Below are 109,727 nucleotides of genomic sequence, written 5' to 3'. Positions count from 1 at the left end.
CGGCGGCGGCGTCGGCTACAAGATCAACGATCATCTGCGTGCGGATGTGACCGCCGACTATTGGTTCAAGTCGAACTTCAATGGCGGTACTTCGGATCTCCTCACGACCTCGACCGAAGTGTCGAAGATGAGCGCCCTGTTGCTGCTCGCCAATGCCTATGTCGATATCGGCACCTGGCACGGCATCACGCCCTATGTCGGCGCCGGTATCGGTGGCGCGCGCGTCAAGTGGGATAGGGTCTACGACCCGAACACCACCGAGACCAATCCCGGAGCATCCAACTGGCGCTTCGCATACGCGGTCATGGCCGGTGCCTCCTACTGCTTGACCGACAAGGTCATCCTCGATGCCGGCTACCGCTTCTCCCATATCCAGGGCGGCCGCATGTTCGAATGGGATGCGAGCAGCACCGGGCCGGGCTTTGACCGCGGCATCAATACCCACGAAGTGCGCGGTGGCCTGCGCTATCAGTTCGGCGGCAACAACGGGTGCAGCGTGCCGGTGGCCTATCAGCCTGAGCCTGAGCCGATCTACACCAAGTAAGAACTCTCACGATCGAATATTCGCGAACCGCCCGGCCCAGCCGGGCGGTTTTCGTTTGAGTTGTCGCCAATGCAACGCCTGGGATGTAACCCCGAAGCGGAGGTTACTTCTGGGCGATATGCATAAACGAAATCAATTCGCTAACGCTCTGTTAGCCTTAACCGTGACTTAACCACTATGGTTAACAATGCTCCCTGAGACGATGGCTGCTGCCGTGATTGCAAGCGTCGCCAAATTCGGGAGTCGGGTATCATGACACTCACATCGCGTATTGCGCTGGCGCTTGCCGGAGTAGGGCTCTTGCCGCTGACATCGGCATTCGCAGCCGACTATGATCCGCCAGTCGTTGTCGACCAGGCGCCTGACTATGTGCCGGTCGAGGTCGGCTCGGGCTGGTACCTGCGCGGTGACGTCTCCTATCTCGTGCAGAAGAGCTTCAAGAATGGGAATTTTACCTTTCCGTCAACGCTCAACAACGAAAGCTTTGATCAGAGCGAAGACGCATATTTTGGGAGCGTCGGCTTCGGATATCATTTCAACGATTACCTCCGCGCCGATCTCAACTTCGGCTATCTGCCAGGTAACAAGGCCAGCTTCGGCTATGACGATTCGGCGGTCGTCGCACTGCCGACATTACCGACCCAGGGATCGGGATCGCTGAAGAACTTTGCGTTCTCGGGGATACTCAATGGCTATGTCGATCTCGGGACCTACGTCGGAATCACGCCTTATGTTGGCGCCGGCATCGGTTTTGTCCGCAGTTCGCGGAAGCTTTCGGCGACTTACACGGACAACAATGTCCCCGCCAACAGTTTCAGCCGGCAGGAGAATGCGACACAGTACTCCCTCGCCTATACTCTGAACGCTGGCTTGGCTTACCAGGTGACGAAGAATGTTTCCGTCGATCTGGGCTATCAGTATTTCTCCGCCCCGGACGCCGAATATGTGACGGCCGAAAGCCTGACCTCCTTTCCCGTCAAAAAGGGGATCAGCAATCATCAGGTCAAGCTCGGGCTGCGCTACGATCTCTGGTAGGCCTGGGACAGATCGGGATTTTGACGGCGGATCCTCGTGGTCCGCCGTTTGCGTTTGACATCACGCGAACCTGATCGCGGACCGCCTGTATCCCGGCAGCGACAAAAACTTTCCTCTTGACGCCCGAAGCCTGAACGCATATCGCCGTCCGTGGGCCACCCCTCCCCAACGAGGGGCCACTATCTGGAAGGATAGACCACGATGACGACGCATACGAAGCCCGGATTCCGTCCGGCAAATCCCCACTTTTCCTCAGGTCCCTGCGCAAAACGCCCCGGCTGGTCGGTCGAGGCGCTGAAGGATGCCGCGCTTGGCCGTTCCCACCGCGCCAAGATCGGCAAGACCAAGCTCGAACAGGCGATCGAGCTGACGCGGCAAATTCTGCAAGTCCCGGCGGACTACCGCGTCGGCATCGTGCCGGCGTCGGACACCGGCGCGGTCGAGATGGCGCTGTGGTCGCTGCTCGGCGAGCGCGGCGTCGACATGGTCGCCTGGGAAAGCTTCGGCTCCGGCTGGGTCACCGATGTGGTCAAGCAGCTGAAGCTTGCCGATGTGCGCAAGATCGAAGCCGGTTACGGCGAGTTGCCGGACCTGGCCAAGATCGATTTCGACCGCGACGTGGTCTTCACCTGGAACGGCACCACTTCGGGTGTGCGCGTGCCGAACGGCGATTTCATTCCCGCCGATCGCAAGGGTCTGACCATCTGCGACGCCACCTCGGCGGCGTTCGCGCAAAGGCTCGATTTCGAGAAGCTCGATGTCGTCACCTTCTCCTGGCAGAAGGTGCTGGGCGGCGAGGGCGCGCACGGCATGCTGATCCTGTCGCCCCGAGCCGTCGCGCGGCTGGAGAGCTACAAGCCTGCATGGCCGCTGCCGAAAATCTTCCGCCTGACGTCGGGCGGAAAGCTGATCGAGGGTATCTTCAAGGGCGAGACCATCAATACGCCGTCGATGCTGTGCGTCGAGGACTATCTCGACGCGCTCAATTGGGCGAAGTCGATCGGCGGCCTCGATGCGCTGATCGCCCGTGCCGATGCCAATGCCGCCGTGCTCGACGGCTTTGTCGACAAGTCGTCCTGGCTCGGTCACCTCGCCGCGGAACCGGCGACGCGGTCGAACACCTCGGTCTGCCTCTCTTTCAAGGATCCCGATGTGGCGGCGCTCGACGCCGACGGGCAGGCGGCTTTCGCCAAGGGGCTGGTCTCGGCGCTCGACAAGGAAGGTGTCGCCTATGACATCGGCTCCTACCGCGACGCGCCCCCCGGCCTGCGCATCTGGTGCGGCGCGACGGTCGAAACGTCAGATCTCGAAGCGCTGCTGCCCTGGCTCGACTGGGCCTTTGCCCTGCAGAAGGCATCGCTGAAAGCGGCTGCCTGAGATTTTTGCGGCGGCCCGCGGGCCGCCCATTCCCGGATCAATCCCATTTTTCAAGGAGGCCGCCATGGCGCCCCGTGTTCTCGTCTCTGACAAACTTTCTCCCACCGCCGTGCAGATATTCAAGGATCGCGGCGTCGAGGTCGACTACCTGCCCGACCTCGGCAAGGACAAGGAAAAGCTGCTCGAAGTGATCAGCCAGTATGATGGCCTCGCCATCCGCTCGGCAACCAAGGTTACCGAGAAGCTGATCAACGCCGCGACCAATCTCAAGGTCATCGGCCGCGCCGGCATCGGCGTCGACAATGTCGATATCCCGGCCGCGAGCCGCAAGGGTATCATCGTCATGAACACGCCCTTCGGCAATTCGATCACGACCGCCGAACATGCCGTCGCAATGATCTTCGCGCTGGCGCGCCAGATCCCGGAGGCCAACGCCTCGACCCATGCCGGCAAATGGGAAAAGAACCGCTTCATGGGCGTCGAGATCACCGGCAAGACGCTGGGCGTCATCGGCTGCGGCAATATCGGCTCGATCGTCGCCACGCGCGGCGTTGGCCTGAAGATGCATGTCATCGCCTTCGATCCGTTCCTGTCGGACAAGCGCGCCGAGGAACTCGGCGTCGACAAGGTCGAGCTGGACGAGCTCTTCGCCCGTGCGGATTTCATCACGCTGCACACGCCGCTGACCGACAAGACGCGCAACATCATCGACGCGGCGGCAATAGCCAAGATGAAGAAGGGCGTGCGCATCATCAATTGCGCGCGCGGCGGGCTGATCGTCGAGGCTGACCTGATCGCGGCGCTGAAGAGCGGCAAGGTGGCGGGCGCCGGCATCGACGTGTTCGAGGTCGAGCCGGCTGAACAGAACGAGTTGTTCGGCATGGAGAATGTGGTGGCGACACCGCATCTCGGCGCCTCGACGGCGGAAGCGCAGGAAAATGTCGCACTGCAGGTCGCCGAGCAGATGGCCGACTATCTGATCAAGGGTGCGGTCTCCAACGCCATCAACATGCCGTCGATCACAGCGGAAGAAGCGCCGCGTCTGAAGCCGTTCGTGAAGCTCGCCGAAGTGCTCGGCGCCTTTGTCGGCCAGGTCACCGACGATCCGATCAGCGAGGTCGAGATCCTGTTCGATGGCTCGACCGCGACCATGAATACGCGCGCGCTGATCAGTGCAGCCCTTGCCGGGTTGATCCGGCCGCAGGTCGCCGATGTCAACATGGTGTCGGCACCGATCATGGTGAAGGAGCGCGGCATCATCGTCGCCGAGGTCAAGCGCGACAAGTCCGGCGTGTTCGACGGCTACATCAAGCTCACAGTCAAGACCGAGCACATGACGCGCTCGATCGCCGGCACCTGCTTCTCGGACGGCAAGCCGCGCTTCATCCAGATCAAGGGCATCAACCTCGACGCCGAGGTCGGCCAGCATATGCTCTACACGACCAATGCCGACGCGCCCGGCATCATCGGCCTGCTCGGCACGGTGTGCGGCGAAAACGACGTCAACATCGCCAACTTCCAGCTCGGCCGCAACCGGCCGGGCGGCGATGCCATCGCTCTGCTCTATCTCGACGCGCCGTTCCCGGAAAAAGTGCTGGAGCAGGTGCGGGCGCACAAGTCGATCGACTCGGCCAAGCGGCTGCAGTTCGACGTCGGCGAGATCTGATCCCGGCCTTTCCGAGAGATCAGAAGGCGCGGCTTGGGTCGCGCCTTTCTTCTGCTCAGCTTTTCCTGGCTGGCGGGATCATCGCCGCCTTGCGCCCGCTGTATTCGGCAAGCGAGATGCCGCCCAGCACGAGGACAAGCGCCAGCGCCTGATAGAGCTGGAAGGTCTCGCCGACGATCAGCACTGAAAGCAGCGTGCCGAAGATCGGCACCAGATTGATGAACAGGCCGGCGCGGTTGGCGCCGATCAGTTCGTTGCCCCTAATGTAGGTGACCTGCGAGATGACCGAAGCGCCGATCGCGGTGTAGATGATAACGGCCCAGCCGCGCGTGTCGGGTACGATGACCTTGCCGGCGGCGACCTCCCACAGGAAGAAGGGCAGCGAGGTGATGAGCGCCGCGACCGCCAGGGACAACATCAGGCTCTGCCAACGCATCGCCGGCTTCAGCCGCAGCCCGACCGAGTAGCCGCTGTAGAGGATGACCGCGACCAGCATGATGGCGTCGCCGAAATTGAGCTCCAATGTGAGCAGCCGGCGCGGATCGCCGTGGCAGGCCGTCAGGATCACGCCGGCGATGGTCAGCACGACGCCGGCAATCTGCGCCCAGCTCACCCGCAGGCGAAAGAAGATGAAGTTGGCGACGATGATGAGGACCGGCATCGCCGCCTGTTCGATCGAGACGTTGATTGCCGTCGTGTAATTGAGCGCCGTGTAGAAAATGGTGTTGAACAAAGTGAAGCCGCTGGCGCCAAGTGCCGCCAGCACCAACCAGTGTTTGCGCACCACCGGCCAATCCTCCCGGATCGTGCGCCAGCCGACCGGCAGAAGGATCGCGACGGCCAGCACCCAGCGCAGGAAGACCAGCGTCATCGGTGAGACGTGATCGACCGCCAGCTTGCCGGCCACCGAATTGCCGCCCCACAGCAAGGTGGTGAGCAGCAGGAAGATGTAGGCGCTTCGATGCATCGCGGGATTCCCGCCGCGGCGGATGCGCTGCGGTGTTTGCCGGCCTATTGCCCCCATCAGCCCAAGTAAATGATGACAATGCCGAAAATTGTTGTGCCTCAGGGCATTTTCGACGGCAAAGAAAGGTCGCACTCGCGAGGTCTTGACGCTATAGAGGCCTGTCGTTTCGAACCATATCCAAGCCGCTCGGCGGCGTCTCAAGGGAAAAGAAACATGGCCAATGTGGTGGTCGTCGGCTCGCAGTGGGGCGACGAGGGCAAGGGCAAGATCGTCGACTGGCTGTCGGAGCGCGCCGATGTCGTGGTGCGTTTCCAGGGCGGCCACAATGCCGGCCATACGCTGGTCGTCGACGGCAAGGTCTACAAGCTGTCGCTGTTGCCGTCCGGCGTCGTGCGGCAGGGCAAGCTGTCCATCATCGGCAATGGCGTGGTGTTCGATCCGCACGCTTTCGTGGCCGAAGTGGCGAAACTCAAGGCGCAAGGCGTGGAAGTGACGCCGGACCGCCTGAAAATAGCCGAAAACACAGCGCTTATCTTGTCGCTGCACCGGGAGCTGGACGGATTCCGCGAGGACGCCGCCTCAAATTCCGGGACAAAGATTGGGACGACCCGCCGGGGCATTGGTCCGGCCTATGAGGACAAGGTGGGTCGGCGCGCGGTGCGGGTGATGGATCTGGCGGATTTGGAAACGCTTCCAGTGAAGGTCGACAGGCTGCTGACGCACCACAATGCGTTGCGCCGCGGGCTTGGCCATGCCGAAGTCACGCATGAGGCCATCATGACGGAATTGACCTCGGTCGCGGATCAGATCCTGCCCTATATGGACCGTGTCTGGAAAATCCTCGATGACAAGCGCCGTGCCGGTGAGCGCATCCTGTTCGAGGGCGCGCAGGGCACGCTGCTCGACATCGACCACGGCACCTATCCGTTCGTGACCTCGTCCAACACGGTTGCCGGGCAGGCCGCCGCCGGATCGGGCGTCGGTCCGGGCGCCATCGGCTATGTCCTGGGCATCACCAAGGCCTACACGACGCGCGTCGGCGAAGGCCCGTTCCCGACCGAACAGAAGAACGAGATTGGCGAATTCCTCGGCACGCGCGGCCATGAATTCGGCGTTGTCACCGGACGCAAGCGCCGCTGCGGCTGGTTCGATGCCGTGCTGGTACGCCAGGCCGTCGCCGTCAACGGCATCAAGGGCATCGCGCTGACCAAGCTCGACGTGCTCGACGGGCTGGATGAGATCAAGGTCTGCACCGGCTACCGTCTCGATGGCGAGATGATCGACTATCTGCCGGCAAGCCAGGGCGCTCAGGCGCGTGTCGAACCGGTCTACGAGACGCTGGAGGGGTGGAAAGGCACCACCGCCGGCGCGCGCAGCTGGAACGATCTTCCGGCCCAGGCGGTCAAATATGTTCGATACATAGAGGAGTTGATCGGCGCACCGGTCGCGCTGCTCTCCACCAGCCCGGAACGGGACGACACGATACTTGTGACCGATCCGTTTCAAGACTAGTTTCTGAAGCCTTTCCGGGCATAGCGGCTGATTTGCGGGGGCCGGCGCGGAAGCAAAAATACAGGTCGACTGAAGCATGGCAGATTTTGTTGCTGTTCTGAAAAAGGCGCTCGACAAGTACGGCGAGCCGACGTCCGAAACGCGCACGCGGACCTATGACGGCGCGCGGTCGGCACTCGTCAAGAAACTTGCGGAGTTTTCGCCGCCGCTGTCGGCCGACGTCGTGGCCAAGCAGAAGCGCTCCCTGGAAGACGCCATTGCAAGCGTCGAGCGCGACTATGCCCGGAGCGTGCCGGAAACGGACCCGCTCGCCGAGCTGGAACATATTTTTTCCTCCATCGACCGCAACAAGAACCAGCCGAGCCATACGCGCCAGCCAGTGCCGGCGGCGCCAGCGTGGCCGGCGCCGCCGGCCGCCAAGCCCGAACCTTATCGCCCCGCGCCGTCGCCCGCCGCCAAGGTCGAGCCAAGCTGGCAGAAGCCGGTACCGGTGCAGCCGGCCCCGAAGCCGGCGGACCAGCTGTTGCCGGGCATGCTTGCGGACCGGGACGATGGCCAGGAGGACGTCTTCCCGAACGATGACGAGCCGATCGCGGAGGCTGACGCTTTCCCGCGCCTGCGTCCGGCCGAGCGCAAGCGCAGCTATGGCGGACTGATCGCCGCCGTCGTCGCCTTGCTGGTCGTTGCCGGCGGCGGCTATGGCGTCTGGCTGAACAAGGATGCGTTCAGCAAGATGCTGGGCCTGGGCGGCAGCAAGGTCGTTGCCAAGACCGAGCCGGTGAAACCGGCGCCGGCCAAGCCAGTCACCGACGCGGCGGCGACGCCACCGGCGCCCGCGGCTGGCGCCGATGCGACGAAATTCACGCAGCGGCTGACGCCTGAAGGCGGCGAAACCGATCCCGGTCCGGCCGCCGGGCAAAGCGGCATAGGCGAGGGCGAATCCGTTGCAGCACTGACCACGCCGCCGACCGCGACGAACGCGCCGGCCACACCGCCACCGGCTATAGCCGCGCCTGCCGCTGCAGCACCTGCCGCGACCCCACCCGCGGCGAGTACCACGCCGCCCGCAACCCCGCCTGCCAACGGCACTGCACCCGCGGCGCCGGCCGATGCCGCCGCCACGCCGCCAGCACCTGCGGCCGTCACGCCGCCAGCACCGGCAGCCGCCACGCCGGCCGCAGCCACTCCGGCAGCGCAAACCTCGTTGCCGGTCGGCCAGAAGGCGATCTTCTATGAAGAGCGCACCAGCACGGCGCAAGGTTCGGCCGAGCCCGGCAGCATCGTCTGGTCGCTGGTGCAGGAATCACCCGGCGGCGACCTGCCGCCCGAGCCGGCGATCCGCGCCGAGGCGACCATCCCCGGCAAGGACATCCAGTTGCGCATGACCATCCGCCGCAACACCGACCAGACGCTGCCGGCCAGCCACATCATCGAGATGATCTTCCTGACGCCCGACGGCTTTGAAGGCGGCGGTGTCGACAACATTTTGCGCGTCGCCATGAAGAGCTCCGAGCAGGATGCCGGCAGCCCGCTGATCGGCATTCCGGCCAAGATCGCCGACGGCTTCTTCCTCGTCGCGCTCAACGACACCAAGGCCGACGAGGACGCCAACATGACCTTGCTGCGCGGCCAGGACTGGATCGACGTGCCGGTTGTCTACAAGACCGGACGGCGGGCGCTGTTGACCATGGAAAAGGGCATTCCCGGCGAGAAGGTGTTCGACGAGGCGATCAAGGCCTGGCAGGCAAAGACGGCGGGCTGAGCGGACACGCCGTAGCGGCTGCTTTGGCTCAGAAGCCCTGAAACAGCATATCGAGCGCGGCGACGATGTCGTCGTGGTGCCTGGACAGATTACCCTCAGGGTTCCGCAATTCGGAAACACTGAAGGCCGACAAAAACTGTGTGACCATCACATGATCTTTGCCGTTTATAGCAAAGGTCGGGTTCAGTCGCCGGCCGGGAAGCGGGGCAATCTTGGGCGGCATCAAAGGAACGACGACCCGCGTGCTCAGCCCTTCAAGAATGTCTGACTGCACGTCCAGAAGGTAACCGTCGCTCTCATCATTCCGATAGAAATCATAACGGGCCATCAGAACGGCCGGTGTTTAGCCAAAGGCAGTCCGTTCTTTTTGACATATTCGTTGGAGCTCTCGATGGCTTCCTTGTTTTCTTCCTGCCATCGACGCGTTTTTTCCGCTGCAATCGCTTTCGCGATGCCTGCCTCGGCGGCGCGGGAGATGTTGATGCCCAGCGCTTTGGCGTCCTTGATCAACTGAGAATCAATGGACGTGTTGACGGACGTTCGCTGAGTTTTTGGGGCTGATTGCAGCATTGGTATGGCCTCTTTTATGCGCATAATATACGCGCTTAAAAGACCGCATGCAATCGTTCACCCCTCCATCTCCTCGCGCAGCATCTCAAGTTCCAGCCACTCCTCCTCGAGCGCAGCCAGCGTCGCGCGCTCCTTGTCGAGGGCGGCGATGGTCTTCTGGAACGAGGCTGGATCGCGCTCGTAATAGGCGGGGTCGGCGATGTTGTTCTCCAGCCGCGAGATGGAAGCGGTCACCGCCTCGATCTTCTTCGGCAAGGATTCCAGTGCGAATTTCTGCTTGAACGACAGTTTCTTCGCCGGTCCCTTTGGTGCTGCCGGTTCGCTCTTGCCCGGTGCCGGTGCGTCGCCGGCCTCGGCTTTTGCCCGCGCCTTGCGGTCGTCGAGACGGGTTCCGCCACGCTGCGCCAGCATGTCGGAATAGCCGCCGGCATATTCGATCCAGCGCCCGTCGCCGTCCGGCGCGATCAGGCTGGTCACCGTTCGGTCGAGGAAGTCGCGGTCATGGCTGACCAGGATGACGGTACCGGCGAAGCCTGCGACCAGTTCCTGCAACAGCTCCAGCGTCTCCATGTCTAGATCGTTGGTCGGCTCATCAAGCACCAGAAGGTTCGCCGGCCGTGCCAGCACGCGCGCCAGGATCAGCCGCGCCCGCTCGCCACCGGACAGCTCGCGCACCGGCGTTCGCGCCTGCTCCGCCTTGAAAAGGAAATCCTTCATGTAGGAGACGACATGGCGCTGCTCGCCATTGATGACGAGGTTCTCGCCGCGCCCGTCGGTCAGATACTGCGCCAGCGTCTCCTGCGGGTCGACGGCCTCGCGCTTCTGGTCGAGCGTGGCGATCTCCAGATTGGTGCCGAGCCGCACCGAACCGTCGTCTGGCGCCAACTCACCGGTCAGCATCTTCAAAAGCGTCGTCTTGCCGGCGCCGTTCGGACCGACGAGGCCAACACGGTCGCCGCGCTGGATGCGGGTCGAGAAGCCTTTGACCACGGTGAGATCGCCAAAGCTCTTCTCGATGTTCTTCGCCTCGATCACGAGCTTGCCGGATTCGGCGGCGTCGCTGGCCACCATGGTGGCCGACCCTTCGGCGCCGCGATGGCCGCGAAAATTCTTGCGCATGGTCTGCAATTCGCCGAGCCGGCGCATATTGCGCTTGCGCCGCGCGGTCACGCCGTAGCGCAGCCAGTGCTCTTCGCGTACGATCTGGCGGCCGAGCTTGTGCTGCTCGCGCTCTTCCTCTTCCAGCACCTGATCGCGCCATTCCTCGAAATGGCCAAAGCCCTTGTCCAGCCGGCGGGTCTGGCCACGGTCAAGCCAGACAGTGGCGCGCGACACGCGTTCGAGGAAACGGCGGTCGTGCGAGATGACGATCAGTGCCGAAGAGATGCGGATGAGCTCTTCCTCCAGCCATTCGATGACGGACAAATCAAGATGATTAGTCGGCTCATCAAGCAGCAGAATGTCCGGCTCCGGCGCCATGACACGGGCAAGGGCGGCGCGCCTGGCCTCACCGCCCGACAGATCGTTGGGCCGCTCCTCGCCGGAGAGGCCAAGGTGCTCCATCAGATAGCTGGCGCGATACGGATCGTCGGCAGGCCCAAGCCCTGCCTCGACATAGGCGCGTACGGTGGCGAAACCCTCCATGTCGGGCATCTGCGGCAGATAGCGGATGGTCGCCGAAGGCTGGCGGAACACTTCGCCGTCCTGCGGCTCGATCATGCCGGCGGCGATCTTGAGCAGGGTCGACTTGCCAGAGCCGTTGCGGCCGACCAGCGCGATCTTGTCTCCGGCTGAAGCGGACAAGGCAGCACCATCGAGCAGCGGTGTGCCGCCGAAAGTCAGCTTTATCCCGTCGAGATTGAGAAGGGGCGGGGCCATGTCAGCTTTCGGGTAAGGGATAGGGATGAGCGAGCAGCAACGCGCGGCCGTGGCCGAGCGCGATTTCGAGGCGGCCCCCGGTCTTGTCGAACTTGACCTCGTTGGAGATGGTCAGTGATGAGCCGAAGGCGACCTCGACCTCGTTCAGCGGCCATTTTGCGCCTGTAACGGTCAGGCCGGCAAGTTCGGAAAAACCGAGGATGGAAAACAGCGTGCCATCGGCATAGTCGAAGCCGGCCTTTCCCAACAGCAAGGGCACAGCTTCCTGGGCGCCGCTGGTCAGCAGCACGTCCGTTCCGGCCTCTGCCAGCCGCAGGGCGAGCGCCAGATGCAGGAAAGCGTGATCGGCGCGCTTGCCGCCGAAAGCGCCCGCCAGCACAAGGCGTGTTGCCCCGCGCTCAAGTGCTGCGGCGATCGCCAGTTCGCCATCGGTCTTGTCCTTTTCCGCCGGAAAGGTCTGGCGGGGCACGGCAGCGAGAGCGTCCGGCAGGTCGGCCGGCACCGAATCGAAATCACCCACCCACAGTTCAGGCACAAGGCCGAGCAGCCGCGCATGGCCGATGCCGGCATCCGCGGCGATGACGCGGGAGCCTTCGACCTGGCGGTCGAGCCGGGGCGTGCGGATGAGATCGCCGCCAAGCAGGATGGTGAATGTGCTCATATCTGGTGGCCTGTACCAGCCCGGCACGGGAAACGGAAGGCCGGCAAACTGCCACTTGCGCGGTTCCTCGGCCGGGCCTATGTGTCGAAACGCTCTAACGGGGTGCCGGCTGCGATCTTCGCGGACCGGCTGAGAGGCAATCTCGCCAACCCGCTGAACCTGATCCGGTTTGTACCGGCGGAGGGATTAGACGTTTCGGACAGTCCGACGCCTCAATTCCTTTCAATTCGAACGAAGGAGGCGCCGATGCGCACGCTGTTATACTCTCTTGCTTCAGCCATGGTCGTGGCGCTGTCCGGGCCAGCTTTGGCCAAGGACAAGCTCACCGTCTACACCTATGAGAGCTTCACCGCCGATTGGGGTCCAGGTCCCGTGGTGAAGAAGGAATTCGAGGCCGAATGCGGCTGCGATGTCGACTTCGTCTCGGTCGCCGATGGCGTGGCGCTGCTAAACCGCGTCAAGCTGGAAGGGGCATCGACGAAGGCCGACATCGTGCTCGGCCTCGACACCAATCTGACGGCCGATGCCAAGGCGTCAGGCCTGTTTGCCCCGCATGGCGCGGTGAGCGATGTCAACGTGCCGGGCGGCTGGAGCGACGATACTTTTGTCCCCTTTGATTACGGCTACTTTGCTGTCGTCTATGACACCGAAAAGCTGAAGACGCCGCCAAAAAGCCTGAAGGAATTGGTCGAAGGCAGCGTCGACGACAAGATCGTCATCCAGGATCCGCGCACCTCGACACCCGGTCTCGGCCTGCTCTTGTGGGTGAAGTCGGTCTATGGCGACAAGGCGCCGGAAGCCTGGGCCAAGCTCAAGACGAAGGTTCTGACCGTGACGCCGGGCTGGAGCGAGGCCTATGGCCTGTTCACCAAGGGCGAGGCGCCAATGGTGCTGTCCTACACGACGTCACCCGCGTATCACATGGTCGCCGAGAATACTGAGCGCTACCAGGCGGCATCCTTCGAGGAAGGCGAGTATCTGCAGATCGAGGTCGCCGGCATCACCACGACTGGAGCCAAGAACCCGCTGGCGGAAAAGTTCATCGCCTTCATGACCGGACCGAAGTTCCAGGACGCGATCCCCGAGACCAACTGGATGTTCCCGGCCGGCAAGACCGACAAGCCGCTCAACCCGGCCTTCGACAGACTGGTCAAGCCAACCAAGACCTTGCTGTTCAGCCCGGAGGAAGTTGCCGCCAACCGCAAGGCCTGGGTGGATGAATGGCTGACGGTGATGAGCAAGTAGGGTTCAAATTTCGTCGGATGTTTGCGCCAAGCCGCCCCCCTCTGGCCTGCCGGCCATCTCCCCCTCAAGGGGGGAGATCGGCAGCTTTGGCGCCTTGTCGAGGCCAGCAACATTGGAGACTGGCGAAAGCGACCGAGTGCGTAATCTCCCCCCTTGAGGGGGAGATGTCCGGCAGGACAGAGGGGGGCGGACTCGGCCTTCGCCAGGTATTTCTATCGATCAATACCCATCGCAGTGTTGGGTAGTGCGGCATGCGTATGCGCCATCCCGCTGATCCCCGCGTCACCGTCGGCATAGCCGCGCTCGCCGCGATCACGCTGCTGATCGGCGGCGCATTTGCCGGGCTGCTCATCGAAGGCGCCCACGACTTCTCGGGTGCCTGGGCAGCCTTCGATCTTTACCTCCTGCGCGTCGTCCGCTTCACGCTCTGGCAAGCAGCCCTGTCGACCCTGCTCTCTGCAATCCCGGCGCTGTTCGTGGCGCGTGCCCTGTCGCGGCATCCGCGCTTTTTTGGCCGCGCCTTCATCCTGCAGCTCTTTGCGGTACCGCTGGCGCTGCCGGCGATCGTCGCGGCGCTCGGCATCCTGGCGCTCTACGGTCGCGCCGGCTATTTCGCCGGGCTGTTCAGCGCGATTGGCGGCCAGGGCTGGCCAGGGATTTACGGCCTGTCGGGCATTCTTGTCGCCCATGTCTTCTTCAATCTACCGCTCAGCGTGCGGCTGTTCCTCGAGGCACTGCAGACCATACAGGCTGACCAGTGGCGGCTGGCGAGCCAGCTCGGCATGGGCGCACGCCCGGCGTTCCGGCTGATCGAATGGCCGACGCTGCGCTCCGCTCTGCCCGGTGTCGCCGGGCTGGCTTTCATGCTTTGCATCACCTCCTTCACCATCGTTCTGACGCTCGGCGGCGGACCGGCCGCGACGACGCTGGAGGTTGGCATCTACCAGGCGCTGCGCTTCGACTTCGATCCCGCTCGGGCGGTGACGCTGACATTGCTGCAGATCGCGCTGACCTTCATCGTGGTGCTGGCGCTGACCCGGCTTGGCGCCAATGTCATTGGCGATGCCAGCCTGCCGGTCGCGCCGCGCCGCTATCTCTCAGTCAACAGAACCGAGGTGTCGCTCAACGCCGCGCTCATCGTGCTGGCGTTGCTGTTCGTTGTCGGACCGATGGCGGCCACGGTGATCGCCGGTTTGGGCGCCGATCTCGGCCGGTTGGCCGGTGAGGCCACTGTCCGGCAGGCGACGCTGACCAGCGCTGTACTCGCCTTCCTGTCGGCGCTGCTTTCGGTGATGCTGTCGCTGGCTCTCACCACAGCCCGCCGGGCACTGGCGTTGAGCCGCCGCGCGGATGCAAAGACACTGCTCGAACACGCAACCGACACCGGCGCCGGTTTTGTCCTGGTCGTGCCGCCGATCGTCATCGGTGCCGGCTGGTTCCTGTTGCTGCGCCATGTCGGCGATGTCTTTGCCATCGCGCCGGTGATGGTCGTTACCGTCAATGCTGTGATGGCCATGCCATTTGCGCTGCGCGCCGTCCGTCCCGCCTATGATGCGGCGAGCGAGCGTCACGAACGGCTTTGCGCGCAGCTCGGCATTTCCGGCTGGCCCAGGCTGTGGCTGGTCGACTGGCCGTCCCTGCGGCGGCCGCTGGCCACCGCTTTCGCCTTCGCCATGGCGCTGTCGCTCGGCGATCTCGGCGTCATCGCGCTGTTCGGCAGTGATTCCGTGCAGACCTTGCCCTACCTTCTGCTTTCGCGCATGGGCAGCTACCGCACCGAGGACGCCGCCGGCCTGGCGCTGTTGCTTGGCCTGGTCTGCCTGGCCTTGGTGCTGGCAGCGGGCTGGCTGGGAAGGGAAAAGGTCCGCAATGTCTGATGGGACGAAGGACAGGAAGGGTGTTCCGGTGCGGCTGGACAAGGTTTCGTTCAGCTATGGCGGGGCACCGCTCACCTTCGATGTCGCCTTCGCCGCAGCGGAAATCACCGCCGTCATGGGGCCGAGCGGCTCGGGGAAGTCGACGCTGCTCAATCTGGTCGCCGGCTTCGAGACACCTCAGTCCGGCGGTGTGCTGATCGGCGGGGCCGATGTCGCGGCCGCGCCGCCGGCCATGCGCCCGGTGTCGATGGTGTTCCAGGAAAACAACCTTTTCGCTCATCTTTCCGTCGAGCAGAATGTCGGGCTCGGCCGCTCGCCATCGCTGCGGCTGACCGAGACCGACCGCGCCGATATCGCCGGGGCGCTGGCGCGCACCGGCCTTGCCGGCAAGGAAAAACGCCTGCCACGCGAACTCTCCGGCGGCGAACGGCAGCGTGTGGCGCTGGCACGTGTGCTGGTGCGCGATCGGCCGGTGCTGTTGCTCGACGAACCCTTTGCCTCGCTCGGACCCGCCTTGCGCGACGACATGCTCGACCTGGTTGCCGGCTTGCATGCAGAACGCGGCATGACGGTGCTGTTCGTGACACACCAGCCGGAGGATGCCCGCCGCATCGGCCAGAATGTGGTGTTTCTGGACAAGGGCGCGGTCGCGGCCAAGGGCAGCGCGGATGATTTCTTCGCCGGGGCTGGTCCAGACGTGTTCCGGCGCTATGTTGGCACAAGCACTCAGACGGCTGGATCACGAGATATTGCCCGGAAGCGGACATAATTTACGCCCAAACCGACCCGAGGCGATATGGCGCTTGCTTGCCATGACTGGAGTAGTGTGGCTAGGTCCGCTCAATACCGGTCCGGCGCAGGCCGTGATTTGCCTACAGCATCCGCCGTCCGCCCCAAGCGACGTGCGACGGATGCTGTAGCAGTTTGAAGTGGCGCGTGACACTCTTCGAAGATCGCCCCCGATCTTTTCCGTCATGCACCGGGACCCGAAAGGAAGCCGTTCTGGCGATCGGCGTTGACAGACCAAGAAGGAATCCGCTGGCGCGTTTCTTAACGCTGGCCGGCTTGGCCGTGGCCTTGGCAAGTTGCCAGATGTTCACGCCGCCGGACGTCCAGGAATCCGGCTTCCAGCCGTCCGACAAGCCTATCACAGTCGACAATGTCGGCGCCAACAGCAAGCTCGCCGAAATGGCCAAGGCGCAGCATCCGCGCATCCTGGCGACCTATGGCGGCGAATATTCCGACCCCAAGCTTGAGCGAATGGTCGCCAAGGTCGTCGGCAATCTGACCGTGGTGTCGGCCAACCCGACCCAGACCTACCGCATCACCATCCTCAATTCGCCCAACGTCAACGCCTTCGCGCTGCCGGGCGGCTATCTCTACATCACGCGCGGCCTGTTGGCGTTGGCCAATGATTCGTCCGAACTTGCCGCCGTCATCGCGCATGAGATGGGCCACGTCACCGCCAATCACGGCTTGCAGCGTCAGCAGCTCGAAGCCGAGGAAGGCCTAGCGACCAAGGTGGTCTCGGACGTGCTGGGCGACAGCCCGACCGCCAAGGCGGCGCTGATCCGCGGCAAGCTCCGGCTGGCGCAGTTCTCGCGCAACCAGGAGCTGGAAGCCGACGCCATCGGCATCAAGTCGATTGGTGAAGCGGGCTACGATCCTTACGCCGCCGGCCGCTTCCTGCAGTCGATGTCGGCCTATACCGATTTCCGCTCGATATCAGGTGCCACCGACGCGAGCCTCGACTTCCTGGCCACGCACCCCAACACGCCGCAGCGTATCGACCTGGCGCAGCGCCACGCCCGCCAGTTCGGCGCGCCCGGCTTCGGCACGCGTGACCGCGATTCCTTCCTCGCCGGCATAGACGGGCTGCTCTATGGCGACACGCCCGAGGAAGGCTATGTGCGCGGCGAGACCTTCCTGCATCCGGGGCTCGGCGTGTCGTTCACGGTCCCCGACGGTTTCATCATCGACAATTCGGCGGCGGCGGTGACGGCGACCGGGCCGGGCGACATAGCGATCCGCTTCGACGGCGTTTCGATCGACAAGAACCGGGCGCTGACCGACTATATCAGAAGCGGCTGGGTTGCCGGTCTCGTCGACAGCACCGTCAAGCAGGAAACCATCAACGGCAACGAGGCCGCGACCGCGCATGCCGGCGCGGAAGGCTGGCAGTTCGACATCGCGGTGATCCGCGCCGGCGGCCAGGTCTACCGGCTGTTGACCGCCGCACCTTCGGCCAGCACCTCGCTGGACACTGTGGCGCGCTCGGTCAGCGGGTCGTTCCGTATCCTCAGCCCTGAAGAAAAGGCGGCCTTGAAGCCGCTGCATATCCGCGTGCTCACCGTGCAGCCGGGCCAGACCATGGGCTCGCTCTCCGCGCAGATGGTCGGCGTCGATCGCAAGCTCGACCTGTTCCGGGTGCTCAACGCACTGTCGCCAGGGGCCGCGGTTTCGGCCGGCGACAAGGTCAAGATCGTCACCGATAAGTAGTCCGCGTCCACGCGGCGCCCTTTGACGCACCGTGGAAACAACCTGCCTGCCTACGCAGCCATGAATTCCGGGTTCTGCGCCACCAGCGCGACCTTGAGCTTTTCCATGGCTCGGGCCTCGATCTGGCGCACGCGTTCCTTGGAGATACCAAGTGTCTCGCCGAGGGATTCGAGCGTCGCGCCCTCGTCGTTCAGCCGGCGCTCCTCGATAATCCTGAGTTCTCGTGCGTTGAGAGCGTGAAGCGCCTCTTTCAACCACCGCGAGCGGCGCGCGACATCGATTTTGTCACCGACGATCTCATCGGGCAGCGGGTCGTCGGAGACCAGGAAGTCCATCCGCTCGGTTGCCCCCGTATCTTCGGCAAGCGGCGCGTTCAGCGACGAGTCCGGCGCCGAAAGACGTGAATCCATCATCGCCACATCAGCCTCGGACACGCCAAGCGCTACCGACACTTCGCGATAGAGCGTCGAGTTCGACAGGGGTTCGGCGCCATTCGCCAGCCGGGCGCGCAACCGTCGCAGGTTGAAGAACAGCGCCTTTTGCGCCGAACTGGTGCCACCGCGCACGATCGACCAGTTGCGCAGGATGTAGTCTTGCATCGAGGCCCGGATCCACCACGTCGCATAGGTCGAAAACCGGACCTCGCGTTCGGGTTCGAAGCGGGCAGCGGCCTCAAGCAGGCCGACATGGCCTTCCTGGATCAGATCGCCGAGCGGCAGGCCGTAATGGCGGAATTTGGTGGCCATGGAAATGACCAGCCGCATATGGGCGACGGTGATGCAGTGCAACGCGTTCTGGTCTTTGTCTTCCTTCCAGAGCAGGGCCAGGCGATGTTCTTCGTCGCGTTCGAGGTAGGGAGCCTTCATTGCCGCGCGGACCATGATCCGTCCTGCCGTGTCTTGCATCATGAGGCGCTCCCTGGGGCGATATGACTGACGTTACGAACTCGGCAGGGCACCGGTTGAAATCGCGGCGTCGCGCCCTAGAACAGCCAAAACGTGCGGTGTGCGGGAATGGTTCCCTGGCTGTTGCCAGGCGGATCATCTTGCTTGAACGATGTGCGCACGGGCCAGTAACGACTTCGAATGTCGCCAAGAAACGGCGTTTCGAGAATCTGATTTCGGAAACACGATGTTTTTGAAATCAGGTTCCTTATTTTTTCCGGTTGCATCTGCCATTTTCCACCCCTCACAGCATGCCGGGCAACCGGCCAAGGACGGGATCACAGAAAAATGAAATGGCTCAAGTCACTTATCGTCGCCGGAACGCTGCAGGCCCTGGCGATCACCGCTGGTCATGCCGGCGCCAATCTCGATCAGATCAAGCAGGCTGGCGTGCTCAAGGTCGGCACCGAGGGTACCTATGCGCCGTTCACCTATCATGATGCCTCCGGCGCGCTGGTCGGCTTCGACGTCGAGATCGCCAAGGCGATCGCCGACAAGCTCGGGGTCAAGGCCGAGTTCCTTGAGGGCAAGTGGGACGGGCTGATCGCCGGTCTCGACGTCAGTCGCTATGACGCCGTCATCAACGAGGTCGGCATCACCGACGCCCGCAAGGCCAAGTATGATTTCTCCGATCCCTACATCGCCTCCAAGGCGGTGCTGATCGTGCGCGGCGACAACACCGACATCAAGACTTTCGCCGATCTCAAGGGCAAGAAGTCGGCGCAGTCGCTGACCTCGAACTTCGGCAAGCTGGCCGAGACGAACGGCGCCGAACTCGTCGGCACCGACGGCTTCGACCAATCGATCCAGCTGCTTTTGACCGGCCGCGCCGACGCCACCATCAATGACAGCCTGTCCTTCCTCGACTTCAAGAAGCACAAGCCCGACGCCAATGTGAAGATCGCCGCGCAAGAGGAAAACGCCGACTATTCCGGCGTCATCGTGCGCAAGGGCGATCCGGAACTGGTCGCCGCCATCAACAAGGCGCTGGCCGACATCAAGGCCGACGGCACCTACAAGAAGATCGCCGACACCTATTTCGGCCAGGACGTTTCGAAGTAATTTCCCGGGCCGGCCGACGGCCGGTCTCATGCGACATGCCCGGCGGCGAGCTGTCTTTGACGGCTCGCCGCTTTTGTCGTGATATGGGCTTGCATTTGCGCTTCGTTGAAGCCGCCTCGATTAGTCTGGAGGGTCCTTCGTGACGCACTGGCTGCAACTGATGCTGGACTCGCTGCCCTCATTGCTGTGGGCAGCGCTGATCTTCACCGTGCCGCTGACGCTGCTGTCGTTCGTTCTCGGCCTGACGGTCGGTCTGGGCGCGGCACTTGGCCGGCTGTTCGGACCGAAGCCGCTGGTCATGCTGGTGCGCTTCTATGTCTGGATATTCCGCGGCACGCCGCTTTTGGTGCAACTGTTCCTGATCTTCTACGGCTTGCCGTCGGCCGGCATCCTGCTCGACGCCTTCACGGCGGCACTGATCGGCTTCACGCTCAACATCGGCGCTTACACGTCGGAGATCATCCGCGCAGCGATTGGCTCGGTGCCGAAAGGCCAGTGGGAAGCCGCCTATTCAATAGGCATGACCTGGAGCCAGGCGATGCGGCGCACCATCCTGCCGCAAGCCGGCCGTGTCGCCGTGCCGCCGCTCTCCAACACCTTCATCTCGCTGGTCAAGGACACCTCGCTGGCGGCCGCCATCACCGTGCCGGAGATGTTCCAGGCGGCGCAGCGCATCGTCGCCACCACCTATGAGCCGCTGATCCTCTATGTCGAGGCGGCAATCCTCTATCTGGCGCTGAGCTCGGTGCTGTCCGCCTTGCAGACGCGACTGGAAACGCGGCTCAACCGCTATGGCGGCTTCCTGGAGGCACGCTTATGATCGGCCTCAGCAACATCGAAAAGCGTTTTGGCGACAATCTCGTTTTGAAGGGCGTGACGGTTGCCATCGCCGAAGGCAGCGTCACGGCACTTGTCGGCCCTTCGGGCGGCGGCAAGAGCACGCTGCTGCGCTGCATCAACCTGCTGGAGATCCCGACCTCCGGCACGGTGCGCATCGGCGAGGAAACGCTCGAATTCCGTCCCGGTGGCAAGGTCTCGGCCAGGGACATCCAGCGCCTGCGCCTGCAGACCGGCATGGTGTTCCAGAATTTTCAGCTGTTCCCGCACCGCACCGCGATCGAGAATGTCATGGAAGGCCTGGTGACGGTGCTGAAATGGCCGACGGAGAAGGCGCGCGAGCGGGCGCTCGCTCTGCTGGAAAAGGTCGGGATGGCGCACAAGGCCGATGCCTGGCCGGCGACACTATCAGGCGGCCAGCAGCAGCGCGTAGCGATCGCGCGGGCGCTCGCACCATCGCCGAAGGTGCTGCTCTGCGACGAGCCGACTTCGGCGCTTGATCCGGAACTGGCGCAGGAGGTGGTCGATGTGCTCGGCAAGCTCGCCAGCGAAGGCACGACCATGGTGATGGCGACGCACGATCTGCGCCTCGCCTCCAAGATCGCGCAGGAAGCGGTGTTCCTCGATGCTGGCGTCATCGTCGAGAAGGGGCCGTCCGCCGTGCTGTTCGGCAATCCGGAACAGCAACGCACGAAGCGGTTCATCGCGACGCTGAAGCAGGAGGCCGAGAAGGACGCCGAGAAGGACGCCGGGGGCCAAGCGTAAGCACGGCCCTTGCCTCGCCTGTCCCAAAAACAAAAAACCCGGCGCGAGGCCGGGTTTTTCAGAATTCAAATTCGAAAGCGATCAGGCAGCTTCTTCCTGCTCGGCTTCCTCATTGTCGGCCTTGGCGCCGCGCTTAGGGCCCTTGTTGAGGTTGACCTCGATCAGGCGCACGGCTTCGGTTTCCGACATGCGGTTGACGGCCGCGATTTCGCGCGCCATGCGGTCGAGCGCCGCCTCATAGAGCTGGCGTTCGGAATAGGACTGCTCCGGCTGGTTGTCGGCGCGGTAGAGGTCGCGCACGACTTCCGAAATCGAGATCAGGTCGCCCGAATTGATCTTGGCATCATATTCCTGGGCGCGGCGCGACCACATGGTGCGCTTGACGCGGGCGCGACCCTGCACGACCTTCAGCGCGCGCTCGACATAATCCTCTTCCGACAGCTTGCGCATGCCGATGGAGGTCGCCTTGGCGACCGGCACCTTCAGCCGCATCTTGTCCTTCGAGAAGTCGATGACAAACAGTTCGAGCTTATGGCCAGCCACTTCCTGCTCGTCGATCGACACGATCTGGCCCACGCCGTGCGCCGGGTAGACGATGTATTCGCCGGTCTTGAAACCGTGGCGCGCTCCGGTGGACTTCTTCTGCGGGGTGATCGTTGCCATTACGCCCTGAACTCCTTGTTGTGGTACCGGCGTCCTGCCGGCCCGAACTCGTGCGACCGGGGAAACCGATCGTTAGCCGCACAACAGATGAACCCACCGGAAAGGCCGGGACCGGCAAACCGCACGAATTGCGACCGCCTGGCCCAGATCGCTCTGGTCCGGAGTGGGATTTTCACCTTTCAGTGATTTGGGGCTTCTGCGCCATAAATCGACGTTGTGTCACCGGCATGTTTCGTTGATGTAACACAAAAAGTCGGAAGAATCAAGGTTTTGCTGCATTCGCGAAGGCCACAGGCCAGCGCCGCCTGTCAAGGCGGTTAATGTGACATACCTGTTACGCAGCGTAATACCGGCCTTTACGGCCGCATTGTCAATCGCCTTCGCCGGGCTCGGCGGAGAAGTATTTCTCAAACTTGCCGGCCTCGCCGTCGAAGGTTTTGGCGTCGGCCGGCGCTTCCTTCTTGGCGGTGATGTTGGGCCATTTGTCGGCGTATTCGGTGTTGATCTGCAGCCATTTGTCGAGGCCTGGCTCGGTGTCGGGCTTGATCGCGTCAGCGGGGCATTCGGGCTCGCAGACACCGCAGTCGATGCACTCGTCGGGATGAATGACGAGCATGTTCTCGCCTTCGTAGAAACAGTCGACCGGACAGACCTCGATGCAGTCCATGTATTTGCATTTGATGCAGTTGTCGGTCACGACATAGGTCATCGGTCGGCTCCGGGACGCCCCAGCTCAATGGGCCAGTTTTCTTGGGCTTTTTCCGTGAGGTAACGCCTTTGCCCGCCGCTTGCAAGGGCGGCCGTGCCCGGCGGCCTCGGTGTTCCCGGAATGGAATTCCAGGCAGCCAACACGCCGGGGGCGTGTGATGTCGCGTGGAGCGTCTTGTTTGCCGGGTTCAGTTCTGTCCCGCGTACGCCGTCAACCTGAGATCGCGGCGCGCGTTCCGGTCGGCACGCCTCAATCTTCGCCAATCAAGCGGTCGGTCAGGCGGCGCTCCCGTTTGGTCGGGCGGCCGCTGCCGGCCTCGCGCAGCGCCGGGATGGCATCTGGAAGGGCGTCGCCCTTCGGCGCAGGCGGCGGCGACATGTCCTCATACAGGGTGCGGGCTTCCTCGGCCGGGCCGCGCCTGACACCGGCGCCGAGCACCTTCCAGACGAAAATGCGACGGTCGAGCGTGATGGTCAGCACGTCGCCCGGCTTGACCAGATCGGAGGCCTGCGCTGCTTTGTCGCGATTGATGCGCACGCGTCCGGCGACTACCAGCTTGGCCGCCAGCGAGCGCGATTTCACGGCGCGCGAGAAGAACAGCCATTTATCGATACGCTGGCGGCCTTCAGCAACCATCGAACCCGAGCCGAGCCTACTTCTTCAGCTGGTCGCGTAAGGCGGCGAGCTTGGCGAAGGGCGAATCCGGATCGAAGCGCACCGGACGTTCTTCGCGCGGCTTCGGCTGGAAGGCCGGCTTTGCGCCGCCCTTGCCGCGATCGGGGCCACCCTTACCGTCCGGCCTGCCACCCTTCCAGTCAGGCCGGCTTTCGCGGCGTTCAGGACGCTCGCCCTGCGGGCGGCCCTCGCGGCGAGGTTCGCCTTCGGCGGCCGGCTTTGGCTTGAACTTCGAGCGGTCGAAGCGCGGCTTGCCGGCACCGTCGCGCCGCCCTTCCTGGGCGGGACGTTCTCCCGGTGCAGCCGTGACAGGTGCGCCAGCGGCATCGGCCGGCGCATTGCCGCGGCCGCGCGCTTGTCCGTTGCGCTGGCGGTTGTTGCGGCCTTCGTGATGGCGGGGACGCTGTTCGAAACGGCCCTGACGCCACAGAAGGATCGGCTTCGGCGCTTCGGCTTCCGCGGCGGGCTCGTCGGTGGCCGCATCGGCCACCACGGCAGGCTCGTCCGAAACCGCTTCCGTTGCCGGCGCAGCTTCGGCAACGGGCTCCACTGGTTGGGCTTCGACAGACTCGGCTTCCGCCTCTTGCTCGGCGGCAGGTTCAGCGGCAGCTTCGGCGACAGCCTCCGTTGCAGGCTCGTCCTCGGCCGGAGCTTTCGCCTGCTCTTCCGCGACAGGCTCTGCTGCCGTTTCCGCGATGATCTCGGCTGGAGTTTCGACAGCGGCCTCGGCAGCCGCCGGTTCTGAATCCCCGACTGCCGCCTCTGCGGTCGCATCGGTCGCTGCTTCGGCTGCCTTGGCCTGTTCGGCGCGAGCGGCCTCTTCCGCCGCAAGCTTCGCCGCCGACGCTTCGCGTGCGGCGGTGTCCTGCGCTTCGAGCCGCGCCTTGACCTCGGCGGGCGGCTTCGGCTCGGCACGATAGCCCAGGCCCTTGAGGATCTCTTCCATGTCGTCGGCGGTGGCGCCGAGGATCGACATCATCGGCGGCGTGACCATGAAGGACTGGCCGTCATAGGCGCCGTCCGGACGTTGGCCGAGGCCGGGCTTCCAGTTGGTTGCCGGACGGATCAGGTCGGCCAGCCGCTCCAATATGTCGATGCGCACGGCGCGGCGGCCGAGATTGCGGTAGCCGGCGAGCTTGTAGAAGGTCTTGTCGAAGGTCGGATCGATGACCACCGAGGTCCTGCCGGAGGCGAGCGCGTGGACGACGTCGCCAAAGCCCGGCTTGTCCTTGCCGTCGTTCTTCAGCGCCCACAGCAAGGTCACCAGTCCGGCGGGAGCGGGCTTTATCAGCGCCGGCACGAAGACATGGTAGGCGCCGAAGCGAACGCCAAGCCGGCGAAGCGCCGCGCGACCTTCTTGGTCGAGCGACTTCATCTCCTCGGCGATGTCACGGCGATTGATAAGGCCGAAATTCTCGACCAGCTGAAAGGCGATGCCACGGCCGATGCCGGAAATCTGGTCGGCATTCTTCAAGTCGACCAGCGGCTTCAGCAGCGACTCGATCTGGAAATTGACGAAACGTTCGGCGCGCGCGGCGACCTTGTCGCGCGCCGGGCCGGTCAGCTGTTCGTCAGCCAGCAATATGAGGCGGGGCTTCAGCGCGTCCTCGCCTGAAACCAGCGTGCCGATCGGCGCGCCGATCCAGCGCAGTGTGCCATCCGAGCCAAGCGCAAGGTCGCCATTGGCGCAAGCGCCGAAACGTTCAGCGCGCGCCTCGAATTCGGCGGCCAGCGCCTTTTGCGCGGCGGTGCGCACAGCCTTGGCGTCTTCGCCGCCGGCGGTCTGGTCGGCGGTGAAGCGGAACCCTTGCAACTCGCCGACGTGATGGCCTTCGACAAGGACGGTTCCGGTAGGGCTAATTTCGGCTTCAGGCATGGTATTTTCTCTAAGGCGCCGCATGAGGACGGAAGTCCTGCGGTCTACGAAGCGTTTCGTCAACCGTTCATGCAGCGCATCCGACAGTCTGTCTTCGATTTCGCGCGTCTTTTCCTGCCAGTGTGCCTGATCGGCCAGCCAGCCGGGCCGGTTCGACACGAATGTCCAGGTTCGAATCTGGGCGATGCGATGCGACAGCGTGTCGATGTCGCCCTCGGTTGTGTCGGCGCGGCGCACTTGCTCGGCCATGTAGTTTTCGTCGACATGGCCATGGCGGGCGAGGTCCATGTAGATCGAGGCGATGAGGTCCGCGTGCTGGGCCGGCGCGATCTTCCTGTAGTCGGGCAGTGCGCAAGCCTCCCACAGCAGCGCCACGCGCTTGGCATCGGTGGCGAGCGCGCGAATCTCCTCGTCGCGGGAGAGATATTCGAGCGCCTGCGCATCGACCGCCGGCAGCGCGCGCGTCAGCCCCTCGACCGGCGCGTTGGTCTCGATCGAGCGCTTCAGCGCATCGAGGCTGGCGAAATCGAAATGCGCGGTGCGCCACTGCAGCACCTTCACCGGTTCGAAATCATGGCCTTCGATCTTCTTGATCAGATCCTCGTCGAGCGGATCGACCTGGCCGGTGACGCCAAAAGTGCCGTCGCGCAGATGCCGGCCGGCACGACCGGCGATCTGGCCGAGTTCGGCGGCAGTCAGATTGCGATACTGATATCCGTCGAATTTGCGGTTCTGGGCAAAGGCGACATGGTCGAGATCAAGGTTGAGGCCCATGCCGATGGCGTCGGTGGCAATGAGATAGTCGACATCGCCCGACTGGAACAGCGCCACCTGCGCGTTGCGGGTGCGTGGCGAGAGCGCACCGAGCACGACGGCCGCTCCGCCCTGCTGGCGGCGGATCAGCTCGGCGATGGCATAGACCTCGTCGGCGGAGAAGGCGACGATCGCGGTACGCCGCGGCAGGCGGGTCAGCTTCTTCGAACCGGCATAGGCGAGATGCGACAGCCGCGGCCGCGTCACCACCGACACGCCCTTGAGCAGGCGCTGCAGGATGCCGTGCATGGTGGCCGCGCCCAGGAGCAGCGTTTCCTGCCGGCCGCGCAGATGCAGGATGCGGTCGGTGAAGATATGGCCGCGCTCGAGGTCGCCGGCGAGCTGCACCTCGTCGATGGCGACGAAGGCGGCGTCAGTCTGGCGCGGCATGGCCTCGACTGTGCAGACCGAATATTTCGCGCCCGGCGGCTGGATCTTCTCCTCGCCGGTGATCAGCGCCACCTTGTGGGCACCGACCTTCTCGCAGACACGGGCGTAGACTTCTCGGGCCAGCAGCCTGAGCGGCAGGCCGATCACGCCGGTTTCGTGCGCCACCATGCGCTCGATGGCCAGATGGGTCTTGCCGGTGTTGGTCGGCCCAAGCACGGCGGTCACGTCGCGGCCCGACAGGATCAGCGGCTCGGTGTGTTTCGGCTGGATGTTCATCGGTCTGGAAATAAGGCTTTCTGGCCTCTGTTTGTCGGGAGCGTGCCTTGGGTGGCGCGTATGACAGGCGACACATAGGGATTTCGGGGGGAAAGCGAAAGCGGAATGTTCCGTCGGCGGCGAGACGGGTCTGTGTCAAGCTCCAAAATGGTCGCTGATTAAGAGTTGGAACGAGTCTGGAACGAAACGGCGACGAATCAGTGACTCCCGCAGATTCAGCTTTTGTTCACGGCTACATGTGGATTCTCTGACCGTGAGTCTCACCACATGCTGAATCGCCGAACTGGCCCGTTTTATGCTGGGCGATCTCCGTCCTTAACCTTTGCCGGGAAACGAAGGAAATGGCGCCATGCCCTTTACCCAAGATTATGAAATTGTTAATCTTTCTGAATTGAGTGTTACGGCATTGCAGGTGATTCCGGGCCATTAACGTTAATTTCCGCTCAGAGCCGGAACGAATCGGCGACAAAGCAGCACCGGCCGTATTTTCCCGTTTTGTTCCCTCAATATCTCAGGTTGTGAACAGCTTATCCACCGACAATCCACAGGCTTGACCACAGGGTTCGCACAAGCGGCTCTGCCGGCGTTAACCTTTGCGTACCGGATTCGATCATTGCGTCGCAGCGGGGCGTTTCGAGAGCCCAAAGCATTAGATAAAACGGACCGGTTTCCCGGTCCGCTCGTTACAGTCAGAAGCCGTTGAATGTCTCAGGCGAAGTACTGGCCGCCATTGGCCGTTATGGTCGAGCCGGTGATGAAGCCGGCATCCTCGGAAGCGAGGAAGACGACGCAGCGGGCGATCTCTTCCGGTTCGCCGAGGCGGCCAACCGGGATCTGCGGGATAATGCGCTCGTTCAGCACCTTCTCGTCGATTGCCTTGACCATCTCGGTGGCGATGTAACCGGGGCAGATGACGTTGACGGTGATGCCCGCACGGGCACCTTCCTGTGCCAGCGCCTTCGAGAAGCCGATGTCACCGGCCTTGGCGGCGGAATAGTTGACCTGTCCGGCCTGGCCTTTCTGGCCGTTGATCGAGGAGATGGTGATGACGCGGCCGAACTTGCGGTCGCGCATGCCGTTCCACAGAGGGTGCGTCATGTTGAAGACGCCGGACAGATTGGTGTCGATGACCTCTTTCCACTGGTCGCGCGTGATCTTGTGGAACATGGCGTCGCGGGTGATGCCGGCATTGTTGACCAGCACCGAGACCGGGCCGAGGTCGGCCTCGACCTGCTTGATGCCGGCGGCGCAAGCGTCATAGTCGGCGACCGACCATTTGTAGGTTGGAATGCCGGTTTCGGCCTTGAACTTCGCCGCCGCCTCGTCGTTGCCGGCATAGTTTGCGGCAACCGAATAGCCGGCGGCTTTCAAAGCGATCGAGATCGCCGCGCCGATGCCGCGCGATCCACCCGTGACGATTGCAACCTTGGTCATGCATTTCCCCTTTTTGAAATCGCCCTGTTGTCGGGCTTGGCAGCCACTGGATAGCAAAGGGGCGGCTTGCGCCGCCCATCTTTATATTTTTGTCAGAGTGCTTCGATGCACAGGGCGACGCCCATGCCGCCGCCGATGCACAGCGTGGCGAGGCCCTTCTTGGCGCCGCGGCGACGCATCTCGTAGACCAGCGTGTTGAAGATGCGGGCGCCCGAGGCGCCGATCGGGTGGCCGATGGCGATGGCGCCGCCATTGACGTTGACGATCGACGGATCCCAGCCCATGTCCTTGTTGACGGCGCAGGCCTGGGCGGCAAAGGCCTCGTTGGCCTCGATCAGATCAAGATCGCCGACCGACCAGCCGGCCTTTTCCAGCGCCCTGCGCGAGGCGGGAATGGGTCCGGTGCCCATGATTGCCGGATCGACGCCGGCGGTTGCCCAGGACACGATGCGCGCCAGCGGGGTGATGCCGCGCTTTACAGCTTCCGCTTCGCTCATCAGCAGCGCGCCGGCCGCACCATCATTGATGCCGGAAGCGTTGGCGGCGGTCACGGTGCCGTCCTTGTCGAAGGCCGGCTTCAGCTTGGTCATGGCATCGATCGTTGCGCCATGGCGGATGTATTCGTCCTGGTCGACAATGGTGTCGCCCTTCTTGCCCTTGATGGTGAAGGCAACGATCTCGTCCTTGAATTTGCCGGCCTTCTGTGCCGCCTCGGCCTTGTTTTGCGAGGCGAGCGCGAACTGGTCCTGGTCGTCGCGGGTGATCTGGAACTGGCGCGCGACGTTCTCGGCGGTGTTGCCCATGTGGTAGCCGTTGAAGGCGTCCCACAGCCCGTCCTTGATCATAGTGTCGATCATCTTGTAGTCGCCCATCTTGACGCCGGCGCGCAGGTGCTCGGCATGTGGCGACAGCGACATCGACTCCTGGCCGCCGGCGATGATCACCTTGGCGTCGCCGGTGGCGATCTGCTGCATGCCGAGTGCAATGGCGCGCAGGCCGGAGCCGCAAACCTGGTTGAGGCCCCAGGCAGTGGTTTCCTTGGGGAGGCCGGCAATGATCGAGGCCTGGCGGGCGGGATTCTGGCCCTGAGCTGCGGTCAACACCTGACCGAGTATCACCTCGTCGACCTCGGCGGCCTGGACACCGGCGCGCGACAAGAGTTCCCTGATGACGACAGCACCGAGTTCATGCGCCGGGGTGGCGGCGAAGGCACCGTTGAATGATCCGACGGCCGTGCGTGCGGCACTGGCGACAACGATGGAATTGGCAGAGGACATTTTCTTCTCCAGACTTCGAGCTGTCGTATTTTTGGGCATTGTTGGCGACTTTTCTTGCCCTTTCCATGATCCAAGTCAAACCTGAAATGGGCATGGCGCCCATGCGCCGCAAGCAGGCCGCATGTTGCCACGGCGGCGGTCCTTGCATTGCTGCGCAGCATATTGTGCCCGCCCTGCAGCATTAAATGATGCCGCACTGCACAAACTGCTTGGAATTATGACGCTTTTGCGCATATCCTTTGAAAAGGCGCAATCGTTACCGGCTGCTTACTCAGGCCAGCCGGTGTCCGGGGAGGATGCAGATGGCCGCAAAAGACGACCCGATCATTATCAAGAAATACGCCAATCGCCGCCTCTATAATACGGGGACGAGTACCTATGTGACGCTCGAGGATCTGGCCGAGATGGTCAAGAAGGGCGAGGAGTTCACCGTCCAGGACGCAAAGACCGGTGACGACATCACGCATCCGGTGCTGACGCAGATCATTTTCGAGCTGGAGAACAAGGATGGGCAGAACATGCTGCCGATCCCGTTCTTGCGCCAGCTGATCGCCTACTATGGCGACCAGATGCAGATGATCGTGCCAAGCTTCCTCGAACAGTCGATGCTGGCCTTTTCCAAGGAGCAGGAGCGCTTTCGCGAGCAGATGAAGGGCGCGATCGGCAAGTCGCCGCTGGACGTGATGAAGATTGCAACGCCGATCAAGGCGCTGGAAGAACAGACGCGCCGCAACATGGAAATGTTCCAGAACGCCATGCGGCTGTTCACGCCGTTCCCGCCAGCTGGCTCCGCGCCAGCCGCGGCCCCGACCGAGCCGGCCAAGAAGGAAACGCCTGAGAAATCCGACGATCTTCAGGAGCTGAAGAGCCAGATCGCGGCCATGCAGCGCAAGCTCGACACGATGTCGTAGAGGCGGTCAGAGCATATCCTGACCGCCGCGACAGGTTGATGCCTTACCTTCATGGACCGATCGGCAGTTGCCAGAATTCCCAGATTTCGTCGGCCCGCCCGTCGAGCGAGCGATAGAAAGCCTTGGCCGGCATGTTGGATTGCAGCACCGTCCATTTGATGGCGGATGCGCCAATGCCGGCGGCATGGTCGCGCAGTCGTTTCACGAGGGCATGGCCGACCGACATGCCGCGCGCCGCCTCTGCCACGTAGAGTTCCTTGAGCACCACGACAGGCCTCAGATCGTAGGTCCAGGGGATGAGATAGTGGACGGCGATGCCGACGGTCGCCCCGCCGACATCCGCCACGAACACACCGAAGCGGGGCGATGGCCCCAGCCCATGGTCGACGATGTCGGCCTCGGTGATGCGGAATTTGTCGTCATAGCCCTCGAATACGGCGAGCGCCCGCATAAGGACGAGCACCGCGCCGACATCCCGCCGCTCGAACGGACGGACGGTGACCGCCGCTTTGCGCATGGCTTTTTTCCTCGTTGCCGATCCTGTCTGGTTGGCGCACAGACCTCGGGCTGGCGATCATGGGCTCAGGACACCGGGCTCCTTGCCTAAGGCGAAGAGGAGATCCTCGTCCTGCCAGCCTGAAATGCCACCGATCATGATCTTGACCGGCAGGCCGAGGCTGGCCAGCTTGAAGGCCGCCCGATCCGCGCCATTGCAATGCGGCCCGGCGCAGTAGACCACGAACAGCGTGCCTGCCGGCCATTGCGCCATCCGCTCGGCCGAGATGTCGCGATGTGGCAGATGAAGCGCGCCCGGCACATGGCGGCGCTCATAGGCATCAGGCGAACCGACCACATGCAGAAGCACAAAGTCCGGCTCTCCGCTGCGCAGCGCTGCTGCGACATCGGAACAGTCGGTCTCGACGGAAAGCCGGCGCAAAAAGTGGTCCTGGGCGATTTCCGGCGATGCCACCGGAATGTCTGTCACGTAGCTCATTCTCGTATCTCCATTGTTGATGCGACCGAGATAAAGCACGAAGCGGTGTGATTGCAGCTGGCAGCTTTGCCATATATCATCAAGATCATGCCAAATGCGCCGCCTGCCAATCCGCGCTCTGCCAACCCGCTTGTGGTTGCCATTGCCTATGATGGCTTGTGCACGTTCGAGTTTGGCGTGGTGGTTGAAGTCTTCGCCTTGCCGAGGCCGGAGATGGGGCCGGATTGGTACCGTTTTGCGGTTGCCGGGATCGACCCCGGCGAAATGCGCGCCCTGGGCGGCGTGCGCATCGTCGCCGACGGTGGACCGGATCTGATCGATCAGGCCGACACGGTGATCGTGCCTGGATGGCGCGGAGCAGAGGCTCCTGTGCCGCCCTTGCTGATCGAAGCGCTCCGGAAGGCCAGCGAGCGGGGCGCACGCATCCTGTCCATCTGTTCGGGCGTCTTCGTGCTTGCCGCCGCAGGCCTGCTTGCAGGCAAGAAGGCAACCACGCATTGGCGCTACAGTGAAAGACTGAGGGAGCTGTACCCCGACATCACCGTGGTCCCGGATGTTTTGTACATCGATGAGGGAAATGTCCTGACATCGGCCGGAAGTGCTGCCGGCATCGATCTCTGCCTGCATCTCGTCCGGCGCGATTTCGGCACCAAGGCGGCCAACATGGTGGCGCGCCGCCTGGTCGTGCCGCCGCACCGCGATGGCGGCCAGGCGCAATATGTCGAGAGTTCCGTTCCGGAGCCGCACGAGCGCAGCCGGCTCGGGCCTTTGATCGACAGAATGCGTGCCGATATTTCCGCCGAATATCCCGTCGCTGTCCTGGCGGATCTGGCCGGGATGAGCGAGCGGACATTCCTGCGCCGGTTCGCGGCCGCCACCGGCGTCACGCCGGCGCGCTGGCTGCTCTCGGAACGGCTTTCGCGGGCGCGCACCCTGCTGGAAGATACCGCCATGCCGATCGAGCGGATTGCCGAGACCGCCGGATTTGGCGCCGCTGGCACGCTGCGGCATCATTTCCGTCAGCAATTCGCCACGACGCCGGCTGCGTACCGGGCGCGGTTCGGGGCCACCAACTCAGCCTGACGATTTCTACGCTGTCACGGCAATAGCCCCTCATAGCGGCCACGCGGCCGGATGATGCTGCCGCTGACGATCTGCTCGACCATGTGTGCGGCCCAGCCGACGCTGCGTCCAAGCGCGAACAGGTGGAACGGCGCATCGCGCGGCAAGCCGAGGCTGCGCGTCAGCACGGCCAGGGCAAAGTCGATATTCGCTGGAGCCCCGGTCGCGGCAATAGCGGCGGTTTCCAGCGACCGCAACGTCTCGTCGGTGTTGTCGATGGCCGCCAGAAGCGCCGTGGCCCTGGGATCGCCCTCGGGATAGAGTTGATGGCCGAAGCCAGGCAGTGGCCGGTCATGGCCGAGCCACCGCCGGATCGTGGCATCGGCGCCATGGCGCGCCGCATCCTCGGCCAGCTGCATCACGGCTTCGCCGGCGCCACCGTGCCGTGGGCCGGAAAGTGTTGCGAGGCCCGCCAGCAGGGAAGCGGCGGGCGAGGCTCCAGTGGAGGCGGCAACGCGGGCCGCGAAAGTCGATGCGTTGAGCTCGTGATCGGCGAGCAGCACAAGGGCGCGCCGGATCGCTTCCGCACCGGTATCATCGACCGACCAACCCCGAGCCAATCGCCGATGCACGGGATCCGGTCCGGTCTCGGCACCGAGAGCACCGGCCAGCACGCCGATCGCGCGCGCGGCATCAGCGCACAGAGAGGCGGCGCTGCGCCCAAGCGAAGGCCGCGCCTGGCCGGCAAGCAAGGCGAGTTGCGCAAAGGCCGAGGCGCGGCCGAGCTGGCGCGGCGCATCTGGCGACGGCGTTTCGAAGCGGACCGGTTCAGGCAAGGCCCAAAGCACAGCGGCGGTCTCTTCCAGCGTGGCATGATCGGACAGCGCAGCGGCGTCCTTGCCCCGATAGATCAGCTGGCCATGCCAAACGGTTGAGATCGAGGTGACGATCGATGGCTCGCCCCAGGCAATCGCGCTTTCCGCGATGGCCGAAGGGCTGCGTCCACGCGCCCTTCGCGTCGCCAGTGCGGCGATATCATCGGCGCGATATTCGCTGCGGCGCGGATCGGCCCTGTCCGGACGCATGCCGATTCGGCCGCGGCTGACATAGGCGTAAAGCGTCTGCGGCCTCACCCGAAGTCTCTCCAGCGCCTCTTCCCGCGACAACCATTCCGACATTTCTGGCTCTGATATTGATTCTATTGATCAAGATTGATGATAGCGTTTCACAGCCTTATCTCCGATCCGGAAAAGCTTCAAGGAGATAAGCAATGCCGAATGGGCTCGATGATGTGGTGGCGGCCGAAACCGTTCTGTCCGATGTGGATGGTCTGGGCGGCCGCCTGACGATCCGGGGTCATTCGCTGCCGGAACTGGCCGGCCGATGGACCTATCCGCAAGTGGTTCGCCTGCTGCTCGACGGCTTCTTCGAGGATTTGCCTGGTGACGCCGAACTGGAGACGAAACTGGGTGAGGCTCGGGTCGAAATATTCGACCGGCTCCGGTCTTCGCTGCCCTTGCTGGCGCCGCTTGAAATCTACAGCGCCATGCGCGCCGGCATGGCTCTGCTACCTGATGGCGAGACCCTGACCGACGCGCTACGGCTGATCGCGGCACCGGCGGTTCTGACGCCCGCCTTGCTGCGCCTGCAGCGCGGCGAACAGCCGATTGCACCAGATGGCAAGGCCGGTCATGCCGCCGACATGTTGCGGATGCTCAGCGGTTCGGTCCCGTCGCCGGCCTTGGCAAAAGCGCTCGACACCTATCTGGTGACTGTCTGCGACCACGGCCTCAACGCCTCGACCTTCGCCACCCGCGTCGTCGCCTCGACACTGGCCGGCCTGACATCGTCCGTGCTGGCCGGGCTCGGCGCGCTCAAGGGGCCGTTGCATGGCGGTGCGCCTGGCCCGGTGATCGAAATGCTCGATGCGATCCAGGCGCATGGCGATGCGGCCGGCTGGCTTCGCGACGAGATCACGCAGGGAAGGCGCATCATGGGTTTCGGCCATCGCATCTACCGCGTGCGCGATCCGCGCGCTGATGTGCTGAAGACTGTCGTGCGGCAGCTCGGTAGCGAGGGCGAAACCGGCCGCCGGCTGGCCTTCGCGGAAAAGGTCGAGCAGACGGCGCTCGAGGTGCTGCGGATCGCCAAGCCGCAGCGCGCGCTGCAGACCAATGTCGAATTCTACACGGCGCTTGTGCTGGAAGCGACGGGTTTTCCGCCGCAGGCTTTCAGCAATGTCTTTGCCGCAGGGCGCGTTGCCGGCTGGATAGCGCATGCGCGCGAGCAGCAGACGACCGGGCGGCTGATCCGTCCGCAATCGCGCTATGTCGGCCCGGTACCGGATCTCGTCGCCTGAAGTTCAATTCTGTTTCGAAAGACCCGAGGCCTCTCCGCATCGAAGCGGAGGGGCCTTTTTCGCGTGACCGAAATTTCATGTGATCACGCGACCGTTTTCGTGTTCTTGCCTTGGTCCGTCCTTATATGCTGCACTGCAACATAAGTCGCCGGCAACTGCATCCTTCAATGACGTAGGGGCAGGTTGGCGCATCAGATGACAGGAACGCCATGACCAAGAACGGCAAGGCGGAGGAAAAGAAGAAGATCAACATCGCGCTTCAGGGCGGCGGCTCGCACGGCGCCTTTTCATGGGGCGTGCTCGACCGGCTGCTGGAGGACGGCAGACTGGAGATATCGGCCGTCTCCGGCACCAGCGCCGGCGCCATGAACGCGGTGGCGCTGGCCGACGGATATGTGCGCGGCGGGGTCGAGGGCGCGCGCAAGAAGCTCGATGATTTCTGGCGCGCGGTGGCGGCAAAAGGCCGGTTCAGCCCAGTGCAGCGCATGCCGTGGGATGTTGCCTGGGGCAATTGGTCGATAGAGAAGTCGCCGGGCTATGTCTTCTTCGACACCATGTCGCGTGTGTTCTCGCCCTATGTCGCCAATCCGCTCGGCCTCAATCCATTGCGCGACGTCGTTGCGCAGGAGATCGATTTCAGGAATGTGCGCGTCTGCAAGTCGATGGAGTTGTTCATCTCCGCCACCAATGTCGAGACTGGACAGCTGCGGGTGTTTTCTGACGGCGAGATCGACCTCGACACAGTGATGGCCTCGGCCTGCCTGCCGCAACTGTTCCGCGCCGTCGAGATCAAGGGCGTGCCCTATTGGGATGGCGGCTATGGCGGCAATCCGGCGCTGTTCCCGTTCTTCAAGACAGCGGCAACCGAGGACGTGCTGCTGGTGCAGATCAATCCTGTGGTGCGCGAAGGCACGCCGAAAAGCGCCAACGAGATCCAGAACCGCATCGACGAGATCACCTTCAATGCCGGGCTGTTGAACGAATTCCGTTCGATCGCCTTCGTCAAGGAGTTGATCGCCGCCGGCCGTCTGCCGCATGGCGAGTATCGCGACATCCGCATGCACCGCATCGATGCCGACGAGGCGTTCAAGGACTTGTCGGCATCATCCAAGGTCAATGCCGAATGGGCATTCCTGAGCTATCTCAGAGATCTCGGCCGCACCGCCGCCAGCGACTGGCTGGAAGAGAATTACGACGCCGTCGGCAAACGGCCGACGCTCGATCTCTCCGGCGAACTCGACGACGGCTACAAGCCGCTGCGCGGGCCGGCACCCGGCCGCCGGGTGAAGGAGTTTCTTGCAGCGCGCAAGAACCCGGAGGCGGAGCGCTGGCGGGCTTAGATCAGTCTAAGCGATCTCAGCCTTTCAGCGCGAGATCGATCACCCTGATCAGCGCGGCGGCCGCCTGCCGTTGCTCGTCCGGATTGGTGATGCGCATTTTCATGCCTTCCAGGGCGTCGAGCAGGATATCCGCGAGCAGACGCGCCGAAAGATTCTTGATCGCGAGGTCGACGCCGTTTGCCCTTGCTTCTGTCTCGACCGCTCTTGCAATGTGCTCGACAAGCCCGGCACGCCAGCGGCCGATGAGGTCGGCGAGACTCGATTTCAGGTCGAGAAGTTCGGCGCCGTGCGGCGAGGCGGCTATGGCGCTCATCATCGAAATCAGCGCCGCGTCGATGGCGCGCGCCATGCGGTCGGCGAATGTGCCATCGCTGGCGAGTTCAACCTTCGCCTGCTCGACCGAGTGGGAAAAGACCATCATGGTCGTCGCGCGGTAGATGTCCGTCTTGTTCTTGAAGAGGAGATAAAGCGCTGGCCGTGACATTTCGGCGGCGCGCGCAATGTCGTCCATGTTGGTGCGGGAAAATCCATAGGCGAGAAACACCTTCATCGCGCCCTCCAGGATACGGGCGCGCTTTGTATTCGCGGCGATGTCCTCGGCTTCGATCATGGTGCAACGCTATCCCGTAAAGACCAGCTTGACAAAATGACGTATTTTGTCAAGCTGGTTGAGGGTGAAATGGCCAACTAGCCATATCGCCTCCGGCTGTGGACGACAACGAAGGGTATCACCATGCGCCTTACCGTCGACGGGCAGTCATTCGACATCGATGCCGATCCTGAGATGCCGCTGCTGTGGGCGCTGCGCGATCTCATCGGCAAGACTGGACCGAAATTCGGCTGCGGCATTGCCGCTTGCGGCGCATGCACCGTACATGTCGATGGGCAGCCGGTGCGCTCCTGTTCGCTGCCCGTGGGTCAGGTCACCGGCGCGATCACAACGATCGAAGGCATCGCCGCCAACGGCAAGCTGCACCCGGTGCAGCAGGCGTGGCTGGAAGAGCAGGTCGCTCAATGCGGCTACTGCCAGGCGGGCCAGATCATGAGCGCGGTGGCGCTGCTCGACGAGGTCGCCGATCCGAGCGATGCCGATATCGACAATGCCATGGGCGGCAATCTCTGCCGCTGCGGTACCTATCCAAAGATCCGCGCCGCCATCAAACGGGCGGCCGTCCTCAGGACAGCGGGCATCTGATCATGGCCAGTCTCGGAAAGATCGCCCGTCGCACATTTCTCATTGGCACTGCCGCCATCGCCGGTGGCATCGCCGTCGGCTATTATTACTACCGCAAGCCCTTCGCCAACCCGCTCGAGGCTGATCTCGGCAAGGGCGAAGCGACCTTCAACCCGTTTGTGAAGATCGGCGCCGACAACACCATCACCATCGTCGCACCACGCGCCGAAATGGGGCAAGGCGTCTCGACGACCTTGGCCGCCCTGGTCGCCGAGGAGCTCGATGTCAGCCTCGATCAAGTCAAGGTCGAGCATGGCCCGGCATCCTATGCCTATTACAATTCCGGCATCATGGAGGAGGGCGGTCCATTCGCCTTCTTCGATGAAAGCATGACGGCGGAGACTGTACGTTCAGGCCTGCTCGTGGTCGGGAAACTCCTCGCCTTGCAGGGCACGGGCGGTTCTTCCTCGATGCGCGACGGCTTCGGCAAGATGCGGCAGGCGGGCGCTGCGGCGCGCCAGATGTTGATCGCCGCGGCGGCGCAGAAGCTCGGTGTTGCCGCCGGTGACCTGGAAACGGCTGACGGTTCGATCCGCCACAAGGCGTCGGGCAAATCGGTTTCCTATGGAGAGGTCGCCGCAGCCGCCGCTGCCCTGGCGCCACCGGCGCAATTCAGGCTCAAGGACAAGGCCGAATGGAAATTGCTCGGCAAGCCGCAAAAGCGTATCGACATGCTCGCCAAGGTCACCGGCGCCCCGATCTTCGGTATCGATGTCAGGCTGCTGGACATGCTCTACGGCACGGTAAAGATGAGCCCGCGCTTCTGGTCGAAGCCGGTTTCAGCCGATCTCTCCAAGGCGCGGAAGATGCCGGGCGTGGTCAAAATCGTGCCGATCGAGACCAATTATGGTCACGGCTTCGGCATCATCGCGGAAAACACCTGGGCGGCGTTCAAGGCGGCAGAGTTGATCGAGGCCAAATGGGCCGATCCCGACTATCCGCTTGATAGTGCCGCCATCGACGGCGTGCTGAAACGGGCGCTCGGCGAAAAGGGTTCGGCCACGCGCGACGATGGCGATGTCGACAAGGCTTTCGCCGATGCGCCGCGCGAGAGGATCATCGAGGCCGATTATGCGGTGCCCTATCTGGCGCATACGACGATGGAGCCGATGAACGCCACGGCACAGCTCAAGGACGGTGTCCTCGACATCTGGTGCGGCAATCAAGCGCCCACCATCTTGCGCCAGCTTTGCGCCAATCAACTCGGCATCGAGCAGGACAAGATCACGGTGCACACCACCTTCCTTGGCGGTGGTTTCGGCCGCCGCATCGAGATGGACTATGCACTCTATGCCGCGCAGATGGCCAAGGAAACGGGCGGGCGTCCGATCAAGGTGACCTGGACCCGAGAGGAAGACACGCGGCACGACGCCTATCGCCCGGCTGCCGTGGGCAAATTCCAGGCGCGGCTTGGCGACGACGGCCTGCCGGTCGCCCTCGACATGAAGCTGGCCTCGCCCTCGGTTACCGCAGGGGTGCTACGCCGGCTGTTCCCCTCGATATCGCCGATCGGTCCCGACAAGACCATCGTCGACGGCGCCTTCGACCAGCCCTACTCCATCCCAAACTACCGGGTGAGCGGCATAGCCGCGCCCGTCTCCATTCCTGCCGGCTTCTGGCGGTCGGTGGGCGGTTCGATCAACGGCTTTTTCCATGAGGGCTTCATGGACGAAATCGCGGTCGCCGGAAAAATCGATCCGGTCGAGTTGCGCAAGAAATTGATGGCCGACCATCCCTCAGCGGTGAAGGTTGTCGAAAAGGTCGCCGAGATGGCGAAGTGGAATGAGGCGCTTCCCGCCGGCAAGGCGAAGGGCATGGCGTTCACGCTGTCGTTCGGCAGTTGGGTCGGCGAGATCGTGCAAGTGGCGGATACGCCGGCCGGCATCCGCATCGAGAAGGTATGGATCGCCGCCGATGTCGGCACCGCACTCGATCCCGGCATTATCGAAGCTCAACTGATTTCCGCTGCCATCTACGGCCTGTCGGCGGCGATGGGGCAGGAAATTACTTTCGCCGATGGCATGGTCGAACAGTCGAATTTCCACGATTTCGACGCCATGCGCATCTTTCAATGTCCGGTGTTCGAAGTCGCCATACTGGAGAATTTCCACAAGATGGGCGGCGTCGGCGAGGTCGGCACACCGCCGGTGGCACCGGCACTGGCCAACGCCATCTTTGCGCTCACGGGCAAACGCATTCGGACATTGCCACTGTCGAAACAGGTGACCTTCGCATGAAAAAGCTCCTCATCATGCTGATGCCTGCTGCCGTAACGTTCTTGGCGGCGCCTATCGCAACCGCGCAGGAAGCCCAGCCGCCGGCGCCGGCCACTGTCGATGTCGCCAAGGGCCTGCCCGAATGGGACAAGATCTACCAGGTGTTTTCGCATCCGCGCTGCGCCGACTGCCATGTCTCGGATGACCGTCCGCGCTGGTCCGGCGCGCATTATGGCGGTGTGCGCGTTCACGCCTTCAACGTCCAGCGCGGCGCCGACGGTTCCGGCTTCGGCAATCCCGGCCTGCGTTGCACGACATGCCATTCATCCAGCAATTCCAGCATATTGCATGGCCCTCCCGGCGCCCCGAACTGGCACATGGCGCCGGTCGAGATGGTCTGGTTCGGAAAGTCCTCGCCGGAAATCTGCGCCCAGATCAAGGATCCCGCCCGCAATGGCGGGCGCAGCTTGCAAGATGTCGCGCTGCATGTGCGCGACGACAAACTGGTCGCCTGGGGCTGGGCGCCGGGGTTGGATCGTGAGCCGGCTCCAGGCTCGGCCGAAGCAACCTATCAAGCGATCGAGAACTGGATGGCGGCAGGCGCGCCCTGTCCGGCAAAGTAACATTCCATCAATCGCAAGGTCAGTTTGGCCCGGCTGAGTCAGAGATGACCGGCAGATCGAGCTGGCGCTTTGCCGTCGTGGCTTTCCCCAGCCGGATATCGTATCTTAGAACCTGTTGGGCAAAAGGCTGCTGAAAAGCAGCGACACCTATTGTCATGGGTCGAAACCGAGATGCCCCGGACGCGCAGTTTCTTCCGACAAGCCTCTCAGGAGCAGGCGAAGGCCCCGTTTGAGATCACGTTCGAAGTCATAACGGAAAGGCATTAGTTCAGTAGTTTGGAGCGCTACGTTCGCCACTGACGACGGGTGTGAAAGCGGCCATAGCCCGGTTATCATGATCAGGGTCCAGTGCATGAACTCCTCGCAGGCGGATAGCGATAGAGAGCGTGTCCGCCCATGCAGCAAGCTGGCACACTCCTGAATAAGCAACAGCGAGCCAGTTTTGAAATCGCGAATGCATTCGGCCGACACGTTGTGTTCGATGATCGAAGGCAAAATGCTCGTCAGATGACCAAGCAGCGGACGAGCCGAGGCCGTGCGGGCGATGGCGTCGGCCAGTCTTTCGGCACTTACCGGCTCGTTCGACGTTCCAAGGTCCGATCGCAGATCGTTGTACCAAAGAGCTGCCTCCTCACGAAGCACTTCCATTAGCAGGGCTTCGCGGCTTTCGAAGTAGCGGTAGACATTTGATTTCGTCATCCCGGCATGTCTGGCCAGCTCATTAAGGCCAAAGACGACCGCGCCTGGCTGCTCGCTCAGCAGCGTACGGGTCACGTTCAGCAAATGGGAGCGCCGTTCCTCCTTTTGCTCGGGGCGGCGTGCACGCTGAAATTCACCTGGTTTCAAATTTGACCTCCCGTCTTGACAAGGAACCATCGGTCTCTTATTTGGAGACCAATGGTCATTAAGCGATAGGTAGCCGATCGCGCCAGCATTGCAAGGAGCTCGATATGGCGAAAAAGCCTCTCATGGTCCGTCCCGAACTGTTATCTCGGGACCTGGCCGGAACCATATACATCATCACGGGGGCGAACTCAGGCATCGGCTTCGTGGTCGCGCGCCAGCTTGCCAAGCAAGGCGCCGCGGCCATCATGGCATGCAGGCGTGTCGCCGATGGAGAGCGGGCAGCCCGGGAGATCCTTGAGGAGTTTCCAAAAGCCCGGCTGGATGTCATGGAACTGGACCTCGGCAGCCTCGTGTCCGTGCGCGCTTTCGCGGCGTTGTTCCAGAACCGCTACAAACGCCTCGACGGATTGGTGAACAATGCTGGCCTCATGCACACGCCCAAAGGCCGGACCAAGGACGGCTTTGAAACTCAGTTCGGCGTCAACTACCTCGGCCCCTTCCTGCTTACGTCCCTGCTGACGGATGTGCTGAAGGCAAGCGCGCCGGCGCGCATCGTCAACGTGTCGAGTTCCTATCATGAGCAGGCCTTGGGCCGGATCGGTGCCATTCATTTTGACGATCTGAATTACCAACGTCGTCCATTCGACAGTTGGGAGGCTTACGCCCAGTCGAAACTCGCAAGCCTGATGCATGCCCGGGAACTGGCCCGGCGGCTGGCGGAAAGCGGCGTGGTCGCGGTTAGCCTCAATCCGGGCTTCGTGCGGACCAATCTCATTCGCACCTCCCTGCCAAGCTGGGCAATGAAGGTCCTGAACGTTGTTCTGAACCCGTTCTTACGCCTGGGTGGCATGATTGAACCCTGGGAAGGTGCACAAACCACCCTTCACGCATTACTCGCTCCCGAAGTGGTCGGACAGTCCGGCGCGTATTTCAGTCAGATTGGTCTCTACAAGGACAAAGCGGCGCGCCTTGGCGGCTGGCCCATGCGTTCGCCCAACCCGGCCGCGTACGACGACGACGCAGCCAGGCGTCTCTGGGACGTAAGCGAAGAGTTGGTGGGTTTGCGCTGAGCTGTGGGCTATCTGGCTCCAGGTCCCGAACCTCGAACCGGCCAGCAGGCCCTTCGATTTCGCGAATTCGGCGCCGGACATTTTTGTCCCAGCGTTGCGGACCTTGAAGATTTCGAGATTGCGAAGTCGAGGCCGCCCAGCGGGTGCTGTCGATCATCCGCGGCGAGGAGTTCCATGCCGCAATATCACAACTGCCAGGCTATCGCGTGAAAGACGCCGGATCGATCAAGACCATCAGCGAGGTCTTCCGGAACTCCGAGTAATGCCCAGGGCGATCCGGCAAGGCAGCAACCTTCACGTGTGGAGGATGTTTCATCATGCTGACGCCTGTTGCCACCGACATCCCTACGATGCCGCGTGCTGTCACAAAGTGTTGCTGGAAAAATCACGAGCGGAACATCGACGACACTCCTGCGAATGGCCCGGAAAATCGGCTGAGTTTCCGCAGCTGTGCTGTGCTCGTGATACACCGCGAGCCCGTGGGCCACGCCGATCCCTGACGCCTTCGGCGCTGGGTTCCATATCAACGAACCGGACCCGGGCCATCCTGGTCTGATTGGTGTACGCTGCTATTTCTCAAGCAATTCCAATGCATTGGGCTAACATCTACGATGCCGGAGACGATGTCGCTCTGACCGAAAATGATTTGGCCTGTCGGCCAAAATCCGTGTCGAGATCCAAGAATCCGGTGCGTGACAGGGATGGTATTTCGCAGAACATCGATCTGGCTGTCGGCAATGACAGACGGTCGTTCGGGGCGAGTCGCGAGGGGAGATCGTGAGCCGGTTGCGAACCCGCTCTACTGGTATTTAGGCAAGTCGAGAAGAGTTTCGCGGCGGCCACACTCTGCCTGGCTACGCAATGCTTCTGCAACTTTCAGACTATATCGCGGTGCAACTTTGATGTAGAAGCGCGCTCGCCTACCACGGCAATTTGAACACGGTCAGGCGCGCACCCATATCGGCGACGCGCCCGCGTCATCAAGGCGCGGTGCTGGCCGAACCCGCAGTGGAAAAATGACGATGCCTAAAATCAGGTTTCACAAGCTTGCAGCCATTGTTGTGCTCATTGGTTTCGCGGCGTGGATGGGGACAGGTGAGTTCTCGTCGGTCGGCAGCGTAGCGGCCAACAAGGCCAAGGCAGCCGAAGTCGAGCAGGGCAAGGCGCCGGACGCGAGCAAGCCGAAGGCCGCTGAAGCCGAGCCAAAGGCGCCACTGCGCACCGTCGCGGTGGTGACGCCGCCACGCAAGACCTATGCGCGCGCCATCCGCATCTCCGGGCTGACCGAGGCCGACAAGCGCGCCGTGCTTGCTACCCGCGTCGCCGGCGTCATCGAAAAGCTGCCGGTCAAGCAAGGCGATCACGTCAAGACCGGCGACCTGGTGCTGATGCTGGCGGCGGAGGAAAAGATCTCGATGCGCGATAATGCCAAGCAGCTTGTCGCGCAACGGCTAGCCGAGCTGGACGCGTCGCTGCGGCTGATGAAGACTGGTAATTTGCCCAAGCTGCAGCTCGACACCGCCCGCTCCAATCTGACCCTGGCGCAATCGCAGCTGGATACCGCGCAGGCCGAGCTTGACCGCAACGAAGTGAAGGCGCCCTTCGATGGCGTCATCGACCGCGTGCCGGTGGAACTCGGCAGCTCGGTCATGCAGGGTGGTGAGGTGGCGACCATCCTCAAGCTCGATCCGGTGATCGCGCGCGGCGAGATCAGCGAGCGCGACCTCGGCTATCTCAAGATCGGCGACAAGGCCAATGTGCGGCTGGTCAGCGGCCAGACCGTCGAAGGCACGGTGCGCTATATCAGCCGCGACGCGTCGTCGGCGACCCGCACCTTCCGCGTCGAGGTGGCCATTCCCAATGGCGACGGCTCCGTGCCGGCCGGCATGACGGCGGAAATCCAGCTCAGCGCATTGCCGACCGATGCGGTCCTGCTGCCGCGTTCGGTGGTGACGCTGGGCGACAAGGGCGATCTCGGCATCCGCGCCGTCGGCAAGGACAACAAGGTGGCGTTCTTCCCGATCGACCTGGTCGACGACACGCCGACCGGCCTCGTGCTTGGCGGCATCCCGGCCGATGCGCGCATCATCGTTGCCGGCCAGGAGCTGGTGAAGGAAGGCGATGAGGTCAAGCCGGTCGAAGCCGACCAGGCGACCATCAACAAGCTGATCGGCGACGCCACCGGCGGGACGCAGTAGCCCTGGCTACGGCGGATACTCCGGGCGGGGTCAATCGGCTGCGACGCAGCTCCTGAAATTCAACGACAGGCGTTAGCCATGGATATCGTCAAACTCGCGATCAACAACGCCCGCCTGACCATCTCGGTCCTGGTCTTCCTGCTGATTGCAGGCTGGGTCGCCTATCAGTCGACGCCGAAGGAAGCGGAACCCGACGTTCCGATTCCGATGATGTATGTCAGCCTGATCTATCAAGGCATTTCGCCTGAAGATTCCGAGCGCCTTCTGCTGCGGCCGATGGAAAGCAAGCTGAAAAGCCTGAAGGGCCTCAAGGAAATGCGCTCGGCCGCCTTCCAGGGCGGCGGTTATGTGCTGGTCGAGTTCCAGCCTCAGACCAACCTGGCGACGGCGCTGCAGGACACGCGCTCCAAGGTGCAGGACGGCAAGGCCGACCTGCCGCAAGCGGCCGAGGAACCTGTCGTCACCGAGGTCAACATTTCCGAATTCCCGGTGCTCGTCGTCACTCTGTCCGGCGAATTGCCCGAACGCGTGCTGGCCGCCGCGGCGCGCGAATTGCGTGACCGCATCGAGGAGGTGCCGGGCGTTCTCGAAGGTTCGCTGCAGGGCTCACGCGACGATCTGGTCGAGGTCGTCATCGATCCTATGAAACTGTCTTCCTACGGCTTGCAGCTCGATCAGTTGATCGGCGCCGTCGGCGCTTCCAACAGCCTGGTCGCCGCCGGCAACATCGAAGGCTCGGAAGGCAAATACGCTGTCAAGGTGCCGTCGCTGATCGAGACGCCCGAAGATGTGGCGTCCTTGCCGGTGGTTGCCGGCCCCAATGCCGTGGTGCAGGCCAAGGACATCGCGACGATCCGCTCGACCTTCGCCGACGCCACGACGATCACGCGCCTCAACGGCAAGCCGGCCATCGCCATCGAAGTCAAGAAGCGCATCGGCGCCAATCTGATCGACACGCTCACCAAGGTGCGGGCGGTGTCCGATGCCTTCGTCAAGACGATGCCCGAGGGCATGCATGTCACCTACACACAGGACAAGTCGGTCTTCGTCAACCAGCTGCTTGGCGACCTGCAGAACCATGTGATGATCGCCGTCATCCTGGTGTTCATCGTCATCCTCTACGCGCTGTCCGGCCGTGCCTCGCTGCTTATTGGACTGGCAATCCCGTCATCCTTCCTGATCGGCATCCTGCTGCTCGCCATGATGGGCTACACGATCAACATGATCGTGCTGTTCAGCCTCATCCTGGCGGTCGGCATGCTGGTCGACGACGCCATCATCGTCACTGAGTTCGCCGAACGGCGCATGAGTGAAGGCATGCCGAAGCAGGATGCCTTTGCGCTTGCCGCCAAGCGCATGGCCGGTCCGGTCATCGCGGCAACGATGACGCGCATTGCCGCCTTTTCGCCGCTGCTGTTCTGGCCCGGCATCATCGGCGACTTCATGAAGTACATGCCGATCACGCTGATCGTGACGCTGTCGGCCTCGATGCTCTATGCGCTGGTCTTCGCGCCGACGCTGGGCGCGATCTTCGCCAAGGCGCCTCAGCATCACGAGGATGACAATCGCGACGGCTGGTACATGGCTGTCGTCAAGCAAGCGGTGCGCTTCCCAATCACCGTGCTGGTGCTCACCGTCGTGATGCTGACCGGCATCTTCGTCGGCTATTCGAAGTATGGCGCCGGCGTCGAGTTCTTCCCGAGCGTGGAACCGGATTACGGCCTGCTCTATGTGCATGCCCGCGGCAACCTTTCGCTGGCCGAAATGGACACGGCGACCAAGATCGCCGAAAACCGGCTGCTCGGCTGGCCAGGCCTGAAGTCGGTCTATACTCGTGTCGGCAAGTCCGACGGCGGCGGCCAGGACGTTCCGGAAGACGTCGTCGGCGTTATCCAGTACGAATTCATCGACTGGCGCGAGCGCAAATCGGCGAACGATATCCTGAACGATCTGCGGGGTGTCATGGCTGGCATTCCCGGCGTCGACGTCGAGGTGCGCGTGCCGGAAGCCGGCCCGCCGACCGGCAAGCCGATCCAGATCAGGCTTTCCGCAGTCGATCCCAAGGGATTGGACGAGAAGGCGCGTGCGGTGGCGGCGCGCATCGCCAAGGTGCCCGGCGTCATTGACATTTCCGACGGCTTGCCGCCGCCCGGTGTCGACTGGGCGATCGAGGTCGACCGCGCCAAGGCAGCGCAATATGGCATCAGCCCGACTTCGGTCGGAACGGTGGTGCAACTCGTCACCAATGGTCTGAAGCTCTCGGAATACCGGCCTGCCGGCGCCGACAAGGCGGTCGACATCCGGCTGCGCCTGCCGGAGGACCGGCGTACGCTGTCGACGCTTGACGAACTCAGGGTGCAGACCTCGCAGGGATCGGTACCGATCTCGAACTTCGTCGTGCGCAAGGCGAAGCCGAGCGTCGGCATCCTCAACCGTATCGACGGTGCCCGCACCGTGGTGGTGCAGGCCAACGTTGCCGCCGGCGCCCAGGTCGCGGCCGTCCAGCAAGAGGTTACGCAGGCCGTCACCGACATGAACCTCGGCAGCGGCATCCGCTGGAAGCTCGCCGGCTCGAACGAGGACAGCGCCGAAGCCAGCGCCTTCCTCAGCAAGGCCTTCGGTGCGGCGATCTTCCTGATCTTCCTGGTGCTGCTGGCGCAGTTCAACAAGTTCACCAGTGTCTGGCTGGTGCTGTCCTGCGTGGTCATGGCGACGATCGGCGTCTTCCTCGGCCTGCTGATAACAGGCGAGACCTTCGGCATCGTCATGTCGGGCATCGGCGTCATCGCGCTGGCCGGCGTGGTGGTGAACAACAACATCGTGCTGATCGATACCTATGACCGGCTGCGCGAAGAGGGCTGGGACAAAATGGAGGCCGTGCTGCAGACCTGCCGAGAGCGGGCGCGACCGGTGGTGCTGACCGCGGTGTCGGCCATTCTCGGCGTGCTGCCGATCGCCTTCGGCCTTGGCCTGGAAATCTTCCATCACGAGACGACGATCAATGCGCCGTCGACGCAATGGTGGATTTCGCTGTCCTCGGCCATCGTCTTCGGCCTGTCATTCGCCACCGTGCTGACGCTGGTGGTGACGCCGTCGATGCTGATGGTGTTCACCCGCGCCAAGATCAAGCCCGGCGCGCGGCGCGGCTTGTTCAGCCGGCTGTTCCGGCGCGGCAAGGGCGAGATCTCGTCGGATGCGCCAACGGTGGGCGCCGAACCGGCGATCGCCTTCCCGAAAGCCGCCGAATAGGCGCACTGCGTGATTTGGAATGGCAAAGGCCACCCGGAACAACCGGGCGGCCTTTTGCATTGTTCCCCCGCACGACTTCAAATGCGTGGAACTCTTCATGCCGATCAGCACCATCGTCGTCATCGTCCTGATCCTTGTCCTCATTGGCGCGGTACCGGCTTGGCCGCATTCGCGCTCGTGGGGTTATGGACCGTCGGGCATTCTTGGCGTGGTGCTGGTGGTGGTTCTGGTGTTGCTGCTGATGGGACGGCTCTAAGTCGGCGCGCCCTCAGCATCGCGTTCAGGCTGCTTTCGCGACGCCGCTCACCGTGGCGATGCCAAGATCATTGAGAGCCTTGGCGACCGCCTGATCGAGCGGCGTGTGCGGGATTTCGCCGATGATGCCTTCCAGCCGGGTCGAGGCCAGTTGATGCGGCTCGAAGCGCAGGTATGACATCGAGACGATCTCGCGCCACATTGCCACGAACGGGCTGCCGGCGCGCAGCACCCACCAGGGCATCGAGGTCATCTTGAGCGGGCGGCCAACAGCCTCCTCGGCGGCAGCTTTGATCTGCAGATCGGTGATCGCATGGCCCGGAAAGTTCAGCGCTTCATAAGAGCCGAGCTTGTCGAGATTCTTGGCCAGCGCGACGAAGCCAACGGCGAAATCCGGCAGATAGGCCCATTCATGCACGAGGTCGGCCGGGCCGGGTGCGGTGTATGTGCCCTTGCTGATCTTGGCGGCGACGACCAGGTCGAACCACGAGCCGCTGCCGGTGCCGCCGAAGAAGTCGCCGGCCCGCAGAATGATGGTGCGGACACGGCCGGCTTCGGCCTCACCGCGGAACAAATCCTCCATGGCGCAGCGGATGCGGCCCTTTTCGGTCGTCGGGTGGAACGGCGTGTCTTCCGTGATCACCGCAGGCATCGGCGAGCCGTAATTGTAAACGGTGCCGGGGAAAAGATGCAGCGCGCCATTCGCATGGCAAGCGGCCATGACGTTTTCGGCCATCGGCAGGCACTTGCCCCAGTCGGTGTAGATCGGGTTGAGGCCGTTGAAGATGATGTCGACGCCTTCCGTGGCGCGGATCAGCGATTGACGGTCCAGCGCGTCGCCGGCAACCGCCGTGGCGCCCTTGAGTTCGGCAGGCACCTTGCCGGTGCGGGTGACGGCGCGGACATCGAAGCCTGCATCGATGAAAGCCTTGCCAACCACGCGGCCGAGCCGGCCATTGGCGCCGAGAATTGCGATCTTGGTCATTTGGGTTCTCCTGCTTGGTGTTTGCGGGGGTGTGTTGTTTGCAGGTCGAATATCGCCGCATCACATACGAATAGAAATTGACTATGTCTGGAGTTTTGATATTTAAAAATGAATGGAAGATATCGATTGGAACCTCATCAAGAGCTTCGTCACGGTTGCGGAAACCGGCAGCCTTTCGGCTGCGGCGCGCAAGCTGTCGGCCAGCCAGCCGACGCTTGGCCGTCACATCGGCGAACTGGAGCAAGCGCTCGGTGTCACCCTGTTCCGGCGCGGGCGCAGTGGCTATGCGCTGACGGAAGCCGGCGCCACACTGTTCGAACGCGGCAAGGCGGTGAGCGAACAGGCGAGTGCCTTTTCACTGCTGGCGCTGGGTTCGGTCGAGGCGATCGAAGGCACCGTGCGCATCGCCGCCAGCGAAGTGGTGGCTGCCTATGTGCTGCCCGACATGATGGCGCGGCTCGGCATCGAGGAACCCGGCATTGAGGTTGAGATCGTTGCCTCGAACCAGGTCGAGAACCTGCTGCGCCGGGACGCCGACATCGCCATCCGCATGGTCAAGCCGGCACAGAACGAGTTGGTGGCGCGCAAGGTCTGCGATATCGCGCTGTGCGCCTGCGCGGCCGTTTCTTACCTGGACCGGCGCGGCCGTCCGTTGGGGCCGGCCGAGCTCGCAGACCACGCCTTGATCGGCTTTGACCGCAGCGACGAGATGATCCGGGGCTTTGTCCAGCATGGCATCCCGGTCACCCGTGGCAGTTTCCGATTCAGAGCCGACAACCAGATCGTTTTATGGGAAGCGGTGCGGGCGGGAAACGGCATCGGCCTTGGCCAGGAGCCACTGGCCGATCGCGATCCGCTGGTGGAGAAGGTGCTGTCCGGCCTGCCTTTGCCTGGCCTGCCGGTGTGGCTGGCCATGCATCGCGACGTGCGCAGCAGCGTGCGCATCCGCCGCGTGGCGGATTTTCTCCACGAGGAGCTGAAACGCTATTCGGCGGGTGCTGGTGCGAATTCGGCGCTGTGAGCAAGGCCCGCCATCAGCAAGACGACAATCAGCAGCACCGACATGGCGATGAAGATCGGCCCGAAGCTGGAATGCTCGGCAACGAAGCCGATCGCCGACGGCGCCACCAGAATGCCGGAATAGCCCATGGTGGTGACGACGCTCATGCCGGTTCCCGACGACATGCCTTCCTGGTTACCGCCGGCCGAAAAGATGATCGGCACCATGTTGGCGATGCCAAAGCCGCAAAGCGCAAAGGCCGCGATAGCAAGCCAAGGCGAGGGCGATAGGCCGGCAATCAGCATGCCGGCGGCGGCGACGACTGCCGAGCCGCGCAGGGTCGTCACCGCGCCAAAACGGTTGCGCACGCCGTCGCCGAAAAAGCGCATGATCGCCATGACGCCGGAAAAGGCGGCGTAGGCAAGACCGGCGATGGCAAGGTCGGCGCCGAGCTCCTGGCGGAGGTACAATGCCGCCCAGTCGAGCACCGCGCCTTCGGAGACCATTGTCAGCAGTGCCATCAGGCCGATCAGGTAGACCAGCGGGTTTGCCGGCAGCGTGAATTTATGATGCTCGGCTGCCGGTGGCCTGTCCTCGGCGACGAGATGGCCGACCGCCACCGCGATCACCGCGAAGGCCAGCGCGGTCACCACCGCGGCGTGGGCGAGATGGCCATAGTGCTGGATGGCAAAGCCGCCCAAGCCGCCGCCGGCAAAACCGCCAAGGCTCCAGAAGCCGTGCGAGGACGACATGATCGCGCGGGACAATTTCCGTTCGACCACCACCGCATTGGCATTCATGGCAACGTCCATGCCGCCGATCGAGCCGCCGAAAATGATCATGGCGATCGCCGCCAGCGGTACATTGGGCGCCAGCGCCACGACCAGCAGACCAAGGCTGCCGCAAAGGGCGAACCAGCGCAGCACGGTGCGCGAGCCATGCCTGGAGATCAAATGGCCGCACCAGCTCATCGCGGCGACGGCGCCGACGCCGAACAAGAGGATCAGCAGGCCAAGTGTGAATTTGGTGATGTCGAGCCGGGTGAGGAAGACCGGGATCTGCGGCGCCCAACTGCCGGTCAGGAAGCCGTTGGCAAGGAAAATGGCGGCCACGGCCCATCGCCCGCGGATGGCAGTCTGCATGGCGTTTGGCGCGTTCATAAGGCGAGTCCGGTCAGAAAATGGCTCAGCGCGGCAAATTAGATCGATTCAATTTGTAGTCAAGCGCTGGCCTGTGGGAATTGCTTGAACCAAAGAGCGAAACAGACCGGCATTGCTGATGGCGGGTTGAAACCTTAGAGATTAGCCGAAACGCTCCTCCCTTCGTCATCCACGGGCGAAGCAAGGAGCGAAGCGACGTGGCGCAGACCCGAGGATCCTGTGCCGTGCCGTATGTGCGATGATACGGTGCAGAATCTGCCTTGGTGGGCGCGACCTTCATTCTGAGCCGCTGTGCTTGTGCCGGCCGACACACAGAATCCTAGGGTCTGCGCCGCGTCGCTTCGCTCCTTGCTCCGCCCTAGGATGACGAAGCCGCGAAGGTTTGGTCCACACAGGCGCCGGAAGAAGGTGGTCGGCGGTCGCTCGCCGTATCAGGCCGACCTAATGGTCCTTCGGCCGCCTGGCTTCGAACTCCGCCTTCTTGGCATCCGACGCTTCGGTCTGGTTGAGTGCCTGCCACTCGGCATAGGGCATGCCGTAGACGATCTCGCGCGACTGGTCCTTGCCGAGGTCGACGCCCTTGGCGTTCGCCGCCTCGCGGTACCAGTTCGACAGACAGTTGCGGCAGAAGCCGGCGAGATTCATCAGGTCAATGTTCTGCACGTCGTTGCGTTCTCTGAGGTGCTCGACCAAGCGGCGAAAGGCGGCGGCCTCGAAATCGCGTTTCTGTTCGTCGCTGAGTTCGGTCATTTTCCTGATCCTCACACCGGCCCGGTGCGCGAGCCGAACATCTTTACCGCATGTATATCGGGACGGCGGTCGATCGCGTCAACGATCGGTGCCAGGCGCTCGGCCCAGGCGACCGCGCCCTTCTGGTCTGATATCAGGTCCTGGCGGATCTCGATCAATGCGTGGGCGTAGCCATTGACGATGGCATGTTTGAACATGGTGTCGCCGCGCAGCGCGCCGTCATAGGGCTCGTTGTCGCCGACGACGAGGTTCTTGTCTTCAGCCAACATGTCGATCAGCGGCCGCGCCACCCGGTCGTCAAGGTCCCATAATATGCCGACATGCCAGGGGCGCTTGATGCCCTGCATGACCGGCGTGAAGGAATGCACCGAGAAGATGAAGGGTGCCTGTCCGGAAGCCTGCGCGACCGAAGCAATCTTGGCGCCGACCGCGTCGTGGTAGGGACGATAGAAGGTGTCGAGCCGCCTTTCGCGCTCCTCGGGCGCCATCGGATAGTTTCCCGGCACGACGGTGCCATCATAGAGCTGGCGAATGAGCGTCGGGTCGTCCTCGCCGCGATTGGGATCAATCAGCAGCCGCGAAAAATTGGCGAGCACCGCCGGCACGCCGAGCAGGGCGGCCAGTTCGCGCGTCACCGCTTCGACGCCAATGTCGTAGGCAATGTGTCGGTCGAACTCCGCTGAGGGCATGCCGAGGGTGCCATAGTCATCCGGCAGGTCGCGGCGGGCATGGTCTGCCAGAAGCACGATGCCTCGCTTGCGGTCGCCCTCGACAATGTCGAAAGGCGCGAAAACTGTGGATCGGGTCATTGGCGGGAATGGTCTGTTCGCTGGCTTTCGGGACTATCGTCATACTGTGACGAGGATAGGCTTCTTACAACCCCTTGAATTGTCTGCGATCATTTTCAAGATACGACAACCGTACGATCGATCCTGTCATCCGGGACGGCTTCGAAAGGATTGCTGCCATTCATCGTCCCCGATATGGCGTGTTTCACGCATTTCCCCAAAGGATCTCGGCCCAGCTATGAAGCCGGACTCACAGAGCCAGTTCGATCTCATCGTCGTCGGTGGCGGCCCAGCCGGCAGCGCGGCCGCGTTCACCGCGGCATCTCGGGGGTTTCGAACCTGCCTCATCGACAAGAGTGCTTTTCCCCGAAACAAATTGTGCGGAGGGCTCGTCAGCGGCCGTAGCAAAGGGGTGTTCGAGACCGTGTTTCGACGATCCTGGGATGAAAAATTGTTCGTCTCTTCGGATCGCTTGCGCTTCTATTTCAACAACAGCTTCCTGGCGGACAACAATGGTTATTCCACGCTCTATTTCACAATGCGCAAGAAGTTCGACAACTACCTCCTGGAGATCGCCAGTGAGGCCTCTGTTGATCTGAGGCTCAGCGCGGAGATCGTCAACGTCGACCTCCAAAACAACATGCTGCAACTCAAAACCGGAGAATCCTTGGCCTTCAGGTTTCTGATTGGGGCCGATGGCGTGAACAGCCAAATCGCCAAGGCCCTTTTCGGTGCCTCCTTCGATCCCAAGACGATCGGATTTGGCCTTGAGGTGGAGGTTCCACGATCCGATATGCCTGATGCCTTGGATCGCGCGGAGGTCGATTTCGGCGCTGCTCACTGGGGATACGGCTGGATATTCCCGAAACACGAGACGTTCACGATTGGCGTTGGCGGCATTCACCGTTTCAACCCCGACCTCAAACAAAGCCTTGAGACGTACCTGTCGTACAAGAATCTTGCGATCGCCGACTACAGGGTAAAAGGCCAGTATATTCCATTTGGGGATTTCCGAAGGACGCCGGGAAGAGGCAATATTCTCCTCTGCGGCGACGCTGCGGGGGTCGTTGATCCAATAACAGGCGAAGGAATCGCTTACGCAATGGAAACGGGGGCCGCGGCGGCCAAGGCGGTTCTTTCCTGCAATGAGAAAGGCGTCGGATCATCCGCGCTGCAGGAATACGGTGGCGAATACTCGAAAATCTCCGCCAGTCTGCGGCAGGCCAACATTTTGAGATGTTTCATCTTTCCGAAGCTTGTCCATAGACCCTTCGCCTGGGCCTTTGCCGACGCAAGCACTCTGCAGAACGGATATCTGGATATCCTGGCAGGAAAGCATGGCTACAACGCACTCTATGGTCTTTTTTTGCGCCAAGTCGCGAAGTCGGTTCGCAAGGGGTTATTCTACACATCGCGAAAATTCCTTGGCATGCTGCGGATTGGCAGATGAGCCGATGCGTGATGGGGTTGACTGTTCGTGACCTGGTTTCCGGCAGGCCTAGGCTTGCCATAGTCGTTCGGCAGGTCGCGGCGGGCATGATCAGCCAAAGGCATGGTGCCCCGCTTGCGGTTGCCCTCGACAATGTCGAAAGTCGCGAAAACTGTGGATCGGGCCATTGGCGGGAAATGGTCTGTTCGCTGGCTTCCGGGGAGGGTGCTATCGTCATTCCACGAAGACGACGCTTGCGCAACGCCGTTGTTTGGCCAAGGTTTCCCGGGAAATTTGGCAGAAGTCGGCAAATTGGGCGCCGGAGCCTTCCTAAATCGATTGGAATTGGACAAAACGGCGCGTTGACATGCGCCCGGACTTTTCCGAAAAGGGGCGCAGAGAGATGCTGATGTGGTTCTTGAGGGGTTTTGGAATGGGTTCCGCCGGCAGGCAGCGCATGCGCTCCGCCTTTGCCATGCCGCTCCTGATCCTGACCGTGGGCTTCTCGGCGATGGTCATGGCCTCGCCGGCGCGTGCCGATTTCCGCGTCTGCAACGCCACACAGAACCTGGTCGGTGTCGGCATCGGCTATCGCGCCAAGGCCGGCTGGATCACCGAGGGCTGGTGGCACATCGAAGGATCGAGCTGCAAGACGTTGATCGAAGGGCCGCTGTCATCAAGGTTTTACTATCTTTATGCAGAAGACGCTGAGCGCGGTGGACGCTGGGACGGCCCGATCAACATGTGCGTGGCTGAAAAAGAGTTCAAGATCGCCGGCGTAAACGACTGCGTCGCCCGGGGCTTTCAGCGCGCCGGATTTCAGGAATATGACACGGGCGAACAGGCAAGCTGGATGGTCCAGCTGACCGATGAGCCCGCAACGGGAGGCGCTCCAGCCGCCCCGGGAACCAACAGTCAATGAGACGCAGCCGCAAGGTCAAGATCCTAGCCACAATCGGTCCGGCCTCCTCCTCCGAGGAGATGCTGAAGAAATTGTTCGAAGCGGGCGCCGACGTGTTCCGCATCAATATGAGCCATACCGACCACGAGCTGATGCGCACGCTGGTCGGCCGCATCCGCGCCGTCGAGGAACAGGTCGGCCGGCCGATCGGCATCCTTGCCGACCTGCAAGGCCCCAAGCTGCGCGTCGGCAAGTTCGCCAATGGCAAGGAAGTGCTGACATCAGGCCAGACCTTCACGCTCGACGACAATCCCGAGCCAGGAACCTCGACCAGGGTCTATCTGCCGCATCCGGAAATCCTGAGCTCGGTCGAGCCTGGCCACCGGCTTTTGATCGACGACGGCAAGCTTGAGCTGAAAGCGATCAAGAGTGACGGCAAGTCGATCACCTGCATCGTTGTTGCCGGTACCACGATTTCCGACAAGAAGGGCGTCAGCCTGCCCGATACCGACCTGCCGGTCGGTGCGCTGACCGAGAAGGACCGCAAGGATCTCGACGCGGTGCTGGCCACCGGCGTCGACTGGGTGGCGCTGTCCTTCGTGCAGCGCCCCGAAGATCTGGCCGAAGCGCGCAAGATCGCGCGCGGCCGGGCGCTGATCATGGCCAAGATCGAAAAGCCGCAGGCCGTCGCCCGGCTGGCCGAGATCATCGAACTGTCCGACGCGCTGATGGTCGCCCGTGGCGATCTCGGTGTCGAGATGCCGCTCGAGGCCGTGCCTGGCATCCAGAAGCAGATCACGCGCGCCGCGCGCCGCGCCGGCAAGCCGGTGGTGGTCGCCACGCAGATGCTGGAATCGATGATCACCGCACCGGTGCCGACCCGCGCCGAAGTCTCCGACGTCTCGATCGCCGTTTTCGAAGGTGCCGACGCCATCATGCTGTCGGCGGAATCGGCGGCGGGCGCCTATCCAGTTGAAGCCGTGGCAATGATGAACCGCATCGCCACCAAGGTCGAAACCGACCCGACCTATGCCGGCATTATCAATGCGCAGCGCTCCGAACCGGAAGCAACCGGCGCCGACGCCATTTCACTGGCCGCCCGCGAGATCGCCGAGACGCTGAAACTGGCGGCGATCATCACCTACACGGCGTCCGGCACCACCGGGCTGCGGGCCGCGCGCGAACGGCCGCAGGTGCCGATCATTGCGCTGTCGCCGATCCTCAACACGGCGCGGCGGCTGTCGCTCTTGTGGGGCACCCATTGCGTCGTCTCGCCCGATGCAACCGATCTCGACGACATGGTCAATCGCGCCTGCCGCATCGCGCTGGAAGAAGAGTTCGGCAAGCCGGGCGATCGCGTCATCATCACGGCCGGTGTGCCGCTGAGGACGCCCGGTTCGACCAACATGCTGCGTATCGCCTATGTCGGGTCGGATGCGCAGGGCAGCCGGTAAGTTGTTGATTTCCTGACTGAAGCGTATCGCGCGGTTTTCGTGCGGGGCTTGCTGTGGCCACAATACAACAAAGGCTCGGACAATGATCCCGGCCTTTGTCTAGACACAGGGTCGCCCTGATTGCCTCTACAAGACACGGGGGCGCGAGGCGGCATCGATCGTCGCCTCCCTTCCTGTCGGCAATTCCCATCGTTTGAAAGTATTGAATGTCATTTCCTGTTTCGCGCCGGTCGCTTTTGACCGGGCTGTCGCTTGTTGGCGTTTCGGCGATTTCGGCCTGTGCCCAAATGCCCAGACAGTCGATCGGCATGGCCGCTTCTCTCAATCCGCCGCCGCTTGAGCCGGCGCCGGAAAAGGCACCGATCGAAGATGCCGCCCCTGAAGCCCAGGCGTCGCCCGACTATGCGAGCATGTACAGTGCGGTCGAAGACGGGGGCCATGCGCTGCCGGCGATCCCCTTCGGCAAGGTCGACGGGCGGTTCCTGCGGCAGATCGTTGACGATCCGACAGGCGAAAAGCCGGGCACGATCGTGGTCAACACGACCGACAAATATCTCTACCTCGTGCTCGAGGGCGGCAAGGCCATGCGTTATGGCGTTGGGCTGGGGCGCCAGGGCTATTCCTGGAAGGGCCGCGCGATCGTCCAGTGGAAGCGCAAATGGCCAACCTGGACGCCGCCTTCGGCCATGATCCGCAGGGACCCAAAGCTGAAAAAAATGGCGCCAGGGCATGCAGCCCGGCGTCAGCAACCCGCTCGGCTCGCGCGCGCTCTACATCTTCAAGGACGGGGTCGACACGCTCTGCCGCATCCATGGATCGCCGGACTGGAAGTCCATCGGCAAATCCGCCTCGTCAGGCTGCGTGCGCATGTTCAACCAGGACGTCATGGACCTCTACGATCGCGTTCCCGGCAAGACACCGCTACTGGTCATCTAGCGTGTAGCGCTGCGCAGCTTCCTTTGAGGCATTGCTGCTTGAAGGACTTCACACGATTGCGGCCCGAAGGGCTTCAAGCCGTCGCGATCCTAAGCGCTCTTTCTGCGGCTTCAGCGTGGTCTATGCGCTGAAGAAACCGCCGCGCACGAAGAACAGCGTCATAATGGTACTGATCCGGCCCCAGCATCTTTCGCTGGTTCAATTCGGCCGTGTCGAGCAGGTCGAAATCGACCTTCTCGATGGTGCAGTGCCAACCGGCGCTATGGGCGGCCCAGCCCTTTCTGTGGTGTTGCAGGAGGCGCTCGCGGCTAGAGTAACCGTGGTGGTCGAAGGTGATCGCGCCGTTCGTCACATAGACATGGTTTCCGGAAAAGTTCTCGGCCGGGATGATCCGTTCTGCAAAAAACCCTTTAAGAGGGGATGCTTGAGGAAGGTACCCGCAAGAATGTGGCACGCCCCGTAACCGAAGAAGATGCGATCCGGCAGCGCCCATCGCCTTTCCGGGCTTCTCTTGATGCCGTGCTTGAGGATATACATCTCAGGTCGGCGCGAGTTCCACCTGCGGCACCTTGATGTCAGCGCACTTGCCCGCACCATAGGTGTCGCCGGCGATCCGTGCTTCCACCGTCCTGGCCATCGCCTCCAGGTCGATATTCTTGCCGGCGACCTTCTCGATGGCGCCAACGACGAGGTCCGGGGCGATCCAGTCCGGCTTGTGACCGAGATTGTGCACCCAGACCAGTTCGGCGCCCGCTATGTCGCGCTCCAGGCCGACGGAATGGATATGCGCGTAGACGACCTTGTCGCGGTCGCCCGAAATGACCACGGTCGGCGCCGTGATCTCGTTGTAGTGCGGTGCGGCGCCAAGCGCGTAGCTGTAGAGGCCGGCGACATCGGTGGCGTTGGCGCGAAAGGCCGCTGGCCGAAGCACCAGCGGGATCGAGGCGATGCTGAGATAATTGTCCGGAACCTTGTTGGGCGAGAACACGCAGGTCGTGGCATCCGTCATCTGCAATGTTCCGGCGGGATAGGTCAGTGTCTCTGAAAACAGCCGGCCGATCGCCGGGATTGTGGTCAGGTCGTAGTACCAGGAGGTCGCACCGCCCGGCCAGGGGTGGGTCGCCGGCGACAGGAAGACAAGGCCGAGCGTCCTGTCGGCATGCTCGCGGCCGAAAGCCGCCGTCACCACGCCACCGAAGGAATGGCCGACGATGATTGCCTTCTTCATGCCAAGACGGTCCATCAGGGCGGCGATCGTGTTGGCCTGCGCCGACGGATCCTCGTTGTTGCCAGGCCCGCGCCCGGACCAGCCAAAGCCCGGCCGGTCGAAAAACAGCATTTCGGCGCGGCCTTCGAGCAGCGGCCGGAGCGGCAGCATCTGGTCCTTGAGGTTGGCGCTGGCGCCATGGATGAAGACGATCGGCGGCAGGTCCGCATTGGCGGGCGCGGGAATGTGGACATAGTGGAGGCGGGCGCCGTTGATGTCGGCGAATTCACCGATCGGCGGATTGCGGCGCTCGATCAGCCACGAGCCGACGCGGGTGACGCCGACGAGGGTAAAGATGAGTGCGAAAAGGAAGGCGAGGACTGCGTAGATCAGGTTCATGCGGGGATATACGGAGGTGGAGGGGGATAAGTTCTGGAGCAGGGCAGTAGGCAGTAGGCAGTAGGCAGTAGGCAGTAGGCAGTAGGCAGTAGGGGAGAGGCTCAAGCGCCTAATGCCTATTCCCTACTGCCTAATCCCTTAGAGCAATCAAATGCCTTCGCCGGCAAGCTCTTCCGAAAGGGTGGCGACCTGGTCCTGGGCGCTGCGCATCATCGGATAGATGGCCAGCACCTTCTGCCAGGCTTCGAGCGCCGATTGCTTGTGGCCGGTCAGCGCCATGATCTGCGCCAGGCCTGACAGCGCGCCGAAATGGCGCGGCTCGAGCTGCAGCGTGCGGTCGATGTCGGACATCGACTTGCCGTAGTTCTTCATCATGAAATGCGCCGTCGCGCGCCGGTTCCAGCCCTCGGCATAGCTCGGCTGCAAGGTCACCACCTGGTCGAGGAAATCGAGCGCGACGTCGAACTTCTGGTTGTCCATCGCTTTTTGCGACCACAGCATCATCAGGTCGATCGATGCACTGCCGGACTGGAACCATTCGCTCCAGATGTTGCCGGCGATGCGTTCGGCCGCCTTTTCATTGCGCTCGCGCTTGAGATCGGTGAACAGCTTGTCGAGCCGGGCCTGTTTCGTCATCGGCGGCGCTGGAGCTTCAGGGGCCGTCGGCTGAGCCGGCTGGTCGTCCGCGGCCCAGGCCGGCATGCCAATAGCGCCGGAAACAGGGAAAGCTATCAAAAATGCAAAAAGAATCCGCATCGCCCGATCCTAGTCCCGGGCGGCGGAACAGCAAAGTGATTTTAGCGTGAGAAGGTCGGCAGGCCGACAAGCATCAATGGGCGGAGGCAAAAAGCCTCCGGCCGAAAGCTCAACCCTGGCGCGCCTTGTAACGCGGGGCGGTCTTGTTGATGATGTAAACGCGGCCCTTGCGGCGAACCAGCTGGTTGTCGCGGTGACGCGCCTTCAACGCCTTGAGCGAATTCTTGATCTTCATGGTCTTGCCTGTCGGTGTGGACCCGGTCCCGGGTCGAAATTTTAAGGCGCGCCAAAAGACGCGCCTTTTCAACGGTGGGTGGCTCATAAACGAGGAGCCTTGCCCGTGTCAACCGCAAGCATGCTCCATGTCCTGATATCATCAAATATCCGCCATGTCGGCTCCCTCGGCATTGCACGGTCCCGGGCGGGCTGGGATGATGCCTTGGGTTCAAGTGATTTGGGGATGACCATGCGCGCAATATTGCTGTCTGCCTGCCTTGTCTTGCTGGCGGGAGCATCGCTTGCCCGCGCGCAGGAATGCGACCGCTCCGACGACGGCCAGCAGATGATGAACATCTGCGCCGGTGAGGATTATCAGGCCGCCGATGCCAGGCTCAACAAGGCCTATCAGAACCTGATCAGTTCGGATGATGCCGACGGCAAGGCATTGATGCAGGCCGCGCAGCGTGCCTGGATCAGCTTCCGCGATGCCGAATGCGCGCATACCACCGCTGCCAGCGCCGGCGGGTCCATCCATGCGATGGAGGTTTCGCAGTGCCTGACCAGGCTGACCAATGAGCGCATCAAGCAGCTCGCCGCCTCTGCCAATTGCGAGGAAGGCGATGCGAGTTGCGCCAGTCCCGACCAGGATAGCGACGAGGTGCAATAGGCCCTTTTCGGGCTAAGGTCGGCGGCTGATGCGGGTGAAGTGGCCCATCTTGCGGCCAGGCCGCGCCTCCGCCTTGCCGTAGAGATGCAGGATCAGGTCGGGCTCGGCGAGCAGGGCTGGGCCGCGCAGCACGTCGTCGCCGATAAGGTTCTCCATCACGCAATCGGAATGGCGGCCCGGGCTGCCCAGCGGCAGGCCGGCGACGGCGCGGATATGCTGTTCGAATTGCGAGATGGTGCAGGCTGCCTCGGTCCAGTGGCCGGAATTGTGGACGCGCGGTGCGATCTCGTTGGCCAGCAGCGAACCGTCGGCCAGCACGAAGAACTCGACACCGATGACGCCGACATAATCGAGCGCCGACAGGATCTTCCCTGCCGCCGCCCGCGCCGCGTCAGCCGTTTTGGAGTTGATGGCGGCCGGCAGGGTCGAGGTGTGGAGAATGCCGTTTCGGTGGACATTCTCGGCTGGATCATAGGCAGTGACCGCGCCATCCAGCCCCCGCGCGGCGATCACGGATATCTCGCGCTCGAACGGCACGAAGCTTTCCAGGATCAGCGGCACATTGCCCATCGCCTCGCAGGTGCCGGCAAAGCCGCCGGCTTCCATTTTGCGAAAGACGCGCTGGCCCTTGCCGTCATAGCCCATGCGCCGCGTCTTCAGGATGCCGCTGCCGCCGAACGCCTTCAGCGCCGCCGTCAGATCATCGTCGGTGTCGACCGAACGGAAATCGGCGGTGGCGATGCCGATGCCATTGAGGAATTTTTTTTCGCCGACCCGGTCCTGTGCCACGTCCAGCGCCCGCACCGGCGGATAGACCGGAACCCTGGCGGCGAGGGCTTCTGCCGCTGCAACGGGCACGTTCTCGAACTCGTAGGTAACGACAGCGCTCACTGCGGCCAGTTCGGCGAGAGCAGCCGGGTCGTCATAGGCGGCTGTTATCTGCCGGTTGGCGACCTGAGCGGCCGGGCAATCCGCTTGCGGTTCCAGCACCACGGTGCGGTAGCCGAGGCGCGCGGCGGCCATTGCCAGCATGCGGCCAAGCTGGCCGCCGCCAATGATGCCGATCGTCGATCCGGCGGGCAGGCTCACGGCGTGTCCGTCGGTTCAGCGGCGACCTTGGCGGTCTGCGCGGCGCGCCAGGCATCGAGGCGCTGGGCAAGCTTGTCGTCATAGAGAGCCAGCACGGCGGCGGCCAGCAGGGCGGCGTTGGCCGCGCCTGCCTTGCCGATGGCCAGCGTGCCCACCGGAATGCCGGCCGGCATCTGGACGATGGAAAGCAGCGAATCCTGCCCCGACAGGGCCTTCGATTCCACCGGCACGCCGAACACCGGCAGCGGCGTCATCGCCGCCGTCATGCCAGGCAGATGCGCCGCACCGCCGGCGCCGGCAATAATGACCTTGTAGCCGGCCGCCTTGGCGCCCTTGGCGAAGTCGTAGAGCCGGTCGGGCGTGCGATGCGCTGATATGATCAGCCGTTTGTGCGGGATGCCCAGCGCCTCAAGGGTTTCGGCGGCCTGGCGCATCGTCGCCCAGTCGGACTGGCTGCCCATGATGATGGCGACGTCGGCGCGTTGGTCGTTCAAGCTTCTGCTCCCCGGCGACAAAGGCGCGCCTTAGCGGAATTCGGCAGCGACGGCAAGGATGCGCGACGATGACCGATGTCTGGCGGCCAGAAGAGCGGGGCCATCAGATGCGGTTTCGCTCGGCCTCCGGCATGGAGACCAGCAGGGCAGAAGCAGCATTGGCGGTGGTGACGGCTGCCTGGATGTCCACTCCACGGGCAAGACCCGCAGCCAGAGCGCCAACGAATTCATCGCCCGCGCCATGCGTGCTGGCGACCTTGACCGGGATGGCCGGCAACGCGAAGGCTTCGCCGGTCCGCGCGCAGCAGGCGACACCCTCGCCGCCCGCCGTGACGATCGCAACCGGGTAGATATCGACCAACTGTCTCGCAGCTTGCGCGGCGCCGTCCAGCGTTTCGACCACCGCCACGCCGGCCAGGAATTCGGCCTCAATGGCGTTGACGACGAGGATATCAACCAGTGCGGTCAATTCAACGGATAGCGCGCGCGCCGGTGCTGCGTTGAGAAGCACGCGGCCTCCCTTTGCCTTCACCGCGCGCGCGGCGGCAATGTTGGCGGCTTCCGGCACTTCGTTCTGCAGAAGCAGCACCGCTGTTTGGGCCACCAATTCAGCGGAGGAAGCAATGTCGGCTTCACCGAGGGTCAAATTGCTGCCCGAGACGATCACCGCACCATAGTCGCCGCCGGCGTCGAAGATCGCAACGCTCATGCCGGAACCCGTGCCAGGCGCCACCCGCACGAAGCGGCGGTCGACTTTGGCACGGTCGAGATTGGCCAGCAGCGCTCGCCCGAAATCGTCGTCGCCGATCGCTCCGATCATCGCCGCGCGCACCCCGGCGCGCGCCGCCGACACCGCTTGGTTGCTGCCCTTGCCGCCGCATTTCGGATGCCAGGCATGACCGGTCACCGTCTCGCCCTTGCGCGGTCGGTCGGGGGCGTCGACCATGATGTCATAGTGCAGGCTGCCGAAGACAGTGACGAGTGGGGTTGTCGACGGCGTCATGAGCCCCGGTCTTTGCGTTTCGATGTGACCGCCGACATAGTCCGGCCGAGATTGCGTTCAGCCGCCTGGTAGTCGCGCTGGGCCACGGCCACGAATAGCGCATCGAGAATATTGAGCTGGGCGATACGCGCCGCGGCGTTCTCTCCCATCAGCGGCGACCCCTGGGCGGTCGAGCACAGCACGATGTCAGCAACCGCAGCCAGCGGCGAGTTGTCGTAATTGGTAATGGCCAGTGTGCGCGCGCCGTTCTTGCGCGCCAACTGGATGGCGTCGATAACCGCCGATGTGTTGCCCGAATGCGAGAACCCGACCGCGATGTCGTCAGCGCCAAGCAACGAGGCCGACATCAGCATCATGTGGGAATCGTCATAGACATTCGTGCGAATGCCGATGCGCAGGAACTTGTGCGAGACATCGCGCGCGATCTGTGCCGAGCCGCCGACGCCATAGAAGTCGCGGGTACCGGCGCGGTAGAGCAGTTCCGCGGCGCGGTCGAAATCCTTCATGTCGAGGATCGCCAGCGTCTCCTCCAGCGCCTGGATGGAGGTGCGGAACACCTTCTGCACGATCTCCGCGGAACTGTCGTCCGACGATAGTTCCTGGTGCATCTCGGCGGTCGGCAGGCGGCTGTACTCATAAACGGCGGTACGAAAGTCCCGGTAGCCGGAGAAGCCGAGCTTCTTGGCGATCTTGACCACCATCGCCTCGGACACGCCGGCTTCCTCGGCGATCTGCTTCAGCGGAATGCTTTCGTCGAAGCCTCGACGGCCGAAGACGGTTTCCACCACCTTCGCCTCCAGCGGGGTGAGATGCGGCATCATCATGCGGATGCGTGGTCCTACCGCTTTCAGGTCCAGCCCGCTCAAGGTCATCCACGCCCCCTCGTCACGCGATCGATAAGCATCGCGGCGAGGATTATAAGACCAGTTGCCAGAAGCTGATAGAAGGACTGCACGTTCATCAGCGTCAAACCGTTTCGCATGGCGCCAAGGATGACGGCGCCAAGGATGGTGCCGATAACACTGCCCTTGCCGCCCATCAGTGATGCGCCACCGATGGCCGCCGCCGCGATGGCGTCGAGTTCCCAGAGATTGCCGAGAATGGGTTCGGCGGCGCCAAGGCGCCCGATCAGGATCTGCGCCGCGAGTGCGGCCAGCAGGCCCGAGATCATGTAGGCGGCGATCTTCGTGCGGGCGATCGGCACACCGGCGATGTAGGCCGCCTCCTCATTGCCGCCGACCGCCAGCAGGTATTCGCCGAACGGCGTCTTCTTCAGCACGATCCAGGCAATGATCGCCACCACCGCGACGATGATGACCGCCAGCGGCAGGCCGAACAGCGAGCCGTTGAAGATGGCGCGGAAACTAGGGGGTAGGCCAAGCACCGGATTGCCGCCTGTATAGATCAGCGCCAGCGCCCTGTAGGTGCTGAGCGTTCCCAGCGTGACGATGAAGGGCTGCAACCCGACATAGGCGACGAGGATACCGTTGACTAGGCCGCAAAGCATGCCGATGGCAAAGCCGGCGGCGATGGCCAGCGGGAACGGCACGCCGGCAACCATCATCGAGGCCGAGATGACCGCCGAAAGTGCCGCCGTCGGTCCGACCGAAAGGTCGATGCCGCCGGAGATGATGACCAGCGTCATGCCCAGCGCCAGGCAGGCGTTGATGCTCGACTGCTGCAGGATGTTGATCAGGTTGCGCTCGGCGAAGAAGCCGGGCACGAGCGCCCCGAAAACGCCGAGGATCACGACAAGCCCGATCAGCGTGCCTGCATCGCGCATGGAAAACCCGCGCAAGAATTCAGTCCGAGGCTGCACCAGAGTGGTCTGCGACATATCAGTCACCTATTGTCTTGCCCCGCGGCGTTGCCGGCCGCCGTCTGCGTTTGCGGAATGGCGTGCGCCGCGATCGCCTGTTCGGAGAGATCAGCCTTGCCGAGTTCAGCGGCGACCGTGCCGTCGCGCATCACCAGCACGCGGTCGGCCAGCCGGATCACTTCGGGAAGTTCCGAAGAGACGACGATGACGCAATGGCCTTCCGCGGCGAGTTCCTCGATCAAATGGTAGATTTCCGACTTGGCGCCGACATCGATGCCGCGCGTCGGCTCGTCGAACAGCAGGACGCGCGTGCCCGCCGCCAGCCAGCGGCCGATGATCGCCTTCTGCTGGTTGCCGCCGCTGAACAGCCGGATCGGCCGGTCGAGCAGGAAGGGCCGCAGGTTCACGCGCTTCATCTTTTGCACCGCCACCAGTTTCAGCCGGCCATGGTCGATGACGCCGCGCGGCGCGAACACGCCCATTGAGGCCAGCGCCATGTTGCTTGTGATCGACCGCAACGGCACGATGCCTTCGCGCTTGCGCTCTTCCGGCACAAGGCCGATCCCGGCGGCGATCGCAGCGCGAGGGCTGGATAAGCGCATCGCCTTGCCATCGAGCGAGATCGTGCCGGCGGTAGTGCGATCGGCGCCCGCCAGAAGCCGCAGCAATTCGGTGCGGCCGGACCCGACAAGGCCGGCAATGCCCAGCACCTCGCCACGATGCAGGTCGAACGAGACGTCGCGGACCTTTGTCGCCGAGGCTAGGCCGCGCACGCTGAGCATGACCTCGCTGGTGGCATGGGAGTGATGTTGTTCTTGCGCCAGTTCGCGCCCGACCATCATCGCCACGACCGCTTTCTCCGAAAGACTCTTAAGATCGACGGAATCGACCACCACGCCGTCGCGCATGATGGTGGCGCGCTGGCAGATGCCGAACACCTCGTCCAGCTTGTGCGAGACATAGACGACGGCAACGCCGTCACGCGCCAGCCCTTTGACGACTTCCGCCAGCCGTTCGAACTCGCTCGGCGTTAGGCTCGATGTCGGTTCGTCCATGGCAACGATGCGGGCGCGGTCGAGCAGCGCCCGGGCGATTTCGACGATCTGCCGCTGCGCCACTTTCAGAGTGCCAAGCGGTGCCGACGGATTGATGGACGGATCAATGGCGGCAAGCGCTTCCGCAGCGCGGCGCTCCTGCTCGCGCCTTGCAACGAAAATGCCGCCGCGTGTCAGCGGATGGCCAAGAAACATGTTCTGGGCGACGCTGAGACGCGGCACCTGCTGCAATTCCTGGTGGATCATGGCAACGCCGGCCGCCCGCGCCGCGACCGGGTTGGCAAGCGTCACCGCCTTGCCGTCGATGAGGACGCTTCCCGAAGTCGGGCGGTACACACCCGAAAGGATGCGCAGCAGCGTCGACTTGCCGGCGCCATTTTCGCCGAGAAGGCCGTGGATTTCACCGGCCCCAACCGAGAAGGACACGCCGGAGAGCGCTTTGACGGCCGGAAATACCTTGGAAATGCCGTCGAATTGCAAACGGACAGACATTGGTTCGCCTCCAGCGAGGTGCCGGCCGGGCAATTGCCCTGACCGGCATGCTCGCCCGCCTAGTTGCCCGCTGCCGCGTCCTCGAGCAGTGCCTTGCGTACCGCGTCGCCGTTGCCGGAATAACGGTCGGCATTGTCCTTGGTGATCAGCGCCTGTGGCGTGGCGACGACGCGCGGCAGCTTCTGCCCGGCGACCAGCCGCAGCGCCGATTCCAGCGCCACTTCGCCGGTCAGCACCGGGAACGAGTCGACCGTGCCGGTGAGTTCGCCGGCGCGGATCGAGGCGTAGGCGTCGGAGATGCCGTCGGTGCCGAAGACGGCGACCTTGTCCTGAAGCCCGGCGGCCTTGACCGCCTCGACGATGCCCAGCGCCATGCCGTCATTGTTGGCATAGAAGCCGATCAGGTCGGGATGCTGCTGCAGGATGTTGGTGGCCGCGTCATAGGAGGTCTGGCGATCCCAGTTGCCAGGAACGCTGGCGACGACCTGGAACTTGCCGGCAGCTGTGATCGTAGACTTGAAGCCGTCGGTGCGCTGCACGGCGGCATAGACGCCGGCCTGGCCCTCGACAATGGCGACCTTGCCGCCGTCCGGGCGGTTCTTGATGAACCATTTGGCGACGCGCACGCCATTGTCGCGCTGCACATTGCCGACATAGTGCTCGGCCTGCGGGATGACGGCGTCGTTGACATTGACCACAGGCACGTTGGCGGCCTTGGCCTGTTCCATGATCGGCTGCAGATTGGCGTCGGTCTGCGGCGAGACGAGCAGCACGCTGTAGCCCTGTGTGATCAGGCCCTCGGCGATGGTGAGCTGGCCGAGCTGGTCGCCTTCGCTTTGCGCTGCTTGATAGACGACGGGCACCTTGACCTTTTCGCCGAATGCCTTGTAGCCCTCGCCCAGCGAACGCCAGTATTCATTGGTCAGCGTCTTGGACACCGCGCCCGCCTTGGTGCCGTCGGGCAGCTTGGGGAACGCGCCGAACTTGGCATCGAGCTGCGACCAGTCGATGCGGTCCTTCTCGGTGTCGGAATTGAGCGGCGCGAGATCGGCCGAGAAAGCCGAGCCGATCGAAAGCGCCATGAGCGCGGCGGTTGCGGTGGCGAGCAGAAGTTTCATTGTATTCCTCCCTTGTTGAAACGATGTGTTGCCCGGCCGGCGCCTCAGCTGTCCGGCCCGAGCATGATTTCCTGGATGATGGCCTGCGACGTCACCGCGTCCTGGCTGTCCATGGCGGCGGACAGGCGGTTGTCCTGGTCCAGCCGGTCGACGACGCGCAGCATGCGCTTGACGGTGGCGATGTTGACCTCGCACTCATGCACCGGGTCGAGCCCGGTCATGTCGGGAAAGGTGTCGAAATAGATGGCGCCGGTGTAGCCGTCGCGGCGGATCTGGCGCAGCAGCTCGATCGTCTGCAGCGTGTGCACCGCGCCGACCATCAGCCCGTCGTCGCGCTTGGCGTAGCCGTCATTGAGATGCACGCCGAGCAGCTTGCTGTGGCGGGCCACCAGGGCGGCGGCGAAGGCCGGCTGTTCGTCGGCATAAAGCACATGGGCGAAATCGAGTGTGACGCCGAGATTGGGCAGGCCTACATCGCGGATCGCCAGCAGCGTCGTCGCTGCGTCCGGCATCAGGCTATAGGAGCGCGGCTCGTTCGGCTTGTATTCGAGGCTGATCTGACAATCGGGGTCATGCGAGGCAACTTCACCAATCCCATCGATTTCGTGTTGCCACAACGTCGCATAATGCGCCTGGAAGGCGTAGTCGAAGCCATCCTGGCCTAGCCACAACGTCATCAGGCTGGCGCCGGCCTCGCGCACGGCATCGATGCCGGCCTTGGTCATGTCGATGGCCTCGCGGCGCACCGCTGGATCGGGATTGGTGAAAGCGCCGAGCTTGAAGGCCGGATTAGAGTAGTAGCGCATGGCGAAGCCATTGATGGAAAGGCCGAGATCGCCGAGTTTGCGGCTAATTTCCGTCGGCTTTTCACCGACATGGTCGGGAAAATTGAGATCAAGATCTGTCAGCCCCGCAACCTTGGCGGCTCGTGTGGCCATCTGCATCAATGACGGCTTGCCTGTGAGATCCGGCCATTCGGCCTGCGGCCGCGAGGCAAAGGAGTTAAGGCGGGTGGCGAAACGGTTGGTTGTCATTTGGACCCTTCAATAAACATAACTTCACATAATTTTTTATATTTGTAAAGTTATATTCTGAAGGGGCGCCAGCTGCTTGCAAACCGACAGCTTGGGTCGGAGAACCCGCTGGAGAGCTGGGATCAGTAACGGGGCGGCGTGGCCACTACACCGCCGCCTTGCGGAAGCGGGCGACGAAGTCGTCGAGTTCGGGCCGTTCCATGTCGGAGATCGCCCAGTAGGAGAAGGCGCCGTCGCTCCAGTGCACCATCGAGAAGCCGCCGGATGAAAGATCGTCCGGCTGGGTGGTCTTGCCACCCTGCTGCGGTTCGGCGACCAGCGTGATCAGGTGCTCGCGGTGGCGGTAGACCAGCGCCGGCACCGGCCGGCCTGATATCACCTCGACCCTGCCGCCGATCAGCGCGTAGCCATCCTGGACAAGATCCGGTGCCGGCGGCGAGACGCCGATGCGGGCATCGAGCCAAGGCTTCACCGTATGGCGGTCGGACGAGACGATGTCGATAGGGCTCGCCGCAAGCAGGCTGCGGCGGTGGCCGCTGGCGACCGCGGCGGCAAAGCCGTCATCGACGCCGCTTTGCATCACCCATTGCGTCGCCCCGCTGGCCAGCACGGCGCTGATCATGATCGACGCGGCCATGGCGCGCCAGTCGAACGAGCCGAAGCGGCCTGCCCTTGGCGGTGCGCGCGTTTGGGAGGGTCGTGTTCCGGCGTCGCGCCTCTGGCCACCACCAGCGACCGAAATCAATCCCGGCAGTGCCGACGGTGCGCCCCGCTGCTGCTCTGCCGCCTCGGCTGGCGCCGGCGGTTCGATGCCGGCCATGCCGATCGCCGCGATGCGGGCTCGAAAGGCATCGCTGACATCGGGGCGCGGCAAGCGGCTGACGGCGCCTTGCAAGGCGACTATGCGGGCATGCTCGGCGGCGAGTTGCGGGTCGGCGGCGATGCGGCGCTCGACGGCAAGGGCGGCCGCCGCATCAAGCTCGCCATCAACAAGGGCATGGATCATCAGTCTGATACCTTCGGGATCATTGGGCAGTCCGTCGTCGTGCGTCATGACGCTCTCCCCAGTTCAGCCGCAAGCAGGCCACGGGCGCGGGCGAGCCTCGACATGACCGTGCCGATCGGCACCGTCAGCATGGCCGATATCTCGCGGTAGCTGAGGCCGTTGATGTCACGCAGCACCAGCGTTTCGCGATAGGGCTGCGGCAGGGCAGCGATCGCGGCTTCAAGTGCCGCCGTATCGGCCTTGGCGATCAGGCTCGCCTCCGGACCGTCCTCGTCGGGCAGGCTGGTGCCGTGGGCCGCGGCCATGTCGTCGAGATCGCCGAGGTCGCCGACGGCCATCATGGCGCGGGGCCGGTTGCGCGCCATCCAGGTGTAGGAGGTGTTGCGCACGATGGTCAGCAGCCAGGCGCGGGCGTTACCACCGGCATAGCCCGATATGCCGGCATGCGCCTTGATGCAGGCGTCCTGGACGACATCCTCGGCGTCGGCGGCATTGCCGGTCAACCAGCGGGCAAGCGCCAGCGCGTCGCCCAGATGCGGCAGCACCACCTGGTTGAAGCGTTCCGCCAGCGCCCTCTCGCTCAAAGCAGCACCATGATCCGATACTCCGGGCCGTGCCGCCTCAAGATGCGACGGCGACCGTGGCCTGCTCGTAGGGGGAAAGCCCCCTGAAACAGGCAAAGCCGCCTGTCCCGCTGAAAGTGAATTCATCTGCGTCACCAGTGTCAAGCGCCACGGAGGAGAGCCTGCTGACGATCTTGCGTACCAGCGCATGGGCACGGCAGATGCCGCAGCCATGATCGCTGCTCTCGCAATGAAGGGGCATGCCAATCTCCTCAACGCCAGCAGTGGCGTATGTCGATAAGACCTGGTCGGGTGCCGGTTTATTCCCGCCGCACGCTAATCCGCTGTTCACAGTCGCGTGATCAGCCGTTGCTTTTCGGGATTTTTGGTCGGCTCAATCCGGCCAGCGCAACACGCCCGACGAATCCTTGCGCGGGGTTTTCATCGCATCGGCCGGGCGGTCCTTCGCGATCAATATTGCGCGCAGCCGTTCGGCAACGATTTCCGCCTCGCCAGGATGAAGATTGCAGGGGTCGAGGAAGAAGTGGCCGCGCTCGATCTCGTGGTTGCGCACGATGATCGGCGGCGAGCCTGCGGCCAGCGCCGAGGTGAGCCCGGCGGCGGTGAAGCGGCTCTCCGGCGAGACGAAGATTTGCAGCCGGTCGAGCGGATTGGCCGTTGGGTCCGGAATGATCTTGGCAAAGATGCCCGGCAGTCCCTGTAAAGCATCCTTCCAGAGGTTCAGCGCCGCCTCCTCGCGCCGGCGGATGCCGGCGTGGTCGCGCTTTTCCCAGGCTTCCAGTGCCGCCATGGTGCCGGCGATGCTCTCCTTGCCGACCTTCATGGCCCGCGCCACGCCGCGGTTCTGCAGATACGCCGCCCGAACCAGGTCCTTGCGCCCGGTGACGATGCCGCTGGTCGGCCCGCTCAGGAATTTGTGGCCGCTGTAGATGACGACATCGGCGCCGCGCGCCAGGAAGCCGCGCAGATCGTATTCGGAGGCGGCATCGACGATCACCGGCACGCCTTTGGCGTGGCAGATCTCACAGAATTCCTCCAGCGACAGCATGCCGTACTGCACGGTGTGGTGGGCGACCACATAGAGGCCGGCGGCCGTGCGGTCGTTGATCGCTTCACGCACATGATAGTCCTGCGTCACGCTGACCGTGCCGGCTGATATCAACTTGGCGCCGGCGACGCGGACCGATTGATCGATCGGTGCGCCGTAATTGACGATGTGGCCAAGCTGGATGACGACCTCCGACTTGAGGTTGCCGGTGTCATCGGGCAGACGCTCGATAGCGAGCAGGCTGGTTCCCGTCATCGCGCCGGCAATCGCCATGGTGATACCGCTGGCGCAGCAGGCGGTGATGAAGCCGGCCTCGCCGCCGGTGAGGCGCGCAACGACCGTGCTCGCGGCACGCTGCAGATCGTCCATCTCCACCCATTGCGAGGCCATTTCGGCCATGGCGCTGATTGCTTCGGGAACGATGATCGACGCGCCGAGCGCGGTCATGGTGCCGGAGACATTGATGATCGGCCGCAAGCCCAGCCGTTCGCGGATGGTGGTGTTGGAGCCGGTGGAGGAAGTGGTTTTCATGTGAGCGGATCCCGTGGGTGGCAGGTCAGGCGGCGATCTCGACGACCGCTTCGATTTCAACAGTGATGTTTCCAGGCAATGAGCCGACGCCGATTGCCGAGCGGGCGTGGCCGCCAATATTAGCGAACACATCGGCAAAAAGATCGGAACAGCCATTCACGACTTTCGGGTGGTCGCTGAAGGTCGGCGTCGCGTTGACGAAGCCGAGCAACTTGACGACACGCACGATGCGGCCGAGATCGCCGGCAGCGGCATGCATGACGGCGAGCAGATTGAGCCCGGTGAGGCGCGCGTGCGCATAGGCCTGCTCGACGGTCACGTCCTCGCCGACCTTGCCGGTGCAAAGCGTGCCATCGGCGCGCAACGGTCCCTGGCCGGACAGGAATATCAGCCGGCCGCTCTCGGCATGAGAGACGTAGTTGGCGATCGGACTTGGCGGCTCGGGCAAGGTCAGGCCCAACTCGGCGAGCCGGATATAAGGCGTCATGCAAAAAGCTCCTTGCGACAGCTTTGGCTGTCTCGTTTAGAAATGCGAGGCACGGAAGCGCGCCAGGAAGGTGCGCAGGCGCTCGTTGCTGGTCTCCGCCGCGAGGATTTCCTTGGGCGGGCCGACGGCGCTGACGCCGCCATCAGCCATGAAGACGATGCGGCTTGATGCGTCGCGGGCAAAGGCCATTTCGTGCGTCACCATCAGCATGGTCATGCCGTCCTCGGCAAGGCTGCGCACCACGGCCAGCACCTCGCCGACCAGTTCGGGGTCGAGCGCCGAGGTGATCTCGTCGAGGAGGAGGATTTTCGGCTCCATAGCCACGGCGCGTGCGATGCCGACGCGCTGCTGCTGGCCGCCGGAAAGCTCGGCCGGCAAGCTGTCGGCCTTGTGGGCAAGGCCGACGCGGCCGAGCCAGTGTTCGGCCGCCTGACGCGCTTCGGCCTGGCTCTTGCCCCGCACCTTAGTGAGGCCCAGCATGATGTTGCCGGCCGCCGTCAGATGCGGAAACAGGTTGAAACTCTGGAACACCATGCCTGTCTCGGCGCGCATGCTGGCCAAGTCGCGCTCGCTGCGGCGCTGGCGCGTTCCGGCCTCGCGATAGCCGACCTCCTTGCCGTCGATGCGGATCGAGCCGCTGTCGTAGCTTTCGAGGAAGTTGACGCAGCGCAGCAGCGTGGTCTTGCCGCTGCCGGAAGGGCCGATGACGGTGACCACTTCGCCACGCTTGACCTGAAGGCTGACGGAACGCAGCACCTCGACGGTGCCGAAGGCCTTGGAGACATCGCGCACGTCGAGAAGGGCGGGACTGGCGTTTGAGGCGTCGGACATCGTGCTATTCCCGAATGAAGGCAAAGCGCCGCTCTAGCCGCCTGCTGGCGAGCGAGAGTGCGTAGTTGACCGCGAAATAGATGAGCGCGCCGAGGATATAGAGCGGCATCGCCTCATAGGTGCGGCCGATGACCTGGTTGATGGCCTGCATCAGATCGGTGATGCCGAGCAGCGAGACCAGCGCGCTGCCCTTGACCGCGTCGGTGACGCCGTTGATCCAGGGCGGCAGGAAGCGCCGGAAGGCCTGCGGGAAGATGACGTAGGTGAGGCGCTGGCGAAAGGTCAGGCCGATCGCCATCGCGGCCTCGGATTGACCTTTCGGGATCGATCCGACCGCGCCCCTGAGATATTCGATGACCTGCGCCGTCTTGAACAGGGTCAGCGCCAGCACGGCGGCCCAGAAGGACGGCAGATGCAGCCCGATGGCGGGCAGGCCATAATAGACGAAGAACATCAGCACCAGGATCGGAATGCCGCGGATGGTGTCTGAGAAGATGCGCACCGCCCAGCGCAGCGGGGTAGGCCCATAGACCAGGCCGACGCCAAGCGTGACGCCGGCGATGAGCGAAAGGACGACAACCAGCAGCGAGACCCAAAGGGTCAGGGCGAAGCCTTTGGCGAGGAAGGGCAGAGCGTAGAGGATCTGGCTCAGCATGTTAGCGCGCCGCCCTGAACCGCCGCTCGACGAGCCTGAGCCCGAAAAGCAATATGTAACCGGTCACCAGATACATCGCTGTCGTCACCAGATAGACCTCGACGATGCGGAAGGTGTTGAAGTTGATCCACTGGGCACCGAATGTGAGCTCCGGCACCGAGATGACCGAGGCGATCGACGTGTCCTTGAACAGCGAGATGAAGGTGTTGGACAGCGCCGGCAACGTAATGCGCAGCATGGTCGGCAGGCGCACATGGATGAGCCTTTGCCAGGGCGTCAGGCCGATCGCCTTGCCGGCATCGAGCTGGCCGCGCGGGACGGCTTCGAGGCCGGAGCGAAACACCTCGACCAGATAGGCGCCGCTATAGACCGACAGCGTCAGCACAAACGAGGTCGGCGCGCTGTAGGCGAGATCGACCACGGTCGGCAGGCCGTAGAAGACGAGATAGACCAGCAGAATCAGCGGCACATTGCGGATGAATTCGACATAGGCGGCGATGATCGCCCGCACCGTGCGCCCGGCCGAAACGTACCAGACCGCGAGCACGAGGCCGATGACGGTACCGATGGCGATCGAGATGACGGCAAGCTCGAGGCTGAGCAGCAGTCCGCCCCACAGCTTGTCGAAATGCCGCCAGATCAGGTTGAAATTGAGGGCATAGCCCATGCGTCCGCCTCGGTGTGAAGGGCGTCGAGGAGAAGCGGAAGGGCGGGAATGCCGCTCTTCCGCGATGGGATTAGATCACCGGGAAGCCGGGGTGGCGTGCCGGCGGCTCCTGGCCGAAATAATCCTTGAAGGCGGCGTCATAGAGCGCCGATTCATGGCCGAACATTGCGATGGTGAAGGTCTGGTTGACGAAGGTCAGCCAGTCGAGATCGCCTTGCCGCAATGCCGCGCCGTAGAGCATCGAATACCAGCTCTTGCCGGCATCGAAATATTTGTCGGGATTGCGCGAGGCGAGCCAGCGTACGGTGGACAGATCGACCGCCGCAGCGTCTGCGCGCTTGGATTCCAGCGCCTGCAGCACATTGGCCTGGGTGTCGATCTGCAGCACCTGTGCCTGCGGCAAGGCGTAGCGGACGGAGCTTTCGGCATCGACATTCTGCAGGATGGAAATGCGCGTCGCCGCGCCGCCGGCGAGCAGCTTGTCGAATGTCTTGTTCTCGGCGGTGGGCAGCGTCAGCAGCGCAACGCCTTCGACATAGTAGGGCCGGGTGAAATTGATCAGCTGCGAGCGCTGCGCCGTCATCGTCATGAACTGGATGGTGATGTCGACCTTGTTGGTGGTGACATTCGGGATACGCTGCGCCGGGTCCTGCATGACGAACTCGACCTTGGTCGGATCGTCGAAAAGGCCCTTGGCCAGGATGCGTCCCATGGTGATGTCCATGCCGACCAGTTCGCCGGCATCGTTCTCGAAATGCCAGGGCGCGTTGGTGCTGCCGGTGCCGACAATCAGCTTGCCGCGGTCGAGCACGGTGCGCAGCAGGCTGTCGGACGCGGCCTGGGCGGCTGCCTTCTGGGCGTCGACGGTTGCCAGCACGCCGGCGGTGGCCAGTCCCGCCATTCCCAATTTCAGAAAATCACGTCTTCCGGATGTGTCGTTCACGGCGACCTCCTTTCGTGTTGTGTTCCCCATGCACAGGCAAGACACACGTCGGTGATTTCAAAGTGATTGTCTCTTACAAGAGACGTATGTATCCTGTACAAGACAGATACTAACACCAGGAATCGACAATGCAAGATGGCAATGCCTTGACCGTTTCAGACGGCGAGAAGACCCCCGGCTCCCGTGAAAAAGGCCTCAACCGGGTGCTTGAGATCCTGGACTTTCTGCACACGACGCAGCGGGCGATCGGTATTGGCGACCTTGCCAAGGGGGTGAACGCGCCGCGTTCGACGACCTACACGCTGGTGCGCTCGCTGGTTGACGCCGGCCTGCTGGAAATGGCCGGCGACGGCAACCGCGTCTATTTCGGCAAGAAGCTCTATCTCTATGGAATGGACTATGTGCGCGGCAACGATTTGTTGCGGCGCGGGCGCCAGGAGGTCGACCATCTGTCGCGCGAGACCGGCGAGACCTCGGAACTGTGCATGCTGCAGAGCGGCCGCTACACCATCGTCCACTCCAGTCCGGGCACTAGGCCGTTCCGCATCAGCTCGGCCACCGGTCTGCAGATACCGCTGCCCTGGACGGCATCTGGCCGGCTGCTTCTGGCGGGGCTGGAGCGGGTCGAGATCGAAGCCATGGTGTCGGACGACGATCTCGTGCTGCCCGATGGCCGCAAGCTGCGGCTCGATGATTTCATCGCCGATATCGCCAAGGCTGGGGTGACCGGCTACTGCGTGACTTCGGGTCTGGTCGATGCCTATACGAAATGTCTTGCGGCGCCGGTCTTTTCAGCGCCGGGCAAGGTCGAGGCGACGATGTGCCTGGTGGTTCCCATCGACACGACCGATGAGCGGACCAGCAGTCTCATCGGCCTGCTGCGTGATCGTGCCGCGAGGCTTTCGATCGCCGGATAGCGAAATGTGGATGCGTGGCGCCGGCGATCTCAGGCGATGATGTCTGGAATGATCTTGTCTTCCAGCTTCATCAGCCGGTCCTTGAGGAACAGCTTCTTCTTTTTCATGCGCTGGATTTGCAGCGGGTCGCAATTCGTGGCGATCATGGCGTTGATCGCGGCGTCGAAATCGGCGTGTTCCTGCTTCAGCCGGGAAAATTCGAGGCGAATATCGGCCTTTTCCTGATCGGACATTCTCTACCGTCTGCACGTCTGCGGCGCCCAAAACTGGGCCTGATTGGGCGGGGGCGGCTATTTCTGCCACCGGTGCGCAGCCAATATCACATTTCACATTGTCGTGGAATGCTACCACGCAGCATTCGACATCACGGTCGGAAGGTGGCAAAGTGTCATCGTGCCGTCACAGAGACGACCTGCGGTGGACGTGCCTTTGACGGCTGCAATCGAGGAAAACCATGAAAGGGAGAACCAATCATGTCTCTTGCATCCCATCTTGATGAGTTGCAGCGGAAACACGGCGACATCGAACGAGAAATCGATGACGCGATGAACCATCCATCGGTCGACGACCTTCAGATCGTGAATCTCAAGCGACGCAAGCTGGCACTCAAGGACGAGATTGAAAAACTGCGAGCGACGAAACCGACCACGCATTGACGCTCAACTGATATAGCCGCTTACCACTTTCGGCCTTCCCTGCCGGCGGCAACCGCCGCCGGTGTTTGGCGTTTTCGTTTTTATCGCCGGCTATGAGCCGCAGCTAATATTATTCCGCCAAGGTCCTTCTGCCCAACCTATTCCGATCCTGACGGCTGGCCATTTCTGGCCAGTGGCGACCTGTCGCCATTGACAAGCCATCTTTGCTCCTCCACCTCATGCCGGACTCTTGCGCTTCGGCCCCGGGGTGTGCTTGTGCGTCGAAGGACGCTTGGCGCTCCAGAGACAAAAGGCTGCCGGCATGACCGGATATTTTTCCTTTCCCTTCCCCCGCCGCACCTCAGTCGGCGTCGATGTCGGCGGCGTGGTCGTCGGCGGCGGCGCGCCAGTCGTGGTACAATCGATGACCAACACCGACACCGCCGATGTCGACCAGACCGTCGCCCAGGTTGCCGCACTGCACCGCGCCGGCTCCGAGATCGTGCGCATCACCGTCGACCGCGACGAGAGTGCCGCCGCCGTGCCGCACATTCATGAGCGCTTGCTGCGGCTCGGCATCAATGTGCCGCTGGTCGGTGACTTCCACTATATCGGCCACAAGTTGCTCGCCGATCATCCGGCCTGCGCTGAGGCGCTGGCCAAATACCGCATCAATCCGGGCAATGTCGGCTTCAAGGACAAGAAGGACCGGCAGTTCACCGATATCGTCGAGATGGCGATCAAACACGACAAGCCGGTGCGCATCGGCGTCAACTGGGGTTCGCTCGACCAGGAGCTTCTCACCCGGCTGATGGACGACAACCAGGACAAGGTCTTTCCGCTGACGGCGCAGGAAGTGATGCGCGAGGCAATCGTGCAGTCGGCGATCCTGTCGGCCGAGATGGCCGAAGAGATCGGCCTTGGCCGCGAAAAGATCATCCTGTCGGCCAAGGTCAGCGGCGTGCAGGACCTGATCGCCGTCTACACCGAACTTGCCACCCGCTCCAACCACGCGCTGCATCTCGGCCTCACCGAAGCCGGCATGGGCTCGAAAGGCATCGTCGCTTCGTCGGCCGCCATGGGCATCCTTCTGCAGCAAGGCATTGGCGACACCATCCGCATCTCGCTGACGCCGGAGCCGAATGGCGACCGCACGCGCGAGGTGCAGGTGTCGCAGGAACTGCTGCAGACGATGGGCTTCCGGCAGTTCGTGCCGATTGTCGCCGCTTGCCCCGGCTGCGGTCGCACCACTTCCACCGTGTTCCAGGAGCTGGCGCAGAACATCCAGGCGGATTTGCGCAAGAACATGCCGGTGTGGCGCGAGAAATATCCCGGCGTCGAGAACCTCAAGGTCGCGGTGATGGGCTGCATCGTCAATGGCCCAGGGGAGTCCAAGCATGCCGATATAGGCATCTCGCTGCCCGGTACTGGCGAGACGCCGACGGCGCCCGTCTTCGTCGACGGCAAGAAGGCGGCGACGCTGCGCGGGCCGTCGATCGCGGCCGATTTCGAGAAGATGGTCGCCGACTATATCGATCAACGGTTTGGGCAGCACGGCAAGGCCGCAGCGGAGTAGAAGATGCGGCGTTTCCTCTGGGCGACGCTTATCTTCCTGTGCGGGCTGGGTTGGTCGGCACTCGTTCAGGCCGACCCGCCGCAATCGGCCAAGCAGCGGCTGATCGACAAGGTTTGCACCCTGATCCAGGCCCATGCCGACCAGAATGGCTTGCCCCGGGATTTTTTCGCCCGGCTCATCTGGAAGGAAAGCCGGTTCGACCCCAATGCAGTCAGCCCCGTCGGCGCCGAAGGCATTGCCCAGTTCATGCCCGGCACCGCCAAGATGCGCGGGCTCGAAAATTCCTTCGACATCGACCAGGCAATCCCTGCGTCGGCTAAGTATCTGGCCGAAATGAAAACCAGCTACGGCAATCTTGGCCTGGCGGCCGCGGCCTACAATGCGGGTGAAAGCCGGGTGTCGCGCTGGCTGGGGTCGGGCGGCTTCCTGCCGATGGAGACCGAGAGCTATGTCTTCGACATCATGGGCGAGCCGGTCGACAAGTTCACCGACCCTGCCTATGCCGGAAAGGTCGAGCCGCTCGACGCAAAGAGGGATTTTGCCGCCGCCTGCCGCAAACTGCCGGTGATCATGTCGCAGACCGTGGCGATGGCCTCGATCAACGTCAAACCATGGGGCATCCAGGTGGCCGGCAATTTCCGCCGCAGTGCGGCAATCGGCCAGTGGCTGCGGGTGAGAAGCCGGTTTCCGGCGCTGCTTGCCGGCCATGATCCGGTGGTGAGCCGGGTGCGCACGCCGATCGGCCGGCGCGGTATCTATGCGGTCAGGATCGGGATCGACGACCGCTCCGCCGCCAATGTCATCTGCCAGAAATTGCAGAGCGTCGGTGGGGCGTGCGTGGTGGTGCGCAACCGGTAGCCCGAAGGAGCATCGGCGTGAAAGCGAGGATCGTCCTGCTCAACGGCGTCGGCAGTGCCGGCAAAAGCTCGATCGCCAGGGGCGTTGCAGGCAATAACCGCCGAACCGTTCCTGCATGTCCAGATGGACAGTTTTCTCGCGATGCTGCCCGATGCCTTGCAGGACCATGCCGATGGTTTCGCCTACGAAACCATTCAACAGGACGGCAAACCCGTAGTGGTGACCAGGACGGGATCGGTGGGCGAAAAAACCCTGCGCGGCATGCGCCACGCCATTGCCGCCATGGCCGGGCAAGGTAACAACCTGATCATCGACGACGTGCTCTGCAATGGCGAAATGTCAGAATATATCGAGCTGCTCTCAGGCTTCGATCTCCATCTGGTCGGCGTCGTGGCGCCGCTGGAGGTCCTGGAGGCTCGCGAAGCACAGCGGGCCGACAGGCTGCCGGACCTGGCGCGCTGGCAATATGAGCGTGTGCACGCCGGTATAGATTACGACCTCGAAGTCGACACCAGCGTGCATTCGCCGCTGGAGTGCGCCCGTCGCATCCAGCAACAATTTCGATTATAGGCGGCGGATTGGCCGGGGTTGCCCTGCCTGCGATGAGCGACAAGGGTAGCGGGATGTTCGACGCATACATTATCTGTGGCACGCCGAGAACCGGCAGCACTTTGCTGTGCAAGCTCCTGGCATCCACCGGGACATCAGGTGAGCCGCACTCATTCTATCGGCGGCAGGACGTGGCCGAGTGGGCGCAAGAGTGGAAACTGTCCGGTCGCGACGCGATGGGCGAGCTTGAATTCAATGTTGCCTATCTCAATGCGGCAATCACCGCCGGCAAGGGCCGGACAGATGTCTTCGGACTGCGCCTGATGCGCGAAAACCTGGATGAGCTTTCGGCGATCCTCGACCAGGTTTATCCCGGGCTTGCGTCGGACACAGCGCGTTTCGAAAAAGCCTTTGGCCCCGTTCTCTACATACATTTGTCGCGCGAGAACAAGCTCGCGCAGGCTGTCTCGCTGATCAAGGCACAGCAGACCGGTCTTTGGCATATAGCTCCCGATGGTTCCGAGCTCGAAAGGGTCGCACCGCCGAAGGAATCGCAATATGATTTCGAGCGGATCAAAGATGAGCTTGCCGAGCTCCAAGCATATGATGCGGCCTGGAATATCTGGTTCGCGGCGCAAGGCATAACGCCGCTGCGAATTGGCTACGAGCGGCTTTCCGCCGATCCGGCGGCGGCATTGCTGGGCATCTGCGAGGCTCTCGGCGTTCAAGCGCCTGACGCCGAGGCGGTGCGGCCAGGCGTTCCAAAGCTCGCCGACGAGACAAGCCTCGACTGGATGCGCCGCTATCGTCTGGACGCCGCAGGCTGAGGTATGGCTGGGTACACCGGGCATCGTTGCAACGCCATGGACGTGGGTTGTGCGTGTCGCGCATGGCAGATATTTGGGCTATAGGCGGCGGCATGACCGATCCGATCTACAATGATCCTGATTTCGTTCAGTTCTACGACATCGAGAATCAGGATGGCCGCGCCGATTTTGACTATTGCATCCGTCTTGCCGGGCATGGTGACTCGGTCCTCGATCTTGGTTGCGGCACTGGTCAACTCGCTGCCGAAATGGCCGGGGGATGCAGCGTCACCGGCGTCGATCCGGCTTCGGCCATGCTCGACGTCGCGCGGCGCAGGGCCGGCGGTGACAAGGTTGACTGGGTCGTGGCCGACGCACGAACGGTGCGCCTCGGACGGCGGTTCGATCTGGTGCTGTTGACCGGTCACGCTTTCCAGGTTTTTCTGACGAAAGAGGATCAGCGCGCGGTGCTGCGCACCATCACTGAGCATCTCGCTCCCGGTGGGCGCTTTATCTTCGACACGCGAAATCCCGCTGTGCCGGCGTGGCTGGAATGGACGCCGCAGCGCTCCGAACGGATGGTGGAGCACCCCAGCCTTGGCACCGTCAGGGCCTGGTATGATGCCGACCATGATGCCACCACCGGGTTGGTCACCTATTCGACCTTTTATGAAATTCCAGGCGGCAGACCCATTCTGGGTGCCGAAGCGAAAATCGCGTTTCCGAATAAGCAAGATCTTGCCGGGATGCTGGCCGAGGCCGGTCTGCTGGTGGAGCAATGGCTCGGCGACTGGCAGGGCGAACCTTACGTGGACACCTCTGTGGAAATCATCCCGATCGGTCGGCTGCGCTGATCCGGCAGCCCGACCGGACGCATCTCACGCCGTCTTCGCCACCACCGTCTCGCTGAGCCAGGTGCCGATTTTCGTGCCCAGTCGGTCCGGCGAGACCGGCTTCGGCAGATAGTCGTCCATGCCGGCCTCGATGCATTTGTCGCGATCACCCTTCAGCGCGTGCGCTGTGACGCCGATGATCGGGATGTGACCGCCCGACGAGGCCTCGATCGCCCGGATGGCGCGGGTCGCCTCGTAGCCGTTCATCTCGGGCATCGAGACATCCATCAGGATCAGTTTCGGATGCAGCGACCGGTACATCTCGACCGCGGTACGGCCATTGCCGGCGATGCGGTAGCTGAGGCCCAGCCCGTTGAGAATCTGACCAAACACCAGCTGGTTCACGTCATTGTCCTCGGCGATGAGGATATCAATCGGGCCGTTCGGCGTGGCGGTCGATTCCGGGGTCATGGCGACCGGCATGGCGGGGCCACGAATGACGGTGAAGGCAGGCGGAGTCGCCTGCGGCATCGGCTGGACCGGCTCGCGAACGAAATGCGCCTTGCCGACCTGCGAACGGGCCTTCTGGATGACCGAGATGACCGTGCCGAGCAGGACCGCCGAGCGCGCCGGCTTGGTCAGGTGCGCCGATATGCCGAAGTCGATGATCATCTTGCCGAAATCGACCTGGTCGACCGAGGTCAGGAGAACGACCGGAATGGAAGAAAGCCTGCTGTCGGCGGCAATCGCCCGGGCGACATCAGCGCCGTTCATGCCGGGCATCTGGTAGTCGAGGATGATGCAGTCGACGCTGGCGCCCAACTGGCAGGCGCGATCGAGGAAGGCGAGCCCCATGGCGCCGCTTTCAGCGGCGGCGCAGTCGAAGCTCCAGCTTCTGAGCTGCTCGAGCAGGATCTCGCGGTTGACCGGATTGTCGTCGATGACCAGCACGCGCGCACCGGTGACGTCGACCGGAACGATCGCGTCACGCGCCTCGGCGCGGTGCACGGGCAGCGGTACCGCGAACCAGAAGACGGAGCCGCGCCCGATCTCGCTCTCGACGCCGATCTTGCCGGCCATCAGGTCGACGAGGCGGGCGGCAATGGCCAGTCCAAGGCCGGTGCCTTCGTGGCGGCGGGTCGAGGAGCCATCGACCTGGGCGAATTTCTCGAACACGTTCTGCAGTTTCTCGGCCGGGATGCCGATGCCCGTGTCTTCGACGCGCAGCTTGAGCTGGACAACGTCGTTGACGGTTTCGCCGCCGACATCGATCAGCACATGGCCTCTCTCGGTGAACTTCACCGCATTGCCGACCAAATTGGTGACGATCTGCCGGAAGCGGCCGGCGTCGCCAATGACATAGGCCGGCAGGCGCGGGTCGACCCGTACGATCAGCTCGAGGTTCTTTTCGGCAACGCGCGCCGAGACCAGCGTCGCCACGTCCTCGACCGCTTCGGAGAGACGGAAGGGGGCAGGGTCGAGCGTCAGCTGGCCGGCATTGATCTTGGAGAAATCGAGGATGTCGTTGATGATGGTGAGCAGCGCGTTGCCGGATTTGACGATGACGTCGGTGAAGGTCTTCTGGCGTGGGGTCAGTTCGGTCTTGGCCAGCAATTCGGCCATGCCGAGCACGCCGTTCATCGGCGTGCGGATCTCATGGCTCATATTGGCCAGGAATTCGGACTTGGCGCGGTCGGCGGCCTCGGCCTTGAACAGGGATTCGGCGGATTGGGCAAAGGCGCGGCGGATCGCTTGTTCCATCGGCCGGAAGACCCAGAAGGCGACGATGGCCAGCACAGCGAATAACAGGCCGCTCGCCCACAGCAGCAGCCGGTCGCTGGACGCGTCGGCCAGATGGCGCTCCTCGTCCATCGCGGTGCGGATACGGACCAGCATCGGCTGGACAAAGAGGTCGTTCTGGTTGCGGATTTCCCGGTAGCTCCATTCATCGCCTTTTTGCGCCACCGACATCAGATTCAGGTTGCGCACCATATCGCGGGCCGACCAGAACAGGTCTCCGTTGACCGAGGAGGCTTCGAGTTCGTTGACGGTATTGGCCGACAGCCGCTGATGTATCGCGGCGAACTGGGCACTCAGCGTCTCGATCTCGCTGGTCAGGCGTACGGAATGGTCGCGCGCCGAAGCGGTCAGCGCGTCGCGCGTTTCGTTGCGCCAGGCCGAGCCGGTTGTCTCGGCGAAGCTGGTCGCGTTGCGCAGGTCGCGGGTGAAGACGACGAGGTTGCTGCTCAGCGCGTCGATCTCATGACGGAAGGAATTGACACGGTTGAGCGCAAAACATGATGGCCGTGGAGGCCAGCGCGAAAATCAGCAACCCTGAAAGATAGCGAATCCGGACAAACCGGATGAAGGAAGAATATTCCGGCATGCGCAACCCCAACACATACGCATTATTTTAACGACCGGGATTACGCTTGATTTACATTAAGATTTCGTTCGTGGGAGCGGCTTGTTGGTTTGCCGCAAGCCAACACAACGTTCCGGATGGACCCAGTCATCCGCCGGCCAGCGGGAACTCGTTGGCGATGGTGACGTGATGGTGGATTCTGCCCTCGAAGTATCTGGCCAGAACCGCCTCGGTCGCGGCGCGCGATTCAGCGCGGACGGGGCTGGCAAGGGCCGCGTCGACAGCCGCCATGTCGCGGTAGTTGATCGCCAGAATCAACGGGAATTCCGGCGCGCCGTCGTCACGCTTTTCGGCGAAGCTGACGCGCACATCGAGCGCGCCGGGAAACGCCTTCCACTTTGGCAGGACGGTGTCGAGGACAGCCTGGCGGAATGCCGTGGTCTCGCCATCCTTCACCTTGCCTTCAAACAGCGCATAGCGCGTGATCATGTCGGGTTCTCCTGATCGTTGTTGCGTTGGAAGAATTCCATCAATGCGGCCTGATCCTCGCCGCCAAGCCCGGCCGCCGTCAGCAACCGGTGTATTTCGGCGCAGACGGCCGTCAGCGGCATCGCCGTGTGCGTGCGCCGCGCCAGATCCTGCGCGGCGTTGAGATCCTTGACCATGTTGTCGATGCGGCCCGTGCGCCGATAGTCGCGGGTGGCGAAACGGGGCAAATATTCCTGCAGGATGGCACTGTCAGCGCGCCCGCCTTTCAGGGCCTGCGGAATCTTCAACACATCGACGCCGGCGTCGATCGCCAGCCGCGTCGCTTCCGCTACGGCCATGAAATTCAGCGCGCACAGCACCTGGTTGATGAGCTTGGTCGTCTGGCCGGCGCCCGCCGGTCCCATATGGGTGTAGTTGGCCGCGACGTGCCGAAGCACCTTGTGAGCGTCGGCAACGTCCTCGGCCTCGCCGCCAGCCATCAGGGTCAATTCGCCAGTCAGCGCCTTTGGCGCGCCGCCGGAGAGCGGACTGTCGACCCAGCGCAGCCCGTTCTCGCTTGCGTCGGCCGCCAGCTGGCGCGTCGCGTCGGGGTCGATGGAAGACATGTCTATGATCAGCGTGCCGGGCTTCGCCCCGGCGGCCACGCCGCCCTCGCCGAACACCGCGCGACGCACAATCGCCGCCGAATTGAGGCTGAGGATGACGCAGTCGGCGGCGCAGGCGGCCTCGGCCGCACTCACCGCTGCCGCGGCGCCCTTGGCGAGCAACGCCTCGACCTTGGCTTTGTCGAGATCGAATACCAACAGGTGATTGCCGGTGGCGAGCAGGCGCTCGCCGATCGCCCCGCCCATGGCGCCGGCGCCGATCAGTGCGATGGTGTTGGTCATGGTGGTGGGGCCCCGATCTTGGCTGTTATGTCGGCAACAATCCGGTCGAGCGGCGCGTCAATCGCGATGGTGATCGCGTTCTCGTCCTTTCCCGGCACCTCCAATGTCGCGAACTGGCTGTCGAGCAGGCTTCTCGGCATGAAGTGGCCGGTGCGCTCGCGCATGCGCCGGGAAATCAATTCGCGCGAACCGTCGAGATAGATGAACAGGACCGGTGCTCCGGCCCGTTCCGTGATGAAATCGCGATAGGCGCGCTTCAGCGCCGAGCAGCCGACGATGACTGGACCTGTGCCTGACCTCAGGGTTTCGCCGACCCTGGCCAGCCACGGCCACCGGTCGGTGTCGGCAAGCGGGGTGCCGGCGCTCATCTTGGCGATGTTGGCGTCGGGATGCAGCAGGTCGCCGTCGACGTATTTCGCGCCGATGGTGCGGGCGAGCGCCTCGCCGATCGTTGTCTTGCCCGATCCGGAGACGCCCATGATGATCATGCGGCGCGACGGATCAGATCGACGCTGTGATGCCGCCATCGACATAGAGGATGTGCCCGTTAACAAAGGACGACGCGTCGGAGGCCAGGAAGACACAAGCTCCGACCAGTTCTTCGACCTTGCCCCAGCGGCCGGCCGGCGTGCGCTTTTCGAGCCATCCGCTGAATGCCGGGTCGGCGACCAATGCCGCATTGAGCGGCGTGTCGAAATAGCCGGGTGCGATGGCGTTGCACTGCAGTCCGTGTTTGGCCCAGTCCGTCGCCATGCCTTTTGTCAGGTTGCCGACCGCGCCTTTCGTCGCCGTGTAGGGCGCGATGCCCGGGCGGGCAAGTGCCGTCTGCACGCTGGCGATGTTGATGATCTTGCCGCGGCCGCGTTTGACCATGTGGCGCCCGACCGCCTGGCCGACATGAAAGACGCTGGCGACATTGGTCTGCAGCAGGCGCTCGAACGCATCGGCGGGAAAGTCCTCGAGCGGCGTGCGGAACTGCATGCCGGCATTGTTCACCAGTATGTCGATTGGCCCGCCGGACAGCTCGAAACCGTCGATGGCGGAGCGGACCGCGTCATGGTCGGTGGCGTCGAAGGCGAGTGTTCGCGCCCCTTGTATCCGCGCCGCCGCCTCGGCGAGCTTTGCCTCGTCGCGGCCGTTGAGAACCACTTTGGCACCGGCTTCAGCCAGTCCCCTAGCCAAGGCAAAGCCGATGCCCTGGGAGGAGCCGGTGACGAGCGCCGTGCGCCCGGTGAGATCGAACAGTGTGGACGACATTTTCCCGATTGCCTCTCGTCGTTGAATGTTGTTATGTTATCGATAACATTGTTGTCAAGTCAGTTGGAGCGAAAACCGATGCAGCGGCCTCACATCCTTCAGGTTGGACCTTATCCAGCGTGGGACGAGGAGCCACTCAACCAGGCCTTCATTGTCCACCGTTATTTCGACGCGGGCGACAAGCCGTCCTTCCTCGCCGAATTTGGGCCGCGGATACGCGCCATCGCCACACGCGGCGAACTCGGCGCCAGCCGGGCCATGATCGCGGCCTGTCCTTCGCTCGAGGTCGTCAGCGTCTATGGTGTCGGTTTCGACGCGGTCGATCTCGCGGCGTGCCGGGAGCGCGGCGTGCGTGTGACCAATACGCCCGATGTGCTGACCGGCGATGTCGCCGATCTCGGGATCGCCATGATGCTCACCCTGTCGCGCGGCATGATAGGGGCCGAGCGCTGGGTGCGCGATGGTAGCTGGGCAGCCAAGGGGCTCTACCCGCTGCAACGTCGCGTCTGGGGTCGGCGGGCCGGCGTGCTCGGTCTCGGCCGTATTGGCCATGAGGTGGCCAAACGCCTCGGCGGCTTCGGTATGGACATTGCCTATTCGAGCCCGACGCCGAAGGGTTTCGCGTCGAACTGGGCGTTCGTCGCCGATCCGGTCGCGCTGGCCGAGCGTTCGGATTTCCTGTTCGTGACGCTTGCGGCGTCGCCCGCGACGCGCCACATCGTCAACGGGGATGTGATGGCGGCGCTCGGGCCGGACGGCATGCTGATCAACATTTCGCGCGCTTCCAACATCGATGAGGATGCGCTGCTCGACGCGCTCGAGAAGAAGACACTCGGTTGCGCCGCACTCGACGTCTTCGAAGGTGAGCCCAAGCTCAACCCGCGGTTCCTGGCGCTCGACAACGTGCTGCTGCAGCCGCACCATGCGTCCGGCACCTTCGAAACGCGCAAGGCCATGGGCAAGCTTCTGCGCGACAATCTTGCCGCCCATTTTGCCGGCCAGCCGCTGCTCACGCCGGTGCTTTGACTCTTAATCTTCAATTCTGGACGGTATCGCTGCTCAGCTTTGCTGGAACTGCCCGAGGAGTTCGCCTGCCATGAAGTCGATTGTCATCCACGCCGCCAAGGACCTTCGCATCGAGGATCGGCCGGTCGAGGCGCCGGGCCAGGGTCAGGTGTTGCTGCGTCTGGCCACCGGCGGCATCTGCGGCAGTGACCTGCACTACTACAATCACGGCGGCTTCGGCACGGTGCGGCTGAAGGAACCGATGATTCTCGGCCACGAGGTCTCCGGGGTCATCGAGAAGGTCGGTCCCGGCGTCGACGGGCTGCAGCCCGGCCAGTTGGTCGCGGTCTCGCCGTCGCGGCCCTGTTACAGTTGCCGGTACTGCCGGGAAGGGATGCACAACCAGTGCCTCAACATGCGCTTCTACGGCAGCGCCATGCCATTCCCGCACATACAGGGCGCGTTCCGCGAAATGCTGGTGGCGGACGCGCCGCAATGCGTGCCGGCGGATGGGTTGAGTGCTGCCGAAGCGGCGATGGCCGAGCCGCTGGGGGTTTGTCTCCACGCGACGCGCAGGGCCGGCGAGATGCTGGGCAAGCGTGTGCTGGTGACTGGCTGTGGGCCGATCGGCCTGTTGTCGATCCTCTGCGCGCGGCGCGCGGGCGCCGCCGAGATCGTCGCCGTCGATATCACCGATTTTACCCTGTCCATGGCCAAGCGTGCCGGCGCCGACAGCACGATCAACACACGAACCGATCCGGACGGGCTAGCGCCTTATTTCGCCGACAAGGGGACGTTCGACATCCTCTATGAATGTTCAGGAGCCGCCTCAGCGCTGGCGCTTGGCATCGCGGCGCTGCGGCCGCGCGGCACGATCGTTCAGCTCGGCCTTGGTGGTGCGGAGATGGCATTGCCGATGTCAGTGGTCACTGCCAAGGAACTGTCGATCAACGGGTCGTTCCGCTTCCATCCGGAATTCGCCGTGGGCGTCGAGTTGATGCGCAAGGGGCTCATCGACGTAAAGCCTCTGATCACCCACACCGTGGCATTCGCCGAGGCGTTGTCAGGCTTCGAACTTGCCAACGACCGCAGCCAGGCAATGAAGGTTCAGATCGCCTTCTCGTAAGCCGCGACGGTGCGTTGCATTCCACAGTGATATCGATAACGTATGGCCATGCAGCCTTCGCCAAAACGCCCGACCATGGCCGATGTCGCGCGTCGCGCCAACGTCTCGACGATGACCGTGTCGCGCGCCTTCAAACGCGATACCTCCATCAGCGCAGACACGCGCGACCGTATCATACGGGCTGCGGACGAACTCGGCTATGTCTTCGACAGCATTGCGGCGAACCTGTCATCACGCCGGTCGGGTTTCGTCGCGGTGACGATACCCTCGATCAACAACGCCAATTTCGCCGACACGGTGCGCGGCATGACCGAGGGCCTGCGTGACAGCGGGCTGGAGATCCTGCTCGGCTTCACCGACTACAATGTCGAGGAAGAAGAGCGTCTGGTCGGCCAGCTGCTGCGGCGGCGGCCGGAGGCGATCATTGTTACCGGCGGACGGCATACGCCGCGCTGCCGCAAGATGCTCGAGAATGCCGGCGTCCCGGTGGTGGAGACCTGGGACCTGCCGGACGATCCGATCGGTCACGTTGTCGGCTTCTCCAATGCCGAGGCCGGACGGCTGATGGTCGACCATTTCGTCGCACGTGGCTATTCGAGGCTCGGCTTCATCGGCGGTGACACATCGCGCGACACGCGTGGCCTCGATCGCCGGCGCGGCTTCGTCGCGGCACTGCAGGAACGCGGCCTCGATGGGTCGCGCATCATTGCCTCCGGCGTGCCGCCGATATCGATGCGCGAGGGTGCCACCGCCATGGTCGAGATGATTTCGCGCTGGCCGGACACGCAGGCGGTGATGTGCGTGTCGGATCTTTCCGCGTTCGGTGCGCTTATGGAATGCCTGCGGCGCGGCATCCGAGTCCCCGAGGAGGTCGCGATCGCCGGCTTTGGCGCTTATGACCTCGCCGAGCAGTCGGTGCCGTCGATCACCACGATCGATGTCGAGGCGCACGAGATCGGAATCCGTGTCGCCGACCTCGTACTCGACCTGCTCAACGGGCGCCGGGCGCCTGACGACCGGGTGGTCGTCGGCATGACGCCAAAGGTGATCGCGCGTCATACGGCCTGAGCCTTGGCGAAACAGAACGGCCGGCGGGTTGACCGCCGGCCGTTGACCGTCCTGCCCGCTGGCAGAGGTACTCGTCGGCGCCTATTTGCCCCAGATCTTCTTGTACTGGTCGCGGTAGCCGTTGCCCGGATCGAACCGGTTGTCCGGCCCGCCGTCGAATTCGACATTGTCCGACGTCACAACATGCAGCGGCGAAATGTAGCCCGACCATTTCTCGCCGGCCATGGCGCGGTTGAGTTCATCGACGAGCTGCCAGCCTTGCAGGTTCAGCGGTTCGGCAACGGTCACCTTCTGGAACTGGCCGGAGCGGATGCGCTGGTAGGCCGATTCGGAACCGTCGCCCGCCGCCACGTTGATCGGCGCGTCGGTGCCCGACTTTCCTGCCGCCGCCAGTGACGGTCCCATGAAGTCGAAATAGAGATCGTTGATCGCCAATGAGTGAGTCCACTGGTCGCCGTATTTCTGCAGCAGCGACGTCGTGAGCTGCGGCATGCGCTGCGAGGTTTCGGCGATCGGGGTGTCGACATATTCGAGCACTTTGCCGCCGAGATCCTCGATTTCCTTCTTCATGCGGTCGGCCTTGGCGATGGCGATCTGGTAGGTCGAGTCGGTGAAGATGATGACACCGGGCTTGCCCTTGGCGTCGACAAAAGCCCAGTCGGCGGCAGCCTTCGACACTTCCATCGGATCGGTCGAGACGTTGGCGACGATGCCGAGATCATCGATCGGGCCAACCGTCGGCGCGGCATGCCATGCCGCCATCGGAATCTTGGCCGCCCTGGCCTGCTCCATCGCCGGCTTCTGCTCCACGGCATCGAAGCCGTTGATGATAATGCCGTCGGGATTGAGCGCCAGCGCCTGGCCGAAGGCCGCGGTGCGGCCGCCGATGGAGCCGGCGCCGTCAAGCGTCTTGACAGTCCAGCCAAGTGCTGCCGCCGCTTCCTCGACGCCCTTGGTGACGCCGAGGATGCCGCCGTTCTTCATATCGGCGCCGAGCACCACGATCGTCTTGCCGGCCGCGCCCTTCGGTCCGGTCGTCGGGCCATCCCATTTGTCGACCTTGCTGGCATATTTGTCGACCACCGCCTTGGCGTCGGCCATCGGGTCGGCCAGCGCGTTCGAGGCAATGCCAAGCGCCAGGCAGGCGACGCCGAGCTGAAGGACTGTTCTGCGATGCATGTTTCTTCTCCCATTAAGCATTGTCGTTTGTCTTTGTTGGTTGGTGGGCAACTGGTTGATTGGCGGATGCCTGGGGCGGCACGACAGCGCCCCGGCGCCGCTGCGCGTAGCCGGCAATGCCGATCGCGACGAGCAGGGTGACGCCATTGAATAGCGGCTCGACCCAGAACGAGCCGCCGAATTGCTGGATGCCGGAAATGCCGGCGGCGAGGATGACGACGCCGATGATCGTGCCCCAGACATTGACCCGACCGGGTTTGATGGTGGTCGACCCCAGGAAGGCACCGACCAGCGCCGGCAGGAGATATTCGAGGCCGACGCTGGCTTGGCCGATGCGAAGCTTCGAGGCAAGCAGCACACCACCCAGCGCCGTCAGCGCGCCGGAGGCGACGAAGGCGCCCATGACGAATTTCTGCACCGGTATGCCATTGAGCGCGGCGGCCTTGGGATTGGCGCCGATGGCGTAGAGGTAGCGGCCAATCGGCATGTATTCGAGCACAAGCCACATCACCAGCGCCAGGACGATGACGTAGTAGCCGGTGATAGGCAGGCCGAACAGCATCGTGCCGTTGAGGGCAAGGAAGCCTTCGGGAAGCACGCCGACGACCTGCCGGCCGCCCGTGTACCACATGGCCAAAGCATAGAGCACGGTTCCGGTGCCGAGCGTGGCGATGAAGGAATCGATGCGCGCCACCTCGACCAGCAGGCCGTTGATGAAGCCGGTGACGACGCCGAGCAGCAAGACGATCAACACCGCGATCGGCCAGGGGATGCCGAAGGCGGTCTGCAGGCTGATGGCCAGGATATGCCACAGCACGATGCCGTAGCCAACCGTCAGGTCGATGCGGCCCGAAGCCATGGGGATCATCGCCGCCAGCGACAGCAAGGCGATGATCGCCTTGTCGGAGACGATTGAACGCAAATTGAGCAGCGTCGGGAAGGTACGCGGCAGGAGCAGCGAGAACAGCAGGATCAGCAGCAGCGTCAAGATCGGCAGGCCATAGACCGGCAGGTAGCGCGCCGCCTTCTGGCCAAAGCTCAGCCCTGACAGTTCCGAGCGGGTCGGCTCCAGCGCCGTCGATTTGATCGAGTTCATGGATACTCCTCAGGCGGCTTCGGACACGGAGGCGGCATGGATAAGCGCCGCCGTCGTCAAGGCATCGCCGGCCAGTTCGCGCACGATGCGGTTGTGCGAGAAGACGAGCGCGCGATGGCAGATATGCGCTACTTCCTCGAAATCGGTGGAAACGACGACGACCGCCAGCCCGGCTTCGACAGCTGCCGCGATCAGCCGGTAGATTTCGGCCTTGGCACCGACATCGACGCCCGCGGTCGGGTCCTCTGCGATCAGCAGCTTGCGGCCCGTCGCCAGCCAGCGGCCGACGACCACCTTCTGCTGATTGCCGCCGGAAAGCGCCTCGATCGGCAGATGCGGGTCGTTCGGCCTCAGACCCAGCCGCGCGCCGAGATGCTGCGTCAGCTCGCTCTCCCGCGCCGGCGTCATGAACGAGAAAAGCCCGCGGCCGACCGCCGACGGGTTGAGATACATGTTTTCGCGCACGGACAGCGACAGCGCCACCGACTCCTCGGTGCGGTCGCGCGCAATCAAGCCGACGCCGGCGGCAAGAGCTGCACCGACCGAGGACAGGTCGAGGCGTTTGCCGTCGAGCGAGACATTGCCGTCGAAAGGCTCGGCGCCGAACAGCGCGCGGCCGACGGCCTCCTGTCCAGCGCCACGCAGGCCAACCAGTCCCAGAAGTTCGCCGGACCGCGCCTCGAAGTGAACCGGTCCGACACTGCCGCAGCGCAAATCCTCGACTTTCAGCCGCTCGGATCCGTCCTGCCAGCGCGACTTGGCGAACATCTGGTGCGCCGGGCGGCCGACGATGAGATCGACCAGTTCCTGCGGCGTCGTCTCGGCGACGGGCTTGACCGCCACCATGCGGCCGTCCCGCATCACGGCGACCCGGTCGGCGATGCGGAACACTTCATCCAGGCGATGCGAGACATAGATCATGCCGACGCCGCGCTCGCGCAACGGTCGTAGCGCCTGGAACAGGCGTTCGACCTCATCCGCGGGCAGGCTTGCCGTCGGCTCGTCGAGCACCAGCACGTCGGCTTCGGTAGCGAGCGCGCGGGCAATGGCGACCAGCGATTTCTCAGTGCGAGACAGATCCTGGACGCGGGTGGCCGGATCGAAGGCGCAGCCGACCAGGGCCAGGGCGCTCTCGGCACGACGCTCGGTGTCGCGCCAGTCGATGAGGCCCGAGCGGCGCGAGAAGCCTTGCGCCATGCCGACATTCTCGGCCACCGTCATCCATTCGATGAGGCCGAGATCCTGATGGATGAAGGCGACCTTCTGCGGCTGGTTCGGGCGCGGCGGGCGGTGGTGGTAGTCCTCGCCGCGAAACCGGATTGTTCCCTGGTCGCGCTTGTAGATGCCCGCGAGCGTCTTGATGAGAGTCGATTTGCCGGCGCCGTTCTCGCCCAGCAGCGCCACGATCTCGCCCTCGTGGATGTCGAGCGAGACCGACTTCAACGCCAGGGTGCCCCCGAAGCGCTTGGAGATGTCGATGAATTCTATGAGCTTGGGCCGCATCTTTTTGGCCTCCTCCAAGCCAAACAACCGGACTGAACCGCGACCAATGTTATCGCTAACATTTTTGCAGGTCAAGTCTTGAAAATGGCTAGCCGCGAAGGCTAACGATAGGCCGGTTTCATGGAGGACAAGGCATGTTCGGAGACATAGAGGGTGCAGGCTTCGAGGTTCTCGATGAGCGTTTCGAGAGCTGTTTCGTCGGCCATGTGGCGGTCGAGCGGCTGTGGACGGGCGGGCGCTGGCTGGAGGGACCGGCTTGGTTCGCGGCCGGGCGGTACCTGGTTTTCTCAGACATCCCGAGCGACCGTATCATGCGATACGACGACACCAATGGAATGGTCTCGGTCTTCCGCGCGCCGTCCAGCAATGCCAACGGCAACACAGTCGACACGGAAGGCCGGCTGATCACCTGCGAGCACCGGGCGCGGCGCGTCACGCGTACCGAGCATGACGGATCGATCACGGTGATCGCCGACCGCTTCGAGGGCAAGCGTCTGAATTCGCCCAACGACGTGGTGGTGCGCTCGGACGGCACGGTGTGGTTTTCCGATCCGCCCTACGGCATCGCGACGGACTATGAGGGCGACCGCGCCGAGCAGGAGATCGAGGGCTGCCACGTCTACCGCGCCGACCCGGCAACGGGCGAAGTGACACGCGTCGTCTTGACGATGGCGAAGCCCAACGGCCTCGCCTTTTCGCCGGACGAGACCATCCTCTATGTCGGCGACACCGGTGTCACACACCAGAAGGACGGGCCGCGACACATCCGCAAGTTCGCCGTCGAGGGCGCCTCACTGAAAGAACTCGGCGTCTTCGCCTCTTGCACCGCCGGCCTGTTCGACGGGTTCAGGGTGGATATGTCAGGCCGCGTATGGGCGGGTGCCGGAGACGGCGTCCATTGCTTCGATCCTGACGGCACGCTGATCGGCAAGATCCGCATTCCGGAGACGGTGGCGAACCTGACGTTCGGCGGCCCGAAGCGCAACCGCCTGTTCATCACGGCACGGCAGTCGCTCTATTCGGTCTTCGTCGTGGCGAATGCCGCGGGGCGGGGGTAAACCTGCCTGCCCTGCCAGGCCGGCTTTTCGAACCAAAAACTCAGCTGTTGCGCGTCGCGACAAATGTGGCGGCTTGCTTCAGCAGCGCTGCATGGTCGCCATAGGGTTCGAGCAGCGCGTGTGCCTGGTCAACAAGGCCATGCAGCTGGCTGCGCGCCCAATTCGCACCGTGCAGCGCCACCAGCGTTCCCTTGCCGGCGGCGGCGTCCTTGCCGGTCGCCTTGCCCATCTGGCTGGCGTCGGCCGTGAGATCGAGCAGGTCGTCGGCAAGCTGGAAGGCGAGGCCGATCGCCGAGCCGAATTCAGCCAGTCTCTCGCGGTCTTCGGACGAAGCGCCGGCGATGATGGCGCCGGCTTCGCAGGCGAAACGGATCAGCGCGCCGGTCTTCATCGCCTGCAGCCTTATGATGCCGGCCTCGTCGGGCGGTGTCTGTTCGGCTTCGAGGTCGAGCTTCTGGCCACCGACCATGCCGCCGGCGCCGGCGGCGCGGGTAAGCGCCAGCACCAATGCCACGCGCCGCTCGGCCGGCAGCATGGTTGCCTCGCCGGCGATGATGTCGAAGGCCAGCGTCAGCAAGGCGTCGCCGGCCAGGATGGCTGTCGCTTCGTCGAAGGCCTTATGCACGGTCGGCTGGCCGCGGCGCAGATCGTCGTCGTCCATCGCCGGCAAATCGTCATGGATCAGCGAATAGCAATGCACGCATTCGAGCGCGGCCGCCACACGCAGTGCCGCTTCGCCATCGGCGGAAAACAAGGCAGCGCTTTCCATGACCAGAAACGGGCGCAGGCGCTTGCCGCCATTCAGCACACCGTGGCGCATCGCCGCCATCAGTCGTTCGGGCCGCACGATCTCGCCCGAAAGCGGGCGATGGTCGAGCAACCGCCGCAGCAGCACCTCGACGGCCGCCGCCCGCCTGATAAGCGCCATTTCGAACGCCATTTCGTCGTCATTCGTCATGGCCGGGAGCGGTAGCCGACACTCAGACGTTGCGCAAGAAGGCAAGCGCCATTATGCCGGAGCAGGCAGATGTACGGGTTGGGCGGCTTGGCGGAACCGATCGTCGATCATGAAACCGAAAAGCTGGACATGGCGACGAGATCGCGAGGCGTGAACCGCCGCGGTCTCAGGCGCTGGGTCCGGCGCGGCATTGTCGTGGCCGCAGTGCTGGCGCTTATCCCGGCGGTGCTGACCTTCCTTTACCTGCCGTCCTTCGTGCATCCGGTGTCGACGCTGATGCTGAAGGACCTGGCGACCTTCTCCGGCTATGACCGGCGCTGGGTGTCGATCGATGATGTCGCGCCGGTACTGGCCCATTCCGTCATCATGTCGGAGGATGGGCAGTTCTGCTTCCACCGCGGCGTCGATGTCGGCGAATTGCGCGGCGTGGTCGACGATGCGCTGGCCGGCGAGGCGACACGCGGCGCCTCGACCATCACCATGCAGACGGTGAAGAACCTGTTCCTGTGGTCGCGGCCGCTGGGCTCGGTTCGCAAGGTCGTCGAACTGCCGCTGGCGGTCTATTTCGACGCCGTGATGTCGAAACGCCGCATCATGGAGATCTATCTCAACATCGCCGAATGGGGGCCGGGCATCTACGGCATCGAGGCCGCGGCACAGCATCATTTCGGCATTTCGGCAAAACAGCTGTCACGGCGGCAGGCGGCATTGCTCGCCGTCACCTTGCCCAATCCGATCGCCCGCAATCCTGCCAAACCCGGCCCAGGCTTGAGAAGGCTTGCCAATCTGATCGAGCGCAGAGCCGGCCGCTCAGGCGCCTATGTCGGCTGTCTCGACTAGCCGGTACAAAAAAGATTCACCGCAGTGCTGGCCAAAACCGCATCAGGCGTGTATAGGCACCCGACTTTCTCAGATTTAGGCCCCGACATGGCCCTTTCACGAGGGCGGGCGGGGCTTTTGACCATGTAGTGGAGCACATCCATGGCCGTTCCAAAACGCAAAACCTCTCCGTCCAAGCGCGGCATGCGCCGCTCGGCCGACGCCCTCAAGGCCCCGACCTATGTCGAGGACAAGAACTCCGGCGAAATGCGCCGCCCGCACCACATCGACCTGAAGACCGGCATGTATCGCGGTCGCCAGGTGCTGACCCCCAAGGAAAGCTGAGACCAGCTTTTTCCAGGGTTGAGTTGCCAAGGACCGGCCTTTGGCCGGTCTTTTTGCGTTTGGCGGGCTAATCACCGGAGCCGAAGCTTACATCGCCCTTCTCGGCCATCGCGGGCAGCCGGCTGACATGGTTGTTGCATCCGGTCTTCGAGCGTGTTGGCGGCTTTGCACGAAAAATCTTGACGGCGTGCCTGTGGCGCATTCTACAGAAGGTGCCCCTATATGGAGACGCCAGATGTTCGGTGCCGTCCCGCTCTTGATCGTGCCTTTCATTCTCTACAATCTTGGCCTGCTCGGAATTTTCGGCGGCGGCGATGATCCATGGGCGAGTGAGATCTTCTCGTTCCACATGATGTCGGGCGGGGTGTTCTCGATGACGCTCGGCGACCTGCTGGTGCTGATCGGACTGATCTTCCTGTTCCTCGAAATGGTGAAGTCGGCGCGCACGACCAGCGCCTCGATCATGGATCATCTTCTGTCGACGCTGGTCTTCGTCGCTTTCCTGGTCGAGTTCCTGCTCGTCAAGGGCGCCGCGCATTCCATCTTCTTCACGCTGATGATCATCGCGCTGTTCGATGTGCTGGCCGGATTCGCGGTGTCGATGCGGTCGGCGAGCCGGGATATCAACCTGAACTAACGATCGGCTCAGACGTTTTGACTTGCCGCTTTCACTAGCAGATCGCATCCCTTGGCGATTGGCGAAACACGCCCATCGCGTAGTCATCCTATGGCGATGCAAGGAGCGAAGCGACGCGGCGCAGACCCCTGGAGCTGCTCCGCAGCCCAAGGGATCCATGCCGCGACATCAGAGCGTTGCTTCAGTGCAGGATTGTGCGCCGCTGCAATCTTCGGCAAGCGTCGCGGCATGGATCCTCGGGTCTCCGCGACGGAGCTTCGCTCCTGCTTCGCCCGTGGATGACGAAGTTCCCTGGCCTCAGCCTGGATCGGCGGTGAAGCCGGCGGCCTCGATGCCGGCGACGGCGGCTGCCTCGTCATTGTCCGATGTGTCGCCTGAAATGCCGACGGCGCCGATGATGGTGCCGGCCTTGTCGCGGATCAGCACGCCGCCGACCACCGGCAGCACGCGTCCACCCGACACGTCGGAAATGCCGGCGACCAGGTGCGGGCGCTCCTTGGCGAAGGCCTCGACCTTGCGCGAGCCCATGCCAATGGCCAGCGCGCCATAGGCCTTGCCGGCCGACATTTGCGGACGCAGGAACGAGGCGCCGTCCTGGCGCTGGAAAGCGACCAGATGGCCGCCGGCGTCAAGCACCGAGACGCCGAGCGGCTTGAGCTTGAGATCGGCCCCCTTGGTGAAGGCGGCATCGATGATTTGCCTGGCTGTTTCGAGCGACAGTGCGGTCATGACAATCTCCTGTTGAAAGGGATAATCATCGGCCGCCGGGCGGCCGATGCAATCCCGGTTTCGATTGAAATTGCTTCGCGTGAGAAGGCGGGATGAGGCTTATTCGGATCGCGCCGAGAACGCGGCAATGCGCTGCTGCAATCAACTCTCACCAGATCAAGGGCGATGACGAAACTGGCGGATATCAGCGCGCTATTTTTTCTTGGCGCGGGCCGGCTTCTTGGCGGGCACCGCCGGCACGTTGGCAAGGTCTTCGGCTTCCTTGGCGAGCCGCAGGGCCCTCAGCTTGTCGGTCTTGGCCTTGCGGGCGTCGCTCTCGGCGACATATTCCGCCATTGCTTTCTGGCGGACCGTTGCGGCCTCTTCCTGCTTCTTGAAGCGCTGATCGGCGCGCGCGCGGGCACTATCCCTAGAGTTCTCAACCAAGACATTATCCAATCGCTTGAATTGTGATTTTCCGTCTCTTCTAGCAGAGCGGACCCCTTAACGGGAAAATAAGTTGATCAGGCGGCCGGGCTGGCGCTGAGAGCCTTGCTGGCGACCACGGCCTGATAGGCGGCCTGGAGCGTCGCGCGGACAGAAAGACCGGACGCCGTATCGAGCGGCGTACCAAGATGCTCATGGCGCAATTCGTCCATGAATTTCTCCCACATGGGCGGTCCGCCCTTTTCCAGGAGCTCGGCGCGGATCGAGAGTTCCTCGCTGGTCGGCAGCCAGACCCGGCCCCAGGCGCCGAGATGGGCCAGGATCGGCACCAGCGTGATGGCCATCTCGGTCAGGCTGTAGATCGCCTTCTGCTTGTGCGAGGGGTCGTCAGCCTTGGTCAGCATGCCGAGTTGCATCAGACGCTTCAGCCGGTCGGCGAGGATGTTGGAGGCAATGCCCTCCATCGATCCGTTGAGCAGCTCGCGAAAATGGCGCTTACCGCCGAAAATCATGTCGCGAAGGATAATCAGGCTCCAGCGGTCGCCGAACACTTCCAGCGACAGATTGATCGGGCAGCCGGACCGTCGATCGAGGCTCATTCGATTCTCCCCACGAAACCAGTTGCATTATCGTATCAGTTTTATTATGGTGCAACCGATTGCAAAATGCAATCAGATGAGGAGGCCGCGATGACCACGATCGACCGTCCCGAGATCATATCCGAAGCCTTTGGCGATCCGGCGGATCCCGCGCTGTTGCTGATCATGGGGGCGATGGCCTCGATGCTGTGGTGGCCAGATGCGCTTTGCCGGAAGCTCTCGGGCGCCGGTCTGTACGTGATCCGTTACGACAATCGCGATACCGGCCGCTCGACCAAATATCCGCCGGGCCAGCCGCCCTACACATTCGACGACATGGCCGATGATGCGATCGGTGTCCTCGATAGCCACGGCATCGGCAAGGCCCATGTCGCCGGCATGTCGATGGGCGGCATGATCGCGCAACGCGTGGCACTCAAGCATCCGTCCCGTGTCGCGTCGCTGACCGTGATCAGCAGCTCACCGATGGGGATGGACACCTCGCATCTGCCGCAGACGACCGATGCCTATACCAAGCATTCGGCCGAGGGCGCTGATGTCGACTGGTCGGACCGCCGCCAAGTGATCGATTTCATGGTGAGAGATACGCGGGCAATCGCTGGCATCGCGCATCCATTCGACGAGGCCGGGATGCGCGTCTTCATCGAACTGGATTACGACCGCTCCCGCGGCTTCCTGAGCGCAACCAATCATTTCATGCTCAAGGGCGGCAATGCGTGGAAGGGCCGCCTGCCGGAGATGGCGGCGCCGCTGCTGGTCATTCACGGCACGGCGGACCCGATCTTTCCGGTCGAGCACGGAGAAACATTGGCCGAGACGGTCGCCGGTGCAAAACTGCTTCGCATCGAGGGTGGCGGCCACGAACTGCACCCGCAGGACTGGCCGGCGATATCAGCCGCCATCGTCGCGCATATCGAATCCCATTGAGCTTTGAGCGGGGCAGACTTGACGATCAAGGTCCGTCGCAATAGTTAAGTAAATGCTTCAGTGTTGACTAAGCGGGTGCACAGCCCGCCATCGATGAACCAGAAAACAAACGAGCAAGATATGTCCCTGACGCTGCATTTCCATCCGCTGGCCTCCTTCTGTTGGAAGCCGCTGATCGCACTGTATGAAAACGCCACGGCCTTCAACCGGGTCATTGTCGATCTTGGCGACGAGCAGTCGCGCGCGGCGTTCCTGAAAATTTCGCCGACCGGCAAGATGCCGGCACTGCGCGACGATGCGCGCGACCGCACGGTGCTGGAATCGACCATCGTCGTCGAATATCTCGACGCGTATTATCGCGGGCCGGTCCAACTCGTTCCCGCCGACATCGACCGCGCACTTGCCGTCCGCCAGGCCGACCGCTTCTATGATTTTTATGTGCAGGAGCCGATGCAGAAGATCGTCGGCGATCGGTTGCGGCCGCAGGACAAGACCGATCCGTTCGGCGTCGAGCAGGCGCGCGGCCAATTGCGCACTTCCTACGCCATCATCGAAGAGGACATGCAGTCGAAGATCTGGGCGATGGGCGAGAGCTTCACCATGGCCGACTGCGCGGCGTCCCCGGCGCTGTTCTATGCCAACAAGGTCGAGCCGTTCGGTGACAAGTACCCGGCCGTGAAACGCTATCATGACCGCTTGCTGCAGCGCCCTGCCTTCGCCAGGGTGATCGAGGAGGCGCAGCCCTACTTCAAGTTCTTCCCCTACAACAACGGCTGATCGCAATGCTGCACGATCCCGCCCAGCTCGACCTGATGTTCCAGGCGCTCGCCGATCCGGCGCGGCGGCAGATGGTCGACCGGCTGTCGCGTGGCCCGGCCTCGGTCAGCCAGCTGGCCGAACCGCTGGCGATGTCGCTGTCGGCGGTCGTGCAGCATCTCAACGTGCTCGAGGCGAGCGGTCTTGTGCGCACGCAGAAGGTTGGACGCGTGCGTACCTGTCAGATCGAGCCGAAGGCGTTGCGGGCGGCCGAGCACTGGATCAATGAGCGACGTCTGGCCTGGGAGCGTCGGTTGGACCGGCTCGGCGATTTTCTGGCCGAGAGCGAATGAGCTGAACAACAGGGAGAACGAGCATGGCTGCCAAAGCAAGGGCGGAGCTGATCCGTTTCTATTCCGCTGCCTATCAGGCCAATGAGCGCGGTGCCGCCGAGACGATGCTGACGGACGACTTCACGTTTACCAGCCCCTATGACGATGCCATCGACCGCGCGACCTATTTCGCCCGTTGCTGGCCGGACAGTCCCGCCTTCAAGTCGATCACAATCGAGCGGATCAGCGAAGACGTGGATGCCGCCTTTGTCCTCTACCGCTGCGAAACACTTGACGGGAAGACCTTCCGCAACACCGAGCTGCACGCGTTTCGCGGCGACCAGCTGCGCAGCGTCGAGGTCTATTTCGGTGCCTCCTACCGCGATGGCGTTTTCATTCCGCAGAACCAGTCAAGCTGACCAACACGGGAGCAATCCATGACCGAACGTTCCGTCGTCCACTCCACCTTCGTCATCGAACGTCTCTATCCGGTGGCGCCGGCGAAAGTCTTTTTCGCGCTCAGCAACCCTCACGCCAAGCGGCGCTGGTTCACCGATCCCGACAACCCGATGCCTGGCCGCTTCGAGATGGACTTTCGCGTCGGCGGCAAGGAGGTCAATGCCGGTGGGCCAAAGGATGGGCCGATCCACGTCTACACCGCGACCTATCAGGACATCGTGCAGGACCAGCGCATCGTCTACAGCTACGATATGCTGTTCGGCGATATCAGAATCTCGGTGTCGCTGGCCACGATCGAACTTTTTGCCGAGGGCAAGGGCACGCGGCTGGTGCTGACCGAACAGGGTGCTTTCCTCGATGGCCATGACAAATCGGAGACACGCGAGCACGGGACAGGCGTGTTGCTCGATCTGCTCGGCGCCTTTCTGGACGCGAAGAACTGAAAGGCATTGATCAGGCGGCGGCCTGAAATGGTCAGGCTTCCCAGAATTGATCGAGCCAGATGTTGAGTTTCAGGAATCCGGCATTGCTTACCGTATAAACACGCCGCGTGCCTTCAGCCTTGGCATTGACCAGGCCGGCATCGAGCAACACTTTCAGATGCTGCGACACGGCCGGGCGTGAGACGGGCAATCCGGCGGCCAACTCGTTGACGGTCTTCGGACCGCGTCGAAGTTCTTCCAGAAGGTGGCGCCGATTGGGGTCGGCGATCGCCATGAAGGCGTCGGAAAACATCATGCCTCATTTGTGAGGCAAAGTTTTTCGAATCTCAACTGTTTGCTTCTGCTTTTCTTCTTGGATCGAGCCGCAATGCTTCCGGTGTCACCGAACGGTCGGCCGGCTGCGTCTTGAAGGCATCGCGATTTTCGATCGGCACCGGAGCGCGGCGGCTGATGCGCAGCAGCGTGTAGCCGGCGAGGCAGAGATGCGCGAAGGCAGTCGCCAGGAACAGGCCCTCCGGGCGCATCCAGCCCATCAGTGCTGCCGCCAGCAAGGGGCCGATCATGGTGCCGAAGCCGTAAAGCAGCAGCAAGCCGCCCGATACCTTGACGAAGTCCTCCGACCGCGCATGGTCATTGGCATGCGCCACGGCGATCGAATAGAGCGTGTAGGCGAAGGCGCCGTAAGCGGCGGTCAGGACGATGACAAAGATGGCGGAGCGCGGTTCGAACAGGAAGATCAGGAGCGCTACCAACGCCCCGCCGAAAGCGGCGCCGGCGAGCACGTAACGCCGGTCGGTCTTGTCGGACAGGCGCCCGGCCGGCAGCTGCATGGCGGCACCGGCAACGACGACAAGGCTCATCATCAGTGCGATCTCGGGCGTCGAGATACCGATACGGGCGCCGTAGACGGCACCCAGCGTGCCCCAGGCGCCGTTGGCGATACCGACCAACAGGCAAGCGACCGCCGACACCGGCGAGTTGGCGTAGAGCCCCTTGACGTCGAGCTTGACGTCCTGCAGCGGCTTGGGATGCGAGGCCGTCGAGACGGCGGTCGGGATCAGCGACAGGCAGAACAGGATGCCGGTGATCATGAACAGCGACGCCGATTTGACGTCGCCGCCGGCAACGATCATCTGGCCGCCCATGATCGAGGCATAGGTGACCATCATGTAGAGGCCGAAGACGGTGCCGCGATTTTCGTTGGTGGCCTTCTCGTTCAGCCAGCTCTCGATGACCATGAATGCGCCGGCCATAGTGAAGCCGGTGAAGGCGCGCAGCAGGATCCAGACATATTCGTCGATGATCAGGCCGGTGAGCAGCGCCACGATGGCGCCGGAAGCGGCGAAGGCGCCGAAAGCGCGCACATGCCCCGCGCGGCGCACGAGGCGCGGCGCGAAGAAGCAGCCGGTGACAAAGCCGCCGGCCCAGGCCGTACCCATCAGGCCGAGTGATGCGGTGGAGAAACCCTCCAACTGGCCACGCAACGGCAACAGCAGTCCATGCAATCCAGATGCCGCCAGCAGGAAGGCAGTACCGCGAAGCAGGGAAAGGATCGGCCTGTAGGATGCGAGCATTTATTTATCCGGCTGGACTCTAGGATGATGGCAGGGTCTGAAGACAGTCGCATTCCGGCTTTTCAGCGGCGGGCCGTTCCGCCCGTTCCTCTATCCACGGCGAAACAGCGCTTCCGCGGCCGACTTGGTGTTGTCCTTGGCCTTGAGCTCCGCCTCCAGCCGCGTGATCTCGTCGCGCAGGATGCCGATCCGCTCAGACAGTTCGCCAACGGAGAGCAGCGACAGGTCCTGCCCGATCTCGTGCGGGCGCGCCTTCTTCTTGGGTTCGTCGTCGAAGATCGCCATCGTTGCTCCTCCTCCGCCACACCAGTTTGGCCATTTGCCTGATTTGGCAATCAGCATACATAGGGCAAGGGCGCCGATGCAAACAGCCGATCTGAAAACGGCTGGGAAAGACGGGAAATCATGGCGAGTGGACAGAAAATTCCGGCAACTATGACGGCGATCGCGATCTCGGAGCCGGGCGGCCCGCGCGTGCTCAAGCCGGAAACGCGCGACGTGCCGGTGCCCGGACCCGGCGAAATACTGATCAAGGTGCATGCCGCCGGCGTCAATCGGCCCGATGTGCAGCAGCGCAAGGGCGCCTATCCGCCACCGCCCGGAGCATCGGACCTGCCGGGCCTCGAAGTATCGGGCGAAGTGGCCGCCCTTGGCGACGAGATATCGCGGTGGCGCATCGGCGACCGGGTCTGCGCACTGACGCCAGGCGGCGGCTACGCCGAATATGTCAAGGTTCATACCGGCAGCGTGCTGCCGCTGCCGGCCGGTTTCACCCACACGGAAGCGGCGGCGGTGCCGGAGAACTACTTCACCGTCTGGCACAATGTGTTCGAGCGCGGCGGCCTGAAGAAAGGCGAGACGCTGCTTGTCCACGGTGGCTCGTCTGGCATCGGCACCACGGCGATCCAGCTTGCCTCGGCCTTCGGCGCCTATGTCATCACCACCGCCGGCAGCAAAGAGAAATGCGACGCTTGCCTGAAGATCGGCGCCGACCGTGCGATCAACTATCGCGAGGAGGATTTCGTCAAGGCGGTCAAAGAGGCGACGGACGGCAAGGGCGCCAATGTCATCCTCGACATGGTCGGCGGCGACTATGTCCAGCGCAATTACGAGGCGGCAGCCATCGAGGGCCGCATCGTCCAGATCGCGGTGCAGGCCGGTGCCATCGCCAGCGCCGATTTTTCCAAGATCATGGTCAAGCGGCTGACCCATACAGGTTCGACGCTGCGGCCGCGCACGGTCGAGTTCAAGGCAGCGATCGCGGCGGCGCTGGAAGCGCAGGTCTGGCCGCTGCTCGGCACGCGCAAGGTGGCGCCGGTCATGGACATGATTTACCCGCTCACCGATGCCTGGCGCGCGCATGAGCGGATGGAGGAGGGCGAGCATATAGGCAAGATCGTGCTCGACGTCGGCTAAGACGTATCGATATTCCGGTGAGGCCGGCCTGCAAATGGCTGACACCTGCGCTTCCCCGTTCTACTGCGTCGCAGTAGAACTGTGCTCACGTACTTTGAGTACGCTCCGCTCCGGTTCTCGGACCCCACCATTCTCGGCTCGGCCTGACCTGAATGTCGAAACGTCCCGGCGTGGCACCACTGCCTACAAGATGAACAGAAGCTTAATGGTGCAATGCAGCATTTGCATCATTGCTATGCAAAATCGGCCATTCAAGTCCTCATCGATGACGCCTATTTGAGCATTATCGAATCGAACACCCCATTAGGAGGACTACCATGAACCCGATCCGCGCTTTCCGTAACTGGCGCATGTACAACGAGACCGTGCGCGAACTGAACAAGCTCAACGCCCGTCAGCTCAACGATCTCGGCATCAACCGGGGCGACATCGAGCGGATCGCCCGCCAGGCGATCTGATTTCAAGCACGACCCGGCCGCAAGGCCGGGCTCATGTTGAGAAGTAGAGCCGTCGCAGACGTTTCCCGTTTCCGGTTCCGAGCCCGCTGGACCTTGTCCAGCGGGTTTTGTCTTTTGGGATCCAGGGCATTGCCTCGGCAGTACCAGGATCGCGGTTCCCTGCCCGCTTGCGACAAGAAGCGGCTACCCCGCCTCGGGCGGAACCGTTCCGTGGCATTTTGATTATCCATGATTGACCGCTGCCGCCGCCGTGGCATGGTTGACCTTGGGGAAGATCGGTCCGGGCTGAAGCGTTGATTGTTTTGGACTTGGCACCATGCTTTGCCTCGGAAAGGCTCGGTGTCCATGCTCGACGACCTGACGAACAGGATCTATGAGGCGGCCTTCGTGCCGGATCTCTGGCCTGATGTGCTGGAGGACATCGATTCCGTCTCCGGCTCCGTTGGTGGCGCCGTGTTTCTGTTCGGCGACGATCAGCCCGCGCGCGGCAGGGCGATCGAATTCCTGCAGGATTTGCAGGGCGAATTGCTGGCGAGCGATACGCTGCAGTTTTCGGCGGCGGTTTCGCGCATGTGCGCGCTGCAGCCGGCGAGCTTCGTCGACGTCGAGGCTTTCCTGACACCGGAAGAGATCGAGAATGACCCGGTACGCCAACGGCTGCGCGCCATGGGCATCGGTGCGCATGCCTGCACCGCGATACCGATGCCCAGCGGCGAGCTGGCGATTTTCGTCTTTCAGCGACGGCTGGGGGAAGGCGACTACGACCAAAAGAGCCTGGACGTGCTCGACAGTCTCCGGCCAGCCATGGCGCGTGCCGGCCTGATAGCAGGGCGGCTCGGCCTCGAACGTGCCGAGGGGACGGTTGCCGCCATGACGGCAATGGGCCTGCCTGCGGCTGTCCTGTCGCTGAAAGGGCGGGTGATGGTCGCCAACGCGTTGTTCGACGGCCTGTCCTCCCTGTTCCTGCCCACCGCCTTTGGCGGCATGGCTATTGCCGACGCCGAAGCCAATCGGCTGTTCCAGCAGGCCGTCGTCGCCGCCCGCAACGAATTGGAGCCGACAGTCCGCTCCATACCGGTGCAGGGCCTGGGCGGCCGGTCGCCGATGATATTGCACATGCTGCCCCTACATCGTTCGGCGCATGAGATCTTTTCGGGCGCCGACATTCTGGTGGCGGCGACGGCGCTCAGCGCGAGTTCCCTTGTGCCTTCGCCAACCCTGCTTGCCGGACTGTTCGACCTGACGCCAGCCGAGGCGCGCCTGGCCACGGCGCTGTCGCAAGGCCATGTGCTCAAAGCCGCGGCAATCGATTCCAACATCACGGAAAAGACCGCCCGGACCTATCTCGAGCGAATATTCGCCAAGACCGGGACACGCCAGCAAAGCCAGCTCGTGGCCCTGCTCAAAAGCGCCGGGCCATTTGGCTAGGTCGCCGGCGGTCTGGGCATTCGAACGCACTTGCCGGCTGGCTCACGTATCGGGGCCGCCACGCCTTCCCAAAAACGTTGCGAAACAGCAAGGGAACGGTTATACAGGCCGCGAATTTCCCATTTTGGTGGCTCTAAACCACCGCCCGCGCGGGAACGCGGGCGAACGAGAAGGATTTTTTGAAATGGCCAATACGCTGCTGATGCCCAAGGCGACCGCCGTCTGGCTGGTCGACAACACCGCGCTGTCCTTCGAGCAGATCGCGCAGTTCTGTGGGCTGCATCCGCTCGAGGTCAAGGCGATCGCCGACGGCGAATCGGCGCAAGGCATCAAGGGCATGGACCCGATCATGACCGGCCAGCTGACCCGCGACGAGATCGCGCGTGCCGAGAAAGACCCGAACCAGCGCCTGAAGCTTTCCGACCCCAAGGTGCGGGTGCCGGAATCCAAGCGCAAGGGCCCGCGCTACACGCCGCTGTCGAAGCGCCAGGACCGGCCGAATGCCATCCTGTGGCTGGTCCGCAATCATCCTGAATTGAAGGACGCGCAGATTTCGCGTCTCGTCGGCACCACCAAGTCGACGATCGAACAGATCCGTGAACGCAAGCACTGGAATTCGGCCAATCTGCAGCCGATGGATCCGGTGACGCTGGGCCTGGCTTCGCAGATCGACCTCGACATGGAAGTCAACCGCGCCTCGCGCGGCCGCGAGCCGGCGCAGCCGGTCGGCGACACGCTGCTGCCGGCGGCCTTGACCGAGCGGCTGGTGCCGGCCCCCGAGAAGCCGAAGGACGAGGATGCCGAACTCGACGCCAACGCCGTGTTCGCCAAGCTCTCGGCGCTAAAGTCGAAGAATACGGACGCTGACGACGACGAGTGAGGCCTCGCACCCTCAGTGAAAAAAGCCCGCTTCGAGCGGGCTTTTTTGCGGGATCAGGCAGCTTCAGCTGCGTGCCACGCGGTCCGGCGCCATGCCGTAGTCCTCTGAGCGCTCCACCGCGCGGTAGAAGTCGGCAAGCTGCTTACCGCGCTCCGGCTTGAAGATGCGGCCGGCGATGACCACCGAGGCGATGCGGTCTATGCGGAAGGCGCGGAAATCGTCGCGCATCTCGCACCAGGCGACCAGCGTCCACACCTTGCCCCAGAACCACAGCCCGAGCGGCCTGATGTCGCGCGCGGTGCTACGGCCGGCCTCATCCGAATAGTCAACGGTCAGCACTTGGCGCTTCTCAACCGCACGCTCGATCAGGTCGATCGCCTCGCGGGCGGCGTCGCTGACCACCCACATCGGCGTGTGGATTTCGGTGCGGGCAATGCGATCCTTCTCGGCATCGGGTAGCACGGCACCGATCTTGACCAGCGCCTCGTCGGCAGCGCGTGCCATGGCGGCGCCGCCAAAGGCACGCACCATGCGGGCGCCGGCAACCAGCGCCACGATCTCGTCACGCGTGAACATCAGCGGTGGAAGGTCGAAACCCTCCCTCATCATGTAGCCAACACCGGCCTCGCCGTCGATCGGCACCCCGGTTGACTGCAGGTCGGCTATGTCGCGGTAGATCGTTCGCTCGGAAACCTCGAGCCACGTGCCGAGTTTCTGGGCGGTGACCAGACGGCCACCCCGCAGATGCTGCACGATCTGAAAGAGCCTGTCGGCGCGGCGCATCGTTTGCTTCCCCAGTGTTGCTAGAGCGGTTTACCGTTTCACGGAAACGGCGAACCGCTCTATCTCTTTGCTTTGACGCAATTCCGGACGGAAAACCGCCGGACACTTTTCCTGGAATTGCTCTACGCATGCCGTGGCCCCGGTATCGGACCCACTTCCAGATGACATGCATTACGGTTTCAGCCCTTCGTGCTTGCGCTGCGCGGCGACGAACTCCGCGCCGAAGGACAGTTTACGCGTTGTCGGTGTCTTCGCATCCAGCACGCGCCAGAAGGGGGCGATGTCGCTCAGCGTCATGCCGCGCTCAAGGTCCTCATTGGCGGCTTCGGCAACCGTGCGCAGATGATAGCCTATGGTGACAGGGCATGTCACTTCGGCGCCATGCTCAATGGCAAGGGCCGTACGCAGCGCGCGCACATCCATCTCGACGCCTTTCGGAATCGAGCGGATGAAATCGTCAACTTGGCGCGCGGTCGGCACCAGCATCGGCTGGCCTTCGACCACGTCACCCATCGAACGTGGCGTTGGTTTCACGCCGTTGATGCCAGGCGTGTTCAGCCTGTCGTTCCAGCTTTTCATCGATCGTCCTCTCGACCGTCGACGCGCAGTGTCTCGATCGTGCATCATCGCACGCCCCTCCTGACAGCATACTGTCAGGAGGCTTCAGCATACTCCTTCGCAAACAGCGTTCGCATCTGCGCGAGATCGCCGCCTCTTTCGGGATAGAGCGTGTTCAGAAAGGCAAGGGCGAAGGTGCCGGGCGCCGAGCCCGGCGCGGAAACGATCCTGCCGTCGGCCACTGCGTGCGGCACGTCGTGATAGTTGCTGTCGCCGGCATAGCCGGCCTCATGACCGTTGATCCAGTCGTGGCCATTGCTGGTGTGCCTGGCGTTCTCGAACATGCCGGCTCGCGCCAGTGCCAGCGTTCCGGCGCAAATCCCGCCGACCACGCCGCCGCGCGTTGCAACAGCATTGAGCAGTTCAGCGACATCCGGCGGCGCCTTGCCTGCCCAGTGGTCGGAACCGATGACGGCGACGGCATCGAGATCGGCATTCTCTTCAACACCGGCCGAGCGGTCGGGCGTCAGCCGAAAGCCGCTGATTCCAGTCACCGGCTTGCCCTCGGGCGTGAGCGACACGGCGCGGGCGCCGAACCATTCAACCGCCGAGGCCGCCAGCAAACCGTATTCCCAGTCGGCAAAACCTTCGATGAAGAGGAAGCCGATTGTCTTTCTGTTCGGGCATAAGCGCGCTCCATCCCTCGCATGCCGGGCCTGATATTTGGGCGCTGGTCCGGCCACATCCAATATTCGTGTCGAAAAAATAGTCTCAATTGCCGCGGGAGCGACGTTCCGCATACATATCCGGCCAGC

Annotated in this window: 113 protein-coding genes, 3 pseudogenes and 1 riboswitch (2 of these 117 running past the window's edge); of the genes and pseudogenes, 53 read left to right on the top strand and 63 right to left on the bottom strand. The window is 63.2% G+C overall.

What is annotated here, in order from left to right; genetic code table 11:
• The 4 genes from A3A9_RS0113260 to serA all read left to right on the top strand — a co-directional run.
• On the top strand, positions 1–544 hold the 3' portion of the coding sequence (locus A3A9_RS0113260) for an outer membrane protein (protein ID WP_027059211.1). The gene continues 287 nt to the left of window position 1, outside the view; only the last 544 of its 831 coding nucleotides appear in the window; its start codon lies beyond the left edge, outside the window; it ends in the stop codon at positions 542–544.
• A 252-nt stretch (positions 545–796) separates the two neighbouring features.
• Complete coding sequence (locus A3A9_RS0113255) at positions 797–1,579, top strand: outer membrane protein (protein ID WP_027059210.1); 783 nt, start codon at positions 797–799, stop codon at positions 1,577–1,579.
• A 201-nt stretch (positions 1,580–1,780) separates the two neighbouring features.
• Positions 1,781–2,956 carry a phosphoserine transaminase gene (locus A3A9_RS0113250; protein ID WP_027059209.1) on the top strand — a complete coding sequence of 392 codons (1,176 nt, stop codon included), beginning with the start codon at positions 1,781–1,783 and terminating at the stop codon, positions 2,954–2,956.
• Between the two features lie 64 nt (positions 2,957–3,020).
• Positions 3,021–4,622, top strand: coding sequence for a phosphoglycerate dehydrogenase (serA, locus tag A3A9_RS0113245; protein ID WP_027059208.1), 1,602 nt, complete (start codon positions 3,021–3,023; stop codon positions 4,620–4,622).
• Between the two features lie 55 nt (positions 4,623–4,677).
• On the opposite strand, the gene A3A9_RS0113240 is transcribed toward serA, so the two are convergent.
• Positions 4,678–5,589 carry a DMT family transporter gene (locus A3A9_RS0113240; protein WP_027059207.1) on the bottom strand — a complete coding sequence of 304 codons (912 nt, stop codon included), beginning with the start codon at positions 5,587–5,589 and terminating at the stop codon, positions 4,678–4,680.
• A 213-nt stretch (positions 5,590–5,802) separates the two neighbouring features.
• Here A3A9_RS0113240 and A3A9_RS0113235 point away from each other — a divergent pair, with 213 nt between their 5' ends.
• A complete protein-coding gene (locus tag A3A9_RS0113235; protein WP_027059206.1) occupies positions 5,803–7,101 on the top strand; it encodes an adenylosuccinate synthase in 1,299 nt (432 codons plus the stop codon).
• 76 nt (positions 7,102–7,177) lie between these two features.
• Positions 7,178–8,863 carry a hypothetical protein gene (locus A3A9_RS0113230; protein WP_027059205.1) on the top strand — a complete coding sequence of 562 codons (1,686 nt, stop codon included), beginning with the start codon at positions 7,178–7,180 and terminating at the stop codon, positions 8,861–8,863.
• A gap of 28 nt (positions 8,864–8,891) precedes the next feature.
• On the opposite strand, the gene A3A9_RS0113225 is transcribed toward A3A9_RS0113230, so the two are convergent.
• The 4 genes from A3A9_RS0113225 to A3A9_RS0113210 are packed head-to-tail and all read right to left on the bottom strand — an operon-like array spanning position 8,892 to position 11,972.
• Positions 8,892–9,191 carry a CcdB family protein gene (locus A3A9_RS0113225; protein WP_027059204.1) on the bottom strand — a complete coding sequence of 100 codons (300 nt, stop codon included), beginning with the start codon at positions 9,189–9,191 and terminating at the stop codon, positions 8,892–8,894.
• Positions 9,191–9,433, bottom strand: a complete 243-nt coding sequence (locus A3A9_RS0113220; protein ID WP_082222058.1) for a type II toxin-antitoxin system CcdA family antitoxin — start codon at positions 9,431–9,433, stop codon at positions 9,191–9,193. Before A3A9_RS0113220 ends, A3A9_RS0113225 begins: the two co-directional genes overlap by 1 nt.
• 57 nt (positions 9,434–9,490) lie before the next feature.
• The gene (locus A3A9_RS0113215) at positions 9,491–11,311 is read right to left on the bottom strand and encodes an ABC-F family ATP-binding cassette domain-containing protein (protein WP_027059202.1); all 1,821 of its coding nucleotides are present in this window, start codon (positions 11,309–11,311) and stop codon (positions 9,491–9,493) included.
• Between the two features lies 1 nt (position 11,312).
• Complete coding sequence (locus tag A3A9_RS0113210; protein ID WP_027059201.1) at positions 11,313–11,972, bottom strand: thiamine diphosphokinase; 660 nt, start codon at positions 11,970–11,972, stop codon at positions 11,313–11,315.
• Between the two features lie 88 nt (positions 11,973–12,060).
• Positions 12,061–12,175: riboswitch (TPP riboswitch) on the top strand.
• A gap of 43 nt (positions 12,176–12,218) precedes the next feature.
• Here A3A9_RS0113210 and thiB point away from each other — a divergent pair.
• The 4 genes from thiB (at position 12,219) to A3A9_RS0113190 (ending at position 17,593) form a co-directional block, all read left to right on the top strand.
• Positions 12,219–13,217 (top strand): thiamine ABC transporter substrate binding subunit, encoded by a 999-nt coding sequence (gene thiB, locus A3A9_RS0113205; protein ID WP_027059200.1) that lies wholly within the window; start codon positions 12,219–12,221, stop codon positions 13,215–13,217.
• Between the two features lie 251 nt (positions 13,218–13,468).
• Positions 13,469–15,094 carry a thiamine/thiamine pyrophosphate ABC transporter permease gene (gene thiP / locus A3A9_RS0113200; RefSeq protein ID WP_027059199.1) on the top strand — a complete coding sequence of 542 codons (1,626 nt, stop codon included), beginning with the start codon at positions 13,469–13,471 and terminating at the stop codon, positions 15,092–15,094.
• Positions 15,087–15,863: a thiamine ABC transporter ATP-binding protein gene (gene thiQ, locus A3A9_RS0113195; RefSeq protein ID WP_027059198.1), complete on the top strand. Its 777-nt coding sequence runs from the start codon at positions 15,087–15,089 to the stop codon at positions 15,861–15,863. The genes thiP and thiQ overlap by 8 nt, the downstream gene beginning before the upstream one ends.
• Before the next feature lie 323 nt (positions 15,864–16,186).
• A complete protein-coding gene (locus A3A9_RS0113190; protein WP_245279028.1) occupies positions 16,187–17,593 on the top strand; it encodes a M48 family metalloprotease in 1,407 nt (468 codons plus the stop codon).
• Between the two features lie 50 nt (positions 17,594–17,643).
• On the opposite strand, the gene A3A9_RS0113185 is transcribed toward A3A9_RS0113190, so the two are convergent.
• A complete protein-coding gene (locus A3A9_RS0113185; protein WP_027059196.1) occupies positions 17,644–18,501 on the bottom strand; it encodes an RNA polymerase factor sigma-32 in 858 nt (285 codons plus the stop codon).
• 324 nt (positions 18,502–18,825) lie between these two features.
• On the opposite strand from A3A9_RS0113185, the gene A3A9_RS0113180 reads away from it, so the two are divergent.
• From A3A9_RS0113180 to A3A9_RS0113170, 3 genes are all read left to right on the top strand, one after another.
• Positions 18,826–19,599, top strand: coding sequence for an amino acid ABC transporter substrate-binding protein (locus A3A9_RS0113180; RefSeq protein WP_027031585.1), 774 nt, complete (start codon positions 18,826–18,828; stop codon positions 19,597–19,599).
• A 139-nt stretch (positions 19,600–19,738) separates the two neighbouring features.
• Positions 19,739–20,419 carry an amino acid ABC transporter permease gene (locus tag A3A9_RS0113175; RefSeq protein WP_027059195.1) on the top strand — a complete coding sequence of 227 codons (681 nt, stop codon included), beginning with the start codon at positions 19,739–19,741 and terminating at the stop codon, positions 20,417–20,419.
• Positions 20,416–21,201 (top strand): amino acid ABC transporter ATP-binding protein, encoded by a 786-nt coding sequence (locus tag A3A9_RS0113170; protein WP_027059194.1) that lies wholly within the window; start codon positions 20,416–20,418, stop codon positions 21,199–21,201. The genes A3A9_RS0113175 and A3A9_RS0113170 overlap by 4 nt, the downstream gene beginning before the upstream one ends.
• Positions 21,202–21,282: 81 nt before the next feature.
• On the opposite strand, the gene A3A9_RS0113165 is transcribed toward A3A9_RS0113170, so the two are convergent.
• From A3A9_RS0113165 to A3A9_RS0113140, 6 genes are all read right to left on the bottom strand, one after another.
• The gene (locus tag A3A9_RS0113165) at positions 21,283–21,864 is read right to left on the bottom strand and encodes a CarD family transcriptional regulator (protein WP_027059193.1); all 582 of its coding nucleotides are present in this window, start codon (positions 21,862–21,864) and stop codon (positions 21,283–21,285) included.
• Between the two features lie 370 nt (positions 21,865–22,234).
• The gene (gene fdxA, locus A3A9_RS0113160) at positions 22,235–22,573 is read right to left on the bottom strand and encodes a ferredoxin FdxA (RefSeq protein ID WP_027059192.1); all 339 of its coding nucleotides are present in this window, start codon (positions 22,571–22,573) and stop codon (positions 22,235–22,237) included.
• A 249-nt stretch (positions 22,574–22,822) separates the two neighbouring features.
• Entirely contained in the window at positions 22,823–23,209 is a 387-nt protein-coding gene (locus A3A9_RS0113155) for an RNA-binding S4 domain-containing protein (RefSeq protein WP_027059191.1), read from the bottom strand.
• A gap of 16 nt (positions 23,210–23,225) precedes the next feature.
• Positions 23,226–26,603 carry a helicase-related protein gene (locus A3A9_RS0113150; RefSeq protein ID WP_027059190.1) on the bottom strand — a complete coding sequence of 1,126 codons (3,378 nt, stop codon included), beginning with the start codon at positions 26,601–26,603 and terminating at the stop codon, positions 23,226–23,228.
• 708 nt (positions 26,604–27,311) lie between these two features.
• Positions 27,312–28,037, bottom strand: a complete 726-nt coding sequence (phbB, locus tag A3A9_RS0113145; RefSeq protein ID WP_027059189.1) for an acetoacetyl-CoA reductase — start codon at positions 28,035–28,037, stop codon at positions 27,312–27,314.
• Positions 28,038–28,129: 92 nt separating this feature from the next.
• Positions 28,130–29,314 carry an acetyl-CoA C-acetyltransferase gene (locus A3A9_RS0113140; RefSeq protein ID WP_027059188.1) on the bottom strand — a complete coding sequence of 395 codons (1,185 nt, stop codon included), beginning with the start codon at positions 29,312–29,314 and terminating at the stop codon, positions 28,130–28,132.
• 302 nt (positions 29,315–29,616) lie between these two features.
• Between A3A9_RS0113140 and phaR the strand changes: the two genes are divergently transcribed.
• Positions 29,617–30,225, top strand: a complete 609-nt coding sequence (gene phaR, locus A3A9_RS0113130; protein ID WP_027059187.1) for a polyhydroxyalkanoate synthesis repressor PhaR — start codon at positions 29,617–29,619, stop codon at positions 30,223–30,225.
• A 49-nt stretch (positions 30,226–30,274) separates the two neighbouring features.
• Here phaR and A3A9_RS38745 read toward each other — a convergent pair whose 3' ends face one another.
• Together A3A9_RS38745 and A3A9_RS0113120 are read right to left on the bottom strand one after the other, a co-directional pair.
• Complete coding sequence (locus tag A3A9_RS38745) at positions 30,275–30,742, bottom strand: GNAT family N-acetyltransferase (RefSeq protein WP_051370890.1); 468 nt, start codon at positions 30,740–30,742, stop codon at positions 30,275–30,277.
• A gap of 57 nt (positions 30,743–30,799) precedes the next feature.
• A complete protein-coding gene (locus tag A3A9_RS0113120) occupies positions 30,800–31,219 on the bottom strand; it encodes a rhodanese-like domain-containing protein (protein WP_027059186.1) in 420 nt (139 codons plus the stop codon).
• A gap of 87 nt (positions 31,220–31,306) precedes the next feature.
• Between A3A9_RS0113120 and ftrA the strand changes: the two genes are divergently transcribed.
• Positions 31,307–32,302, top strand: a complete 996-nt coding sequence (gene ftrA, locus A3A9_RS0113115; RefSeq protein WP_027059185.1) for a transcriptional regulator FtrA — start codon at positions 31,307–31,309, stop codon at positions 32,300–32,302.
• Positions 32,303–32,316: 14 nt separating this feature from the next.
• Here ftrA and A3A9_RS0113110 read toward each other — a convergent pair whose 3' ends face one another.
• Complete coding sequence (locus tag A3A9_RS0113110; protein WP_027059184.1) at positions 32,317–33,459, bottom strand: citrate synthase; 1,143 nt, start codon at positions 33,457–33,459, stop codon at positions 32,317–32,319.
• 92 nt (positions 33,460–33,551) lie between these two features.
• On the opposite strand from A3A9_RS0113110, the gene A3A9_RS0113105 reads away from it, so the two are divergent.
• Both A3A9_RS0113105 and A3A9_RS0113100 read left to right on the top strand, forming a co-directional pair.
• Positions 33,552–34,640 (top strand): citrate synthase/methylcitrate synthase, encoded by a 1,089-nt coding sequence (locus tag A3A9_RS0113105; RefSeq protein WP_027059183.1) that lies wholly within the window; start codon positions 33,552–33,554, stop codon positions 34,638–34,640.
• Between the two features lie 209 nt (positions 34,641–34,849).
• Positions 34,850–35,980: a patatin-like phospholipase family protein gene (locus tag A3A9_RS0113100; protein WP_027059182.1), complete on the top strand. Its 1,131-nt coding sequence runs from the start codon at positions 34,850–34,852 to the stop codon at positions 35,978–35,980.
• 16 nt (positions 35,981–35,996) lie between these two features.
• Here the strand turns inward: A3A9_RS0113100 and A3A9_RS0113095 are convergent, their stop codons facing one another.
• The gene (locus A3A9_RS0113095) at positions 35,997–36,590 is read right to left on the bottom strand and encodes a TetR/AcrR family transcriptional regulator (protein ID WP_027059181.1); all 594 of its coding nucleotides are present in this window, start codon (positions 36,588–36,590) and stop codon (positions 35,997–35,999) included.
• Positions 36,591–36,713: 123 nt separating this feature from the next.
• On the opposite strand from A3A9_RS0113095, the gene A3A9_RS0113090 reads away from it, so the two are divergent.
• From A3A9_RS0113090 to A3A9_RS0113080, 3 genes are read left to right on the top strand one after another with little or no spacing between them, the layout of a single operon-like run.
• Complete coding sequence (locus A3A9_RS0113090) at positions 36,714–37,175, top strand: (2Fe-2S)-binding protein (RefSeq protein ID WP_027059180.1); 462 nt, start codon at positions 36,714–36,716, stop codon at positions 37,173–37,175.
• Positions 37,176–37,177: 2 nt separating this feature from the next.
• Positions 37,178–39,451: a xanthine dehydrogenase family protein molybdopterin-binding subunit gene (locus tag A3A9_RS0113085; RefSeq protein ID WP_027059179.1), complete on the top strand. Its 2,274-nt coding sequence runs from the start codon at positions 37,178–37,180 to the stop codon at positions 39,449–39,451.
• On the top strand, positions 39,448–40,053 hold the full coding sequence (locus A3A9_RS0113080) for a hypothetical protein (protein ID WP_027059178.1): 606 nt from the start codon (positions 39,448–39,450) through the stop codon (positions 40,051–40,053). The genes A3A9_RS0113085 and A3A9_RS0113080 overlap by 4 nt, the downstream gene beginning before the upstream one ends.
• A 153-nt stretch (positions 40,054–40,206) precedes the next feature.
• On the opposite strand, the gene A3A9_RS38740 is transcribed toward A3A9_RS0113080, so the two are convergent.
• The gene (locus tag A3A9_RS38740; protein ID WP_202596369.1) at positions 40,207–40,899 is read right to left on the bottom strand and encodes a TetR/AcrR family transcriptional regulator; all 693 of its coding nucleotides are present in this window, start codon (positions 40,897–40,899) and stop codon (positions 40,207–40,209) included.
• 104 nt (positions 40,900–41,003) lie between these two features.
• On the opposite strand from A3A9_RS38740, the gene A3A9_RS0113070 reads away from it, so the two are divergent.
• The 4 genes from A3A9_RS0113070 to A3A9_RS38735 all read left to right on the top strand — a co-directional run bounded on the left by A3A9_RS0113070 (position 41,004) and on the right by A3A9_RS38735 (position 47,672).
• Positions 41,004–41,969 (top strand): SDR family oxidoreductase, encoded by a 966-nt coding sequence (locus A3A9_RS0113070; RefSeq protein ID WP_051370886.1) that lies wholly within the window; start codon positions 41,004–41,006, stop codon positions 41,967–41,969.
• 1,022 nt (positions 41,970–42,991) lie between these two features.
• Complete coding sequence (locus A3A9_RS0113060) at positions 42,992–44,167, top strand: efflux RND transporter periplasmic adaptor subunit (protein ID WP_027059176.1); 1,176 nt, start codon at positions 42,992–42,994, stop codon at positions 44,165–44,167.
• A 78-nt stretch (positions 44,168–44,245) separates the two neighbouring features.
• Positions 44,246–47,416, top strand: a complete 3,171-nt coding sequence (locus A3A9_RS0113055; protein WP_027059175.1) for an efflux RND transporter permease subunit — start codon at positions 44,246–44,248, stop codon at positions 47,414–47,416.
• Between the two features lie 97 nt (positions 47,417–47,513).
• The gene (locus A3A9_RS38735) at positions 47,514–47,672 is read left to right on the top strand and encodes a DUF3309 family protein (RefSeq protein ID WP_033838536.1); all 159 of its coding nucleotides are present in this window, start codon (positions 47,514–47,516) and stop codon (positions 47,670–47,672) included.
• 24 nt (positions 47,673–47,696) lie between these two features.
• Here A3A9_RS38735 and A3A9_RS0113045 read toward each other — a convergent pair whose 3' ends face one another.
• Positions 47,697–48,656: an SDR family oxidoreductase gene (locus tag A3A9_RS0113045; RefSeq protein WP_027059174.1), complete on the bottom strand. Its 960-nt coding sequence runs from the start codon at positions 48,654–48,656 to the stop codon at positions 47,697–47,699.
• Between the two features lie 112 nt (positions 48,657–48,768).
• Between A3A9_RS0113045 and A3A9_RS0113040 the strand changes: the two genes are divergently transcribed.
• Complete coding sequence (locus A3A9_RS0113040) at positions 48,769–49,677, top strand: LysR family transcriptional regulator (protein WP_027059173.1); 909 nt, start codon at positions 48,769–48,771, stop codon at positions 49,675–49,677.
• Here the strand turns inward: A3A9_RS0113040 and A3A9_RS0113035 are convergent.
• The 3 genes from A3A9_RS0113035 to A3A9_RS0113025 form a co-directional block, all read right to left on the bottom strand.
• Positions 49,641–50,816 carry an MFS transporter gene (locus A3A9_RS0113035; RefSeq protein ID WP_027059172.1) on the bottom strand — a complete coding sequence of 392 codons (1,176 nt, stop codon included), beginning with the start codon at positions 50,814–50,816 and terminating at the stop codon, positions 49,641–49,643. The genes A3A9_RS0113040 and A3A9_RS0113035 overlap by 37 nt on opposite strands.
• Positions 50,817–51,257: 441 nt before the next feature.
• Positions 51,258–51,566, bottom strand: a complete 309-nt coding sequence (locus tag A3A9_RS0113030) for a DUF1244 domain-containing protein (protein WP_027059171.1) — start codon at positions 51,564–51,566, stop codon at positions 51,258–51,260.
• An 11-nt stretch (positions 51,567–51,577) separates the two neighbouring features.
• Positions 51,578–52,375 carry an N-formylglutamate amidohydrolase gene (locus A3A9_RS0113025; protein ID WP_027059170.1) on the bottom strand — a complete coding sequence of 266 codons (798 nt, stop codon included), beginning with the start codon at positions 52,373–52,375 and terminating at the stop codon, positions 51,578–51,580.
• A gap of 217 nt (positions 52,376–52,592) precedes the next feature.
• Here A3A9_RS0113025 and A3A9_RS38730 point away from each other — a divergent pair, with 217 nt between their 5' ends.
• Positions 52,593–53,804 carry a geranylgeranyl reductase family protein gene (locus A3A9_RS38730; protein ID WP_051370882.1) on the top strand — a complete coding sequence of 404 codons (1,212 nt, stop codon included), beginning with the start codon at positions 52,593–52,595 and terminating at the stop codon, positions 53,802–53,804.
• A 40-nt stretch (positions 53,805–53,844) separates the two neighbouring features.
• Here A3A9_RS38730 and A3A9_RS46480 read toward each other — a convergent pair.
• Positions 53,845–53,971: pseudogene (locus A3A9_RS46480) on the bottom strand (N-formylglutamate amidohydrolase); the annotation flags it as partial.
• A 287-nt stretch (positions 53,972–54,258) separates the two neighbouring features.
• Between A3A9_RS46480 and A3A9_RS0113015 the strand changes: the two are divergent.
• The 3 genes and pseudogenes from A3A9_RS0113015 (at position 54,259) to A3A9_RS41175 (ending at position 57,074) form a co-directional block, all read left to right on the top strand.
• Positions 54,259–54,705 carry a DUF1036 domain-containing protein gene (locus A3A9_RS0113015; protein ID WP_245268852.1) on the top strand — a complete coding sequence of 149 codons (447 nt, stop codon included), beginning with the start codon at positions 54,259–54,261 and terminating at the stop codon, positions 54,703–54,705.
• On the top strand, positions 54,702–56,138 hold the full coding sequence (pyk, locus tag A3A9_RS0113010; RefSeq protein ID WP_027059169.1) for a pyruvate kinase: 1,437 nt from the start codon (positions 54,702–54,704) through the stop codon (positions 56,136–56,138). Before A3A9_RS0113015 ends, pyk begins: the two co-directional genes overlap by 4 nt.
• A gap of 206 nt (positions 56,139–56,344) precedes the next feature.
• A pseudogene (locus tag A3A9_RS41175) lies at positions 56,345–57,074 on the top strand (L,D-transpeptidase).
• A gap of 73 nt (positions 57,075–57,147) precedes the next feature.
• Here A3A9_RS41175 and A3A9_RS41170 read toward each other — a convergent pair.
• The 4 genes from A3A9_RS41170 to ykgO all read right to left on the bottom strand — a co-directional run bounded on the left by A3A9_RS41170 (position 57,148) and on the right by ykgO (position 59,671).
• Positions 57,148–57,567 (bottom strand): hypothetical protein, encoded by a 420-nt coding sequence (locus tag A3A9_RS41170; protein WP_245279027.1) that lies wholly within the window; start codon positions 57,565–57,567, stop codon positions 57,148–57,150.
• Positions 57,568–57,612: 45 nt separating this feature from the next.
• Positions 57,613–58,680, bottom strand: coding sequence for an alpha/beta fold hydrolase (locus tag A3A9_RS0112995; RefSeq protein ID WP_027059168.1), 1,068 nt, complete (start codon positions 58,678–58,680; stop codon positions 57,613–57,615).
• Positions 58,681–58,827: 147 nt separating this feature from the next.
• A complete protein-coding gene (locus A3A9_RS0112990) occupies positions 58,828–59,436 on the bottom strand; it encodes a tetratricopeptide repeat protein (protein WP_027059167.1) in 609 nt (202 codons plus the stop codon).
• 109 nt (positions 59,437–59,545) lie between these two features.
• Positions 59,546–59,671: a type B 50S ribosomal protein L36 gene (gene ykgO / locus A3A9_RS0112985; protein ID WP_006327841.1), complete on the bottom strand. Its 126-nt coding sequence runs from the start codon at positions 59,669–59,671 to the stop codon at positions 59,546–59,548.
• Between the two features lie 231 nt (positions 59,672–59,902).
• Between ykgO and A3A9_RS0112980 the strand changes: the two genes are divergently transcribed.
• On the top strand, positions 59,903–60,322 hold the full coding sequence (locus A3A9_RS0112980; protein WP_027059166.1) for a lysozyme inhibitor LprI family protein: 420 nt from the start codon (positions 59,903–59,905) through the stop codon (positions 60,320–60,322).
• Positions 60,323–60,334: 12 nt separating this feature from the next.
• Here the strand turns inward: A3A9_RS0112980 and A3A9_RS0112975 are convergent, their stop codons facing one another.
• The 17 genes from A3A9_RS0112975 to A3A9_RS0112895 all read right to left on the bottom strand — a co-directional run bounded on the left by A3A9_RS0112975 (position 60,335) and on the right by A3A9_RS0112895 (position 75,136).
• Positions 60,335–61,411: a 5-(carboxyamino)imidazole ribonucleotide synthase gene (locus A3A9_RS0112975; RefSeq protein WP_027059165.1), complete on the bottom strand. Its 1,077-nt coding sequence runs from the start codon at positions 61,409–61,411 to the stop codon at positions 60,335–60,337.
• Positions 61,408–61,905 (bottom strand): 5-(carboxyamino)imidazole ribonucleotide mutase, encoded by a 498-nt coding sequence (purE, locus tag A3A9_RS0112970; protein ID WP_027059164.1) that lies wholly within the window; start codon positions 61,903–61,905, stop codon positions 61,408–61,410. The genes A3A9_RS0112975 and purE overlap by 4 nt, the downstream gene beginning before the upstream one ends.
• 103 nt (positions 61,906–62,008) lie before the next feature.
• Positions 62,009–62,908: a ribokinase gene (locus A3A9_RS0112965; protein WP_027059163.1), complete on the bottom strand. Its 900-nt coding sequence runs from the start codon at positions 62,906–62,908 to the stop codon at positions 62,009–62,011.
• On the bottom strand, positions 62,905–63,780 hold the full coding sequence (locus tag A3A9_RS0112960; protein WP_027059162.1) for a MurR/RpiR family transcriptional regulator: 876 nt from the start codon (positions 63,778–63,780) through the stop codon (positions 62,905–62,907). Before A3A9_RS0112960 ends, A3A9_RS0112965 begins: the two co-directional genes overlap by 4 nt.
• Complete coding sequence (locus tag A3A9_RS0112955) at positions 63,777–64,745, bottom strand: ABC transporter permease (protein ID WP_082222037.1); 969 nt, start codon at positions 64,743–64,745, stop codon at positions 63,777–63,779. The genes A3A9_RS0112960 and A3A9_RS0112955 overlap by 4 nt, the downstream gene beginning before the upstream one ends.
• Positions 64,746–64,750: 5 nt before the next feature.
• Positions 64,751–66,274: a sugar ABC transporter ATP-binding protein gene (locus tag A3A9_RS0112950; RefSeq protein ID WP_027059160.1), complete on the bottom strand. Its 1,524-nt coding sequence runs from the start codon at positions 66,272–66,274 to the stop codon at positions 64,751–64,753.
• A 59-nt stretch (positions 66,275–66,333) separates the two neighbouring features.
• Positions 66,334–67,392, bottom strand: a complete 1,059-nt coding sequence (locus A3A9_RS0112945; protein ID WP_027059159.1) for a sugar ABC transporter substrate-binding protein — start codon at positions 67,390–67,392, stop codon at positions 66,334–66,336.
• A gap of 44 nt (positions 67,393–67,436) precedes the next feature.
• Positions 67,437–68,426, bottom strand: coding sequence for a TIM barrel protein (locus tag A3A9_RS0112940; RefSeq protein WP_027059158.1), 990 nt, complete (start codon positions 68,424–68,426; stop codon positions 67,437–67,439).
• 145 nt (positions 68,427–68,571) lie between these two features.
• A complete protein-coding gene (locus A3A9_RS0112935) occupies positions 68,572–69,480 on the bottom strand; it encodes an anti-sigma factor family protein (RefSeq protein WP_027059157.1) in 909 nt (302 codons plus the stop codon).
• On the bottom strand, positions 69,477–70,016 hold the full coding sequence (locus A3A9_RS0112930) for a sigma-70 family RNA polymerase sigma factor (RefSeq protein ID WP_027059156.1): 540 nt from the start codon (positions 70,014–70,016) through the stop codon (positions 69,477–69,479). The genes A3A9_RS0112935 and A3A9_RS0112930 overlap by 4 nt, the downstream gene beginning before the upstream one ends.
• A gap of 37 nt (positions 70,017–70,053) precedes the next feature.
• On the bottom strand, positions 70,054–70,257 hold the full coding sequence (locus A3A9_RS38715) for a hypothetical protein (protein ID WP_033838526.1): 204 nt from the start codon (positions 70,255–70,257) through the stop codon (positions 70,054–70,056).
• 132 nt (positions 70,258–70,389) lie between these two features.
• Entirely contained in the window at positions 70,390–71,595 is a 1,206-nt protein-coding gene (locus tag A3A9_RS0112920; protein ID WP_027059154.1) for an aminotransferase class V-fold PLP-dependent enzyme, read from the bottom strand.
• A gap of 25 nt (positions 71,596–71,620) precedes the next feature.
• The gene (locus A3A9_RS0112915; protein WP_033838525.1) at positions 71,621–72,082 is read right to left on the bottom strand and encodes a RidA family protein; all 462 of its coding nucleotides are present in this window, start codon (positions 72,080–72,082) and stop codon (positions 71,621–71,623) included.
• A 36-nt stretch (positions 72,083–72,118) separates the two neighbouring features.
• The gene (locus A3A9_RS0112910) at positions 72,119–72,913 is read right to left on the bottom strand and encodes an amino acid ABC transporter ATP-binding protein (protein WP_027059152.1); all 795 of its coding nucleotides are present in this window, start codon (positions 72,911–72,913) and stop codon (positions 72,119–72,121) included.
• Positions 72,914–72,917: 4 nt separating this feature from the next.
• Entirely contained in the window at positions 72,918–73,568 is a 651-nt protein-coding gene (locus A3A9_RS0112905) for an amino acid ABC transporter permease (RefSeq protein WP_027059151.1), read from the bottom strand.
• Position 73,569: 1 nt separating this feature from the next.
• The gene (locus A3A9_RS0112900) at positions 73,570–74,235 is read right to left on the bottom strand and encodes an amino acid ABC transporter permease (RefSeq protein WP_027041937.1); all 666 of its coding nucleotides are present in this window, start codon (positions 74,233–74,235) and stop codon (positions 73,570–73,572) included.
• A gap of 70 nt (positions 74,236–74,305) precedes the next feature.
• Complete coding sequence (locus tag A3A9_RS0112895) at positions 74,306–75,136, bottom strand: transporter substrate-binding domain-containing protein (protein ID WP_202596371.1); 831 nt, start codon at positions 75,134–75,136, stop codon at positions 74,306–74,308.
• 170 nt (positions 75,137–75,306) lie between these two features.
• Between A3A9_RS0112895 and A3A9_RS0112890 the strand changes: the two genes are divergently transcribed.
• Positions 75,307–76,095, top strand: a complete 789-nt coding sequence (locus A3A9_RS0112890) for an IclR family transcriptional regulator (RefSeq protein ID WP_027059149.1) — start codon at positions 75,307–75,309, stop codon at positions 76,093–76,095.
• A gap of 29 nt (positions 76,096–76,124) precedes the next feature.
• On the opposite strand, the gene A3A9_RS0112885 is transcribed toward A3A9_RS0112890, so the two are convergent.
• On the bottom strand, positions 76,125–76,328 hold the full coding sequence (locus tag A3A9_RS0112885) for a YdcH family protein (protein WP_027031539.1): 204 nt from the start codon (positions 76,326–76,328) through the stop codon (positions 76,125–76,127).
• A gap of 240 nt (positions 76,329–76,568) precedes the next feature.
• Here A3A9_RS0112885 and A3A9_RS0112880 point away from each other — a divergent pair, with 240 nt between their 5' ends.
• From A3A9_RS0112880 to A3A9_RS0112855, 6 genes are all read left to right on the top strand, one after another.
• On the top strand, positions 76,569–76,751 hold the full coding sequence (locus A3A9_RS0112880; protein WP_027059148.1) for a YdcH family protein: 183 nt from the start codon (positions 76,569–76,571) through the stop codon (positions 76,749–76,751).
• A gap of 301 nt (positions 76,752–77,052) precedes the next feature.
• A complete protein-coding gene (gene ispG / locus A3A9_RS0112875) occupies positions 77,053–78,306 on the top strand; it encodes a flavodoxin-dependent (E)-4-hydroxy-3-methylbut-2-enyl-diphosphate synthase (protein WP_027059147.1) in 1,254 nt (417 codons plus the stop codon).
• A 3-nt stretch (positions 78,307–78,309) separates the two neighbouring features.
• Positions 78,310–79,164, top strand: coding sequence for a lytic transglycosylase domain-containing protein (locus A3A9_RS0112870; RefSeq protein ID WP_027059146.1), 855 nt, complete (start codon positions 78,310–78,312; stop codon positions 79,162–79,164).
• Between the two features lie 123 nt (positions 79,165–79,287).
• A complete protein-coding gene (locus A3A9_RS41165) occupies positions 79,288–79,734 on the top strand; it encodes a phosphotransferase-like protein (protein WP_245279026.1) in 447 nt (148 codons plus the stop codon).
• Positions 79,735–79,787: 53 nt separating this feature from the next.
• The gene (locus A3A9_RS0112860; RefSeq protein WP_245279025.1) at positions 79,788–80,540 is read left to right on the top strand and encodes a Stf0 family sulfotransferase; all 753 of its coding nucleotides are present in this window, start codon (positions 79,788–79,790) and stop codon (positions 80,538–80,540) included.
• Positions 80,541–80,632: 92 nt separating this feature from the next.
• Entirely contained in the window at positions 80,633–81,373 is a 741-nt protein-coding gene (locus tag A3A9_RS0112855) for a class I SAM-dependent methyltransferase (protein ID WP_027059144.1), read from the top strand.
• A gap of 24 nt (positions 81,374–81,397) precedes the next feature.
• Here A3A9_RS0112855 and A3A9_RS41160 read toward each other — a convergent pair.
• From A3A9_RS41160 to A3A9_RS0112830, 5 genes and pseudogenes are all read right to left on the bottom strand, one after another.
• Positions 81,398–83,738 (bottom strand): annotated as a pseudogene (locus A3A9_RS41160) (response regulator).
• Between the two features lie 126 nt (positions 83,739–83,864).
• Complete coding sequence (locus A3A9_RS0112845) at positions 83,865–84,206, bottom strand: hypothetical protein (protein ID WP_027059143.1); 342 nt, start codon at positions 84,204–84,206, stop codon at positions 83,865–83,867.
• On the bottom strand, positions 84,203–85,093 hold the full coding sequence (locus A3A9_RS0112840) for an NAD(P)-dependent oxidoreductase (protein ID WP_027059142.1): 891 nt from the start codon (positions 85,091–85,093) through the stop codon (positions 84,203–84,205). Before A3A9_RS0112840 ends, A3A9_RS0112845 begins: the two co-directional genes overlap by 4 nt.
• Entirely contained in the window at positions 85,090–85,581 is a 492-nt protein-coding gene (locus A3A9_RS0112835; protein ID WP_033838524.1) for a gluconokinase, read from the bottom strand. The genes A3A9_RS0112840 and A3A9_RS0112835 overlap by 4 nt, the downstream gene beginning before the upstream one ends.
• A gap of 13 nt (positions 85,582–85,594) precedes the next feature.
• Positions 85,595–86,350 carry an SDR family oxidoreductase gene (locus tag A3A9_RS0112830; RefSeq protein WP_027059140.1) on the bottom strand — a complete coding sequence of 252 codons (756 nt, stop codon included), beginning with the start codon at positions 86,348–86,350 and terminating at the stop codon, positions 85,595–85,597.
• 78 nt (positions 86,351–86,428) lie between these two features.
• Between A3A9_RS0112830 and A3A9_RS0112825 the strand changes: the two genes are divergently transcribed.
• From A3A9_RS0112825 to A3A9_RS0112815, 3 genes are all read left to right on the top strand, one after another.
• Positions 86,429–87,376, top strand: coding sequence for a 2-hydroxyacid dehydrogenase (locus A3A9_RS0112825; protein WP_027059139.1), 948 nt, complete (start codon positions 86,429–86,431; stop codon positions 87,374–87,376).
• A gap of 70 nt (positions 87,377–87,446) precedes the next feature.
• The gene (locus A3A9_RS0112820; protein ID WP_027059138.1) at positions 87,447–88,481 is read left to right on the top strand and encodes an L-idonate 5-dehydrogenase; all 1,035 of its coding nucleotides are present in this window, start codon (positions 87,447–87,449) and stop codon (positions 88,479–88,481) included.
• Between the two features lie 48 nt (positions 88,482–88,529).
• Positions 88,530–89,549, top strand: coding sequence for a LacI family DNA-binding transcriptional regulator (locus A3A9_RS0112815; protein ID WP_027059137.1), 1,020 nt, complete (start codon positions 88,530–88,532; stop codon positions 89,547–89,549).
• A gap of 81 nt (positions 89,550–89,630) precedes the next feature.
• Here A3A9_RS0112815 and A3A9_RS0112810 read toward each other — a convergent pair whose 3' ends face one another.
• The 3 genes from A3A9_RS0112810 to A3A9_RS0112800 are packed head-to-tail and all read right to left on the bottom strand — an operon-like array spanning position 89,631 to position 93,327.
• Positions 89,631–90,728: an ABC transporter substrate-binding protein gene (locus A3A9_RS0112810; protein ID WP_027059136.1), complete on the bottom strand. Its 1,098-nt coding sequence runs from the start codon at positions 90,726–90,728 to the stop codon at positions 89,631–89,633.
• Positions 90,729–90,741: 13 nt separating this feature from the next.
• Positions 90,742–91,824 carry an ABC transporter permease gene (locus A3A9_RS38700; protein WP_033838522.1) on the bottom strand — a complete coding sequence of 361 codons (1,083 nt, stop codon included), beginning with the start codon at positions 91,822–91,824 and terminating at the stop codon, positions 90,742–90,744.
• A 9-nt stretch (positions 91,825–91,833) separates the two neighbouring features.
• Complete coding sequence (locus A3A9_RS0112800) at positions 91,834–93,327, bottom strand: sugar ABC transporter ATP-binding protein (RefSeq protein WP_027059135.1); 1,494 nt, start codon at positions 93,325–93,327, stop codon at positions 91,834–91,836.
• 134 nt (positions 93,328–93,461) lie between these two features.
• Here A3A9_RS0112800 and A3A9_RS0112795 point away from each other — a divergent pair, with 134 nt between their 5' ends.
• Positions 93,462–94,385: an SMP-30/gluconolactonase/LRE family protein gene (locus tag A3A9_RS0112795; protein ID WP_027059134.1), complete on the top strand. Its 924-nt coding sequence runs from the start codon at positions 93,462–93,464 to the stop codon at positions 94,383–94,385.
• Positions 94,386–94,425: 40 nt separating this feature from the next.
• Here the strand turns inward: A3A9_RS0112795 and A3A9_RS0112790 are convergent, their stop codons facing one another.
• Positions 94,426–95,343 (bottom strand): polyprenyl synthetase family protein, encoded by a 918-nt coding sequence (locus tag A3A9_RS0112790; protein WP_051370880.1) that lies wholly within the window; start codon positions 95,341–95,343, stop codon positions 94,426–94,428.
• A 78-nt stretch (positions 95,344–95,421) separates the two neighbouring features.
• On the opposite strand from A3A9_RS0112790, the gene A3A9_RS0112785 reads away from it, so the two are divergent.
• From A3A9_RS0112785 to A3A9_RS0112770, 3 genes are all read left to right on the top strand, one after another.
• Positions 95,422–96,183, top strand: coding sequence for a biosynthetic peptidoglycan transglycosylase (locus tag A3A9_RS0112785; protein WP_027059132.1), 762 nt, complete (start codon positions 95,422–95,424; stop codon positions 96,181–96,183).
• Between the two features lie 141 nt (positions 96,184–96,324).
• Positions 96,325–96,507, top strand: a complete 183-nt coding sequence (rpmF, locus tag A3A9_RS0112780) for a 50S ribosomal protein L32 (RefSeq protein ID WP_008834724.1) — start codon at positions 96,325–96,327, stop codon at positions 96,505–96,507.
• 235 nt (positions 96,508–96,742) lie between these two features.
• Positions 96,743–97,144 (top strand): hypothetical protein, encoded by a 402-nt coding sequence (locus A3A9_RS0112770; protein WP_027031530.1) that lies wholly within the window; start codon positions 96,743–96,745, stop codon positions 97,142–97,144.
• A 297-nt stretch (positions 97,145–97,441) separates the two neighbouring features.
• On the opposite strand, the gene A3A9_RS0112765 is transcribed toward A3A9_RS0112770, so the two are convergent.
• The 3 genes from A3A9_RS0112765 to A3A9_RS0112755 form a co-directional block, all read right to left on the bottom strand.
• Positions 97,442–97,873, bottom strand: a complete 432-nt coding sequence (locus A3A9_RS0112765) for a GlcG/HbpS family heme-binding protein (RefSeq protein ID WP_027059131.1) — start codon at positions 97,871–97,873, stop codon at positions 97,442–97,444.
• Between the two features lie 192 nt (positions 97,874–98,065).
• Positions 98,066–98,299: a hypothetical protein gene (locus A3A9_RS0112760; protein WP_027059130.1), complete on the bottom strand. Its 234-nt coding sequence runs from the start codon at positions 98,297–98,299 to the stop codon at positions 98,066–98,068.
• A 77-nt stretch (positions 98,300–98,376) separates the two neighbouring features.
• Positions 98,377–98,898, bottom strand: coding sequence for a winged helix-turn-helix transcriptional regulator (locus A3A9_RS0112755; protein WP_027059129.1), 522 nt, complete (start codon positions 98,896–98,898; stop codon positions 98,377–98,379).
• Positions 98,899–98,988: 90 nt separating this feature from the next.
• On the opposite strand from A3A9_RS0112755, the gene A3A9_RS0112750 reads away from it, so the two are divergent.
• The 5 genes from A3A9_RS0112750 to A3A9_RS0112730 all read left to right on the top strand — a co-directional run bounded on the left by A3A9_RS0112750 (position 98,989) and on the right by A3A9_RS0112730 (position 101,815).
• Positions 98,989–99,825: an alpha/beta fold hydrolase gene (locus tag A3A9_RS0112750; RefSeq protein WP_027059128.1), complete on the top strand. Its 837-nt coding sequence runs from the start codon at positions 98,989–98,991 to the stop codon at positions 99,823–99,825.
• A gap of 120 nt (positions 99,826–99,945) precedes the next feature.
• Positions 99,946–100,602, top strand: a complete 657-nt coding sequence (locus tag A3A9_RS0112745) for a glutathione S-transferase family protein (protein ID WP_027059127.1) — start codon at positions 99,946–99,948, stop codon at positions 100,600–100,602.
• Positions 100,603–100,607: 5 nt separating this feature from the next.
• Positions 100,608–100,934, top strand: coding sequence for an ArsR/SmtB family transcription factor (locus A3A9_RS0112740; RefSeq protein WP_027059126.1), 327 nt, complete (start codon positions 100,608–100,610; stop codon positions 100,932–100,934).
• A gap of 23 nt (positions 100,935–100,957) precedes the next feature.
• A complete protein-coding gene (locus A3A9_RS0112735; protein WP_027059125.1) occupies positions 100,958–101,332 on the top strand; it encodes a nuclear transport factor 2 family protein in 375 nt (124 codons plus the stop codon).
• An 18-nt stretch (positions 101,333–101,350) separates the two neighbouring features.
• Positions 101,351–101,815: an SRPBCC family protein gene (locus A3A9_RS0112730; RefSeq protein WP_027059124.1), complete on the top strand. Its 465-nt coding sequence runs from the start codon at positions 101,351–101,353 to the stop codon at positions 101,813–101,815.
• 31 nt (positions 101,816–101,846) lie between these two features.
• Here A3A9_RS0112730 and A3A9_RS0112725 read toward each other — a convergent pair whose 3' ends face one another.
• The 3 genes from A3A9_RS0112725 to A3A9_RS0112715 form a co-directional block, all read right to left on the bottom strand.
• Entirely contained in the window at positions 101,847–102,110 is a 264-nt protein-coding gene (locus A3A9_RS0112725) for an ArsR/SmtB family transcription factor (protein ID WP_027031521.1), read from the bottom strand.
• Between the two features lie 31 nt (positions 102,111–102,141).
• Positions 102,142–103,389 (bottom strand): MFS transporter, encoded by a 1,248-nt coding sequence (locus A3A9_RS0112720; protein ID WP_027031520.1) that lies wholly within the window; start codon positions 103,387–103,389, stop codon positions 102,142–102,144.
• A gap of 90 nt (positions 103,390–103,479) precedes the next feature.
• Positions 103,480–103,674 carry a DUF1192 domain-containing protein gene (locus A3A9_RS0112715; RefSeq protein WP_027059123.1) on the bottom strand — a complete coding sequence of 65 codons (195 nt, stop codon included), beginning with the start codon at positions 103,672–103,674 and terminating at the stop codon, positions 103,480–103,482.
• 120 nt (positions 103,675–103,794) lie between these two features.
• Here A3A9_RS0112715 and A3A9_RS0112710 point away from each other — a divergent pair, with 120 nt between their 5' ends.
• The 4 genes from A3A9_RS0112710 to A3A9_RS0112695 all read left to right on the top strand — a co-directional run bounded on the left by A3A9_RS0112710 (position 103,795) and on the right by A3A9_RS0112695 (position 107,571).
• A complete protein-coding gene (locus A3A9_RS0112710; protein WP_027059122.1) occupies positions 103,795–104,805 on the top strand; it encodes an NAD(P)H-quinone oxidoreductase in 1,011 nt (336 codons plus the stop codon).
• Between the two features lie 317 nt (positions 104,806–105,122).
• On the top strand, positions 105,123–105,263 hold the full coding sequence (locus A3A9_RS42520; protein ID WP_081850349.1) for a DUF1127 domain-containing protein: 141 nt from the start codon (positions 105,123–105,125) through the stop codon (positions 105,261–105,263).
• Positions 105,264–105,608: 345 nt separating this feature from the next.
• Entirely contained in the window at positions 105,609–106,691 is a 1,083-nt protein-coding gene (locus A3A9_RS0112700) for a helix-turn-helix transcriptional regulator (protein ID WP_027059121.1), read from the top strand.
• A 184-nt stretch (positions 106,692–106,875) separates the two neighbouring features.
• The gene (locus A3A9_RS0112695) at positions 106,876–107,571 is read left to right on the top strand and encodes a DUF1013 domain-containing protein (RefSeq protein WP_027031516.1); all 696 of its coding nucleotides are present in this window, start codon (positions 106,876–106,878) and stop codon (positions 107,569–107,571) included.
• A gap of 63 nt (positions 107,572–107,634) precedes the next feature.
• On the opposite strand, the gene A3A9_RS0112690 is transcribed toward A3A9_RS0112695, so the two are convergent.
• The 4 genes from A3A9_RS0112690 to A3A9_RS45185 form a co-directional block, all read right to left on the bottom strand.
• Complete coding sequence (locus A3A9_RS0112690) at positions 107,635–108,354, bottom strand: helix-turn-helix transcriptional regulator (protein WP_027031515.1); 720 nt, start codon at positions 108,352–108,354, stop codon at positions 107,635–107,637.
• Between the two features lie 171 nt (positions 108,355–108,525).
• Entirely contained in the window at positions 108,526–108,933 is a 408-nt protein-coding gene (locus A3A9_RS0112685) for a hypothetical protein (protein ID WP_027059120.1), read from the bottom strand.
• Positions 108,934–109,007: 74 nt separating this feature from the next.
• On the bottom strand, positions 109,008–109,580 hold the full coding sequence (locus tag A3A9_RS0112680; RefSeq protein WP_027059119.1) for a DJ-1/PfpI family protein: 573 nt from the start codon (positions 109,578–109,580) through the stop codon (positions 109,008–109,010).
• Positions 109,581–109,683: 103 nt separating this feature from the next.
• Positions 109,684–109,727: the 3' end of a hypothetical protein gene (locus tag A3A9_RS45185; RefSeq protein WP_080680850.1), read on the bottom strand. It continues 124 nt past the right edge of the window; 44 of the gene's 168 nt are visible here — the last part of the coding sequence; its start codon lies off the right edge, out of view; the stop codon is at positions 109,684–109,686.

Origin of the sequence: Mesorhizobium loti CJ3sym, from assembly GCF_000472785.1 — a bacterium.
In the GTDB taxonomy this organism is placed as follows: domain Bacteria; phylum Pseudomonadota; class Alphaproteobacteria; order Rhizobiales; family Rhizobiaceae; genus Mesorhizobium; species Mesorhizobium loti_E.
The sequence above is the reverse complement of the archived record's forward strand: the minus strand, read 5'-3'. Positions and strand labels throughout refer to the sequence as shown.

Excerpts from the sequence above, each read along its gene's own strand:
- A3A9_RS0113045 (WP_027059174.1), bottom strand. The coding sequence starts at position 48,656 with ATGACCAAGATCGCAATTCTCGGCGCCAATGGCCGGCTCGGCCGCGTG.
- A3A9_RS0113060 (WP_027059176.1), top strand. The coding sequence starts at position 42,992 with ATGCCTAAAATCAGGTTTCACAAGCTTGCAGCCATTGTTGTGCTCATT.
- A3A9_RS0112715 (WP_027059123.1), bottom strand. The coding sequence starts at position 103,674 with ATGGCGATCTTCGACGACGAACCCAAGAAGAAGGCGCGCCCGCACGAG.
- phaR (WP_027059187.1), top strand. The coding sequence starts at position 29,617 with ATGGCCGCAAAAGACGACCCGATCATTATCAAGAAATACGCCAATCGC.
- A3A9_RS0112815 (WP_027059137.1), top strand. The coding sequence starts at position 88,530 with ATGCAGCCTTCGCCAAAACGCCCGACCATGGCCGATGTCGCGCGTCGC.
- A3A9_RS0112955 (WP_082222037.1), bottom strand. The coding sequence starts at position 64,745 with ATGTCGCAGACCACTCTGGTGCAGCCTCGGACTGAATTCTTGCGCGGG.
- A3A9_RS0113025 (WP_027059170.1), bottom strand. The coding sequence starts at position 52,375 with ATGACCCGATCCACAGTTTTCGCGCCTTTCGACATTGTCGAGGGCGAC.
- A3A9_RS38700 (WP_033838522.1), bottom strand. The coding sequence starts at position 91,824 with ATGAACTCGATCAAATCGACGGCGCTGGAGCCGACCCGCTCGGAACTG.
- A3A9_RS0113180 (WP_027031585.1), top strand. The coding sequence starts at position 18,826 with ATGAAATGGCTCAAGTCACTTATCGTCGCCGGAACGCTGCAGGCCCTG.
- A3A9_RS0112795 (WP_027059134.1), top strand. The coding sequence starts at position 93,462 with ATGTTCGGAGACATAGAGGGTGCAGGCTTCGAGGTTCTCGATGAGCGT.
- A3A9_RS0113110 (WP_027059184.1), bottom strand. The coding sequence starts at position 33,459 with ATGTCGGAATGGTTGTCGCGGGAAGAGGCGCTGGAGAGACTTCGGGTG.
- A3A9_RS0112885 (WP_027031539.1), bottom strand. The coding sequence starts at position 76,328 with ATGTCCGATCAGGAAAAGGCCGATATTCGCCTCGAATTTTCCCGGCTG.
- A3A9_RS0112745 (WP_027059127.1), top strand. The coding sequence starts at position 99,946 with ATGTCCCTGACGCTGCATTTCCATCCGCTGGCCTCCTTCTGTTGGAAG.
- A3A9_RS0113140 (WP_027059188.1), bottom strand. The coding sequence starts at position 29,314 with ATGTCCTCTGCCAATTCCATCGTTGTCGCCAGTGCCGCACGCACGGCC.
- A3A9_RS0112740 (WP_027059126.1), top strand. The coding sequence starts at position 100,608 with ATGCTGCACGATCCCGCCCAGCTCGACCTGATGTTCCAGGCGCTCGCC.
- A3A9_RS0112990 (WP_027059167.1), bottom strand. The coding sequence starts at position 59,436 with ATGCGGATTCTTTTTGCATTTTTGATAGCTTTCCCTGTTTCCGGCGCT.
- A3A9_RS0112945 (WP_027059159.1), bottom strand. The coding sequence starts at position 67,392 with ATGAAACTTCTGCTCGCCACCGCAACCGCCGCGCTCATGGCGCTTTCG.
- A3A9_RS0113040 (WP_027059173.1), top strand. The coding sequence starts at position 48,769 with ATGGAAGATATCGATTGGAACCTCATCAAGAGCTTCGTCACGGTTGCG.
- A3A9_RS38730 (WP_051370882.1), top strand. The coding sequence starts at position 52,593 with ATGAAGCCGGACTCACAGAGCCAGTTCGATCTCATCGTCGTCGGTGGC.
- A3A9_RS0112940 (WP_027059158.1), bottom strand. The coding sequence starts at position 68,426 with ATGACAACCAACCGTTTCGCCACCCGCCTTAACTCCTTTGCCTCGCGG.
- A3A9_RS0113210 (WP_027059201.1), bottom strand. The coding sequence starts at position 11,972 with ATGAGCACATTCACCATCCTGCTTGGCGGCGATCTCATCCGCACGCCC.
- A3A9_RS0112980 (WP_027059166.1), top strand. The coding sequence starts at position 59,903 with ATGCGCGCAATATTGCTGTCTGCCTGCCTTGTCTTGCTGGCGGGAGCA.
- A3A9_RS0112870 (WP_027059146.1), top strand. The coding sequence starts at position 78,310 with ATGCGGCGTTTCCTCTGGGCGACGCTTATCTTCCTGTGCGGGCTGGGT.
- A3A9_RS0113220 (WP_082222058.1), bottom strand. The coding sequence starts at position 9,433 with ATGCTGCAATCAGCCCCAAAAACTCAGCGAACGTCCGTCAACACGTCC.
- A3A9_RS38735 (WP_033838536.1), top strand. The coding sequence starts at position 47,514 with ATGCCGATCAGCACCATCGTCGTCATCGTCCTGATCCTTGTCCTCATT.
- A3A9_RS0112750 (WP_027059128.1), top strand. The coding sequence starts at position 98,989 with ATGACCACGATCGACCGTCCCGAGATCATATCCGAAGCCTTTGGCGAT.
- A3A9_RS0113150 (WP_027059190.1), bottom strand. The coding sequence starts at position 26,603 with ATGAACATCCAGCCGAAACACACCGAGCCGCTGATCCTGTCGGGCCGC.
- A3A9_RS0112835 (WP_033838524.1), bottom strand. The coding sequence starts at position 85,581 with ATGATCATCATGGGCGTCTCCGGATCGGGCAAGACAACGATCGGCGAG.
- A3A9_RS41165 (WP_245279026.1), top strand. The coding sequence starts at position 79,288 with ATGGACAGTTTTCTCGCGATGCTGCCCGATGCCTTGCAGGACCATGCC.
- A3A9_RS0112685 (WP_027059120.1), bottom strand. The coding sequence starts at position 108,933 with ATGAAAAGCTGGAACGACAGGCTGAACACGCCTGGCATCAACGGCGTG.
- A3A9_RS0112950 (WP_027059160.1), bottom strand. The coding sequence starts at position 66,274 with ATGTCTGTCCGTTTGCAATTCGACGGCATTTCCAAGGTATTTCCGGCC.
- A3A9_RS0112710 (WP_027059122.1), top strand. The coding sequence starts at position 103,795 with ATGGCGAGTGGACAGAAAATTCCGGCAACTATGACGGCGATCGCGATC.
- rpmF (WP_008834724.1), top strand. The coding sequence starts at position 96,325 with ATGGCCGTTCCAAAACGCAAAACCTCTCCGTCCAAGCGCGGCATGCGC.
- A3A9_RS0112735 (WP_027059125.1), top strand. The coding sequence starts at position 100,958 with ATGGCTGCCAAAGCAAGGGCGGAGCTGATCCGTTTCTATTCCGCTGCC.
- A3A9_RS0112765 (WP_027059131.1), bottom strand. The coding sequence starts at position 97,873 with ATGACCGCACTGTCGCTCGAAACAGCCAGGCAAATCATCGATGCCGCC.
- A3A9_RS0113255 (WP_027059210.1), top strand. The coding sequence starts at position 797 with ATGACACTCACATCGCGTATTGCGCTGGCGCTTGCCGGAGTAGGGCTC.
- A3A9_RS0112730 (WP_027059124.1), top strand. The coding sequence starts at position 101,351 with ATGACCGAACGTTCCGTCGTCCACTCCACCTTCGTCATCGAACGTCTC.
- A3A9_RS0112695 (WP_027031516.1), top strand. The coding sequence starts at position 106,876 with ATGGCCAATACGCTGCTGATGCCCAAGGCGACCGCCGTCTGGCTGGTC.
- A3A9_RS0112820 (WP_027059138.1), top strand. The coding sequence starts at position 87,447 with ATGAAGTCGATTGTCATCCACGCCGCCAAGGACCTTCGCATCGAGGAT.
- A3A9_RS0113240 (WP_027059207.1), bottom strand. The coding sequence starts at position 5,589 with ATGCATCGAAGCGCCTACATCTTCCTGCTGCTCACCACCTTGCTGTGG.
- A3A9_RS0113230 (WP_027059205.1), top strand. The coding sequence starts at position 7,178 with ATGGCAGATTTTGTTGCTGTTCTGAAAAAGGCGCTCGACAAGTACGGC.
- A3A9_RS0112690 (WP_027031515.1), bottom strand. The coding sequence starts at position 108,354 with ATGCGCCGCGCCGACAGGCTCTTTCAGATCGTGCAGCATCTGCGGGGT.
- A3A9_RS0112825 (WP_027059139.1), top strand. The coding sequence starts at position 86,429 with ATGCAGCGGCCTCACATCCTTCAGGTTGGACCTTATCCAGCGTGGGAC.
- A3A9_RS41170 (WP_245279027.1), bottom strand. The coding sequence starts at position 57,567 with ATGGGCGCTGCCGGATCGCATCTTCTTCGGTTACGGGGCGTGCCACAT.
- A3A9_RS0112905 (WP_027059151.1), bottom strand. The coding sequence starts at position 73,568 with ATGCTGAGCCAGATCCTCTACGCTCTGCCCTTCCTCGCCAAAGGCTTC.
- A3A9_RS0113185 (WP_027059196.1), bottom strand. The coding sequence starts at position 18,501 with ATGATGCAAGACACGGCAGGACGGATCATGGTCCGCGCGGCAATGAAG.
- A3A9_RS0113095 (WP_027059181.1), bottom strand. The coding sequence starts at position 36,590 with ATGATCGAAGCCGAGGACATCGCCGCGAATACAAAGCGCGCCCGTATC.
- A3A9_RS0112915 (WP_033838525.1), bottom strand. The coding sequence starts at position 72,082 with ATGACGCCTTATATCCGGCTCGCCGAGTTGGGCCTGACCTTGCCCGAG.
- A3A9_RS0113170 (WP_027059194.1), top strand. The coding sequence starts at position 20,416 with ATGATCGGCCTCAGCAACATCGAAAAGCGTTTTGGCGACAATCTCGTT.
- A3A9_RS0112880 (WP_027059148.1), top strand. The coding sequence starts at position 76,569 with ATGTCTCTTGCATCCCATCTTGATGAGTTGCAGCGGAAACACGGCGAC.
- A3A9_RS42520 (WP_081850349.1), top strand. The coding sequence starts at position 105,123 with ATGAACCCGATCCGCGCTTTCCGTAACTGGCGCATGTACAACGAGACC.
- A3A9_RS0113105 (WP_027059183.1), top strand. The coding sequence starts at position 33,552 with ATGCCGAATGGGCTCGATGATGTGGTGGCGGCCGAAACCGTTCTGTCC.
- A3A9_RS0113080 (WP_027059178.1), top strand. The coding sequence starts at position 39,448 with ATGAAAAAGCTCCTCATCATGCTGATGCCTGCTGCCGTAACGTTCTTG.
- ykgO (WP_006327841.1), bottom strand. The coding sequence starts at position 59,671 with ATGAAGATCAAGAATTCGCTCAAGGCGTTGAAGGCGCGTCACCGCGAC.
- A3A9_RS0113235 (WP_027059206.1), top strand. The coding sequence starts at position 5,803 with ATGGCCAATGTGGTGGTCGTCGGCTCGCAGTGGGGCGACGAGGGCAAG.
- A3A9_RS0113120 (WP_027059186.1), bottom strand. The coding sequence starts at position 31,219 with ATGAGCTACGTGACAGACATTCCGGTGGCATCGCCGGAAATCGCCCAG.
- A3A9_RS0113250 (WP_027059209.1), top strand. The coding sequence starts at position 1,781 with ATGACGACGCATACGAAGCCCGGATTCCGTCCGGCAAATCCCCACTTT.
- serA (WP_027059208.1), top strand. The coding sequence starts at position 3,021 with ATGGCGCCCCGTGTTCTCGTCTCTGACAAACTTTCTCCCACCGCCGTG.
- A3A9_RS0113030 (WP_027059171.1), bottom strand. The coding sequence starts at position 51,566 with ATGACCGAACTCAGCGACGAACAGAAACGCGATTTCGAGGCCGCCGCC.
- A3A9_RS0112845 (WP_027059143.1), bottom strand. The coding sequence starts at position 84,206 with ATGATCACGCGCTATGCGCTGTTTGAAGGCAAGGTGAAGGATGGCGAG.
- A3A9_RS0112860 (WP_245279025.1), top strand. The coding sequence starts at position 79,788 with ATGTTCGACGCATACATTATCTGTGGCACGCCGAGAACCGGCAGCACT.
- A3A9_RS38715 (WP_033838526.1), bottom strand. The coding sequence starts at position 70,257 with ATGCCCCTTCATTGCGAGAGCAGCGATCATGGCTGCGGCATCTGCCGT.
- A3A9_RS0112755 (WP_027059129.1), bottom strand. The coding sequence starts at position 98,898 with ATGAGCCTCGATCGACGGTCCGGCTGCCCGATCAATCTGTCGCTGGAA.
- A3A9_RS0112920 (WP_027059154.1), bottom strand. The coding sequence starts at position 71,595 with ATGAAAACCACTTCCTCCACCGGCTCCAACACCACCATCCGCGAACGG.
- A3A9_RS0112725 (WP_027031521.1), bottom strand. The coding sequence starts at position 102,110 with ATGATGTTTTCCGACGCCTTCATGGCGATCGCCGACCCCAATCGGCGC.
- A3A9_RS0113190 (WP_245279028.1), top strand. The coding sequence starts at position 16,187 with ATGTTCACGCCGCCGGACGTCCAGGAATCCGGCTTCCAGCCGTCCGAC.
- A3A9_RS0112935 (WP_027059157.1), bottom strand. The coding sequence starts at position 69,480 with ATGACGCACGACGACGGACTGCCCAATGATCCCGAAGGTATCAGACTG.
- A3A9_RS0113215 (WP_027059202.1), bottom strand. The coding sequence starts at position 11,311 with ATGGCCCCGCCCCTTCTCAATCTCGACGGGATAAAGCTGACTTTCGGC.
- thiQ (WP_027059198.1), top strand. The coding sequence starts at position 15,087 with ATGTCTGATGGGACGAAGGACAGGAAGGGTGTTCCGGTGCGGCTGGAC.
- thiB (WP_027059200.1), top strand. The coding sequence starts at position 12,219 with ATGCGCACGCTGTTATACTCTCTTGCTTCAGCCATGGTCGTGGCGCTG.
- ispG (WP_027059147.1), top strand. The coding sequence starts at position 77,053 with ATGACCGGATATTTTTCCTTTCCCTTCCCCCGCCGCACCTCAGTCGGC.
- A3A9_RS0112965 (WP_027059163.1), bottom strand. The coding sequence starts at position 62,908 with ATGACGCCGTCGACAACCCCACTCGTCACTGTCTTCGGCAGCCTGCAC.
- A3A9_RS0112790 (WP_051370880.1), bottom strand. The coding sequence starts at position 95,343 with ATGACGAATGACGACGAAATGGCGTTCGAAATGGCGCTTATCAGGCGG.
- thiP (WP_027059199.1), top strand. The coding sequence starts at position 13,469 with ATGCGTATGCGCCATCCCGCTGATCCCCGCGTCACCGTCGGCATAGCC.
- A3A9_RS0113165 (WP_027059193.1), bottom strand. The coding sequence starts at position 21,864 with ATGGCAACGATCACCCCGCAGAAGAAGTCCACCGGAGCGCGCCACGGT.
- A3A9_RS0112830 (WP_027059140.1), bottom strand. The coding sequence starts at position 86,350 with ATGTCGTCCACACTGTTCGATCTCACCGGGCGCACGGCGCTCGTCACC.
- A3A9_RS0112800 (WP_027059135.1), bottom strand. The coding sequence starts at position 93,327 with ATGCGGCCCAAGCTCATAGAATTCATCGACATCTCCAAGCGCTTCGGG.
- A3A9_RS0112840 (WP_027059142.1), bottom strand. The coding sequence starts at position 85,093 with ATGACCAACACCATCGCACTGATCGGCGCCGGCGCCATGGGCGGGGCG.
- A3A9_RS0112720 (WP_027031520.1), bottom strand. The coding sequence starts at position 103,389 with ATGCTCGCATCCTACAGGCCGATCCTTTCCCTGCTTCGCGGTACTGCC.
- pyk (WP_027059169.1), top strand. The coding sequence starts at position 54,702 with ATGAGACGCAGCCGCAAGGTCAAGATCCTAGCCACAATCGGTCCGGCC.
- A3A9_RS0113055 (WP_027059175.1), top strand. The coding sequence starts at position 44,246 with ATGGATATCGTCAAACTCGCGATCAACAACGCCCGCCTGACCATCTCG.
- fdxA (WP_027059192.1), bottom strand. The coding sequence starts at position 22,573 with ATGACCTATGTCGTGACCGACAACTGCATCAAATGCAAATACATGGAC.
- A3A9_RS0112700 (WP_027059121.1), top strand. The coding sequence starts at position 105,609 with ATGCTCGACGACCTGACGAACAGGATCTATGAGGCGGCCTTCGTGCCG.
- A3A9_RS0113100 (WP_027059182.1), top strand. The coding sequence starts at position 34,850 with ATGACCAAGAACGGCAAGGCGGAGGAAAAGAAGAAGATCAACATCGCG.
- A3A9_RS0113015 (WP_245268852.1), top strand. The coding sequence starts at position 54,259 with ATGCCGCTCCTGATCCTGACCGTGGGCTTCTCGGCGATGGTCATGGCC.
- A3A9_RS0113035 (WP_027059172.1), bottom strand. The coding sequence starts at position 50,816 with ATGAACGCGCCAAACGCCATGCAGACTGCCATCCGCGGGCGATGGGCC.
- A3A9_RS0113225 (WP_027059204.1), bottom strand. The coding sequence starts at position 9,191 with ATGGCCCGTTATGATTTCTATCGGAATGATGAGAGCGACGGTTACCTT.
- A3A9_RS0113155 (WP_027059191.1), bottom strand. The coding sequence starts at position 23,209 with ATGGTTGCTGAAGGCCGCCAGCGTATCGATAAATGGCTGTTCTTCTCG.
- A3A9_RS38745 (WP_051370890.1), bottom strand. The coding sequence starts at position 30,742 with ATGCGCAAAGCGGCGGTCACCGTCCGTCCGTTCGAGCGGCGGGATGTC.
- phbB (WP_027059189.1), bottom strand. The coding sequence starts at position 28,037 with ATGACCAAGGTTGCAATCGTCACGGGTGGATCGCGCGGCATCGGCGCG.
- A3A9_RS0112910 (WP_027059152.1), bottom strand. The coding sequence starts at position 72,913 with ATGTCCGACGCCTCAAACGCCAGTCCCGCCCTTCTCGACGTGCGCGAT.
- A3A9_RS0112995 (WP_027059168.1), bottom strand. The coding sequence starts at position 58,680 with ATGAACCTGATCTACGCAGTCCTCGCCTTCCTTTTCGCACTCATCTTT.
- A3A9_RS0113090 (WP_027059180.1), top strand. The coding sequence starts at position 36,714 with ATGCGCCTTACCGTCGACGGGCAGTCATTCGACATCGATGCCGATCCT.
- ftrA (WP_027059185.1), top strand. The coding sequence starts at position 31,307 with ATGCCAAATGCGCCGCCTGCCAATCCGCGCTCTGCCAACCCGCTTGTG.
- A3A9_RS0112890 (WP_027059149.1), top strand. The coding sequence starts at position 75,307 with ATGCAAGATGGCAATGCCTTGACCGTTTCAGACGGCGAGAAGACCCCC.
- A3A9_RS0112900 (WP_027041937.1), bottom strand. The coding sequence starts at position 74,235 with ATGGGCTATGCCCTCAATTTCAACCTGATCTGGCGGCATTTCGACAAG.
- A3A9_RS0113070 (WP_051370886.1), top strand. The coding sequence starts at position 41,004 with ATGGCGAAAAAGCCTCTCATGGTCCGTCCCGAACTGTTATCTCGGGAC.
- A3A9_RS0112855 (WP_027059144.1), top strand. The coding sequence starts at position 80,633 with ATGACCGATCCGATCTACAATGATCCTGATTTCGTTCAGTTCTACGAC.
- A3A9_RS0113085 (WP_027059179.1), top strand. The coding sequence starts at position 37,178 with ATGGCCAGTCTCGGAAAGATCGCCCGTCGCACATTTCTCATTGGCACT.
- A3A9_RS0112810 (WP_027059136.1), bottom strand. The coding sequence starts at position 90,728 with ATGCATCGCAGAACAGTCCTTCAGCTCGGCGTCGCCTGCCTGGCGCTT.
- A3A9_RS0112895 (WP_202596371.1), bottom strand. The coding sequence starts at position 75,136 with ATGGCGGGACTGGCCACCGCCGGCGTGCTGGCAACCGTCGACGCCCAG.
- A3A9_RS0112960 (WP_027059162.1), bottom strand. The coding sequence starts at position 63,780 with ATGACCTTGAGCGGGCTGGACCTGAAAGCGGTAGGACCACGCATCCGC.
- A3A9_RS0112770 (WP_027031530.1), top strand. The coding sequence starts at position 96,743 with ATGTTCGGTGCCGTCCCGCTCTTGATCGTGCCTTTCATTCTCTACAAT.